Annotated in this window: 107 protein-coding genes, 2 tRNA genes and 1 riboswitch (2 of these 110 running past the window's edge); of the genes, 55 read left to right on the forward strand and 54 right to left on the reverse strand. The window is 37.6% G+C overall.

Going from position 1 to position 115343, the window contains the following annotated elements; genetic code table 11:
• The 7 genes from HU137_RS04350 to HU137_RS04380 form a co-directional block, all read left to right on the forward strand.
• A protein-coding gene (locus HU137_RS04350) for a DUF58 domain-containing protein (RefSeq protein ID WP_182042569.1) crosses the window boundary here: on the forward strand, positions 1–633 show its 3' portion. 243 nt of this gene lie to the left of the window's left edge; 633 of the gene's 876 nt are visible here — the last part of the coding sequence; its start codon lies beyond the left edge, outside the window; the stop codon is at positions 631–633.
• Positions 630–1634, forward strand: coding sequence for a hypothetical protein (locus tag HU137_RS04355; protein ID WP_182042570.1), 1005 nt, complete (start codon positions 630–632; stop codon positions 1632–1634). The genes HU137_RS04350 and HU137_RS04355 overlap by 4 nt, the downstream gene beginning before the upstream one ends.
• Positions 1634–2650: a vWA domain-containing protein gene (locus HU137_RS04360; RefSeq protein ID WP_182042571.1), complete on the forward strand. Its 1017-nt coding sequence runs from the start codon at positions 1634–1636 to the stop codon at positions 2648–2650. Before HU137_RS04355 ends, HU137_RS04360 begins: the two co-directional genes overlap by 1 nt.
• Positions 2650–3660, forward strand: coding sequence for a vWA domain-containing protein (locus tag HU137_RS04365; RefSeq protein WP_182042572.1), 1011 nt, complete (start codon positions 2650–2652; stop codon positions 3658–3660). Before HU137_RS04360 ends, HU137_RS04365 begins: the two co-directional genes overlap by 1 nt.
• 52 nt (positions 3661–3712) lie before the next feature.
• Entirely contained in the window at positions 3713–4504 is a 792-nt protein-coding gene (locus tag HU137_RS04370) for a tetratricopeptide repeat protein (RefSeq protein ID WP_182042573.1), read from the forward strand.
• A complete protein-coding gene (locus HU137_RS04375; RefSeq protein ID WP_182042574.1) occupies positions 4504–6261 on the forward strand; it encodes a BatD family protein in 1758 nt (585 codons plus the stop codon). The genes HU137_RS04370 and HU137_RS04375 overlap by 1 nt, the downstream gene beginning before the upstream one ends.
• A gap of 84 nt (positions 6262–6345) precedes the next feature.
• Positions 6346–6945, forward strand: coding sequence for a MarC family protein (locus HU137_RS04380; protein WP_182042575.1), 600 nt, complete (start codon positions 6346–6348; stop codon positions 6943–6945).
• A gap of 190 nt (positions 6946–7135) precedes the next feature.
• Here the strand turns inward: HU137_RS04380 and rnpA are convergent, their stop codons facing one another.
• Positions 7136–7516 (reverse strand): ribonuclease P protein component, encoded by a 381-nt coding sequence (gene rnpA, locus HU137_RS04385; protein ID WP_182042576.1) that lies wholly within the window; start codon positions 7514–7516, stop codon positions 7136–7138.
• Between the two features lie 97 nt (positions 7517–7613).
• On the opposite strand from rnpA, the gene HU137_RS04390 reads away from it, so the two are divergent.
• From HU137_RS04390 to HU137_RS04410, 5 genes are all read left to right on the forward strand, one after another.
• The gene (locus tag HU137_RS04390) at positions 7614–8024 is read left to right on the forward strand and encodes a BrxA/BrxB family bacilliredoxin (RefSeq protein WP_182042577.1); all 411 of its coding nucleotides are present in this window, start codon (positions 7614–7616) and stop codon (positions 8022–8024) included.
• A gap of 96 nt (positions 8025–8120) precedes the next feature.
• Positions 8121–9278 carry a M20/M25/M40 family metallo-hydrolase gene (locus HU137_RS04395; protein ID WP_182042578.1) on the forward strand — a complete coding sequence of 386 codons (1158 nt, stop codon included), beginning with the start codon at positions 8121–8123 and terminating at the stop codon, positions 9276–9278.
• Between the two features lie 6 nt (positions 9279–9284).
• Positions 9285–9872 carry a riboflavin synthase gene (locus HU137_RS04400; RefSeq protein WP_182042579.1) on the forward strand — a complete coding sequence of 196 codons (588 nt, stop codon included), beginning with the start codon at positions 9285–9287 and terminating at the stop codon, positions 9870–9872.
• Between the two features lie 3 nt (positions 9873–9875).
• The gene (locus tag HU137_RS04405; protein WP_182042580.1) at positions 9876–11324 is read left to right on the forward strand and encodes a sensor histidine kinase; all 1449 of its coding nucleotides are present in this window, start codon (positions 9876–9878) and stop codon (positions 11322–11324) included.
• Positions 11305–12009 carry a tRNA1(Val) (adenine(37)-N6)-methyltransferase gene (locus HU137_RS04410; RefSeq protein ID WP_182042581.1) on the forward strand — a complete coding sequence of 235 codons (705 nt, stop codon included), beginning with the start codon at positions 11305–11307 and terminating at the stop codon, positions 12007–12009. The genes HU137_RS04405 and HU137_RS04410 overlap by 20 nt, the downstream gene beginning before the upstream one ends.
• On the opposite strand, the gene HU137_RS04415 is transcribed toward HU137_RS04410, so the two are convergent.
• A complete protein-coding gene (locus HU137_RS04415) occupies positions 12010–12978 on the reverse strand; it encodes an ABC transporter ATP-binding protein (RefSeq protein WP_182042582.1) in 969 nt (322 codons plus the stop codon).
• 127 nt (positions 12979–13105) lie between these two features.
• Here HU137_RS04415 and HU137_RS04420 point away from each other — a divergent pair, with 127 nt between their 5' ends.
• The 4 genes from HU137_RS04420 to gmk all read left to right on the forward strand — a co-directional run bounded on the left by HU137_RS04420 (position 13106) and on the right by gmk (position 16572).
• Positions 13106–13768 carry a YceI family protein gene (locus HU137_RS04420; protein WP_182042583.1) on the forward strand — a complete coding sequence of 221 codons (663 nt, stop codon included), beginning with the start codon at positions 13106–13108 and terminating at the stop codon, positions 13766–13768.
• A 71-nt stretch (positions 13769–13839) separates the two neighbouring features.
• Complete coding sequence (gene hutI / locus HU137_RS04425) at positions 13840–15063, forward strand: imidazolonepropionase (protein WP_182042584.1); 1224 nt, start codon at positions 13840–13842, stop codon at positions 15061–15063.
• A 38-nt stretch (positions 15064–15101) separates the two neighbouring features.
• Complete coding sequence (locus HU137_RS04430) at positions 15102–15962, forward strand: YicC/YloC family endoribonuclease (RefSeq protein WP_246361479.1); 861 nt, start codon at positions 15102–15104, stop codon at positions 15960–15962.
• A 40-nt stretch (positions 15963–16002) separates the two neighbouring features.
• A complete protein-coding gene (gene gmk, locus HU137_RS04435; RefSeq protein ID WP_182042585.1) occupies positions 16003–16572 on the forward strand; it encodes a guanylate kinase in 570 nt (189 codons plus the stop codon).
• Here gmk and HU137_RS04440 read toward each other — a convergent pair.
• Both HU137_RS04440 and HU137_RS04445 read right to left on the reverse strand, forming a co-directional pair.
• Positions 16562–17680 carry a T9SS type A sorting domain-containing protein gene (locus HU137_RS04440; protein ID WP_182042586.1) on the reverse strand — a complete coding sequence of 373 codons (1119 nt, stop codon included), beginning with the start codon at positions 17678–17680 and terminating at the stop codon, positions 16562–16564. The two genes, gmk and HU137_RS04440, sit on opposite strands and share 11 nt — an antisense overlap.
• Before the next feature lie 83 nt (positions 17681–17763).
• Complete coding sequence (locus HU137_RS04445) at positions 17764–18954, reverse strand: phosphoglycerate kinase (RefSeq protein WP_182042587.1); 1191 nt, start codon at positions 18952–18954, stop codon at positions 17764–17766.
• A gap of 627 nt (positions 18955–19581) precedes the next feature.
• Here HU137_RS04445 and rpiB point away from each other — a divergent pair.
• Genes rpiB through HU137_RS04460 form a run of 3 tightly spaced genes read left to right on the forward strand, consistent with a single transcriptional unit; the run spans position 19582 to position 22916 of the window.
• Entirely contained in the window at positions 19582–20010 is a 429-nt protein-coding gene (gene rpiB, locus HU137_RS04450) for a ribose 5-phosphate isomerase B (RefSeq protein ID WP_182042588.1), read from the forward strand.
• A gap of 37 nt (positions 20011–20047) precedes the next feature.
• On the forward strand, positions 20048–22207 hold the full coding sequence (rnr, locus tag HU137_RS04455) for a ribonuclease R (protein ID WP_182042589.1): 2160 nt from the start codon (positions 20048–20050) through the stop codon (positions 22205–22207).
• A 22-nt stretch (positions 22208–22229) separates the two neighbouring features.
• Positions 22230–22916, forward strand: a complete 687-nt coding sequence (locus HU137_RS04460) for a LysE family translocator (protein WP_182042590.1) — start codon at positions 22230–22232, stop codon at positions 22914–22916.
• Here the strand turns inward: HU137_RS04460 and HU137_RS04465 are convergent.
• From HU137_RS04465 to HU137_RS04475, 3 genes are read right to left on the reverse strand one after another with little or no spacing between them, the layout of a single operon-like run.
• On the reverse strand, positions 22913–23905 hold the full coding sequence (locus HU137_RS04465; protein ID WP_182042591.1) for a glycosyltransferase family 9 protein: 993 nt from the start codon (positions 23903–23905) through the stop codon (positions 22913–22915). The genes HU137_RS04460 and HU137_RS04465 overlap by 4 nt on opposite strands.
• Complete coding sequence (locus tag HU137_RS04470) at positions 23902–25791, reverse strand: monovalent cation:proton antiporter-2 (CPA2) family protein (RefSeq protein WP_182042592.1); 1890 nt, start codon at positions 25789–25791, stop codon at positions 23902–23904. Before HU137_RS04470 ends, HU137_RS04465 begins: the two co-directional genes overlap by 4 nt.
• A gap of 5 nt (positions 25792–25796) precedes the next feature.
• A complete protein-coding gene (locus HU137_RS04475) occupies positions 25797–26222 on the reverse strand; it encodes a SufE family protein (protein WP_182042593.1) in 426 nt (141 codons plus the stop codon).
• A gap of 51 nt (positions 26223–26273) precedes the next feature.
• Here HU137_RS04475 and HU137_RS04480 point away from each other — a divergent pair, with 51 nt between their 5' ends.
• A complete protein-coding gene (locus tag HU137_RS04480; protein ID WP_182042594.1) occupies positions 26274–27218 on the forward strand; it encodes a 2-hydroxyacid dehydrogenase in 945 nt (314 codons plus the stop codon).
• A 16-nt stretch (positions 27219–27234) separates the two neighbouring features.
• Positions 27235–27308 (forward strand) — tRNA-Ala (locus HU137_RS04485).
• Between the two features lie 50 nt (positions 27309–27358).
• Here the strand turns inward: HU137_RS04485 and HU137_RS04490 are convergent.
• The 6 genes from HU137_RS04490 to HU137_RS04515 all read right to left on the reverse strand — a co-directional run bounded on the left by HU137_RS04490 (position 27359) and on the right by HU137_RS04515 (position 34142).
• Positions 27359–28057, reverse strand: coding sequence for an OmpA family protein (locus HU137_RS04490; protein WP_182042595.1), 699 nt, complete (start codon positions 28055–28057; stop codon positions 27359–27361).
• A gap of 18 nt (positions 28058–28075) precedes the next feature.
• Positions 28076–28606 (reverse strand): lipocalin family protein, encoded by a 531-nt coding sequence (locus tag HU137_RS04495; protein WP_182042596.1) that lies wholly within the window; start codon positions 28604–28606, stop codon positions 28076–28078.
• Between the two features lie 118 nt (positions 28607–28724).
• Positions 28725–29585, reverse strand: coding sequence for a class I SAM-dependent methyltransferase (locus HU137_RS04500; protein WP_317169896.1), 861 nt, complete (start codon positions 29583–29585; stop codon positions 28725–28727).
• A gap of 31 nt (positions 29586–29616) precedes the next feature.
• Positions 29617–31485: a tRNA uridine-5-carboxymethylaminomethyl(34) synthesis enzyme MnmG gene (mnmG, locus tag HU137_RS04505; protein WP_182042597.1), complete on the reverse strand. Its 1869-nt coding sequence runs from the start codon at positions 31483–31485 to the stop codon at positions 29617–29619.
• Positions 31486–31523: 38 nt separating this feature from the next.
• Positions 31524–31943 (reverse strand): rRNA maturation RNase YbeY, encoded by a 420-nt coding sequence (gene ybeY, locus HU137_RS04510; RefSeq protein ID WP_182042598.1) that lies wholly within the window; start codon positions 31941–31943, stop codon positions 31524–31526.
• Between the two features lie 9 nt (positions 31944–31952).
• Positions 31953–34142: a patatin-like phospholipase family protein gene (locus HU137_RS04515; protein ID WP_182042599.1), complete on the reverse strand. Its 2190-nt coding sequence runs from the start codon at positions 34140–34142 to the stop codon at positions 31953–31955.
• Positions 34143–34249: 107 nt separating this feature from the next.
• Between HU137_RS04515 and HU137_RS04520 the strand changes: the two genes are divergently transcribed.
• Together HU137_RS04520 and HU137_RS04525 are read left to right on the forward strand one after the other, a co-directional pair.
• Positions 34250–35257, forward strand: coding sequence for an aspartate-semialdehyde dehydrogenase (locus HU137_RS04520; RefSeq protein WP_182042600.1), 1008 nt, complete (start codon positions 34250–34252; stop codon positions 35255–35257).
• Between the two features lie 10 nt (positions 35258–35267).
• Entirely contained in the window at positions 35268–36047 is a 780-nt protein-coding gene (locus HU137_RS04525) for a TrmH family RNA methyltransferase (protein ID WP_182042601.1), read from the forward strand.
• Positions 36048–36094: 47 nt separating this feature from the next.
• Here the strand turns inward: HU137_RS04525 and recO are convergent, their stop codons facing one another.
• The 14 genes from recO to HU137_RS04595 form a co-directional block, all read right to left on the reverse strand.
• Positions 36095–36808 carry a DNA repair protein RecO gene (recO, locus tag HU137_RS04530; RefSeq protein WP_182042602.1) on the reverse strand — a complete coding sequence of 238 codons (714 nt, stop codon included), beginning with the start codon at positions 36806–36808 and terminating at the stop codon, positions 36095–36097.
• Entirely contained in the window at positions 36809–39097 is a 2289-nt protein-coding gene (porZ, locus tag HU137_RS04535; RefSeq protein WP_182042603.1) for a type IX secretion system anionic LPS delivery protein PorZ, read from the reverse strand. It abuts the gene before it with no gap.
• 18 nt (positions 39098–39115) lie between these two features.
• Positions 39116–39829, reverse strand: coding sequence for an LOG family protein (locus tag HU137_RS04540; protein WP_182042604.1), 714 nt, complete (start codon positions 39827–39829; stop codon positions 39116–39118).
• A gap of 18 nt (positions 39830–39847) precedes the next feature.
• Complete coding sequence (locus HU137_RS04545; RefSeq protein WP_182042605.1) at positions 39848–41206, reverse strand: exonuclease domain-containing protein; 1359 nt, start codon at positions 41204–41206, stop codon at positions 39848–39850.
• Complete coding sequence (locus HU137_RS04550; RefSeq protein WP_182042606.1) at positions 41207–42730, reverse strand: helicase HerA-like domain-containing protein; 1524 nt, start codon at positions 42728–42730, stop codon at positions 41207–41209.
• 36 nt (positions 42731–42766) lie between these two features.
• Positions 42767–43792: an endonuclease/exonuclease/phosphatase family protein gene (locus HU137_RS04555; RefSeq protein ID WP_182042607.1), complete on the reverse strand. Its 1026-nt coding sequence runs from the start codon at positions 43790–43792 to the stop codon at positions 42767–42769.
• Positions 43785–44636 carry a rhomboid family intramembrane serine protease gene (locus tag HU137_RS04560; RefSeq protein WP_182042608.1) on the reverse strand — a complete coding sequence of 284 codons (852 nt, stop codon included), beginning with the start codon at positions 44634–44636 and terminating at the stop codon, positions 43785–43787. Before HU137_RS04560 ends, HU137_RS04555 begins: the two co-directional genes overlap by 8 nt.
• A 1-nt stretch (position 44637) precedes the next feature.
• Positions 44638–45381 carry a rhomboid family intramembrane serine protease gene (locus HU137_RS04565; protein WP_182042609.1) on the reverse strand — a complete coding sequence of 248 codons (744 nt, stop codon included), beginning with the start codon at positions 45379–45381 and terminating at the stop codon, positions 44638–44640.
• Positions 45382–45384: 3 nt separating this feature from the next.
• Positions 45385–47169, reverse strand: coding sequence for a DNA mismatch repair endonuclease MutL (gene mutL, locus HU137_RS04570; protein WP_182042610.1), 1785 nt, complete (start codon positions 47167–47169; stop codon positions 45385–45387).
• Positions 47170–47235: 66 nt separating this feature from the next.
• Positions 47236–47724, reverse strand: coding sequence for a 6,7-dimethyl-8-ribityllumazine synthase (gene ribH, locus HU137_RS04575; RefSeq protein ID WP_182042611.1), 489 nt, complete (start codon positions 47722–47724; stop codon positions 47236–47238).
• Positions 47708–48418: a tetratricopeptide repeat protein gene (locus tag HU137_RS04580; protein WP_182042612.1), complete on the reverse strand. Its 711-nt coding sequence runs from the start codon at positions 48416–48418 to the stop codon at positions 47708–47710. The genes ribH and HU137_RS04580 overlap by 17 nt, the downstream gene beginning before the upstream one ends.
• A 129-nt stretch (positions 48419–48547) precedes the next feature.
• Positions 48548–49144 carry a porin family protein gene (locus HU137_RS04585; RefSeq protein ID WP_182042613.1) on the reverse strand — a complete coding sequence of 199 codons (597 nt, stop codon included), beginning with the start codon at positions 49142–49144 and terminating at the stop codon, positions 48548–48550.
• Positions 49145–49155: 11 nt separating this feature from the next.
• Complete coding sequence (locus HU137_RS04590; RefSeq protein WP_182042614.1) at positions 49156–49938, reverse strand: ABC transporter ATP-binding protein; 783 nt, start codon at positions 49936–49938, stop codon at positions 49156–49158.
• Positions 49938–50687, reverse strand: a complete 750-nt coding sequence (locus tag HU137_RS04595) for an MlaE family ABC transporter permease (protein WP_182043318.1) — start codon at positions 50685–50687, stop codon at positions 49938–49940. The genes HU137_RS04590 and HU137_RS04595 overlap by 1 nt, the downstream gene beginning before the upstream one ends.
• Positions 50688–50740: 53 nt before the next feature.
• Here HU137_RS04595 and HU137_RS04600 point away from each other — a divergent pair, with 53 nt between their 5' ends.
• Both HU137_RS04600 and HU137_RS04605 read left to right on the forward strand, forming a co-directional pair.
• The gene (locus tag HU137_RS04600) at positions 50741–51337 is read left to right on the forward strand and encodes a SprT-like domain-containing protein (protein WP_182042615.1); all 597 of its coding nucleotides are present in this window, start codon (positions 50741–50743) and stop codon (positions 51335–51337) included.
• The gene (locus HU137_RS04605) at positions 51334–52413 is read left to right on the forward strand and encodes a mannose-1-phosphate guanylyltransferase (protein ID WP_182042616.1); all 1080 of its coding nucleotides are present in this window, start codon (positions 51334–51336) and stop codon (positions 52411–52413) included. Before HU137_RS04600 ends, HU137_RS04605 begins: the two co-directional genes overlap by 4 nt.
• Here the strand turns inward: HU137_RS04605 and HU137_RS04610 are convergent.
• Genes HU137_RS04610 through HU137_RS04620 form a run of 3 tightly spaced genes read right to left on the reverse strand, consistent with a single transcriptional unit; the run spans position 52410 to position 58402 of the window.
• Entirely contained in the window at positions 52410–53282 is an 873-nt protein-coding gene (locus tag HU137_RS04610; RefSeq protein WP_182042617.1) for a cupin-like domain-containing protein, read from the reverse strand. The two genes, HU137_RS04605 and HU137_RS04610, sit on opposite strands and share 4 nt — an antisense overlap.
• A 10-nt stretch (positions 53283–53292) precedes the next feature.
• The gene (locus tag HU137_RS04615) at positions 53293–54834 is read right to left on the reverse strand and encodes a phytoene desaturase family protein (RefSeq protein ID WP_182042618.1); all 1542 of its coding nucleotides are present in this window, start codon (positions 54832–54834) and stop codon (positions 53293–53295) included.
• A complete protein-coding gene (locus HU137_RS04620) occupies positions 54818–58402 on the reverse strand; it encodes a 1-acyl-sn-glycerol-3-phosphate acyltransferase (RefSeq protein ID WP_182042619.1) in 3585 nt (1194 codons plus the stop codon). Before HU137_RS04620 ends, HU137_RS04615 begins: the two co-directional genes overlap by 17 nt.
• Positions 58403–58558: 156 nt before the next feature.
• On the opposite strand from HU137_RS04620, the gene HU137_RS04625 reads away from it, so the two are divergent.
• A complete protein-coding gene (locus HU137_RS04625; RefSeq protein WP_182042620.1) occupies positions 58559–59518 on the forward strand; it encodes a Gfo/Idh/MocA family protein in 960 nt (319 codons plus the stop codon).
• A gap of 78 nt (positions 59519–59596) precedes the next feature.
• On the opposite strand, the gene HU137_RS04630 is transcribed toward HU137_RS04625, so the two are convergent.
• On the reverse strand, positions 59597–60763 hold the full coding sequence (locus HU137_RS04630; protein WP_262890127.1) for a cystathionine gamma-synthase: 1167 nt from the start codon (positions 60761–60763) through the stop codon (positions 59597–59599).
• A gap of 47 nt (positions 60764–60810) precedes the next feature.
• On the opposite strand from HU137_RS04630, the gene HU137_RS04635 reads away from it, so the two are divergent.
• The 12 genes from HU137_RS04635 (at position 60811) to HU137_RS04690 (ending at position 76254) form a co-directional block, all read left to right on the forward strand.
• The gene (locus HU137_RS04635; protein ID WP_182042622.1) at positions 60811–61905 is read left to right on the forward strand and encodes an acyloxyacyl hydrolase; all 1095 of its coding nucleotides are present in this window, start codon (positions 60811–60813) and stop codon (positions 61903–61905) included.
• Positions 61906–61912: 7 nt separating this feature from the next.
• The gene (locus HU137_RS04640; RefSeq protein ID WP_182042623.1) at positions 61913–62650 is read left to right on the forward strand and encodes a head GIN domain-containing protein; all 738 of its coding nucleotides are present in this window, start codon (positions 61913–61915) and stop codon (positions 62648–62650) included.
• A gap of 11 nt (positions 62651–62661) precedes the next feature.
• Positions 62662–63015, forward strand: a complete 354-nt coding sequence (locus HU137_RS04645; RefSeq protein ID WP_182042624.1) for an arsenate reductase family protein — start codon at positions 62662–62664, stop codon at positions 63013–63015.
• Positions 63016–63041: 26 nt separating this feature from the next.
• Positions 63042–65150, forward strand: a complete 2109-nt coding sequence (locus HU137_RS04650) for a S9 family peptidase (protein WP_182042625.1) — start codon at positions 63042–63044, stop codon at positions 65148–65150.
• 221 nt (positions 65151–65371) lie between these two features.
• On the forward strand, positions 65372–66352 hold the full coding sequence (locus tag HU137_RS04655) for a pyruvate dehydrogenase complex E1 component subunit beta (RefSeq protein WP_182042626.1): 981 nt from the start codon (positions 65372–65374) through the stop codon (positions 66350–66352).
• Positions 66353–66428: 76 nt separating this feature from the next.
• Positions 66429–68972: a DUF5686 family protein gene (locus HU137_RS04660; protein WP_182042627.1), complete on the forward strand. Its 2544-nt coding sequence runs from the start codon at positions 66429–66431 to the stop codon at positions 68970–68972.
• 95 nt (positions 68973–69067) lie between these two features.
• Positions 69068–69760, forward strand: a complete 693-nt coding sequence (locus HU137_RS04665) for an AIM24 family protein (RefSeq protein ID WP_182042628.1) — start codon at positions 69068–69070, stop codon at positions 69758–69760.
• 182 nt (positions 69761–69942) lie between these two features.
• Entirely contained in the window at positions 69943–72678 is a 2736-nt protein-coding gene (locus HU137_RS04670; protein WP_182042629.1) for a sodium-translocating pyrophosphatase, read from the forward strand.
• A 130-nt stretch (positions 72679–72808) separates the two neighbouring features.
• A complete protein-coding gene (locus HU137_RS04675; RefSeq protein ID WP_182043319.1) occupies positions 72809–73975 on the forward strand; it encodes an MFS transporter in 1167 nt (388 codons plus the stop codon).
• Between the two features lie 169 nt (positions 73976–74144).
• Positions 74145–75401 carry a peptidase U32 family protein gene (locus HU137_RS04680; RefSeq protein ID WP_182042630.1) on the forward strand — a complete coding sequence of 419 codons (1257 nt, stop codon included), beginning with the start codon at positions 74145–74147 and terminating at the stop codon, positions 75399–75401.
• A 59-nt stretch (positions 75402–75460) separates the two neighbouring features.
• Positions 75461–75691, forward strand: a complete 231-nt coding sequence (locus HU137_RS04685) for a ferredoxin (protein WP_182042631.1) — start codon at positions 75461–75463, stop codon at positions 75689–75691.
• Positions 75688–76254 carry a 5-formyltetrahydrofolate cyclo-ligase gene (locus HU137_RS04690; protein ID WP_182042632.1) on the forward strand — a complete coding sequence of 189 codons (567 nt, stop codon included), beginning with the start codon at positions 75688–75690 and terminating at the stop codon, positions 76252–76254. The genes HU137_RS04685 and HU137_RS04690 overlap by 4 nt, the downstream gene beginning before the upstream one ends.
• Here the strand turns inward: HU137_RS04690 and HU137_RS04695 are convergent.
• Together HU137_RS04695 and HU137_RS04700 are read right to left on the reverse strand one after the other, a co-directional pair.
• Complete coding sequence (locus HU137_RS04695) at positions 76209–76802, reverse strand: hypothetical protein (RefSeq protein WP_182042633.1); 594 nt, start codon at positions 76800–76802, stop codon at positions 76209–76211. The two genes, HU137_RS04690 and HU137_RS04695, sit on opposite strands and share 46 nt — an antisense overlap.
• Entirely contained in the window at positions 76792–77835 is a 1044-nt protein-coding gene (locus HU137_RS04700; protein ID WP_182042634.1) for a hypothetical protein, read from the reverse strand. The genes HU137_RS04695 and HU137_RS04700 overlap by 11 nt, the downstream gene beginning before the upstream one ends.
• Positions 77836–77978: 143 nt before the next feature.
• On the opposite strand from HU137_RS04700, the gene HU137_RS04705 reads away from it, so the two are divergent.
• The 3 genes from HU137_RS04705 to rnhA all read left to right on the forward strand — a co-directional run bounded on the left by HU137_RS04705 (position 77979) and on the right by rnhA (position 79606).
• Positions 77979–78278 (forward strand): hypothetical protein, encoded by a 300-nt coding sequence (locus HU137_RS04705; RefSeq protein ID WP_182042635.1) that lies wholly within the window; start codon positions 77979–77981, stop codon positions 78276–78278.
• A 90-nt stretch (positions 78279–78368) separates the two neighbouring features.
• On the forward strand, positions 78369–79109 hold the full coding sequence (locus tag HU137_RS04710; RefSeq protein ID WP_182042636.1) for a lysophospholipid acyltransferase family protein: 741 nt from the start codon (positions 78369–78371) through the stop codon (positions 79107–79109).
• Between the two features lie 14 nt (positions 79110–79123).
• Complete coding sequence (gene rnhA / locus HU137_RS04715) at positions 79124–79606, forward strand: ribonuclease HI (RefSeq protein ID WP_182042637.1); 483 nt, start codon at positions 79124–79126, stop codon at positions 79604–79606.
• On the opposite strand, the gene HU137_RS04720 is transcribed toward rnhA, so the two are convergent.
• A complete protein-coding gene (locus tag HU137_RS04720; RefSeq protein WP_182042638.1) occupies positions 79603–80142 on the reverse strand; it encodes a hypothetical protein in 540 nt (179 codons plus the stop codon). The genes rnhA and HU137_RS04720 overlap by 4 nt on opposite strands.
• Before the next feature lie 176 nt (positions 80143–80318).
• Here HU137_RS04720 and HU137_RS04725 point away from each other — a divergent pair, with 176 nt between their 5' ends.
• Positions 80319–81662, forward strand: a complete 1344-nt coding sequence (locus tag HU137_RS04725) for a TlpA family protein disulfide reductase (RefSeq protein WP_182042639.1) — start codon at positions 80319–80321, stop codon at positions 81660–81662.
• On the opposite strand, the gene HU137_RS04730 is transcribed toward HU137_RS04725, so the two are convergent.
• Complete coding sequence (locus HU137_RS04730; RefSeq protein ID WP_182042640.1) at positions 81659–82168, reverse strand: GNAT family N-acetyltransferase; 510 nt, start codon at positions 82166–82168, stop codon at positions 81659–81661. The genes HU137_RS04725 and HU137_RS04730 overlap by 4 nt on opposite strands.
• Before the next feature lie 228 nt (positions 82169–82396).
• On the opposite strand from HU137_RS04730, the gene rpsA reads away from it, so the two are divergent.
• Positions 82397–84208 carry a 30S ribosomal protein S1 gene (gene rpsA, locus HU137_RS04735; RefSeq protein WP_182042641.1) on the forward strand — a complete coding sequence of 604 codons (1812 nt, stop codon included), beginning with the start codon at positions 82397–82399 and terminating at the stop codon, positions 84206–84208.
• A gap of 87 nt (positions 84209–84295) precedes the next feature.
• Complete coding sequence (locus HU137_RS04740; protein WP_182042642.1) at positions 84296–84802, forward strand: hypothetical protein; 507 nt, start codon at positions 84296–84298, stop codon at positions 84800–84802.
• A gap of 224 nt (positions 84803–85026) precedes the next feature.
• Here HU137_RS04740 and HU137_RS04745 read toward each other — a convergent pair whose 3' ends face one another.
• Together HU137_RS04745 and HU137_RS04750 are read right to left on the reverse strand one after the other, a co-directional pair.
• Positions 85027–87132, reverse strand: coding sequence for a prolyl oligopeptidase family serine peptidase (locus HU137_RS04745; protein ID WP_182042643.1), 2106 nt, complete (start codon positions 87130–87132; stop codon positions 85027–85029).
• A 43-nt stretch (positions 87133–87175) separates the two neighbouring features.
• Positions 87176–88486, reverse strand: coding sequence for a hydroxymethylglutaryl-CoA synthase family protein (locus tag HU137_RS04750; RefSeq protein WP_182042644.1), 1311 nt, complete (start codon positions 88484–88486; stop codon positions 87176–87178).
• A 55-nt stretch (positions 88487–88541) separates the two neighbouring features.
• Here HU137_RS04750 and HU137_RS04755 point away from each other — a divergent pair, with 55 nt between their 5' ends.
• Entirely contained in the window at positions 88542–89666 is a 1125-nt protein-coding gene (locus HU137_RS04755; RefSeq protein WP_182042645.1) for a DNA polymerase III subunit, read from the forward strand.
• Positions 89667–89724: 58 nt separating this feature from the next.
• On the opposite strand, the gene HU137_RS04760 is transcribed toward HU137_RS04755, so the two are convergent.
• From HU137_RS04760 to HU137_RS04780, 5 genes are all read right to left on the reverse strand, one after another.
• A complete protein-coding gene (locus HU137_RS04760) occupies positions 89725–90540 on the reverse strand; it encodes a DUF6263 family protein (RefSeq protein ID WP_182042646.1) in 816 nt (271 codons plus the stop codon).
• A gap of 87 nt (positions 90541–90627) precedes the next feature.
• On the reverse strand, positions 90628–91605 hold the full coding sequence (locus tag HU137_RS04765) for a T9SS type A sorting domain-containing protein (RefSeq protein WP_182042647.1): 978 nt from the start codon (positions 91603–91605) through the stop codon (positions 90628–90630).
• Complete coding sequence (locus HU137_RS04770) at positions 91602–92882, reverse strand: DUF5074 domain-containing protein (RefSeq protein ID WP_182042648.1); 1281 nt, start codon at positions 92880–92882, stop codon at positions 91602–91604. Before HU137_RS04770 ends, HU137_RS04765 begins: the two co-directional genes overlap by 4 nt.
• Positions 92883–92908: 26 nt before the next feature.
• Entirely contained in the window at positions 92909–93979 is a 1071-nt protein-coding gene (locus HU137_RS04775; RefSeq protein WP_182042649.1) for a YncE family protein, read from the reverse strand.
• 3 nt (positions 93980–93982) lie between these two features.
• Positions 93983–95830: a TonB-dependent receptor plug domain-containing protein gene (locus HU137_RS04780; RefSeq protein WP_182042650.1), complete on the reverse strand. Its 1848-nt coding sequence runs from the start codon at positions 95828–95830 to the stop codon at positions 93983–93985.
• 32 nt (positions 95831–95862) lie between these two features.
• A riboswitch (cobalamin riboswitch) is annotated at positions 95863–96038 on the reverse strand.
• A 96-nt stretch (positions 96039–96134) separates the two neighbouring features.
• Between HU137_RS04780 and HU137_RS04785 the strand changes: the two genes are divergently transcribed.
• Both HU137_RS04785 and HU137_RS04790 read left to right on the forward strand, forming a co-directional pair.
• Positions 96135–96458, forward strand: a complete 324-nt coding sequence (locus HU137_RS04785) for a DUF4870 domain-containing protein (protein ID WP_182042651.1) — start codon at positions 96135–96137, stop codon at positions 96456–96458.
• An 18-nt stretch (positions 96459–96476) separates the two neighbouring features.
• A complete protein-coding gene (locus tag HU137_RS04790) occupies positions 96477–96755 on the forward strand; it encodes a TM2 domain-containing protein (RefSeq protein ID WP_182042652.1) in 279 nt (92 codons plus the stop codon).
• A 71-nt stretch (positions 96756–96826) separates the two neighbouring features.
• Here the strand turns inward: HU137_RS04790 and HU137_RS04795 are convergent, their stop codons facing one another.
• Positions 96827–98269 carry a M20/M25/M40 family metallo-hydrolase gene (locus HU137_RS04795; protein ID WP_182042653.1) on the reverse strand — a complete coding sequence of 481 codons (1443 nt, stop codon included), beginning with the start codon at positions 98267–98269 and terminating at the stop codon, positions 96827–96829.
• Positions 98270–98274: 5 nt separating this feature from the next.
• Positions 98275–98952 carry a tRNA (guanosine(46)-N7)-methyltransferase TrmB gene (trmB, locus tag HU137_RS04800; RefSeq protein ID WP_182042654.1) on the reverse strand — a complete coding sequence of 226 codons (678 nt, stop codon included), beginning with the start codon at positions 98950–98952 and terminating at the stop codon, positions 98275–98277.
• A gap of 112 nt (positions 98953–99064) precedes the next feature.
• Here trmB and HU137_RS04805 point away from each other — a divergent pair.
• Positions 99065–99139 (forward strand) — tRNA-Val (locus HU137_RS04805).
• A 421-nt stretch (positions 99140–99560) separates the two neighbouring features.
• Here the strand turns inward: HU137_RS04805 and HU137_RS04810 are convergent.
• Positions 99561–99917: a winged helix-turn-helix transcriptional regulator gene (locus HU137_RS04810; protein WP_182042655.1), complete on the reverse strand. Its 357-nt coding sequence runs from the start codon at positions 99915–99917 to the stop codon at positions 99561–99563.
• A gap of 128 nt (positions 99918–100045) precedes the next feature.
• Here HU137_RS04810 and HU137_RS04815 point away from each other — a divergent pair, with 128 nt between their 5' ends.
• Positions 100046–100675: an NAD(P)H-dependent oxidoreductase gene (locus HU137_RS04815; protein WP_182042656.1), complete on the forward strand. Its 630-nt coding sequence runs from the start codon at positions 100046–100048 to the stop codon at positions 100673–100675.
• A 77-nt stretch (positions 100676–100752) separates the two neighbouring features.
• Here HU137_RS04815 and HU137_RS04820 read toward each other — a convergent pair whose 3' ends face one another.
• From HU137_RS04820 to HU137_RS04830, 3 genes are all read right to left on the reverse strand, one after another.
• Positions 100753–102795: an insulinase family protein gene (locus HU137_RS04820; RefSeq protein ID WP_182042657.1), complete on the reverse strand. Its 2043-nt coding sequence runs from the start codon at positions 102793–102795 to the stop codon at positions 100753–100755.
• A 24-nt stretch (positions 102796–102819) separates the two neighbouring features.
• Positions 102820–104133, reverse strand: a complete 1314-nt coding sequence (locus tag HU137_RS04825) for a M16 family metallopeptidase (RefSeq protein ID WP_182042658.1) — start codon at positions 104131–104133, stop codon at positions 102820–102822.
• Between the two features lie 105 nt (positions 104134–104238).
• A complete protein-coding gene (locus tag HU137_RS04830; protein ID WP_182042659.1) occupies positions 104239–104799 on the reverse strand; it encodes a hypothetical protein in 561 nt (186 codons plus the stop codon).
• Between the two features lie 48 nt (positions 104800–104847).
• Here HU137_RS04830 and HU137_RS04835 point away from each other — a divergent pair, with 48 nt between their 5' ends.
• Positions 104848–105600, forward strand: coding sequence for an alpha/beta fold hydrolase (locus tag HU137_RS04835; RefSeq protein WP_182042660.1), 753 nt, complete (start codon positions 104848–104850; stop codon positions 105598–105600).
• Between the two features lie 6 nt (positions 105601–105606).
• Here HU137_RS04835 and HU137_RS04840 read toward each other — a convergent pair whose 3' ends face one another.
• Both HU137_RS04840 and HU137_RS04845 read right to left on the reverse strand, forming a co-directional pair.
• Positions 105607–105984, reverse strand: a complete 378-nt coding sequence (locus HU137_RS04840; protein WP_182042661.1) for a DUF4296 domain-containing protein — start codon at positions 105982–105984, stop codon at positions 105607–105609.
• The gene (locus HU137_RS04845) at positions 105981–106700 is read right to left on the reverse strand and encodes a polyprenol monophosphomannose synthase (RefSeq protein WP_182042662.1); all 720 of its coding nucleotides are present in this window, start codon (positions 106698–106700) and stop codon (positions 105981–105983) included. Before HU137_RS04845 ends, HU137_RS04840 begins: the two co-directional genes overlap by 4 nt.
• Before the next feature lie 65 nt (positions 106701–106765).
• Here HU137_RS04845 and HU137_RS04850 point away from each other — a divergent pair, with 65 nt between their 5' ends.
• The 3 genes from HU137_RS04850 to recJ are packed head-to-tail and all read left to right on the forward strand — an operon-like array spanning position 106766 to position 109922.
• Positions 106766–107422: a DUF4271 domain-containing protein gene (locus tag HU137_RS04850; RefSeq protein WP_182042663.1), complete on the forward strand. Its 657-nt coding sequence runs from the start codon at positions 106766–106768 to the stop codon at positions 107420–107422.
• 13 nt (positions 107423–107435) lie between these two features.
• A complete protein-coding gene (locus tag HU137_RS04855; protein WP_182042664.1) occupies positions 107436–108182 on the forward strand; it encodes a uroporphyrinogen-III synthase in 747 nt (248 codons plus the stop codon).
• A 36-nt stretch (positions 108183–108218) separates the two neighbouring features.
• The gene (recJ, locus tag HU137_RS04860) at positions 108219–109922 is read left to right on the forward strand and encodes a single-stranded-DNA-specific exonuclease RecJ (protein ID WP_182042665.1); all 1704 of its coding nucleotides are present in this window, start codon (positions 108219–108221) and stop codon (positions 109920–109922) included.
• Here recJ and rsmI read toward each other — a convergent pair.
• The 3 genes from rsmI to HU137_RS04875 all read right to left on the reverse strand — a co-directional run bounded on the left by rsmI (position 109912) and on the right by HU137_RS04875 (position 112782).
• Complete coding sequence (rsmI, locus tag HU137_RS04865; protein WP_182042666.1) at positions 109912–110589, reverse strand: 16S rRNA (cytidine(1402)-2'-O)-methyltransferase; 678 nt, start codon at positions 110587–110589, stop codon at positions 109912–109914. The two genes, recJ and rsmI, sit on opposite strands and share 11 nt — an antisense overlap.
• 3 nt (positions 110590–110592) lie before the next feature.
• Positions 110593–111597 carry a quinolinate synthase NadA gene (gene nadA, locus HU137_RS04870; protein WP_182043320.1) on the reverse strand — a complete coding sequence of 335 codons (1005 nt, stop codon included), beginning with the start codon at positions 111595–111597 and terminating at the stop codon, positions 110593–110595.
• A 72-nt stretch (positions 111598–111669) separates the two neighbouring features.
• Positions 111670–112782, reverse strand: a complete 1113-nt coding sequence (locus HU137_RS04875; protein WP_182042667.1) for a C1 family peptidase — start codon at positions 112780–112782, stop codon at positions 111670–111672.
• A gap of 147 nt (positions 112783–112929) precedes the next feature.
• Between HU137_RS04875 and pyrF the strand changes: the two genes are divergently transcribed.
• A complete protein-coding gene (gene pyrF / locus HU137_RS04880) occupies positions 112930–114279 on the forward strand; it encodes an orotidine-5'-phosphate decarboxylase (protein WP_182042668.1) in 1350 nt (449 codons plus the stop codon).
• Positions 114280–114296: 17 nt separating this feature from the next.
• On the opposite strand, the gene HU137_RS04885 is transcribed toward pyrF, so the two are convergent.
• A complete protein-coding gene (locus HU137_RS04885; RefSeq protein WP_182042669.1) occupies positions 114297–114776 on the reverse strand; it encodes a hypothetical protein in 480 nt (159 codons plus the stop codon).
• A gap of 71 nt (positions 114777–114847) precedes the next feature.
• On the opposite strand from HU137_RS04885, the gene ruvC reads away from it, so the two are divergent.
• A protein-coding gene (gene ruvC / locus HU137_RS04890) for a crossover junction endodeoxyribonuclease RuvC (RefSeq protein ID WP_182042670.1) crosses the window boundary here: on the forward strand, positions 114848–115343 show its 5' portion. 50 nt of this gene lie beyond the right edge of the window; the window shows 496 of its 546 coding nt (coding positions 1–496); its start codon is at positions 114848–114850; its stop codon lies off the right edge, out of view.

Here is a 115343-nt window from a genome sequence, read left to right on the forward strand (position 1 = left end):
ATGGTGGATGTAAGTGCATCGGAAAATTTCGGAACCAAGAAACAATTTAAATCCGATACGATTGCGGAAATCTGTGCTACGCTTGCCATTTCGGCGATTACATACAATGATAAAGTCGGTTTAGTTTTATTTTCAGAAGAAATCGAATTGTTCATTCCGCCCAAAAAAGGAAAAAAACACGTCTTGCGAATCATCCGGGAATTGGTCAATTATGAACCTAAAAATTCGAAAAATAATCTTTCCGATGCCCTACGATTTTTGATGGATGCTTTTAAAAGAAAGGCCAATGTTTTTATCCTTTCCGATTTTATGGACGAAAGCAATTATTTAAAAAATCTAAAAATCGCAGCCAAAAAACACGATGTAACAGGAATCAGAATTTATGATGAAAAAGAAACCGAAATTCCTGATTTGGGCATGGTGAGGATGGTAGACGCCGAGACCGGTGAAAGAAAGTTTATCAATACTTCATCCTATCAAATTCGCAAAAAATACAAAGATTATTATGCGCAAATGGCGTATGAATTTACCCAAGAATTCAATGCCGCAGGTGCCGGAAACATGAGCATCCGAGCAGATGAAGATTTCATCAAACCTTTATTGAATTATTTTAAAAAACATGCGGTGAAATGAGGAAATGGATGGATCTTATAGGTTGGAAGATAGAAGATGGAAGATGGAAGTTTTTTTTCTTATCTTTTGTTTTATGTCTTATGTCTAATTTCTCCTTCGGTCAAATCGACACCCGAATCGACACGGCTCATATCAAAATAGGCGAACCGATTCAATACACTTTAACCGTTCCCATTCACGATAAATCTGAAATCAAACTTCCGGAATTAAAAGATACGCTGAGTTTTCACATCGAAATTCTAAACCAAAGAATCGACACGATTTTTGAAGGAGAAAAGAAAAATTTGGTGCAACATCTGACGCTAACGAGTTTTGATCCGGGTAACTTTCTCATTCGATCTTTACCGGTTGTTGTAGACGAAGACACTTTGCTATCGCATTCTTTCCAAATCATGGTAGATGAAGTCAAAATCGACTCTGCCAATCTCGCCGGATTTCCCATCAAAACCATCATGGAAGAAGAATATACCTGGCGCGACTATTGGGACAAATATTGGATGTATTTTGCAGTTGGTGCTTTGGTCTTTCTCGCTTTGTTGATCGTTGCGATTTTGTTTTTACGGGACAAAAAGCGAAAAGAAATTGGTACTAAAACCATCAAAACACCATATGAAGAAGCAAAAGATGCTTTGAAAAATTTAGACAAAAAGAAATACCTGACCAAAGGACAAATCAATCCTTATTATTCGGAACTTTCCTTTGTTTTAAGACGGTATTTGGGAAAGGTTTTTCATTTTTCTTCGTTGGAATTATTGTCTGATGATTTGGTAGATCATTTTCAAAAAACGACGCATTTGGACAAAAATCAAATCGATCAATTGAAAGAATTTTTATTTGAATCCGATTTGGTGAAATTTGCCAAAGCTGTTCCTGACGAAAATCGACATGAATTTTATCGAAAATGGGTGGAAGATTTAATAGAAAAAATCAAACCCATGGAACTGGAAGACGAAACGATCCAAGAGTTGAGGCCAAACGAAAAATATAGAAAATTGAAGTGATGGGAAATTTTGAATTTCAAAATCCATGGTTGCTGTTGCTGCTTCTATTGATTCCGCTGTTGATCTTTTTGCGAATCAAAAGAAAAAAGCCGGATGATGCGTTGATAATTTCGTCCTTAAAACCATTTGAAAATTCGGAAAGTCTACTCGCTAAATTCAAACCATTATTGTTCGTTTTCAGACTGATCGCTATTGCATTGATGATCATAGCGCTTGCCCGTCCCCAAATCGTGGAAATGACCTCAACGGTAAAGTCGGACAAAGGAATTGACATCCTCATGGTGGTAGATACTTCTCTCAGTATGCTCGCAAGAGATTTAAAACCGGACCGATTGGAAGCTTTGAAGGAAGTAGCTGAGAATTTTGCTATCGACAGACCGACGGACCGAATCGGTTTGGTGGCTTATTCGGGAGAAGCCATTGCAAAAGTACCATTGACCACCGATCATAAGGTTTTAATCGAAGAAATCCGGAAATTAAAAACCGGCGAATTGGAAGATGGAACTGCAATTGGCGTAGGATTGGCAACGGCGATCAACCATTTGACCGATAGTAAAGCGGCGAGTAAAATCATCATTTTAATTACGGATGGTGTGGAGTCGATTGATTACCGAAATGATTTGTTGTATATTTCACCACAGGATGCGACGCAAATTGCGGTAAACAAAGACATCAAAGTGTACACAATCGGTGTTGGAACCAATGGTCGGGCACCTTTCCCTACCGGTCGTGATCTCTTTGATGACGAACTCATTTTTACCATGCAACCTGTTGATATAGATGAACCATTGCTCAAATACATCGCAGGACAAACCGGAGGACAATATTTCCGCGCTACGGACAATGAATCTTTGCAAGAGATTTACAGCCAAATCGATCAAATGGAAAAAACCGAAATCAACGAAATCAAATATTACAATTACACCGAATTGTTCATGAAATTTTTGACTTGGGCATTGGTTTTTTTGGCTGCAGAATTCATTTTACGTAAAACCCTTTTTAAAGAATTGACCTAATGAGTTGGGCTTTACCGGAAAATAGCATTTGGTTTTTATTGGTTCCAATTTTTATTGGACTGGCGATTTATGTTCAAAATTGGCGAAAAAAAACCAGAGAAAAATTTGCTGACGCTGATTTGATTCCGAAATTATTTCCATCTGTTGCAAATTCGCGAAGCAAAATCAAATTATTTTTCATTCTCATCGGTTTGATTTTCACAATTTTAGCCTTGATGGATCCGCTTTATGGCGAAGAAGAAATCAAAATCAAAAGAGAAGGAATCGACATCATTTATGCGCTGGATTTGTCCAATAGTATGAATGCGGAAGATGTTGTGCCAAGCCGTTTAGACCGTGCAAAAAAGATCATTTCGGAGTCCGTTGGTAAGTTGGCGGGAGATCGCGTAGGATTGATTGTTTTTGCGGCAGATGCGTATTCGATTTCGCCTTTGACCAATGATTATACGGCGATTCAGTCCTACATCAGCAGCGCCAGTCCTGAATTGATTTCGCAGCAAGGCACCAACTTTTCTTCTGTTGCGCTCAAAGCCGCCGAAATGTTTGAAAACGCACCGACAACCGGAAAACTATTGGTGATTTTATCTGATGGAGAAGACAATGAAAACAGCGTTTCCAAAGCCATTCAAACCGCAAAAGATAGCAACATCCACATCGTCACCATCGGTATAGGAACGCCAAATGGTGGGCCAATCCCTATGAACGTTGGCGGATTTGAAGAATTTAAAATGGATAGATACGGAGAAACCGTTATTTCCAAATTGGTGGAAGGTTCTATGGAATCTCTCGCCAAATCCACTTCCGGATTTTACATCCGGGTCAACCAAACCCAAGACGCCCTGAATAAACTGCACAGTTATTTAGCGACGCTCGACAAAGAAGTGCAGGATATGGCGATGAGCAAAGATAAAAAACATGTTTTTCAATGGTTACTCGCTTTGGCTTTGGTTTTTATTTTTATAGATACTTTAACAACTGAACATAAACTTTTTAACAACAAAAAACGATAGTTTTGTCCACAGGATGCCTATGATAAAACATATACTGACTTTTCTTTTTTTGATGCCAATTCTTCACAACCTTTCTGCTCAGCAATCGGATGCGAAAGACTATATCATCAGCGGTAATCAAAATTATATGGAAGGGAATTTTACCAAAGCAGAAGCTCAATACAAATCTGCGCTTGGTGAAGACAGCAATTCGATCAAAGGAAACTATAATCTCGGTAACTCGCTTTACAAACAGAAAAGAATGGACGAAGCCCGGGTTCACTATGACCGAGTGATCCAAAACTTAAATGCCACAAATTCCGATAAACACAAAGCCTACCATAACATCGGGAAATCCTATTTGGACGAAAAAAATCCTGAAAAAGCCGTTGCCAATTTAAAAGAGGCATTAAAATTGAATCCTTATGATGATGAAACGCGGTACAATTATGCTTTAGCCAGAAAACAATTGGAAGAGCAGCAAGAAGAAAAAGACGAAAAGAATCAGGAGAAAAAGGAGAATCAAGACGGATCCAATGAAGATCAAAAAGATTCTAAAGACAATGCTGAAAAACAAGACGAAGGCGACAAAGGTGAAAACAATGAAAACCAAAAGCCTGAAAATGAAAACGGTCAACAACCCGATGGTGAAAACGGAAACGAGGATGGAGACGGAAAAGCACCTGAAAACCAGCAAATCACAAAAGGGTCTGATGGGAAGGAAAAAAGTTCTTCTCAACCCATGAATACAGAAAGACAAGAAGGACTCCTAGATGCGCTTCGTCAACAAGAACAGGAAACACTCAAAAAAATAATCAGTCAAAAAGCACAAAAAGTTAGAGTAAATACGGAAAAAGATTGGTGATGTTGAAACAGATTTTTCTTTTATGGATTTTATTTTGCTCCGCGAATTTTTTATCGGGACAGGAAATTACATTTAAAAGTCAGGCCAGTAAAACCGAAGTTTCTGTCAACGAGCGCTTTGTCGTCCAATTTGTGTTGACCTACGGACAAGAAAATCTTTCTTTCGATAAACAACCCAAACTTCCCGACTTCCGAGAATTGACGCGTTTGGGTGAGTCACAAATCAACAGTTTCCAGTTCATCAATGGAAATGCCTTTAACCAATCCGGAGTAGAAGTTGTGCTCGTTGCTGACCGAGAAGGCGAATTTACCATAGGCGCCGCCACTTGTACAATCAACGGAAAACGCTACAAAACCAATCCCATAAAGATTTCGGTAAAAAAAGGTTTAAAACCCAAAACGCAAGGTGGAAAACGTTTACAAGGTGCATTTATCACAACAGAAGTTTCAGATGAAAATCCTTTTTTAAATCAAGAAGTGATTTTAACGGTGAAAATGTATGCACGGGATTATTCGATTTTAAATCGAATCCGAAATTATCAAGAACCGGATTTCAACAATTTGATGGCCAAGTTCGTCAGTGAAAAACTCGATGAAGACGAAAAACAAGTATTGATCAACGGCACAACTTTCATTCAAAAAGTTCTGGCTCGTTATGTTTTGTTTCCACAAAAATCAGGTGAAATAGAAATCGATCCATTTGCATTAAATGTTTTAATTTCAGGCTATTATGGCGCTGAAAACGTGCAATTGACTTCAGATCCCATACGGTTGAAAGTAAGAAATTTACCCCCTGGAAAACCAGATAATTTCAGTGGAGCAGTGGGAAATTATAAACTCAATGCTTCCCTTTCCAAAAAAGAAGTGAACGCAAATGAAGCCGTGAATTTGGAGGTGGAAATCGTCGGTTCCGGAAATTTAAATACCTTAAAAACACCTGAAGTTCCGGTTCCGGAACATATCGAAACCTTTGCGCCCAAAAAGAAAGATGCCTTTGAAATCCGTCCATCCGGAATGAAAGGTGCAGTGGAAGAAAAACATGTACTGGTGCCACAGTATGGTGGAGATTATCAAATAGGCCCGATTGCTTTTAATTATTTTGATCCTTCCAAAGAAAAATACATCACGCTGAAAACCAAATCACTTCTGCTTTCAGTCGAAGGTCCGGAACCTCCGAAAACAGATACGATACAGGAAAACGAAGAACTGACCGATCATGTCCGTACCGACTCTTCAACCTTTGATCCAAGCTCCATCGTCCCACAACAAATCACAGAAGTGAAAGACAAAGTGGTGGAGACGGTTGCCAAAGAAAACAATTGGATTTGGGCTTTGCTCGCCGGATTGGTTGTGGTAGCTGGTTTGTTTTTTTGGTGGAATAGAAAACGGTCGGCTGACAAAACCTCAACCAAAACTTTGAGTGAAAAACAATTGAACAGCAAATTCAATTCACAGATTAACAACATGTTATCTGACTTAAAAGCTTTGGCACAACAAAATGACACTTCCGCATTTTTATCGCTTCAAGAAGATATTTTGACAAAAATAGGCATGCATTTTAGTGGAACGGAATTCGCTGAATTCACAGAATCTTCCGTCGCAGAGAAACTTCAAACTTCCTTCGGAAATCTTGCTGACCAATGGAAATCCTTGTTGCTGGAATGCAAAGAATCCAAATATGCTTTTGGTACATCAGAAAAAAGTCTGATGGAAAAATTCCGTGAAACAGAAGCGGTTTGGAAAGGATTTCAGAAATGATTTAACCGCGATTTGACATGAAATTATCTTTTGAGTTGGGGTTTATCAAACTCCCCTTATTACCTTTGCAAGAAATTTTGGACGATGACAGACTTTTTTGCAAAAATTTCTATTAAAGAAATCGGAACTTGTTTTGCGGTGTTGTTTGCCGTTATTGACATTTTGGGAAGTATTCCGATTATCGCAAACATAAGAAGTAAAGTTGGTGTAATCCAATCAGAAAAAGCTTCCATCGTGGCTGGTGTGATCATGATTTCCTTTTTGTTTTTTGGAACGAAGATTTTGACTTTCATCGGAATCGATGTTGAATCCTTTGCGGTTGCAGGAGCCTTTGTCATTTTTGTAATCGCTCTAGAAATGATCTTGGGCATTGAAATTCAAAGAGACCATGCGCCAGAAGCAGCTTCTATCGTTCCGATCGCCTTTCCTTTAATTGCCGGAGCAGGATCACTGACCACAGTATTGAGTTTAAGAGCAGAATTTAGTGACATTAACATCATCATAGGAGTAATTCTCAATATGCTTATTGTATATTTGGTATTGCGAAATGCGGGTCGTTTGGAAAAGTTGATAGGGCCCGGCATCATGTCAGTTCTTAAAAAGGTTTTTGGGATCATTTTGTTGTCGATTGCCGTTAAATTATTTGTGTCCAACATCGGTGCGCTTTTTGTCCAAAACTTCTAATTATCAATGGATTAGAATTGATTTAAAAAATTAAAAATGAAAACATTTGTTTATATCGCATTATTCATCATCCTGGGTTCCTTTGTGTTCAATTTGGTGTCCATGGATTATGAAATGGGGCTAATGAGTGAGGAAAACCGACCGTATATCATCGGTTTAGGTGCTGGGGTTTGTGGGTTGATTCTATGCGCTATTTTTCTGAAATACTATCGTTTGAAATCGAATTTAGAACATCGATCAAATTAAGCATCGCTTTTTCAATTCTGGTAAAATCATGGATTTCATTTGTGGTATAAATGAACATGACTTCGAGTTTGGAAGACAAATTCAAATGGTGTTGATGCAAGCGGAACGCTTCTCTGATTCTTCTTTTCAACAAATTTCGATGAACGGCTTTTTTGAATAACTTTTTGGGAACGCTGACGGCGATTTTGAAACCGGGTTTTTCATTTGGTTCAAAATAATAAACCGATTTGAGCGGAAAGGCTTTTGTGCTTTTTCCGGAAAGGAAAAGTCTTTCGATCTTTTTTTGGCTTTTCAGTCTTTTATCGGCGCCTAGTGTAAACTTCATCAATTCAGATTATCATCCTATAATTAATTCAAAGGTAATTCATTCGAAGAAATAAGAAAGAATGCCTAATTTTGATGCAAATTTAAATTTTTAAGAAATGTATCCAGAAGAAATAGTAATACCGATGAAAGAACAATTGACTTTTAACGGTTTTGAGGATTTGACTACTGCTGAAAAGGTGGACGAAGCCATGAAAAAAGAAGGAACGACTTTGGTGATGGTAAATAGTGTTTGTGGTTGTGCTGCTGGAGCTGCTCGACCAGGCGTACTTTTGTCGCTTACGGGGGAAAAAGCACCTAAAAACTTGACCACTGTTTTTGCCGGATTTGATTTGGATGCGGTAAAACGTGTACGTGAATATTTGATGCCTTTTCCTCCAAGTTCTCCTGCTGTAGCGCTTTTCAAAGACGGAGAATTGGTGCATATGTTGGAGCGTCACCACATCGAGGGACATTCTGCCCAAGCGATTGCTGAAAACCTAAAACAAGCTTACGCAGAGTTTGTTTAAAATTTCAGTATAAAGATTTTTAGCCCTTTAATTCATTCAAATTAAAGGGTTTGTTTTTTAAAAAATTGTACTTTTATCGACATATTTTAACCTAAAATGAAATTAACACACACTCTTTTATTATTCGGAATTCTTTTATCATATACAGCTTTCGGACAAACACACAATGCTTATTATCAAACACTTGTCAATCAAGTTAGCGCCGATCAATTGGAATCCAAACTGACATCATTCGCCAATTTTGGGGAAAAACAATTGGGTTCACCGGAAGCCTCCAATGCTTTTAACTGGTTGGTGGATCTTTACGAATCTTGGGGCTACACTTCTATCGAACAACATGAAGTAAATGCTTGGGGAGAAAGTGGCTACAACCTCATCGTTACCAAAACCGGAACCGTTTATCCGGACACCTATATCATCATCGACGGTCATTACGACACGATCAATGGTCCGGGCGCCAATGACAATGGAAGTGGAACGGCAATTATCCTAGAAATGGCGAGAATCTTAAAAGATATTCCTACCGAATATTCCATCAAATTCATCCATTTTACTGCTGAAGAATGGGGATTAATCGGGAGTTACCAATACGTGGAAGACATCGTTTTGCCACAAAACTTGGATATAAGATTGGTCTTTAACATAGATCAGGTTGGGGGTATCGCCGGTGATATAAATGATACGATAACCTGTGAACAAGACGAAGAATTTCCCAGCAGCAACAATTCTCAATCCTCGCTCTTTACCAATCAACTAATGACTTGTGTGGAGCTTTATTCTGATTTGGAAACCAATCTGGGTGAGGCCTATGGCTCTGATTATGTGCCATTTCAGGAAGAAGGTTTTGTGGTAACGGGGTTATATGAGTACAATGAATCACCTTATCCGCATACTTCAGAAGATACTTTGGAAAATGTAGATTTCGGGTTCATTCTTCAAGTTGCAAAAGCAACGATGGGGGCGATATGTCATTTCGCTGTAGTTCAGGAAGATATGAGCGTCAACGACGCCAATTTTGATCAGGTTCAAATATTTCCCAATCCGGTTGATGATGAATTAATTGTTCAGTCCAATTCAGCAAAAATTTCTAAAATACATTTGACCGATCTTACCGGAAAAATCCTTTGGAGTTCGTCAAAAGTTGAGAGCGAAATGAAAATCAACACTTCTCATCTTCCAAATGGCGTTTATCTTTTGAACTTAATGAAAGGAAAGTTGAGTTCGTCAAAAAAAATCATTGTACAACATAAATAATCCGCTTTGTTTACAGGAATAGTTGAAAATATAGGGACAATCGAACGCATCGAAAAAGAAGAATCAAACGTTCATTTTTGGTTAAGTTGTGCTTTCACAAACGAACTTAAAATCGACCAAAGCGTTTCGCATAACGGTGTTTGTTTGACTGTCGTCGAAATTTCCGATGCCATTTATAAAGTAACCGCGATAGACGAAACCCTTAAAAAAACCAATTTAGGTCAACTTTTAGCTGGAAATAAGGTCAATTTAGAACGATGTATGCGTTTTAACGACCGTTTGGATGGCCATATCGTTCAGGGTCATGTAGACCAAACAGCGGTATTAAAATCAATCGAAAATGAAAAAGGAAGTTATGTGCTTACTTTCCTTTATGATGAAATTTCTTCCGGAAATGTTACCGTACCAAAAGGATCCATTTGTGTAAACGGTATTAGTTTAACCGTTGTAGATTCTAAAGTCGGTGAATTTTCAGTTGCGATCATTCCTTATACATGGGAAAACACCAATTTGCACGAATTAAAATCAGGAGATATTGTAAATTTAGAATTTGATATCATCGGCAAATACATACAACGTCTGATGAACCGATAAACCATGGTAAAACGGCTTAATTTATCCCAAAGGATTTTTGCTGCGATGTTTTTAGTCCTGCTATTTACATCCGTTTCCATAACGTTTATTACATCCTATAATTTCCAAGAACAAAATAGGATTTTTGCAGAAGATCTATTGAAAGCGAAAGAAAACCAAGTGATCGCCGCAATTGATTATGAGCTAGATCGTTACCCGAATTTAGCAACCGATAAAAATATTTATGATGTGCTGGAAAATGTAATTCTTGGTATTTCTGATGTTCATAAAACGGATATTAATGTCTTTGACGTCCGTGGAAACTTGATGTTGACTACAGAGGCAAAAGATGTTCCATCAAGGGTTTTACCGGACCGGGTTTTGGATAGTTTATCTAGAAATTTGGAATACCTGGAAATTCCGGTAGATGTGGGACGCGGAAAAACCTATTTGACTACATATCAATACATTAACAATTACAAAGGCGAACCGGTTGCCATCGTAAATCTCCCTTATAAATCAGATAGATCATTGTTCAAAGAAAACATGAATGCATTATTGAGCCGTTTTGCAGGTGTTTTATTTTTGGTTTTGATCGTGGGAGGTTTTTTGTCCTGGATCATGGCCAAACAAATCACAAAAAAAATTGAACTAATTGCCGGAAAAATCAAACAAACCGATGTCGTTATTCATAACAAACCCATTGATTATCAACAAAAAGACGAATTAAAACCATTGGTTGACTCCTACAATGAAATGTTGGAAAAACTGAATCACCAATCCAATTTACTCGCCATCACAGAGCGAGAAGAAGCTTGGCGCGAAGTGGCCAAACAAGTAGCACATGAAATCAAAAATCCCTTAACGCCTATGCGGATGATGATTCAAAATTATGTGCGCAAATATGATCCTGAAGACCCCAAATCAAAGGAAAAACTAAAAGACCTTTCCGAAACCCTGGTTACCCAAATCGATACGATGTCAGCCATCGCTGAAGCCTTTTCTGATTTTGCGCGTATGCCTTTGCGTAAAGATGAAGAAATCGATGTGGTCAATACCATCGAAACCGCATTGGAGATTTTTCCCGAAAATACAGTCAAATTTGAGTCTTCTGTAAAAGAATTGAAAATTCATTTTGACAAAATTTATTTAATTCGAATCATTACCAATTTGGTTAAAAATGCCATTCAAGCCGTACCAATGGAAAGAAGTCCGGAAATACATGTCAACCTGCAAAAAATGAAAGATCTATTGGTAATAAGGGTTTCTGACAACGGAGTCGGAATCGCACCAAAAATAGGCGATAGGATATTTGAACCCAAATTTACCACAACTACGGGTGGAATGGGATTGGGACTGGCCATGGTAAAAAAAATCGTAGAAGACTATAACGGCAGCATCCACTATCAAAGCGAAGAAAATCGAGGAACCGAATTTATCATAAAATTTCCGCATGGGAAAATCGGTTTTTAAATTCAAAGAATTCGAAATTAATCAAGAAAAATCGGCCATGAAAGTTGGAACCGATGGTGTTTTACTGGGCGCTTGGGTCAAAGCCGAAAGTCCTAAAAGAATTTTGGACATCGGTGCAGGAACCGGACTCATTTCATTGATGTTGGCTCAGCGATATCCTCAGGCAGAAATAATCGGTGTTGAACCTCAAGAAGATGCTTATTTTGAAGCCGGAAAAAATGTTAAGCATTCAAAATTTAGCGCAGAAATTAACATTGTAAATGACCGAATTCAAACGTTTTTTTCAGAAGAAAAATTTGATTTGATCCTAAGCAATCCACCTTTTTTTGAATTCACACATAAGGAAAATTCTTCCCGAAATAGTGCAAGACAGCAAACCGATTTGACTTTTGAAGAATTGATTTCACATTCAGAAAGCTTATTGAACCCAAATGGAAAATTCGCAGTAATTATTCCATTTGATGCTGAAACCGTTTTTAAAAATTTTGCTTCGAATTTCAATTTATATCCGGAAAGGATTACCCATGTAAAAGGAAACCTAAATGCCCATTTTAAAAGAAGTTTGATGCTATTTTCCCGCCATCTTTCAGATCCGAAAATTGATGAACTTATCATCGAAATTTCGAGAAACAATTATACGGAAGAATATATCGCCCTTACCCGAGATTTTTATTTAAAAATGTGACTAGATCAATCGATATTGATTCAAATTAAGTGAAACAAAATTCGATTCCGGAATGGATTTGGAATAAAACTTTAAAATAACATCGTTCCGCATCACCTCAACCAAATAATCTCTTCCTTGGTAAAAAGACTGAAGGATTTGAAAAGCATTTCCTGAGCTTTGAATTTCTAATTCTTCCGGATAAATCAATGCCGATCGACTTTCGGAAATTTCGATGCCAAACAAATCTTTCATTTCCTTTGGTTTTAGTACCACATATTCTCCGAGAAGACTCGCAACATATTCATTCACAGGATTATTTCTCAGATTTTCAGGTGTGTCATATTGTTCTATTGCTCCGTTTTTCATGATCATAATTTGGTTTGAAAAACCCAATACATCTTTGGCGTCATGCGTAGTCAAAAAAACGGTACAACCGGTATTTTTAGCCCAATTCCAAATGTTTTTTCTCAATTCAAATTTCAAAGGTTGGTCCAGGTGACTGTAAGGCTCGTCCAATAAAAGCAATTTGGGTGAAGTTGCAATCGCCCTGGCAATGGCAACTCTTTGGCGCTGACCTCCACTTAATTTATTTGGAAATTGAGCTTTAAAATCGAGTAAATTAACAACTTCCAATGCTTTTTCGATGGTTTGTTTTTTGAGTGGAATATCAAAGTTGCTTAAATATTTTCCGACGTTTTCTTCCACAGTAACGAAATCCAATAAATCAAATTCCTGTGGAACCAATTTCATGTCAGGATGTCCAGGAATCAAATTAAATTTGGGTCCGGTGACCAATTTGTCTTCGAAACAAATTCTACCTGAAACTACTTCTTCCAATCCATAAACCAATTTCAATAAAGTCGATTTCCCGCTTCCACTTTCTCCTAAAACCGAAATAAATTCGCCCCTATTGACTTGAAAGTTAATGTTTTTCAAAATCGGTAAATCCTTTGCATAAAAAAATTCGAGTTGTTCAACTTTTAACATCTTGACCATTTAAGTTGAACAAAATTCAAAAAATTATTCCTTTAATCCCATAAATATTCCAATTCCTTATCCTACATCAATTTTTGGGGCAAGGTTTTTGCGGTATTTTTGCCTAAAATTTAAAAAAATGAAAAAAGTACTATTAGGATTATCATTCGTCGGAATGGCATTTTTAGCTTCTTGTGGACCAAAAGATACGGTAGAGGCAACAGAAGCACAAGATTCTGCTTCAGCATCTGCTGAGTCGGTTGCATATGCCTTGAACACCGACATCAGTTCCGTAACTTGGAAAGGTGGGAAAATCTTTGAAGACACTTCAAAACCGGAAGAAGGTCACTATGGAGTTGTTAAATTAAAATCAGGTGAAGTTACGGTTAAAGGAGGTGTTTTGGAGTCTGGAAAATTTGTAGCAGATCAAACGACTTTTGAAAGTGCAGATTTAAACGAAGACGCTGAATCTAAGGTAAAATTGGATGGACATTTGAAATCAGCTGATTTCCTAGATGTTGAAAAATTCCCGGAAGCAACTTTTGAAGTTACTGCTGCAAAAGCTTTGACAGAAGGAGATTATAACACTGAGATTTCAGGAAATTTGGATTTCCGTGGCGTTCCAAAAAACATCACTTTTAAAGCCAATGTTACAGAAGAAGGTGACAAAGTAACCATCAAATCAGAAGAATTTAAAATCAACCGTCAAGATTTCGGCATCACTTTTAAAGGTGGTGGCGGTTCTATCATCAAAGACGATGTGATTTTACAAGTAGATCTTTCTGCAGACAAAAAAATGTAATTGTTTTAAATATTTTGAAAAGCTCCGCTCTGTCGGGGCTTTTTTTGTTACATAAACCTTATTTTTATCCCATGAAATTAATCGGACCATTTTCCCAAATCATTACACTTGCAGGAATTCCTTTAAAAGGCGCTGTGAAAGATGAACAATTGGAAATCATTTCAAATGCCGGAATTCTTGTTGAAAACGGAATTATCCAGAAATTAGGAGAATTTCAATCGCTTCGAAATGATTTTCCTAAAGCGGAGTTAGAAGAAATTAAAGGTGAAAACGTATTGCTTCCGGGATTTGTCGATAGCCATACGCATATTTGTTTTGGTGGAAATCGATCGCGCGATTTTGCGATGCGTTTGAACGGTAAAACTTATCTGGAAATTGCAGAAAGCGGCGGCGGAATCTGGAGTACAGTTACCAATACGAGAAATGAGTCCAAAGAAAATTTGATCCAATCTACTACTAAAAATGTAAACCATGCGCTTCAAAATGGTACCACAACCATCGAAATCAAAAGTGGATATGGTTTAAGTGTGGAAAGTGAATTAAAAATGTTGGAAGCCATCCAATTTGTAAAATCAACTTCAGAAGCTGATATCATTCCTACTTTTTTGGGCGCTCACATGAAACCGAGAGATTTTGAAGGTTCCAACTCTGAATATTTGGAACTTTTAGTCAACGAAGTTTTTCCGGTTTTAAAAGAAAAAAAATTGGCCAATCGCATCGATATTTTCACTGAAAAATCTGCTTTTTCTGTTGAAGAAAGCAGATTTTATCTACAAAAAGCAAAAGAGTCTGGATTTGAAATTACCATTCATGCTGACCAATTCACGCCGGGAGGAAGTTTACTTGCAGTAGAATTTGCTGCGCTAAGCGCAGATCACCTCGAATTTTCCAGTGAAAAAGAAATCCAAGCTTTGGCAAATTCTGATGTAGTCGCAACCGCTTTGCCGGGCGCATCCATAGGTTTAGGAATGCAATATACGCCTGCTAGAAAATTATTGGATGCGGGTGCTTGTTTGTCGATTGCTTCGGATTGGAATCCGGGTTCAGCTCCGATGGGAGATTTATTGACCCAAGCTTCTATCCTCGCAACTTTTGAAAAATTATCCATGGCTGAAGTGCTTTCTGGCATCACATTTCGCGCAGCAAAAGCCTTAAATTTTTCAGATAGGGGAACATTGGAAATCGGTAAAAAAGCAGATTTGGTTGCTTTTCCTACAAATGATTTTCGAGACATCATCTATCTTCAAGGGCAATTGAAGCCGAATTCCGTTTGGAAAAACGGTAATTTGATTTAAAGAATTATTGTACTTTTGACCCAATTCAAAATTGATTTATGATCCAATCCATGACCGGTTATGGAAAAGCCGTAGCAGAATGTTCCGATAAAAAATTAACCGTAGAAATCCGTTCACTTAACAGTAAATCGCTCGATTTGAACACGCGATTGCCCTTTTTATACAAAGAAAAAGAATTGGAAATTCGCAAGATTTTATCCGAAAAATTGCAACGCGGAAAAGTCGATTTTTCCATCCAAACGGAAATTACTGCGGACAATAAAACCCAGCAAATCAATTCTGATATCATCAAAGCTTATATGCAAGAATTTCGTCAAATCGTTCCGGAAGCAAATGATGCCGAACTGCTTTCCATCGTGATGCGTTTGCCAGACGTGATGACGTTTACTTGTAATTCTTTGGCGGAGGACGAATGGGATTTGTGTCAAAAAATCATCCTAGAAGCCATCGAAAATTTACAATTCTTCCGAACAGATGAGGGCAAAGTTCTGGAACAAGAATTTGTACAAAGGATCCAGATCATTTTAAGTTTATTGATTGATATTGAGCCATTTGAAAAAGAAAGAATCGGAATTTTAAAGGAAAGATTTGTCAAAAATTTGGAAGAATTATCTGTCGAATATGATGAAAATCGATTTGAACAAGAATTGGTTTATTATCTAGAAAAACTGGATGTTACGGAAGAAAAGGTTCGTTTAAAAAACCATTGCGAATATTTCTTAAAAACCTTGGAAAGTCCTGATTCAAACGGTAAAAAATTGGGTTTTATCACACAGGAAATCGGTCGAGAAATCAATACGCTAGGTTCCAAATCCAATCATTCGGAAATGCAAAAAATAGTGGTGCAAATGAAAGATGAATTGGAAAAAATTAAAGAACAAGCTTTGAATATTCTTTAAATTTGAAAATTCGTTAATTTGAGAATTTGAAAATGATTTTGTGAAAAATAAAGGAAAATTAATCATCGTTTCAGCGCCATCAGGCGCAGGAAAAACCACTTTGGTCAAACATCTTTTGGAAGAAATGTCTGACTTGGAATTTTCTGTTTCTTGTGCTACGCGTAGTCCGAGAGAAAACGAAATCCACGGAAAAGATTATTATTTTATTTCGGCAGAAGAATTCAAAGAAAAAATTGACAATCAGGAATTTGCAGAGTTTGAAGAAGTCTATACCGATAATTTTTATGGTACTTTAAAATCGGAAATCGAACGAATTTGGGCGGAAGGAAAAACCGTAATTTTTGATATCGATGTAGTCGGTGGTTTGAATTTGAAAAAGATTTATCCTGAAAATTCTTTGGGAATTTTCATCATGCCACCTTCTGTAGAGGAATTAGAAAAGCGTTTGCGTGGTCGAAATACAGAAACTGAAGAGAAACTTCAAATGCGTGTAAAAAAGGCTGAAAAAGAGCTTTTATTGGCGCCTGAATTTGACGTGGTTCTGATCAATGAAAATTTGGAAGTTAGTAAACAAGAGATTGAGGATTTGGTTAAAAATTTTATTGTTTAATAAGTTTTTTTGTTTCTGTTTTTCCGTTTGCTAATCTAATTTTCAAAATATAAACACCTCTGGATTTGTCTCCTAAATTTATTTCTGAAGAATTAGCATTATATTGATTTAGTTTTTGGCCTACGATATTGTAGAGTTCTATTCTTTCTATTTTTTGATCGGATTTTATCATTAAAATATCTTTAACTGGATTGGGATAAACGGTAACTACTCCTTGATTTTCAACTTCATAATTTCCTAAAAAATCTTGTTTGTTTACAATGCCCGTAACAAACTCTAAATCTGTTTCTGCGTACATTGAAAATTCATTTGTTGCTAAATCGCATAGATAAAAATCTCCGGTCCAGTTATCTACTATCATTATTTTGTTCTGACCACGTAAATAATGCATTGCTCCAAAATTAAATTCCAAGTCAAAATTAATTGGGATTTGCGTGATAGTATTTGAGTTTAATGAATAAGAATACAAAACTCTTTCATTTTCTAAACCATTTCCTATTAAGAATAGTTCATTGGATTCAGGTTTATAGGTAAGACCTTGAAAAGAACCTTGATTTTCAGATGTATCACCAAAATCGGAAAGATCGATTAATTCGCTTGATGTTTCTTCCGGAAGATTAACCTTCATTAATTTCGTAGAAACATAAACCCCAATTGTATATTGATCTGATATATAATAGAATTCTTCCGCATCTCCACTATTTCTTACAATACTTGTACTTTTTGAACCATCAACAGCACCTACCTCAGCCATGTATCCAGTCACTGTTCCAATAATGTAGCACTCGGTTTCTTGTGGTGTATTTTCATAAATTATAAACTCTCCTCCTGATTCCATTTTAAAACCCAATTTTTCTTGTTGAATATATAATTTATCTGAATTGGGTTGGTAGGTGAGTTGTTTTCCTCCTATCATCTCGGAAAATTCACCCGTTTCAAATTCTTCTAATAATTGATATTCATTTTCAATTGTATTTGTTACCACATTAAATTCTTTTAAATAGGTTGGTGAACCTTTAAATTCTTGGTCACTTATTACATAATAAGTGTCTTCAAACTGGGAAAACACAAAAACAGGAAAAACCAAAAGAAGTATAAATTTTTTCATATAAGTTGATTTTGAATAAAGTTAAATTAAAAATCCATTCGGTTTTATTACCGAATGGATTTTTATTATTTTCAATCAAAATTTTAACTCAGAATCGCCGCTACTCCCGGTAATTCTTTTCCTTCCAGACTTTCCAGCATCGCACCACCACCGGTAGAAACATAACTTACTTTATCGTCATAACCGTATTGTTTCACAAATGCAACGGAATCACCACCTCCAACTAATGAAAATGCGCCTATTTCTGTCGCTTTTGCAATGGCTTCACCTAAAGAAATCGTTCCTTTTGCAAAATTATCCATTTCAAAAACGCCCAAAGGTCCGTTCCATAAAATGGTTTTGGAATCTTTGATGACATCAGAAAAAAGTTTGTTGGTTTCCGGCCCTACATCCATTCCCATCCAACCGTCTGGAATTTCATATACACTGGTAATTTTGGTTTGGGCATCATTGCTGAAATTATCTGCCACAACGTTGTCAAATGGCAAATAGATATTCACATCATTATCATCACAAGCTTTTAAAATTTCCAATGCCAGTTCCAATTTATCGTTTTCTACCAATGAATTTCCGATATCGCCTCCTTGTGCTTTGATAAAAGTATAGGTCATTCCACCACCGATGATCAAATTATCAATCGCCGGTAAAATATTGTCAATAATCGTAATTTTTGAAGAAACTTTTGCTCCACCTAGAATGGCTGTAACTGGTCCATCTCCGGTTTTCAACACTTTATCTATCGCTTCCAATTCTTGTTTCATCAAATATCCAAAACATTTGGCATTTGGGAAAAATTCTGCAATAATTGCAGTGGAAGCATGCGCTCTGTGTGCCGTTCCGAAAGCGTCATTGACATAAATATCACCCAAATCGGCCAATTTTTTTGCAAAATCTCTATCGCCTTTTTCTTCTTCCGGATGAAAACGTACATTTTCTAACAATAACACTTCGCCCGATTTTAAATTTTCAGCTTTTTCTCGTGCATCATCACCTACCACATCATCTGCCATGGTTACATTTACACCCAAAATTTCTGAAACTTTTGATACGATATGTTTCAGCGAATATTGATCTTCAAATCCATTTTTAGGCCTTCCCAAATGCGTCATCAAAATAACAGCACCTCCATCATTTAAAATTTTTTCTATGGTTGGTTTAGCGGCTTGAATTCTCGTATCGTCAGTGACATTGAGGTTTTCGTCTTGTGGAACATTAAAATCCACTCGAATTAAGGCTTTTTTGTTTTGGAAATTAAAATCGTCTATTGTTTGCATTTCGAATTAAATTTGTTGAAAGCAAAAGTAGTGGAAATCTATTTCATCTGCAGGTTTTGTTTTTCACAATTCACAATACTATTATTATCATTATATTTTTTTTAAATTAAAAAAAGAAATTGGTGTATATGTATACACTGTTAATATGTGGATAATTAAATGTAGAATAATTTTATGGATACAGGATTAACAATTATTTATGTGTAATTTTGTTTTGAAATGAATGAATTAGGAGGTTATCAACAAAAATTGTTGATTGTTAAAAGGCCATTTTTTAGATAAATTGATTGCTGAAAACTATCAATAACTACGTTGAAAATTTCCGTGCCAGATTCAAAAGTTTTCCTTGATTGGTATGATTAATTTTATAGATAGAAATACAAATCAAAAAAGCAAGTTGATAACCCAAAAATCGATAAAAAGTAATTGAAGATTTATTAACATTTAGTTTACAATACCTAAACCTTGATATTGAATAAGTTAAAGAATTTAAGAAAAATAGGTTGTTAATAGAGCCGAATTCCTTAATATTTTGTGATATTTCAACTTATTAAGAAAATGTAAAATGGAAGGTAAATTATAAAATTCAATTTCTTCATAATAAATAAATTAATAAAAATAAACATCATGAAAATAGCCATCGGAGCAGATCATGCAGGAGTTGAATACAAAGAGAAAATAGTAGCGTATTTAACAGGTAAAGGAATTGAAATTCAAGATTTTGGAACGTTTTCAACAGCCTCTGTTGATTTCCCTGATTTTGCACATCCAACTGCCGAAGCTGTGGAAAACAAAAAGGTAGATTTCGGAATTTTAATTTGTGGAAGTGGACAAGGTGTGAACATGACAGCCAATAAGCATCAGGGTGTACGATCAGCGCTTTGTTGGAATACGGATATCGCGCGATTGACACGTCAACACAATAATGCGAATATCATCGCGCTTCCGGCGAGATTTGTGGCTTACGAATATGCAGTTGAAATGATCGAAACCTTTTTAAATACTGAATTTGAAGGAGGAAGACATGAAAGAAGAGTAGAGAAGATTTCTTGCTAAATAGCCATTCTTTTAAACAAAACCTTATATTTATTAGATGTCAAAAAGAAAATTCAATTCCAAAAATAAAAGAAATACTTCCGGAAAATTCAACCAGAAAATACTGGAAATTCTTTTAAAAAATCCAAATAAACCACAGAATTACAAGCAAATAGCTTCTGCTCTTCAAATCACAAGTATCATCGATCGTGAGATTTTGATCAAAGATCTTCAAGCGCTATTGGCCGATAAGAAAATCAAAGAATCGGATCGAGGAAAATTCAGGGTAAATGCAGACCAGCATTATTTGATGGGAACCATCGATATTACCCAGAGTGGAACGGCTTATGTAACAGTTGATGGAATAGAAGATGACATTTTGATTGCTAAAAACAAAAAGAAAAATGCACTTCAGGGAGATGTGGTTAGGATTTATGTTTATCCCAATAAAAATAAAAAGAAACGACAGGAAGGAGAAGTCATCGATGTGGTCAAAAGATTTAAAACCCTTTTTACAGGAGTTTTTGAAATGCAGCCAAGTGGAAAATATGGATTTGTCGTGATGGACAATCGTTCTCTTCACGTAGATTTCTATATACCAAAAGATAAATTTAACCAAGCGGAAAACGGTCAAAAAGTGGTCGTTGAAATGAAAGATTGGCCGGAAGATGCTGACAATCCATTTGGTGAAATCGTAGAAATACTGGGAAATCCGGAAGAAACCAATGCAGAAATGCATGCGATTTTACTCGAATACAATCTTCCTTATGCCTTTCCGGAAGAAGTGGAACGAGAAGCACAAGAATTGGATGTAGCGATTCATGAAGAGGAAATCCAAGCCAATCGTCGCGATATGCGCGATGTGGTGACATTTACAATCGACCCAAAAGATGCCAAAGATTTTGATGATGCTTTATCGCTTAGAAAGTTAGAAAATGGAAATTGGGAAGTTGGGGTTCATATTGCAGATGTAACGCACTATGTACGTCCCGGGACTTTATTGGAACAAGAAGCTTATAACCGTGCAACTTCTGTTTATTTGGTGGATAGGGTAGTGCCGATGTTGCCGGAAAACCTGAGCAATGTTGCTTGTTCACTTCGTCCAAATGAAGACAAATACACTTTTTCGGCCGTATTTGAAATGGATGAAAACGCCAAAGTTATCAACCAATGGTATGGTCGAACGGCAATACATTCTGACCGCCGATTTACCTATGAAGAAGCACAAGAAATCATAGAAGGTGCAGAAGGAGATTTTAAAGACGAAATTTTGACTTTGGATCGTTTGGCAAAAGTTTTACGTCAGAAAAGGATGAAAGATGGCGCGATTACGTTTGATAAAATCGAAGTCAAATTTGAATTAGATGAAAACAATAATCCAATTGGCACTTATTTTAAAATATCAAAAGATGCCAATCATTTGATTGAAGAATTCATGTTGTTATGCAACCGTAAAGTTTCTGAATACGTATCTACAGATAAAACCGGAAAACCGAATAATAATACGTTTGTCTATAGGGTTCACGATGATCCAGACCCGGACAAATTACAAGATTTGAAATTATTCATCAAACAATTTGGTTATACACTCGATTTACGGGACAGAATGTCTGTTACCAAATCCATGAACCAATTGCTTGCAGATGTCAAAGGAAAACCGGAAGAAAACCTGATTGAAACACTTGCGGTCAGAACGATGAGCAAAGCCAAATATTCGACAGAAAATGATGTCGGGCATTATGGATTGGCATTTAAGTATTATTCGCATTTCACATCGCCCATTCGTCGATATCCAGATATGATGGCGCATCGATTGTTACAACTATACTTGGATGGTGGAAAATCACCAGCAGCGGCTCCACTTGAAGAAAAATGTATCCATAGTTCATCTCGTGAAAAGTTGGCAGCAGAAGCAGAAAGAGAGTCCATCAAATTCATGCAAGTGAAATACATGGAACAGTTTGTAGGCGAAGAGTTTTATGGATTTATCACAGGTGTTCAAGAATATGGAATCTTTGTAGAAATACCCGAAACCCGCTGTGAAGGGATGATCAGACTAAGAAATATGGAAGAAGATTCATTCTATTTTGATGAGAAGAATTATGCTATCGTTGGAAGAAAATCAGGAATTATTTACCAATTGGGTGATAAAGTGATGATCAAAGTCGCCAAAGCAGACTTACGAAATAAACAACTGGATTTTGAGTTGTTGGGATAAATCTTAGTACCTTGCCAACTCAATGGAATTAGTAGGTTCAGCGATATTAATAGGAGTAATTCTAAGTTTGGTTCTGATCGGCCCGGTTTTTTTTATGTTATTGGAAACCAGCGTTTCAAGAGGATGGAGAGCCGCGATTGTACTGGATTTAGGTGTGATTACAGCCGATGTTTTTTGCATCTTGATTGCCTATTATGGAAGTAAAGATTTGGCGTTAGCGATTCAAAATAATCCGTCCATCTATATTTTTGGCGGATTTTTTATTTTAATTTATGGACTGGTCATGTTCATTTCCAAACCCAATTTTAAAATGCGCAACCTGAATCTCGTCAACCAAAACTATTTCAAAACCTTTATGAATGGCTTTTTGTTGAATATTTTGAACATTGGTGTCATCGTTTTTTGGTTTTTTATCGTCAGTACTATTGTAATCCAATACCCAAGACAAGAAGAAACATTACTTTTTATGAGCATCGTTTTGGGAACATTTTTCATCATCGATTTGGGTAAGATATTTTTGGCGCAAAAAGTAAAAGATAGCTTTACCATTCGACGCATTTTTTGGTTTAAAAAAACGATTGGATTTATTCTGATGATCTTTGGTGTGATCGTTATCATGAAAGGATTTGGAGCATTTGAAAACATCGACCAACAGATCGAAAACCGTATCCAGAAAGGTGTGACACATGAAAAAGAAAAAACGATTTAAATCGAATTTTCTATTTTTTCTATGACCAATTCAGGAGAAATATGTTGAAAAAAGTCTATTTTTTCAGCCTTTTTTGATTCTTTTCCAAACACCGAAGTAGGGCGTTGTTTCATTGTTTGGTCCTGAATCACATCATCCATGGACTGACCATAACCGAGAAAACCCATAAAGGGATGGGTATTTCCCCAGATAGAAATCACCCGGGTTCCAACTAGGGAAGCTAGATGCATATTAGCCGAATCCATAGAAACCATCAATTTTAATTTTTTAATTAATTCTAATTCTTCTTCGAAATTTAAAGTTCCCGCAATAGATTGGATGTTCGGATTTGATTTCTCCCAAGTTTTTAATTCCTCCGCTTCATTTTTCCCCCCAAATAAATACACTTTTAAACCAGTTTCAGCCAATTTCTCAACAACTTCATGCATTTTATCGAGCGGATACATTTTGCCTTCATACATCGCATATGGCGCAATTCCGATTGCATTTTCTTTTTCTACTTTGTTTTCAGGAAGTTGATGGGATAATTTCAACTCAAAACCCAATTTTCTGAACACATCCGCATAACGTTCAGGCATGGTTTTTATCGGCTTTAGAACCTTATTTTTTTCTAAAAGTGATTTTCTTTCTTTTCGTCCCTTGTCCAAAACACTGACTTCATTGGTTCTTAAAAATGCACGTATAATTTTGGTTCTCAATACATTATGTAAATCTGCAACACTAGAAATATTGAATTGGTTCAATTCTTTTGCAAGTTGATACAAACCTAGAATTCCTTTGTGTTGACCATCTAAATCAGCCGTATAAAACGTTAAATTGGGAATTTGGCTAAATAAAGGCTTGAACTTTTCACGTGAAACATATAGAATTTTGACTTCCGGGTTTTGGTTTAGGAATGCTTGAATGACCGGAACTGTCATGGCGACATCTCCTAATGCACTGAAACGCATGACCAATAAGGTTTTGGATGAATTTTTAATGGTTGTCATGATTTTATTTCCAGCTCTTCTTCAGCATGTTCTATGGTTTCCAAGTCCATTCCTTGATTCAGTTTTTTACGAATTTCTTCGATTTCTTCTTTGGATTTGGAGATATATTCTTCCAGATTTTGACTATGTTTAGAAAGTTTACGCAATGAAGCTCGGTCAGCTATGGCAAAGATTTCACCCTGCCGCATCGCTTCATCTCTTGTCAAACCTAATTCTTCCAAAGCATCGACACCTACTTGTACGGCAGTAAAAAAGTTTTCTCGGTAGACGTCATTAAAACCCTGATTGAAATATTGGTAGGCATCAAATCGATTTCGAGCACGAATCATGATTTTCAAATTTGGAAAATTTTTCTTCACCAATTCTACCAATACTCTATTGGTTTCAGGTGGATCAATTGCTGCAATTAATAAATCAGCTTCATTGGCTTTTGCCGCCAATAGCGTGTTTAAATTGGTTGCATCACCAAAAAAGACATTGAAACCGAGTTTTCTTAACAATTCAACTCTTTGGCTGTCATTATCCAAAACGGTAGCACTAAAACCACTGTATTTAACGATACGACCGATGGTATTCCCAAAATCTCCATAACCCGCGATGATGACTTTTTTATCTGCATCATCACTGAAATCATAATCCAAATCATCCAAATATCCACCCGCTTTTACTTTTTTCATACCCATCATAGGCACAACCCATTTTTCATTAATGATCAACAAGAGCGGCGTGATGGCCATGGTAATGGCTGTCGTGGCCAATAATAATTCTAACCAATTTTTGGGAATCAATTGTAGTTGATTGCTGAGATTTAGGATGACAAAAGCAAATTCTCCAATTTGGGATAGAAGAATGGCAAATAAAAAGTTCTGATTGAGTTTTAATTTAAAAACCAATCCTGAAATCATCAAAACCAAACCTTTGATGATCATGATACCAAAAGTCAAAGCCAAGATGGTCAAAGGCTCATTGATGATCAATCGAAAATTAATGGTTGATCCAACGGCAATAAAGAAAATACCCAATAAAAGTGCTTTAAACGGCTCTATGTCAGCTTCTAATTGATGTTTGTATTCGCTATTGGCCAATGTTAATCCGGCCATAAAAGCCCCGAGTGCCGGACTCAAACCCACATAACTCATCAGCAGAGAAACACCGATTACCAACATTAAAGCAAAAGAAGTAAATAGTTCGCGAACTTGTAATCGGGCGATGTATTTAAAAAATGGATTGACGATGTAATTGCCTACAAAAAATATAATGCCAATTGCTGAAATTATGGAAAGGGTTTTCATCCATCCAGGCGCTCCATCCAATAGGGTTTCTGCGTCACCATGTGTTATAATGGTTGATTTTACAGCTAATAATGGAAGTAAAGCTAAAATAGGAATGACCATGACATCTTGAAAAATCAATACGGAAAAACTAGCTTTTCCGCATGGAGTTTTAGTCAAACCCTTTTCAGAGAGGGTTTGTAGAATAATTGCCGTTGAGGACATCGCAACCGCAGCGCCTATTGCATAACTTGAGCTTAATGGTAAACCTAAAAAGTGAAATGCGATGAGTGTTATGATTAAAATGGTTCCAAAGAGTTGGATGCCACCGATTCCGATGATCTTTTTCCGCATTTTCCAAAACTCTTTTGGATCTAATTCCAAACCTACCAAAAACAACATCATGACCACACCAAATTCAGCGGCATGCATAATATCTTCTACTTCATCTCGGGAGGAAGTGCCCAGAATCGGACCCAACACAAAGGGACCGATCATTACACCTGCAAATAGATATCCGAGAACAGACCCCAAACCCAATCGTTTGGCGATAGGAACACAAACGACAGCTGCGAATAAATATATAAAAGCTTGAAACAATGAAAATTCACCCATGGGGTTTAGTTTTTGTTTTTGGCTTGAAATGCGATGGCATAAAATTTAAACTGTTTGATCATAGCCAGAAGTCCATTTGCACGAGTCGGTGATAAAAATTCCTGTAAACCGATTTGTTCTATAAAATCTGTATTGGAATTTAAAATATCCTTCGGATTTTGGTGGTTGTAAATTCGAACCAATAATGCCGCCAGACCTTTTGGTAAAATCGCATCGCTGTCTGCCTCAAAAACCAATTTGTCTTCCTGCATTTTTGCATCCAACCAAACTGTAGATTGACAACCTTTTATGACTTTATCTGCCGATTTTTTCTCCTCAGGAAGAGGTTTCAAACTCTTGCCCAATTCTATTAAATGTTCATAGCGTTCTTCCCAATTTTCAAAGAAAGAAAATTCGTCTACAATTTCATTTTGAATCTCTTGTATGCTCATTTTACAAAGATAAAACATAATGATTTAAATTTGTTTCTTGAAAATTAACAAATGAAAGTTTTAGCAATTGATCGCAACCATGATTTATTGGTTCAAGGATTAAAAAACGCCGGATTTGAGGTAGAGGAAGATTACCATTCATCTAAACAGGAAATCGAAAAACGGATCGAAGAATTTGATGGATTAATTTTAAGAAGTCGCTTTCCGATTGATAAAATCTTTTTGGAAAAAGCCAATTCCTTAAAATTCATCGGTCGGGTAGGAGCTGGTCTGGAAAACATAGACGAAAGTTTTGCTGCAGAAAAAAATATAAAATTGTTCAATGCGCCTGAAGGAAATAGAGATGCTGTTGCAGAACACGCTTTAGGCATGTTGTTGATGCTGTTGCATCGGTTGAGGATTGCAGATGCAGAAGTACGAAATGGAATTTGGTTAAGGGAAGAAAACAGGGGAGATGAGTTGATGGGAAAAACGGTAGGTATCATCGGTTATGGAAATATGGGAAAGGCTTTTGCAAAAAGATTAAAAGGTTTTGGTGTAAGGGTCGTTTGTTATGATATTTTACATGATGTAGGAGATGAAAATGCTAAACAAATTGGTTTAAACGAATTCTTTGAAGAAGTTGATGTGGTGAGTTTGCATACTCCACAAACGAAAGACTCAAACGGTATGGTTAATCAATCATTTATCAATTCATTTAATAAACAAATTTACTTGATCAATACGGCAAGAGGAAAAGCTGTGGTCACCAAAGATTTGGTAGAAGGGTTAAAATCCGGAAAATTAAAAGGGGCTTGTTTGGATGTTCATGAATATGAAAAAACTTCATTTGAAAATTTGAATTGGGATGAAATCCCGGAAGATTTTAAGTATTTGATTGGTTCTGATAAGGTTATATTGGCGCCACATATTGCGGGCTGGACACATCAGAGCAAAGAAAAGTTGGCACAAACTATTTTGGATAAAATTTTGGTTTGGAAGCAAAAATTTAGCTAAACTTGTAAATTATTTAGGGGATGTAGCTCAGTTGGCTAGAGCGTTAGACTGGCAGTCTAAAGGTCGTGGGTTCGAGCCCCATCTTCTCCACAAAAAAAGCCGGAGATTCTCCGGCTTTTTCTATTGATATTCAATTGTATTTATTCTCCCGCTTGTTGTTGAGCATCTTCAACCATTTTTTCATTGGCTGTGATGGCAAACTCAACTCGTCTGTTTTGTGCTCGGCCAGCATCTGTATCATTGGTAGCCCGTGGATTGGTTTCACCTTGACCGATTGAAGATAATCTAGAGGAACTAATTCCTTTTCCTTCTAAATAATTTACCACTGATTTGGCTCTTCTTTCAGAAAGTCCTTGGTTATAGGCATCAGATCCTTTGCTGTCCGTAAATCCAACGACCAAAATATCGGTGTCCGGATATTCTGAAAAAACACCAACCAATTTGTCTAAATTGGACTGAGCTTGCGCAGTCAAATCCGATTTATCATACTCAAACCTTACGTCAGACTGTTCGTCCAAAATAACTTGAATTCCCTCAGCTGTTCGAACAACTTCTGCTCCAGGAAGGGTATTTTCAATTTTTTTGGCTTGTTTGTCCATATTGTTTCCAATCAAACCACCGGCAACACCACCGATAACAGCACCGGCAATGGCTCCCAGAACGGCATTGTCTCCACTTCCTACATTGTTACCCAATACACCTCCAATTACCGCACCGGAAGCAGCTCCTGTTGCAGCTCCTCTTTGGGTGTGGTTGGTGTTTTTTACTGCTTCACAACTGGTAAATAGTAAACCGGCAGTTAATGCAATAGCAGTCATTTTTATGTTTATATTTTTCATAACGAATTTGTTTTAGGATTAAGAATTTTTTTGAAATGTATAATTTACACTGATTGGTTTCCCCTCAAACATCAAGTCTTGAACCAAAACGATGGTTGATCCGGTATTGGCTGTAACCCTCATTTTATAACCATCTACTACATTTTTTGGTTTTTCACCTTCATAGACCTTTTTGAAGTTAAAATAGTTTTGTCCTCCTTCTTCTGTTACAAACCATTTGATTTTTGTAGTACCAGAAGGACAATCACCAGCTGCATTTATCGTATAATTTCCCGTTGCATTGTTTTGAACCAAATGCCATGCGCTTCCTACATAACATTGCGAATTGGCTTCATCAAATACCGTGATGTCCACATAAGATTGTTGGATACCATCTACGGTAACATTTGTAATCGTCCAATCACCGCGCATTAACTTTGCGCTGTCTGCAACTGCCTTTGAATTTGTACAGGAAGTAATCATAAATAAAGCCAGTACAAATACTGCAATCATACTTTTTCCCGAATTCAACTTTAATGAATCTTGGGATCGTGTAATCTTTAATTTCATAGTTTTCTAATTTAATTAATAAATGAATAAAATATAACCAATTTTCACCAGATTTTGGCGACTATTTTCAAGAAACGAAGCCTTGCGCTGGCAAAGAAAAACAAGTGCCTTTAAACGCTTATTTTTGGTTTTTTGTAATTCGATAGATTACAGAAGAATAATTTCCGGTAAAAAGCCCTAAGAAATTGGATGTGCTCGCAACCAAAATTGCTCGCAAAATTCCAAAAGGGTTGTTTTTGTATCTCTCTGAAAGCATACTTACATAATAGCTATCAAACCACAACGGATGAGTTTTTTCAATTTTCATACCAAAACTGTTAAAAAGCTTTTGCATACTTTCTGGCGAAAAATGCCAAAGGTGTCTCGGGACATCATAAGCCGCCCAATGTTCTTTGTAAAATTGAGCATCAAATGATCGGTGGTTTGGAACAGCAATCATTAAGACACCGTCGTCTTTAAGTTTGGTTTTTAATTGGTCAATGAAATCGAATAAATCAGGCAAATGCTCCAAAACATGCCAAAGCGTGATGTAATCAAACTGACCATTTATTTCAGATAATTTTTTATTGGAAACCGAATTTTCACCTAATTTTTTTACTGCGATATGTCTTGCATTTTCGTTGGGCTCAATTCCAATAACATTCAAATTCCGGTTTTTGGTATAAGCCAAAAAGTCTCCGGTACCACATCCAAAGTCTAGGAGGGAAGCTTCTTTTTTTTCAACTTTTAATTTGTTGAACTTGTAACTTATATTGTGGTTTTTTACCAATTGGTATACCTTTTCAAACCAACTGTTTTTTGAATCAGTATGAGAAATATAATTCTTGCTATCGTAGTATTGCTCTAATTCAACTGGCTGAGGGTGGGTTTCCAAAAACCCATATTTTTTGTTTTCAAATAATTCAAATTCCTCTTCAGTAAGAAAAAAGTCTTTTAATTTTATCGTCGATTTCGATTTAATATATTTAAAATCAGTCACTTAAGGTTTTGTTTCACGTGGAACAATTGCATTATCTACCCATAAATACCAACAAAATACTTATATCCGATGGAGATACACCGCTTATCCTAGAAGCTTGGGCAATCGTTTGGGGTTTGATGTTGTTTAATTTCTGTCTGGCCTCTGAGGAAATGGACTTTAGTTGCGAATAATCAAAGTTCGCAGGGATTTTTAAATTCTCCAAACGTTTTAATTTATCGGCATTGTCTTTTTCCTTTTGGATATAGCCTTTGTATTTCATTTGGATTTCCGACTGCTCAACTTCCTCTTCACCCATATTATTTGTCTGAATGAATTCTGTGACCCGATCCAATTTTGTTAAATCACCGATAGAAATTTCAGGCCTAGTAATCACCGAAACCATTTTAACGCTTTGGGTAATAGGAGAGCCATTTCCTTTTAAAATCGCCGGATTGATTTCGTCCGGGAGGATAGATTGGGACTCCATGTAGTTCACCAATTGGGATGCGTTTCCATACTTTTCGTCCACTCTTTTTAGTCGCTCATCAGATGCAAGCCCTATTTTATTGGACATTTCAGTCAAACGTTCATCAGCATTGTCTTGACGAAGTAATATGCGGTACTCGGCTCGGGAAGTAAACATTCTATATGGTTCTTCCGTTCCTTTTGTGATTAAATCATCGATGAGTACGCCGATGTAGGCTTCGTTTCTTTTTAAAATAAAAGGATCTTTTTCATTTATTTTTAAATGAGCATTGATTCCCGCCATCAAACCTTGACTTGCGGCTTCTTCATAACCTGTGGTGCCATTAATTTGACCGGCAAAATAGAGGTTTTTTATGATTTTGGTTTCAAGTGTATGTTGGAGTTGGGTAGGTGGGAAGTAGTCATATTCGATGGCATATCCAGGTCTGAATATTTTGGCTTTTTCAAATCCCGGAATGGATCGCAAAGCTTTGGCTTGCACGTCATCAGGCAGCGAGGTTGAAAATCCATTTACATAATATTCTATGGTATCCCAACCTTCTGGTTCAGCAAATATTTGGTGTCTTTCCCGCTCCGCAAATCGATTGATTTTATCTTCAATAGAAGGACAATATCGCGGTCCCGTGCTTTGAATAGAGCCGTTGAACATCGGTGAGCGATCAAATCCTTCACGAAGTAAATCGTGTACTTCTGAATTGGTATACGTTATCCAACAGCTTCTTTGTGTGTTCAGTTGAGTTGTGGAGGTGAAAGAAAATTTCTTTGGTTTTTCGTCACCTTTTTGTTCTTCCATTTTGGAAAAATCCAAAGATCGACCATCTACTCTGGGAGGTGTTCCGGTTTTCATTCTTCCTGATTCAAAACCTAAATTTACCAATTGTTCTGTGATGCCGGTTGCTGCTTTTTCGCCCATTCTACCACCACCAAATTGTTTTTCTCCGATGTGGATCAAACCATTTAAAAAAGTTCCATTGGTCAAAATCACAGCTTTTGAACGTATGCTGATGCCCATTCCTGTGCGTACGCCTACGACCGTGTTGTTTTCGATAATTAAACCACTTACCATATCTTGAAAGAAGTCGATATTGTGATTTTCTTCTAAAGTTAACCGCCACTTTTCGGCAAAACGCATTCGATCTGACTGCGCCCTTGGACTCCACATCGCCGGCCCTTTGGAAAGGTTGAGCATTTTAAATTGAATCATGGTTTCATCGGTTATGATACCGGACATTCCGCCTATTGCATCTATCTCACGGACGATTTGTCCTTTTGCGATTCCACCCATAGCTGGATTGCAGGACATTTGACCTATGGCTTGTAAATTCATGGTTACCAATAAAGTTTTGGAACCCATTTTTGCAGCAGCAGAAGCAGCCTCTGCACCGGCATGGCCACCGCCGACTACTATGATATCGTATTGATCTAAAAACATTTTGTTCTTTTAAATGTTGAATGTTCCACGTGGAACAATTAAATTATTTCTTCCAAAAAAGACAAGTGACGCTCCTCTGCTTCTTTCATCTTTTTTGCTTCTTCCTCCGTTTTATCTTTATAATTCATAAAATGCAAAATGCCATGAATCATAACACGAGCGAGTTCATTTTCAAATGATTTTTGATGATTTTCAGCGTTTTCTCTAACCCGATCTACACTGATGTAAACATCACCTGAGATTTCTTTTCCTTCCGAATATTGAAATCCAATTACATCTGTATAATAATCATGATCCAAATACTGAATGTTGATGTCCAATAAATATTCGTCATCGCAAAAAATATAATTGATTTCTTCTGTTTGAAATCCTTCAGTTTCAACAGCAGCGTTCAACCAATTCTTCCAATTGAGCTCATTTTCAATTGAAAAAGGTGTTTCGTAGAAAAATAAAATCATGGTGCAAAGTTAAAACCAAAATCCGAGAGAAACATTGAACATCCCTTTTTTTGTGTTTGGCGAATAAGTCCAAAGTCCGTTAATGGGCCCCAATGGGCTATCATAGCCATATCCGATTCCATATCCAACGTAATTGTATTGCAAAAGATTTAAATCATTGAAGTCATTTTCTATGTTGCCCAAATTTAGAAAACCGGAAACATAATGGTTTCTTAAGAACTTCCCTTGTAGCTTAGAACCGATGACCATGACATTATCCCCGGATGCGTATAAAAAAGGCAAGCCATAAAACCGGGTATAGTTCATAAAAGATTGTTCGACAAAACCACCCATGACAAATTTTTGAGAATTGGGTGGGAAATTGCTGAAATAGGTGCCAAATTTCCCAAAGGCATTGACAGAAAGCCAACGATTTAATGACTTATTTCCTTCAACATCCAAAGCGATCATGGACGTTTCGTTAAAATCATCAGAATTGGAATTGAATAGGTATTTGAATAATCCATTGAATTTTAATCCGTTTCTGGGATAGTTGGGATTGTCTAGATTATCTGCTTTTAAATAACCAATTGCGTTCAGAAAATAACTATTTTCTATCACTTTGTTCGGGTCAGAAATTGGTAAATTATTGGTATGAATGTCCAAATATTTATGCTCTATACCACCTCCAATCGCATATTTTTCAAATAATGTAGATTGAATATATGCTTGATTGGTAAATTCGTTGAATTGATAATTCAAAGAAACATCTTCCGAGTTTTCATTGAAATTTATTAAACTAACACCGGTATCAAATTGTTTAAAACCTGAATAAAGACCAAAACTTGGATAAATCCCATTGTCTATGTAATAATTTAATTCATAACGTGGAAAATCTCCCAAAACTAAATCAGCAGACAAAACAGAATTGTTCAGTAAAACTTTTTTACTCGTAAAATTGAGCAAAAGACCGGTTTTGAATAAATCGTCGTAATGCAACCCAAACTTCAAAGATTGTTTTGAAGACTCTTCTCGTACAAACAAGGAGAGCGTATTGTACCCTTTTTCGTTTGTTTTTATTCGGTAAAAAACCTTATTGAAATTTCCTGAGGAATATAGAGATTTAATCCCGTTGCGTATATTTTGGTAACTGACCAAATGCGGTGGATTTATACCAAGTTTTCCTTTTACATAAGAACGATTATACGACTCCAATCCATTGATTTCCAAATCAGTAATGAGAATGTATTCGTTTTCTACTATTTTTTTTCTGTCAGTTTGTATATTGCCCTGTAAATGTGCAATTTCCTGAAGTTGATCCCATACATCTTTTGCAGCATCTGTTCCTTTGTTGATTATTTCAGTTTTATATTCAAAACTGGTTACAGAAAACCCTGTTAGATCTGGTTGTATGCTCAGATCCACCAATTCGCTTTGTTCTTTAGACTTTTCAGCGATTTCATAAGAAATGATTTGTTCGATCACTTTTGTGGCAGAATTCAATTCATCTTGGCTCAAAAGACCTTCTTGCAAATCTACACCGATGATAATATCAGCACCCATATCGATCACTTCCTGAACCGGATAATTATTCCTAACACCACCATCAATGTATTTTTCTCCATTTATATATACAGGTTCCAAAAGCGTCGGATAAGCACCACTCGCCATCACAACCTGAGGTAAAAACCCTTCTCTAAAAGTTACCGACTCACCATTGCTCAGTTTGGTAGCAACACAAACAAAAGGAATGTGTAAATCGTTAAAATCTTGAATATCATGAACATGGCGAAATAAATAAGTCAATTCGTCTACCGTTCCTTGTCCACTAGAAATGGCATTAGGAAAACCAAGTTTAAAATTGTCAAAAGGAAGTTGGAGGATGTATTTTTCTCGATAAGATTTGTCAAAAAACGGCAATTCTCTTCGTGATTTTTCATTCATGATCATGCTTGTGAGGTCCAATGAATACATGATCTCCTTTAACTCATCAGCAGTATAACCGGAAGCGTAAAGACCACCGACTATTGCTCCAATACTCGTTCCGCCGATATAATCTATTTGAATTCCCGCATCTTCGATGACTTTTAGCGCTCCGATATGTGCATATCCTTTTGCTCCACCACCGCTTAAAACCACGCCCACTTTGGGTCGTTCTTTGGTTTGGGAGGAAAGAAATCCATAAAATAGACAACATAAAATGATAAAGCTGAAACGCATAACTTATGGGACTTTAACAAATGTACAGAATTGAATAATTCGAACATAACAAAAATTACCCCATAAGTTGTTTGATTTGTGTTAATTTTGTGGAAAAATTTTAAGGTATGAAATTGGCTGTAGTAGGCGCAACTGGGATGGTGGGCCGCGTGATTTTAAAAGTGCTGGAAGAAAGAAATTTTCCGGTAGATGAATTAATTCCGGTGGCATCTGAAAGATCTGTTGGAAAAAAAGTTGAATTCAATGGAAAAGAAATCAGCATCGTTTTGATGGAAACGGCAATTAAAATGCAGCCAAACATCGCACTTTTTTCAGCGGGAGGAGATACTTCTAAACAATGGGCGCCTGAATTTGCAAAAGTTGGAACCACTGTAATAGACAATTCTTCTGCTTGGCGTATGAACCCCGAAATTCCATTGGTAGTTCCTGAAATCAATGCAGATATCTTAACGCCAGATCATAAAATAATTGCCAATCCGAACTGTTCTACCATTCAATTGGTGATGGTTTTAAATCCTTTGAACAAAAGATATGACATCAAACGCGTGGTGGTATCGACTTATCAATCTGTTACAGGAACCGGAAAAGAAGCTGTTGAACAACTGGAAGGTGAAATCAACGGTTCTAATCCAAAAATGAAATATCCTTATCCGATTTTTAAAAACGCATTGCCACATTGTGACGTTTTTGAAGAAGGAGGATACACAAAAGAAGAATTAAAATTGACACGTGAAACACAGAAGATTTTGGACGATCGCACGATTGCTTTGACCGCAACTGCGATTCGCGTTCCGGTTCAGGGTGGGCATTCTGAGTCCGTAAATGTGGAATTTAATCAAGCTTTTGACGAATCAGAATTGAGAAAAATTTTGCATGAAACACCCGGAGTTGTGCTTCAGGACAATCCGGAAACCAATACCTATCCGATGCCAATTTATGCAGAAGGAAAAGATGATGTTTTTGTGGGGAGAATCCGTAGAGATTTTTCTCAAGACAATACCGTCAATATGTGGATCGTTGCAGATAATTTAAGAAAAGGAGCTGCTACCAATGCTGTTCAAATCGCAGAATATCTTGTACAAAACAATTTGGTAAAGAACTTCTCGCTTGTTTAACCTATAAGAAATGCAAATAGAAAGCCTTCAAAATCCGAAAATAAAAAACCTGCTAAAGCTGCAGGAAAAATCGCGTGAAAGAAAGAAACAAGGCTTATTTGTAGTGGAAGGAGTTCAGGAGAATCAATTGGCTATGAATGCCGGATTTGAACCGGTCGAATTTTTTATTTGTCCTTCTATTTTTTCGGAATCTTTAGATTTAGAGGCTCAATTTCAAACAGAAGTATCGAAACCGCTTTTTGAAAAAATTGCTTATAGAGGTACAACGGGCGGAATTATAGGCGTTTATAAAACCGAGCATGTAGATTTACAAGATGTTCAACTTTCAGAAAAAGCCTTAATCGTCGTTTTGGAGCGGGTGGAAAAGCCCGGAAACCTTGGAGCCGTTTTGCGAACTTGTGATGGCGCCGGAGTAGATTTGGTGGTGGTTTGTGATCCTTTGGTAGATTTTTTTAATCCAAATGTAATCCGAAGCAGCGTCGGAACGATATTTACCAATCAATTGGTCAGCACGACCAAGGAAGAATTAGTCAATTGGTTGAAAAAAAATCAAATTCAACTATTTTCTACCTATTTAAATGAAGACACAAAAAGTTTATACCAAATCGAATTTTCCAAAAGTTCGGCCATCGTTTTTGGAACCGAAGCTTTTGGATTGACTGATTTTTGGGTAGAGCATTCCGACGAATTGGTCAAAATTCCCATGAACGGAAAAGTAGATTCCCTCAACGTCAGCAATGCTGCCGCTATCTGTATTTACGAAGCTGTCAGACAAAAAAGCAAAATTTAGTCTTTTTTCTAAAAATCGACCTTCATATTTATGCTTTGAGCAATTTTCTATGAAAAAACCTGGTTCAGTATCTCTAAAGATTTTGGTTGGCGGAAATCGGAGATATGGAGCTCGTAATACTTCAAAAGTGTCGAAAGAATGGATTTTCGTTGGTTTTGGCTAAATTGACTTTGGGATTGGTCATGAAAGTCGAGCGAAATCAATTTTTCAAAATGGAAAAGATCTGAATCTGAAATATAGATTTCGTGAGGAATTTCTTGAGTGGAAATTCCATTGTTTAAATCGAAATAAGAAAAACCTTTTTTGAGGTGAGGATAAAATCCGAGAAATTGGGTTAAGTTCAAAAGGAACCATAAATGGAAATCGGCATAGCCCGAATTTTTTTGATCAAATGCCCGAATCGAATTTTCCAAAAAATCAAATAATGCAAAATTTTGTTCTTCTTCTTTCAGAACAGCATTTAAAATTTCTGTCAAAAACAAAACGATGGTTGTTTTTTCCGGTTGTAAATGAATCGAATTAAAATGAGTGGTTGAATTGATTTCTTTTAAAAAATGAAGATTTTGGTTGGGCTTTTCATCATAAACCAATTCGACTAAATTAAATGGAATCAAAAGCGAATTGGTTTTGTTTTTTTTAGCATAAATAGATTTAGAAATACAGGAAGTCAAACCATGATTTAACGTAAAAAACTTGATGATTTTTCCTGAATCACCGTATTTGATTGCACTTAAAACAATTGCAGGAGTTTTGATAAGCATTTATCGGACGATTGCGATTTTGGTTTGTTTGGTTTCTGTTGCGTCTTGATTGGACATCAAAACCAAATAGATACCAGAAGCGACCAGTTTCCCATTCATGTTTCTGGTGTCCCACTTGGCAACGCCTCCAGAAGCTTTGGTTTTGAACACCAAATTTCCAACAACATCTACGATTCTTACATCGGCTTCATTTGGCAGTCCTTTGATGGTGACATCACCGTTAAAACCGGGGCGAACAGGGTTAGGATAAGAATACACATCTCCAAAAGCATCTCCTACCGTTACAGCATCACTTCTGAAAGACATCACACCCTTATCCGTGGCAAAATAAACAACTCCGGTTGTCATTTCTATTTTGATTTTGTTGATACGATTGGATGGAAGTGGAGAGTTTTCGGCGGTAAAATGATAAACCGTTTCGGTTCCGTCTTCAGAAAAGCAATAAACACCACCGGTATCGGTCGCAACCCATTTTTGATTGGCTCCGTCGATTTGGATATCGGTTACCGCTACGTCTGTTAGCACGGCTTCCGGAATACCGTCTTGTTCGATGATGACCGGTTCTGCTTGAAAAGATCCGGATTGAACTGCTTCAATCGGATTGTAAAGCACTCTTAATCCAAGCGTCGTCCCGATCCATAATATACCGTCTTGATCCATAGCAACGCCTAGGACTTCATTTGCCGGAAGATTTCCGGAATTGGTTTGTCCATTTATGGTATAAACTTCTTGCATATTGGTCACTTTCAAGCCACTTTGCGATCTGGGTAAAGGAAGAAAACCATATCCCTGGTAAACTACCGGCTTACGACTTCCCGCAGTTCCATACGCCGCATTTAAATCAATGGATTCCCAATTTCCTGAAGCTGTTTTTCTAACCATATAAGTGTCTCCACTCGTACCAACATAAGACTGACCAATCCACAAATTTCCATCTTCATCCAAAGTAGAACCTCCTATTCTTTCCCGAAACATCAAACTGCTATTTTCGTGGTTGTAATGTTCTACCATCTGACCACTTTTGAATTTAAACATCCCGATGCTGATGTTTGATTCATTCCATGAAGGATGCTCAAACCAAGATGAAACATAAATTTCTGTGGAGTCCATTGGGTTGACTTCAATATCTACAATATCTTTTGCATTGAGCATTTCTTCAGAAGTATTGTGGATCCATTCTGTGCCATTAAAATGAAAAAAACCATCAGCATTTTGTTGGGGTGAATTATAGTTATTCATACCACCAGGCGCTATCCAGATTTGGTTTCCGAGCGCGGTAATCGAATAAGATTTGTTGTTATAAGGACCGTCCGGTTTGATTTCTTCTAAATTATTGATTAACCCAAAAAGCTGCGAACCACCATAAGTTGTATTGCCAATTTTTAATCCTGTGTTTAGGGTTTGTGTAAATGAAACCGTTTCCAAAACTCCAAAAGTTTCATTGTAATTGGTCACAGAATTGGTCTGCGTAATGCTTAAAACATTACCGTTTACACTTAAATCACGTAAACCTTGAAAAGTCCCGAAATTAGTCCAATTGTTTCCATCAAACCGATATACTGTATTTCCTGTGGCAGCGACTAAATTTCCTTGAAAAACCACGATTTGTTGAAATGCAGATGTCGGCAATCCTGCCGGTTGCGTCCAAGAAGTAAAGTTCGCAATGAATTCATCTAGTGCATGGGAAAAAATCCCGCGATCACTCGCCGCATAAATGACATCATTTAATACTACCGATTCTTTTACACCAAAATAAACACTGTTTTGTGTAAAATAACAGGTTTCCATAAATTCAAATTCCTCCAAACTAAAGGATGCTAAACCAAATTCTCCGGAAATGATGGCAGTATTTTGATAAGGAAATATGTGGTTGACGATTTTACTTCCGGTATAGGATTGATGCAATGGAATTTCAAGTAGATTATGATTTTCATCCGGCCCCAATATATCCATTTCGCCTCGTTCATAACCGACCAAAAGAAAATCGAGCTCTGGACTATAACTAAACGCCGAAATCCCTACATCATTCAGTTCCGTTACTTTGGATATTTTTTCCAATTCACCTGAATTGGGATCATAGTTAAACAATCCATTTTCTGCACTACAGAATATAAAACCGTTAATTTCCCATATATGACGGATGTTATTATAGGAAAAATGATCCTCCCAGCGGTCGTTATTGGTTTGAGAGAAACCAATGAATGAAACGAGTGAAAAAGTAAAAAACCAAACAAACTTCAGTTGGAACATAAGGGAATTATCTTTTTCAAACCAACGGTTTTTATTCATAATTTAGTATAAAAAAGGTTAGAAGTTTTGCTTCACCATGTATTTGTCATAAAAAGCTTTGATATGACCTACAGCTTCCTCCGGCGTGTCGACCAATCGATAAAGTTCGAAATCCTTCTCGCTGATGTTACCCGCTGCCATGACGGTTTCCTTTAACCAATCAATCAATCCTGACCAGAATTTGGTTCCCACTAAAACGATAGGAAATCTTCCTGTTTTTTGGGTTTGAACGAGCGTTAGGGCTTCGAAAAGTTCATCTAGCGTGCCCATTCCACCGGGCAATACGATAAAGCCTTGCGCATATTTTACAAACATAACTTTTCTCGCAAAGAAATAATCAAAGTTGATGCTGTAATCATAATCAACATAAGGATTTAAACCCGCTTCAAAAGGAAGTTTGATGCCTATTCCTACCGACTTTCCTTTTCCTCTTTGCGCACCTTTGTTGGCCGCCTCCATGATACCGGGACCACCTCCTGTAATCACGCCAAACCCTTGTTGTGTCAATTGAAAGGCGATTTCTTCTGCCATTTCATAATAGGCAGAATCAGCTTGAGTTCGGGCAGATCCAAATATGGAAACACAAGGCCCTATTTTAGACATTTTTTCATAGCCTTCGACAAATTCTGACATGATTTTGAACAAGGCCCAGGAGTCATTTGATTTGACTTCATTCCAATTTTTAGGCACAAATTTTTCTCTGATTCGGTCGTTTTCTTCTTTTTCCGTCATCCTTTTCTTTTAAATTAATTAAAGAGGTAATGTAATCAATTCCCTGTATTTTTCAGTAAATAAAAACCCTTTCACTACGGAGTCGATATCTGAATCTTTCTCCACTGTGGTCATCCTTTCCTTTATTCTTTTTCGATCTTTGATCTGATGGTGTAGCTCATAATATCCATAACCGACACAAACACCATCATTTACCCAAACAAATGAGCTTTCGCCCAGTCTTCTTCCTTCTTCGATCAAGAGGAAGTTTTTATTTTCAAGCTTAATTTTTTCTAAGAACTCATCTACTCTTTGGTTGTAGCTATCGGGCGATTCTTTTTGTTTGCAAGCGCCATTGCATTCGCCAACTTCAAAGCTCAAACAATCTAAATCAGCAGGAGAAATACCATTCAATTTAGGGCATAATTGAAATTCCTCTGTGATGAGAGATAGAATTTTTTGTCCCATTTTTAGAGATAATATTTGAAAAACAGGGTTTGGGCGTTTTCTATGATTTCTATCGAGTTTTAAAGTTTTATATCCGTCTTTTATTTCCACAAACAAAGTATAGGGAAAATCAAAACCATTAGTATTTCGCACCAATTTAGGCTTTAATCGTTTTTTTTCATTGGCTTCTTTTATCCAAGAAATCAATTCATTTCCCGTTATTTCATGGCGTACAGTAGCAAATTCTAATCGAATTTTATTGCTCAATCCGGACTTTCCAGTCAGGATTTTCCGAGTCGCCAAAGCGATGTTTATAGCCCTTGTGAGGTAAATAACTTCTTTTTTTTGATTTAGAAAATAAACCAAACCGATTTCATTTGGCATTTCTTCATAAACGGAAGCAAATTTTTGACTGACCCGTTTTTTTTCTTCCTCTAATTTTGAAATGGATTTTAAAGAATCTTTTTCCAACAAAAGTTTAAACAATTCCAGCGTTGCACGTGCATCTCCGGCCGCTCTATGCCTATCTGAAACCGGAATACCCAATTCTTTACTCAGTTTTCCTAGCGAATAAGAATTTGCCTCCGGAAAAGCTTTTTCACTCAGTGGAACCGTATCGATGGTTTCTCTATAATAGGTATATCCCAGTTTTTTGAACTCTTGTTTGAGCATCCTATAGTCAAATTCCACATTATGACCAACCAAAACAGCTCCATTTGTGATCTCGATGATGCGTTTGGCCAATTCATGAAATTTAGGTGCCGTTTTGACCATTTTGGGCGTTATCTGCGTTAGTTTTTGAACATAAGCATCAATTTTTCGCTCCGGACAAACCAAAGAAATCAATTGATCTACAACTTGACGACCATCATAGCGGTAAATGGCCACTTCTATAATGTCTTCTTCGCCCTTTTTTCCTCCTGTGGCTTCGATGTCGAGAACTGCGTACATTTATCTTCTGGATATTTTTCCAAAAAGACCTCGGATGATTTGATTCCCAATCGTACGTATGAAACTTTTGGTGGTGGAATCACTTAAAATCGTTTCGATCGTTGATTTTTCCTTTCTCGGTCTTCCGGCTCTTTTTGGAGGCGCAGTATTTTTTTCGGCAGTGATGCTCTCCATCTTTTTTGTTAGAATTTCAAAAGCAGTTTCCTTGTCTATATCCTGCGCATATTTATTTACTAAAGTGGATTCTTTTACGATGGATTCTATTTCCTGATCGGTCAAAACATCCATACGGGAAAGTGGAGCACGCATATAGGTGTGCGCCAATGGCGTTGGGATTCCTTTTTCATTTAGCGCTGTGATAAAAGCTTCACCTATTCCCAATTGCGTAATGACTTCATCTGCTTTGTAATAGGTAGAAATCGGATAGTTTTCAACTGCTTTTTGGATTTGTTTGCGGTCTTTTGCCGTAAATCCGCGTAAAGCGTGTTGGATTTTTAATCCCAATTGTCCCAAAACTTCATCAGGCACATCACCCGGAACTTGTGTACAGAAATAAATTCCTACCGATTTGGAACGGATCAATTTGATCATCGTTTCGATTTGATCCAAAAGCGCTTTGCTCGCTTCATTAAAAATCAAATGTGCTTCATCGATAAAAATGACCAATTTCGGTTTGTCCAAATCTCCGGCCTCTGGAAGTGTTTCATAAATTTCTACGAGCAAACTCAACATAAAAGTGGAAAACAAATTGGGTTTGTTCTGAACATCGGTCAAACGGATGATATTTACCATTCCTTTTCCATCCTTTGTCTTCATCAAATCATTTACGTCAAAGGACAATTCGCCAAAAAAAGCGGTTGCACCTTGTTGTTCCAAAGCCACTATTTTTCTCAAAATCGTTCCCAAAGAAGCCGGCGAAATGCTTCCATAATTGGACTTTAACTCTTGTTTTCCTTCGTCGGTTTCGCTGACATATTGTAAAACCTTGCGCATATCGTCCAAATCGACAAGCGGCAATCCTTTGTCGTCACAGTATTTAAAAATGATGGAAATGATGCTGGTTTGTGTATCGTTTAAGTCAAGAATTTTACTAAATAAAATCGGCCCGAATTCTGAAACCGTTGCCCTCAGACGAACGCCTTTTTCACCACTTAAACTCAACAATTCTACAGGTGCTCCGGCCGCAGTATAGTCCAAACCCAAAAGCGATTGTCGCTCCTGAATTCCTTTGTTATCCGATTCGCCGGCAGCTGCAATACCGCTCAAATCTCCCTTGATGTCCATCAACAAAGATGGAACACCTTTTAAGGACAGTTGCTCTGCCAAAATCTGAAGTGTTTTTGTTTTTCCGGTTCCGGTGGCTCCGGCGATTAATCCATGTCGGTTCATGGTTTTTAATGCGATGGAAATCTCTGCGTCTGTCAGGACTTCTCCATCTAATTTTGCCTTTCCTAGAACGATTTTATCACCTTTGTATCGGTAATTATTTTGTATTTCTTGTACGAAAGATTCTTTTGATGACATATTCAATTACGAATTGATTCGCTCAAAGATACAATTTTAAGGTAATTTGAAATAACCAATAACCGGATAATGATCAGAGAGCTTGACGTCTTTTCGGACCTCATATCGGGTCGGTAAAAATTCATCAGAAGAAAAAATATAATCCAATCTAAGCGGATATTTAAAATCATGAAAACTGGTTCCGGAGGATTTTCCAACTTCAACATAAGCGTCTTTTAACCAATAAATGATTTGTTGGTATTCATAAGAATTGGGGACTGCATTCAGGTCTCCGGCTAGGATTACAGGGTGTTTAGAGCCGTTGATGTATGGTAGAAGTTTTTTGATTTGACTTTCATGTTGAAGAAATCCTTTGGTCAATTTGTTTTTCAAAACGATCGAATTGGCCTCTGCCGTTTCCATGTCACTCACCGTTTCTTTCACCAATTTTTTATCGATAAACATTGGCTCCAAATAAACATTGATGAGCCGAATCGTATCCTTTCCCAAATCCAAATCTGCATAAGCCGCAAGTCCGACGGTATTGTCTTCTCCGGAAAAAATCTTTTTAAATTCGATGATCGGATATTTGCTAAATACTTGAATAAGAGAATGTTTCTCATGATAATAATCGGCAAATGCCGAATCTTTCAGATTTTCAAATTTTTCGTTTCGCCAATATACCTCTTGCAAAACCACAACATCCGCCTTTTCTTGATTGAAGAAATTTACAAATCCCGGTTCGCGCAGATATTGGCCATTTAAAGAAACAATTTTAAAATCGGGCGCAGTTTCTACTTTTTTTCCAAAGAATTGATAGGTTTTATTCAAAGGAAAATAAAGTCCCACTGAAAGGAATAAAAACAAAATTGCATAAGGCGCTCTTCTCCAAAATAAAAAGATAATCAATGCAAAATTGGCCAAAACAATTAAAGGATATACAATCGGAACAAATCCGAAATAAGGAAATGTAGAAGGCGCTATATGCGGCGCAAGATAAATCGTATAGGAAAGTCCTAAAAAGATCAAATGTGAAATAAAAAACACCGGATCTAGCCCTCTTAAACGCAATCCTCTACCCATTTTTTCCTTGTTTAAAAAGAAAATCTTTCTCCTCTTTGGTTAAACTTTCATATCCGGAACGGGAAATTTTATCCAAAATTTTATCGACATCTTTTTGTTTATTGACTTTTTGGGAATTGAATTCATAATCATCTCTGGCAGCCTTTCTTCGGTTGGTTTTTACCGATTTTTTCTCGCGGAAAAATAACGAACGGATCATTCCACCCAGAAAATCATTTCCCTTTTCAAATTGTTTCATGTACAGAAAACCAAATGCCGCTCCACCTATATGAGAAACATGTCCACCGACATTATTTCCCGACAAAATCATCAAAAGATCTATGACCAAAAGGCCGTATGCCACATAATCCAGTGGAATGTTGATGTTGATGAACATCAGCTGAACTTTGGTTTTTGGGATATAGGCAACCAATGCAAAAAACACCGCATAAACTGCTGCAGAAGCGCCAACCAAACCATTTGCATAATTAAAAACATAGGAAAACCCCATGAAGAAAATCGCTCCGGCAATCGACCCAAAAAGGAAAAAAGTGAGAAAATCTTCTTTTCTGAAATAGCGGAGAAACATTTGACCGACGAAATAAACCATCAGCATATTCAACGCCAAATGCCAAATGCCACCATGAAAAAAAGTATAGGTCAAAACACCCCAAGGTTGTGAGAAAAACTGCTCTAAACTCGGTTTGGCATCGAAATAATCAAAAATCGTATAAACGCTGTTTCGGAAAAACAGAAAATTAATCAGAATAGAAATCACAAAAACAGCAACACAAATGAAAATCAGTTTGATGTTGATGTTTCCGTTTTGATAATGGGATTTTAATTGTTGGATGATATCGCTCATTTTACCATTCTCTGTGTAAATTTTTCTTCCATGACCGTACAAGAATGAAGCCAATTATCGCGCCACCGATGTGTGCAAAATGCGCAATCGGATTCCAAGCATAATTCTGAATTGCCATGAAAAATTCTAAAGCAATCAACACCGGAATAAAGTATTTGGCTTTGACCGGAATCGGCAGGAAAATCAGCGCCAATTTTGCATTCGGATACAAAACCCCAAAAGCAACCAGAATTCCGTAAATCGCACCGGATGCACCGACCATCGGTGTTCTATAGTAAGCCGCCAACTCTCTAGTGGCTTCAATGTTGGTTGTATTGACCCTATAATTTGGGTTAGAAGCGTTTAAGATTAAATCTTGGATGTTTACACCAGAAGCTTCTACGATCGGTTTTAGACTTTCAACTTGTAAATAATTAGTAAAATTGAACAAAACAAAAGATCCTAAACCTGCTGCGAAATATAAAATTAAAAATTTCTTTGCGCCTAAAGCATGTTCTACCGTTGATCCAAACATCCAAAGCGCAAACATATTGAACAAAATATGGGAAATGTTTGGAAATGGCGCATGCATGAACATATGCGTGATGATTTGCCAAGGTCGGAAGTTGACAGATTCCGGATAAAATGCACCCAAAATCGTTCCCAAATCCGTTCCGGTTTGACCAAAAACGAGTGTCGCCAAAAAAAACAAACCATTGATAATCAATAGGTTTTTCGTGACAGCGGGTATCGGTTGATTGAACATACTTTAATTTAATTTTTTTGTGATTTCGGTTTCTGATAATTGTATGAAAACCGGTTTTCCATAAGGTGAAAAATTGGGCTCCGCCAATTGCAACAATTGCTGTGCCAAATGCTGTGCTTGTTCCGCTGCCAAACTTTGACCTTTTTTGATCGCTGCATTTTTAGCGATGATTTTGGATATTTCGATCTTAAAATCAAGTTTTCCATGCCATTCCAAATCATGTAAAAAATCGGAGAAAATGGCCGGAATTTCTTCTGCATCGATTTCAGTTGGCAACGCATTGACCAGAATCGTATCTTTTTGAAAATCAACGTCAAATCCAAAGTTCACCAAGTCCATTTCGATGGTTTTAAGCAAACTAATTTCCGATTTGTTTACTGAAATTTCGATCGGAAAAAGCAATCTTTGGCTGAGTGCGTTTTCGCTGATGGATTTGGTCAATTGATTAAATAAAACCAATTGGTGTGCTCGGTTTTGGTCGATGACCACCAATTCGCCTTTGAATTGGGTCACCAAATATTTGTTCATCCACTGGATTACCGGTGCGTTTACGAATTCAAATTCTTCTTGACTCAAAAGCATTTCAGGATGTTTGCTTTCGATTTCGAATTCAGAAAAAGACTGATAGAAATTTTGGTTGGAAATGACTTCTTTTTGCGTTGGTTTGGTTTCAAATGGATTGTAATTCCGATCTACTTTGATTTCAGGCGCTTTGATCGGTTCGTTTTTCGGTTTACTCGGTATAAATGCCCAATCGGGATTTTGATCAAAATCAAGCGAAGGCATGATGTTAAATTGCCCCAAAGCATGTTTCACTGCAGACCGTAAAACGGCGTAAATGCTGTATTCGTCTTCAAATTTTATTTCCGTTTTGGTCGGATGGATGTTGATATCGATTTTGGAAGGATCGATTTCCAGAAATAAAAAATAGGAAGGAACGTATTGGTTGGGCAAAAGATTTTCAAAAGCATCTGTAATGGCTTTGTGCAAATAATTGCTTTTGATAAATCGGTGATTGACAAAGAAATACTGTTCGCCACGTTGTTTTTTTGCGCTTTCGGGTTTTCCGACAAATCCATTGATTTTCACGACTTCTGTTTCTTCTGCAATCGGCACCAATTGCGCATCCATTTTCCGGTTAAAGATTTGGACGATACGCTGTCTTAGATTTCCTGATTTCAGGATGTAAACTTCAGAATCGTTATGAAAAAACCGAAAGTTAATCGATTCATGGGCCAATGCAATGCGTAGAAATTCTTCCTGTATGTGTCGCAATTCGACTTGGTTGGACTTTAGGAAATTTCGTCTTGCCGGAACGTTGTAAAATAGATTTTTAACCGAAATAGAGGTTCCTGTTTTGGCAATGGCAGGGATTTGATCGCGAAAAGTCCCACCATCGATTGTCAGTCGATTTCCCAATTCTTCGTCGTCCTTTTTGGAGAGGGCGTCGATTTGTGCGACGGCGGCGATAGAAGCAAGGGCTTCGCCTCGAAATCCTTTGGTTTCGATGTGAAAAATATCTTCGGTCGTACGGATTTTGGAAGTAGCATGGCGTTCAAACGCCATGCGCAAATCAGTCACACTCATTCCGGAGCCGTTGTCGATGACTTGAACCAGCGTTCTTCCTGCGTCTTTCACAATCAGGTCGATCTCGGTTGCACCGGCATCTACTGCATTTTCCATCAATTCTTTTACCAATGAAGCCGGACGTTGCACCACTTCGCCGGCGGCGATTTGATTGGCTACATGATCTGGCAATAATTGGATGATATCTCCTGTCGAAACCATAAGTTTACAAAGGTAGAATTTTGCGGTCGAATCTAAAAAGTAGAATATAGAAAGATTTGACGCTGACTAGATGTTTTTCTTGAATTCAGCCATGATAACAGCCGTTACACCGGCCTCGGTTCCTTTGTTTCCGTGTTTCCCGCCCGAACGGTCGAGGGATTGTTGTTCGGTATCATCGGTCAAAACACAGAAAATAACGGGAATATCTTGTTGGACGTTGAGGTCCTTGATGCCTTGGGTTACGCCCTGACAGACATAATCAAAATGCGCTGTTTCACCGCGGATGACGCTCCCGATGACGATCAAAGCATCGAAGTTTCCTTTTTTACACAATTGGCTTGCGCCATAAATCAATTCAAAACTTCCGGGAACTTTAAAGCTGGAAATGTTCTCTTCTTTTGCTCCTAAATCAATCAGCGCATCGATTGCACCTTTCTGCAAATTATGTGTGATATGGTTGTTCCACTGTGAAACAACAATGCCGAAACGATAAGCTTCGGCATTGGGTAAATTGTTTTTATCGTAAGCCGACAGATTTTTATTTTCCGTTGCCACCTGTTGCGTATTTAAGTCTTTCTAAGAATTTTTCTACTTCACCATTTCCGGCATTTGGATAATTGTCTGCCAGGATTTGGAAGTATTTCTGTGCATCAGCATTTTGTCCCAATTGGATCGCCAATTTCCCTGCTTTTGTGTAATATAGGGTTTGGATGGCTTCAACATTGGTTCCTTCAGCTGCTTTTACATAATAAGAAAGAGCTTCTTTTTCTTTTTTGGATTCAACCAAAGCATTTCCGATCATACCATTTTTCTGTGCAGTTAAAATTTCGTCATCAGAGGAAAATTTCTCCAACATCGAAACTGCAGATGCATAATCACCCAATTGATAATAAGCAATTCCGGCTTTGTAACGTGCGATGTTTCCGCCTTTTGTGCTTCCGTATTCATCTACGATTTGTTCATAACCTTGGAAACTTCCCGGACTTCCTTTTAGTGCCAAAAGGACAGAATCTTGTTTGAAAAACTCGTCTGCTTGTACCATTTCGGTAAATGCTTTTTCCGATTTCGGTTCCAAAACGGTTTTCAAATAAACGAAATAGCCGATGGCTACAAGAGCCAAAGCGCCTAGCACGCCTATGATGATTTTGGAATGTCTTTCAAAGAAATTTTCCGCTTTGTAAGCGGTTTCGTTCAAGCTATCCAAAACTTTTTCCGTAGTATATTCTTGTTTTTTTCTTGCTTTCGCCATGGTGATTTGAATTTCAAGTCTGCAAAAATAGGCTTTTTTACAAATCCACCCAAATTAGAAGTAAAAAATAAAAAACCCTCGATTTGGATTCTAACAAATTGAGGGTTAATTTTTTAAGTTGAAATCAAATTAAAAGAAATATCCGACCGATAAATTCAACAATTTTGAACGGTTTTCTGTTTCAAATCCCCAAGTATCTTGAACAAATTTGGAAGAATGTTTTCCAAACCCAAATTCGTATCGCAAATCAAAAACAAAGTTTTTTACGTTTAAACCTGTTCCCAATTGAAACCCGACGTTAAACTCATCTCTTTCAGCGTTTTGAACTCCGCTAAGCGAAATATCATCTTCGAAATAATAAGAAAATACCGGTCCTGCTTGAACATGAATCAATCCGGCAATAAAAGTTGTACCCAAATTGACCGGAACATCCATACGTCTTTTTCCTACTTCGAAAGAATTTCCATCTGGCGTGTCATATTCATTTTTAAATGAAGTATAGAGCAATTCTGGTTGGACAAAAAATCCACCGGCTTTGATCCTTACCATCGCTCCGGCTTGAAAACCAACCGAACCTTTCCCATGATCCTCATAGGTGTCATTTAGGGTTTTTACCACACCGTCATCTGCGTTAAAAACACCACCAACTTTGATTCCAAAAGAACTGTTTTGGGCATAGGTATTCAACGCCACCAGGGAGAACCCCAATAAAAATAACTTCTTCATATTTACTACATTTATTTTTTCAAATTTGCTTTTTCTTCCAATAGCACTTCACGCAATTTGGTAAAGAGCTTTGAAGAATAAACGAAATCTATGACCGCTTCATTGTCCGCCGTCAAAATTTCATTTTTATCACCTGACCATTCGAGGATTCCATTTTTAAGAAAAATGATGGTTTCGCCGATCTCCATCACGGAATTCATGTCGTGGGTATTGATGATGGTTGTGGTGTTATATTCGACCGTTAATTCATGCAAAAGTTGATCTATGACCATAGAAGTTTTTGGGTCTAGACCGGAGTTGGGTTCGTCCGCAAAAAGATATTTGGGTTTGTTGACGATGGCACGGGCGATTGCTACACGTTTTTGCATCCCACCGGAAATTTCGGATGGAAATTTTTTAAAAGACTCAGGTGTTAAATTGACCCGCGTCAAAACTTCTTCCGACCGATCGTTCATTTCTTTCATGTTCAAATTGGAGAACATCTCGAGCGGAAACCGAACATTTTCCAAAACCGTCATGGAGTCAAAAAGTGCACTTCCCTGGAAAACTGTTCCGATTTCGCCGCGTAATGCTTGGCGTTCTTCATAGCTGAATTTGGTTGTATCTCTTCCGTCAAACAGAATTTCGCCTGAAGTAGGCGTGATTAATCCGGTTAAACATTTTAGAAATACGGTTTTTCCTGAACCCGATTGTCCGATGATCAAATTGGTTTTTCCGGTTTCAAAAACGGTGGAAATCCCTTTGAGCACCTCAATGTCTTCAAACTGTTTTTTTAAATTCTTTACCTCTATCATCAGCTCAAAATCGTTTGGGTTAACACTAAGTTTAGGATAATCAAAATAACCGATGTCCAAACTACGGCCGATGTACTGGAACGGCCTACTTCAAGAGAACCTCCTTTTACGTGGTATCCATAAAAAGCCGGAACCGTTGCGATGACAAAAGCGAAACAAACGGTTTTTACAAATGTATAGACAAAAAGTCGCGTTGCCATCGGCATCTGTAGTCCGATGATATAATCGGATTGGGACCACATTTGAGTGACTTCTCCGATTAAATATCCGCCAACCAAACCCATAGCGATACTGATCATGATCAAAATCGGATTAAATAAAACGGCCGCCACGATTTTGGGCATTACCAAAAAGGAAGGAGAATTGATTCCCATGACATCCAGCGCATCGATTTGTTCGGTAACCCGCATGGTCCCGATGCTGGAAGCGATATACGAACCTACTTTACCAGCAAGGATTAGGGAAATAATCGTAGGAGAAAACTCCAAAATCAGTACAACTTTGGTCGCATAGGAAATGTAATAATCCGGAACCGGAATGTCGGCGCCCTGAAAATTTTGCGCCATCTGGATAGCGGTTACCGCACCCATAAAGAGAGAGATAAAAGCGACCAGACCCACGGAACTCATTCCTAAATCATAGACTTCCCGCATGATGAGTTTGCGAAATACTTTGGCTCCCTGTGGCTTTTTAAATACTTTTTTGAGGAACAAAAAATAGGCTCCTATAAATCCCAGCAGTTTTAACATACCGTGCAAAATTAGGATTTTTTTTGTCATCGGAGTTTTTTTAACTTTCGCAGATGAATTGGAAGCCACTTGAAAAATTTTTGCCGGAGGGAGGGCTTGATTTTGTTGAAATTTGGTTGAAGGACATTCCACTTAAGTTGATCGTTAAAAATGCAAGGCGGACGAAATTGGGTGATTATCGATTTGATCCACATTCAAAAAGACATCGAATCACCATTGATGGAACGTTAAAATCAGATGCGTTTTTTTTCGTTTTGACACATGAAATTGCGCATTTGTTGGTTCAAATAGAATTTGGATCAAAAGTAAAACCCCATGGAGAGGAGTGGAAATCAACATTTGGGAAAATGCTTCAAGATTCCTTATCCATTTATGAATCAGATTTGAGAAACAGCATCTTTCGACATGCTTTAAATCCGAAAGCGAGCGTGGGAGCGGATAAACAATTGTTTCAAAAACTGTTTTTAAAAGAAAACCAGTTGGGGAATTTGGTTGAAAATTTAGGGGAAAACCAAAAATTCAGAATTGGAACACGGGTTTTTCAAAGAGGAAATAAGCGAAAAATACGGTATATTTGCAAAGAGCTGAAAACAGGTCGTATGTTTTTGGTCAATGGGCAAGCAATAGTAGATGAAATAATCAACGAATGAACAAAAATTACTTTGGGGTCATTATGGCTGGAGGTGTAGGGTCGAGATTTTGGCCATTAAGCACATCTGAATTTCCGAAACAATTTCATGATATTTTAGGAACGGGTCGTACTTTTTTGCAAAGTACGTTTGACAGGATGAAAAAAATCATTCCTACAGATCAAATTTACATCGTGACACTTGGCGAATATGTAGATTTGACGCTTCAGCAATTGCCGGAAATAAATGAAAATCAGATTATTACAGAGCCTGTTGCGATGAATACTGCGCCTTGTAATCTTTATGCTGCCATATTGATCCATGAAATCAATCCGGAAGCCAACATTGTCGTTGCGCCTTCAGATCATTTGATTTTACAAGAAGATGTATTCATTGAAAAACTAAAATTAGCCTTACAAGAATCAGAAGAAAAGGAAGAGTTGATTACGCTTGGGATTCAACCGACTCGGCCAGATACCGGATATGGATACATTCAGTTTTTAGACAAAAAGAATTCGGAAGTAAAAAAAGTGAAAACTTTTACAGAAAAACCGGGAATAGAATTGGCGGAAGTGTTGTACAAATCGGGTGATTTTCTTTGGAACGCCGGGATTTTTATTTGGAAAGCATCCACGATTTTAAATTCTTTTCAAAAATATTTGCCTGAAATGTTTGAATCTTTTGAAAAAATCCAAAACCCATTGAATTCTGAAAAGGGCAAGAAAGAAATCAAGTCGATTTATTCGCGTGTACAGATGATTTCGATCGACAACGGGATTTTGGAAAGAGCAGAAAATGTGTATGTGATTCCATCATCTTTTGGCTGGTCAGATTTGGGAACCTGGAAATCCCTTTATGAAATTTCCCCAAAAAATGGTGGAAATAATGTCAAACATGGGAAATATATTTTGACGTATAATACTAATGATTCTTTGATTTATTCGACTCAAAGAAAAGCGATTATCGTGGATGGTTTGGAGGATTATATCGTGGTCAATACGCGTAGGGCATTGTTGATCTGTCCGAAGGACAAAGACCAAGCCATCAAAGCATTTGTCAGCGATTTAAAGTTGAATAAAGGCGAGAAGTTTACTTAATCGGTTTTAATTCCTAACTTTTTATGGGCTTTACGATACGCCCATTTTTCTTTAAAGTCAATCCATTTCTGACCACGGAATTTACGGATGTAATAATCCAAATGCCGCATAAAGAAAACATTGTACATCATACCCAGAAAACGCCTTGGATCCTGCGGTAAAGCGCGCAATGACATGGAAAATCCGCCGTTTATATAGGAAATATAATGCCACCATTCACCCGGAATATACAGCGCATCACCGTGGTGCATATTGGCTTCAAAACCCTGCGCATTTTTCAGTGCCGGGAATTTCTCAAAGTCGGGATTGTTCATATCGATGGTTTCGATGTTGCAAATGGACATGGGAACCTTATACAAATTTGTATTTTGCTCAGGCCCAAACAATAACACGCGTTTATGTCCTTCGAAATGGATATGCAGATTGTCTCCCAAATCGATATCATAATGCATAAAAGTATGCGCTTTGCTTCCTCCAAAAAACAAAGCCGGAATGCGTTTGAAATAATTCATCCCTATGTCCGGATATTCGAAATCCTTTTCCAGCTGAGGAAGATTGTCTTTGACCATATAGAAAAAAATGCGGAGATCGGTCGGTTCGTTGCGCAATTTATCGATGTATTCACTCATTTTCATGTGCGCAACCGGCTCATACGAACTTTTATTTCCTTTAGTTGGCTCGTTGTTATAAAGCGGAACAATTTGGTCGCCGGCGATTTCTTTCAGATAATCAAACCGCCATTTTTCATTCCAATCGTCCGTCAAACCTTCGATCAAAACAGGTCTTTTCTTTTTCAGATAATTTTTCACAAAATCCTCTTTTGATATTCCTTTTACGCGATCTACCGGTTGTAAATTGAACTTCCCCATGATGATAAAATTATGGATTTCTCTCCAAATTATAAGCCGAATTGATTTTATCGATCAAATGTTTTCGACCAATTAATTCCGAACAAGTCAAAATCGCACCGATTGTAACGCCTAAAATCCCGTGCATACTGATGCATTGGCCTGTTAGAAATAGATTAGGAATTTTGGTGCGTGGAGGTAAATAGTTTTTCAATGGAAAATCGGCGTCCTTTGTAAATCCATACATGCAACCGGAAGTACTTCCTATATAATCTCTGTAAGTAAGTGGCGTTGCGACATAGGTTGACTGAATACAATCGCGGATGTTTGGAAATTTTTTCTCTAATTCTTTAATTAAGACCTCCGTTTTTTCTTCCTTGAAACGTTCATATTCACTACCCCTTTCATCTTTTTCCGCTACGGTATTGAAAGTGTCCTTCCATTTCTCCACTTCCTCATAGCGCATATAGGTCAAAACACTGATTCCATCTGCCCATCCATCATTTTCCGATTTGGCACTGAAGGAAACCATATAACTTTCAGGCCAATTTTTTTCTTCATAATCGATACTTGACCAAACTTTTTCTTCATTTTTAAAATGATAATAATTGTGTTTCAAATAAGGAAAAGAATTGGTTTTCAGTGTGATATACAAACTAAATGACGAAATAGTGTCTTCTGATTCATTGATTCTCCGTTTATAGGATTTACGCAAAGGAAAGTTTTCTATGAGCTCAAGTGTCTTTTTTGGGTCGATGTTGGAAATAAATCGTTTGCCTTTATAAATAGAACCATCCGCTGTTTTCACAAATTCAACTAAACCATTTTCATTCACAGAAATCGAAGTAATTTTTTTGTGTTTCAAAACTTTTCCGCCTAAATTTCGAATTTCTTTGATCAATAATTTCGAAATCTGACTTCCACCGTTTACACATCGCCAAGCGCTTTCAATATAGGAGTTGATCGAGAGCGAATGGACATAAAAAGGCGTTTTATTCTGGATGCCGGCATAGAGAAAATTGGTGCCGGCGAGAACCGCTTTTAGTTTTTTATTTTCTGTCAATTCGTCGATGACTTCGCTTGCTTTTAGTAACATCAAATCCTCATTTGAGACCGGTTTTTCATCCAATTCGACTTTATACAACGGAAAACTTTCGCAGATCAAGTTCATTTTTTCGACATAGGTTTTGATCGCAGCTTCCTCATTTGGGAAAAATTGAGAAAGTTGTGCTACAAAGTTGTCAGCGCCTTGCGCAAAAGGATATTCGTTTGGATCATCATCAAAAGTTACAAAATCGTATCCGTCGATGTCCATACGCTGCATTTTCAATTTGTCTGAAATGCCGAGATAGTGAAAATATTTGTGCAGGTTTTGTCCTGGCAAAAGACCGCCGATGTAATGGACACCCGTATCAAAAATGATTTTGTCGCGAGAAAAAGTTTGTAGGTTTCCACCGAATTGTTGGTTTTTTTCCAGCACCAAAACACTCAAACCTTCGCGTGCGAGAATATTGGCGCAAACCAAACCGCCCAAACCACTGCCTATGATGATGATATCAAATTCTTCCTGCATGTTTGTTTTTAAAAATCGTCAAATTCTTTTCGGAAAAAAATAATTCCCATTCGTCTAAATTAACAGATTTTTTAAATCGGTTCCTTAATTGCTCATTGTGGACAATCACAAAATCCCCAACCGTAAACAAATCGGGAGATTTGGAGTGAAACTGTACCGGAAAACGGTTTACGCTAAATGTGTTTTGAGCAATTTGAATTTTTTCCGCATCTTCATCCCAAGCTTCTACTACTCTGAAAGCCGAATCATATACGAATAAAAAATCCAAAACACCATAACCACAACCCAAATGTAAAATTCGGGCACGAACCGGAAGGATAGAAAGGATCTTATGATACAATTTTTTATGGGTTTCATAGTCCGATTTGAATTCCTTTTGGATAAACTTTGGTTTGTATATATAGTTGAATTTCAATTTGTTTCGGAAATAATTTTCATCTTCGTCAACTCTTTTTAATTCGATGAATTTTTCTTTGAAATAGTGGCTGATTTTTTTCGTTCTTTCTGAATAATTCTTTCCCCAGCTATCATCGTCGTGGCGGATCACTGGAAGGAATTCCAAAGTCAGTTTTCCTGATTTGAGCAAATTATCATTTTTTGGCAATCGATCCGAATTTCCACGCACCAAAACAGGCTGAATATCCAATTTCAATTTCTCCGAAAGATAAAAAGCACCTTTGTGAAAACGCTGAATGGCAGAAGTCATCGAACGAGTTCCTTCCGGAAAAATAATGATGGAATAACCCTCTCTGATTTTTGCTTCCAATTCTTGGGTTTCTTCCTCCAAATTCTCTGAAGCCGAATAAAACCCAGCCATTTGGATGGCTTTTCCGAAGAATTTGGATTTTAAAACACGGTTGTTGACCATAAAAATCAACCGATTGTGCAACATACCCATCGTAGGCGTATCCAACTGAGAAGTATGGTTGGCGATGATGATTTTGGGCGAACTGAAATCCAAATTTTCCTTTCCGATTTTCCGAATCGGAATAAAAGGTGTTCCATACATCAAAATCCAAAAATAACGCTGCATCACACTATGAAATGCTCCGAATTTTTTCTTTTTACTCACCGGAATGATCGGCAGAAAAATTTGCGCCAATAGATTCAAAATAAATCCGGCGATAAAGAAATACCCAAACGTGAAAAAAGTATAAATCACCCCAAGAATCGTTCGCGGCGTATTGCCTTTGTCTTGCGGCTTTTGGATAAAAAATCGGAACAACCAAGGCTGAATCGTAAATGACATCAAGACCACCACCGTCAATCCGATGATTGGAATCCATGAAATCGAATAAATCGCCGGATGTTTGGCAAAAACCAAAACACCGAAACACAAAATCGTAGCGATTGCCGACATCAAAATGCCCGATTTAAAAGCAGGCATTTCATCGGTTCCGTAGGTATATTTTTCGATCAAACCGCGTGTAACGAAAATCGAATAATCCACACCCAAACCGAAAATCAAGGTGGTAATGATGATGTTGAAAGCATTAAAATTCAACCCAAAAACACCCATCATTCCGAGAGTCACCAGCCATCCGGCAAAAATTGGGATGTTGGTGATGAGCGTTAATTCCAGCGAACCAAAAAACAAAAACAGGATGACGAAAATGACGATCGACGAAATGAAGAATAATTTGTCAAAATCCGCTTCCAAATTGGATAAAAAAGTTTCGGACAACTGTTTTCTATCGATGACCAAAGTGTTTTGACTTGAAGAGAATTCGTTCAAAACCTTTTCCAAATCTTTATTGTCTGTCTTTAAAGAGGATGTAATTGTAACCAAACCTTCATCGGACTTTACGAATTCATTTAAAAACAAATCATTTAAAAGCTCATTTTCCGCTAAATTTTCAGGAACAAAATCTTCATTTAGCCTTGCATAAAACGGTGCAAATGTATTTTCTTTAAAACCGTATTTTCTGCCTTCCGAAATCAATTGATTTTGGAGTTTTTCTTTACGTTCTTCTGTCCAGAATGCATTCCATCGTTTGATTTTTTCTTCTTGTTGTTCGGAGGAAAGAAGAATTCCGCCGATGGATGAAAACGAAAGAATTTCGTTTTGGTTTTCGGCCTTTTCCAGTTTATTGAACAATTCAGAATTGGCTTGTAAAGCTTCTTCGAAATCTTTACCGTAAGCAGCGATGTAAATGGATTTAGAAGAATAATCATTGAGATTATCCAATTCACTTTCAGCGCTTTTTAAATCATCCGGCATATAATTCAGTTTGTTCAAATCGTTTTCAAAACCTACATTTTGATACGTAAACAAACTAATGATAATCAGTAAAATAGAAAAACCGAGAAAGAATTTATTTCGATCAAATTGATACGAAGCCAATTTATCAATAAACGTATTTTGTTTTACTTCCAATGTGTTTTTTGGCGAATAAACCTGCGGAACAAACAATAAGGCAAAAACCGCAGCCCCAAGCACACTGACCGCCGCAAAAACACCTAAATCTTTCAATACATCGGATTTCAAAAACAACAAAACCAAAAAATCGGCAGCCGTAAAAACCGCACAAATCAACAATGGTTTTACCGTGCTTTTGAACAATTTTGAAATGTCGCCCGTACTTCGGTAATGGCTTAAAATATGCAAGGAATAATCCAGCGTCAATCCCAATAGCACAGAACCAATTCCGATGGAAATCGCCGAAATTGTTCCTTTTAAAAAGTATAAAACCGCCATACCGAGCAAACTCCCAAAAATCGCCGGAACGATGATGATCAGCGGAATGTAGGGTTTTCGATAGAAATAAATAAACAAGGCAAACAGCAAAATAACCGAGATGGAAAGCGTCAAAATGATGTCGTTTTTGATGCGTTGGGCATTGGCAACAGAAACAGGCGTTGCACCGAAGTAATTGGCGCTAACTTCTTCTTTTTTGAATTCGGTATTTAATTTTTCAATTGAATTATTTAAATCATCAACGAGTTTTTCGTTTTGCGAAGTTTCATTGGCACCCGCTTTGGGCGTGATGAAAACGAATAGATTTTTTCCATTTTGATGTTGCAAATAACCGTTTTCGACAGAAAAGTTTTCGCCGGATTGAAGCCGTTGAAATTTTTTCAATGCCATAAAGTCCATCCCAAAAGGATCGGAACGCAACATTTGGGTCGTGACCATTCCCGATGGTGAAACGATGGAAGAATAAACCTCATCGACTTTTTCCGAAACCTTTTCCGGTTGGAGCAAAGAGTCGATTTGTGCATAATCGGTTTCGTCCAAATAAAGCGGAAGATGCGTCGACACAAAATCGAGCAATTCGCCCATTTTCTCGTCCTCAAAACGAACTTGAAGGTTTCCGATGGTGGGATTTTCCGAAAGTTGAGACGCTAAACTGTCCGCGTATGCTTGTAAATTGGATTGATTACCATTTGAGTTCGAAGCAATATTGACAATGATTTTATCGGCATAACTGACGTTTTTCAAGACTTGATTCACGGTTTCTGAATCCTCTCCGGAAGGAATCAATTTGGAAACGTCTTCTTCAAACGAAATGCGCGAAGCCCAGTACCCAAAAAGGATCAACAGCAAAAAACTGGACGTAAAAAACATCCATTTCCTTTTTTTAAACCTATGATAAGCCGAAATAAATAAATTGACCAAAACTTCCTGTATCCGATTAAGAAACAAATATATAAATTTGCAGCGGCAGATAAAGGAGTAGATTGAAAGATGAAAGGTTTATTTGTCCCTTGAAAAAAGTATAAAATGTTAAAAATTTCCCTTTTGGGATTTGGCCACATCGGCCGGGTTCATAAAAATGCAATTGACGAAACAGAAGGAGCAGAACTGGTTTCCATCATCGATATCAATTACCAGGACGAAGAATCGCCGATTCCGATTTATAAAACACTTGAAAGTTTTTTGACCGAAGACGAAGAAACGGATTTGGTCGTAATCGCTACGCCAAACGGATTGCATCGCGATCACGCCATCCGATGTTTGAAAGCCGGGAAACACGTTTTGATTGAAAAACCGATTGCTTTGACTACGCAACATGCGACCGAAATTCTTCAAGCGGCTGAAAAATACGACCGTCGTGTTTTTTCTTCCATGCAATTGCGGTTTTCGCCGCCGGTGAGTTATGTGAAAAAATTATTGGAAAATGATTGTTTGGGTCAAATTTATATGGTGAACATCAATTGTTATTGGAACCGAAATAAAAATTACTACATGACGCGCGAATGGCACGGCACGAACCTGATGGACGGCGGTGTTTTATTTACACAATTCTCGCATTTTATCGATATTTTGAATTTTTGGTTTGAAGATACGAAATGTACAAATGCGGCATTTTACAATTTTAACCATCAAGGAATTACAGAATTTGCTGATAGTGGGAAACTCGATTTTACAGCCAATGAAGCCGTTGGAAGCATGATTTTCACAACTTCTACATTTGAGAAAAATTACAAAAGCGGCATCACGATTATTGCGGAAAAAGGAACGATTGAAATCGGCGATCAATATTTAAACGAATTGAAATACAGCAATTTAAAAAATGTGGTTTGTTCGAAATCGATGTCCACAGAAGTCAAAAATTTTCATCCGAATTCCTACGTGGAAATCATCGAAGCTTTGTCTGAAAACCGACCTTCAGTTTTGGATGGTGAGCATGCGGTGCGGTTGGTGAGATTTATTGAGGAGGCGAATGAGATGGAGAATTAATCTTTAAAAGAAAATAAACAAATATAAATCCCGTTAAAATTAACTTTAACGGGATTATTTTTTGGTTTAAACTGAACTTTAACCCAACGCTTGCTCTAAATCTGCTAATAAATCTTCTATATCTTCAATCCCGACACTCAATCGCACCAAATCATCGGTAATACCAAGTTCCGCTCGTTTTTCCGCCGGAATAGAAGCATGAGTCATCGTGGTTGGATGGTTTGCCAGTGACTCCACACCACCCAGACTTTCCGCAAGGGTAAATACTTTTACGGTTTCCAAGAATTTTACCGCATCTTCTTTCTTTTCTGATTTAAACGTAAAAGTGACCATTCCGCCGAAATCCCGCATTTGTTTTTTGGCAACTTCATGGTTGGGATGATTTTCCAATCCCGGATAATAAACATTTTCCACTTTCGGATGATTGGAAAGAAACTCTGCTACTTTTTTTCCGTTTTCACAATGGCGTTGCATGCGCACATGCAAAGTTTTAATTCCTCTTAAAACCAAATAAGAATCTTGCGGTCCGAGAATTCCTCCTCCGGCAAACAATTGGAAATGCAATTTTTCAGCTAATTCTTTATTTTTCACGACCAATGCTCCTGCGACCACATCGGAATGTCCACCCAAATATTTCGTGGCGGAATGCATCACGATGTCCGCTCCCAAATCCAAAGGATTTTGCAAATAAGGCGATGCAAAGGTATTGTCCACCGCAACCAAAATGTCTTTTCCTTTTACCAATTCCACAACGGCTTGAATGTCCACGATTTTCATCAGAGGATTGGTCGGAGTTTCGATCCAAATCATTTTGGTTTTTTCATTGATTTTCTCCAAAACATTTTGCGGATTCGTCATATCGACAAAATGAAAATTCAATCCGTATTTGGCATAAATGCGGGTAAACATTCGGTAAGAACCACCGTACAAATCATCCATGGCGATGATTTCATCACCCGGATTTAAGGTTTTCATCACCGTATCAGTCGCCGCCAAACCGGAGCCAAAAGCAAAACCATGCGTTCCGTTTTCGATATTTGCTAGAGCCGCTTCCAGGGCAGATCTTGTAGGGTTTTCACCACGAGAATATTCGTAGCCCTTGTGAACTCCAGGACTGCTTTGCGCATAAGTGGAAGTTTGGTAAATCGGTGTCATCACCGCTCCAGTTGCAGGTTCTGGATGTTGGTTGCCGTGTATGGTTTTGGTATTGAATTTCATTTTTCTATGTTTGAATTGTTCTTGCAAACTTACTATGTTTTTCAGATTTGTTTAAATTTGGCGGCAGAATTATTATGCGTAAGTTTTTTAATTTATTGATTTTGTTGACTGTAGTGGGTTTTTCACAAGAAAACAAACCACAATATTCGGTTGATGTGAATTATTATTATGGAAGCATTTTACCGCATAGTGAAAAAATCAGCCATTTGATTACGGATCATCCGGAGGGTGTTTTTGTTTCGGCCAACCGAAAAACCTTTGGCGATAAAGAATGGGAATCGAGGTTCAATTATCCGGATTATGGTTTGACACTTCATTATCAGAACAATAAAAATGAGACTTTGGGCGATATGTATGGATTGTTCGCCCATTATAATTTTTATTTTCTCAAACGAAACTTACAGTTGCGCATCGGTCAGGGAATTGCCTACAACACCAATCCTTACGATAAAGAAACGAATTACAGAAATTCCGCTTATGGTTCGCATTTTATGCCGGCGAGTTTTTTTATGGCGAATTATCAAAAGGAAAACATCTGGAATGGGTTTGGAGTCCGAGCAGGCGGATTTTTAATTCATCATTCCAACGGAACCATTAAAACCCCAAACACCAGCGCAAATACCGTTGGAGCAAATGTTGGCGTTACCTATACAATCGATCATCAAAATGAACGAACGTATCATCCGCGAACCAACCGCGATTCGACATTTACGGAACCGATTCGCTATACATTCGCCTTCCGAACCGGTGTGCATGAAAGCCATGTCATAGGAAGTGGGCAATATCCATTTTATGTGTTTTCCGGCTATGCGGACAAGCGGATTTCGCGCTCCAGCGCTTTTCAAATTGGGTTGGATGTATTTCTATCGATGATGATGAAAAATGAAATCGAAATGATGGCGATTTCCTTTCCGGAAAAAGGAATCAGTGCTGATACGGATTACAAACGCGTGGGATTATTTGTGGGATACGAATTGTTTCTGAACCGATTGTCGTTTGAAGGGCAATTAGGAGGTTATTTGTATGACGATTATAAGTCGCATACAGCATTGTACCAGCATTTGCAATTGAAATATTATTTTTATAAGAATTTCTTTGTGGGAACGGGTTTAAAAACGCATTTTTCCAAAGCGGAAGCGATGGATTTTTCGTTGGGAATCCGTTTATAATTTGAAAATGAAAAATATAGTTTTTATCTTTTTGTCTTTTCTAATTCTGAATTGTAATTCAGAAGGAGGACCGGATTGTTTGAAAAGTCAGGGCGATTTGGAAACGCAAGAAATTTCGGTGGAAGAATTCTCCAAAATCAACATTTCCAAAGGAATTGAATTGGTGGTGAAAGAAGATTTGGAACAAACCGTAAAAGTCACGATGGGTGAAAATCTCATCAATGATATCCAATTCGAAGTCATCGATGGCGAACTTAAAATCACCAATGAAAATGGTTGTGAAATGCTCCGAAATTACCATTCGGCAAAAGTTTACATCACAACTCCGGTTTTGGAAAAGATTTATTCGGCTTCGCAATATTCCATCCAATCGGACGGCGTTTTGAGGTTTCCGGAATTGACATTGGAGTCGGGAATCATAGAGGATACGCCATCGAGCGTTTTTGAAATGCAGATTGAAAATGAAAGACTCATCGTGAATGACAATATTTCTTCGGTTTTTAAAATTTCCGGAAGTTCCGACAAATTGGAAATCAATTTCTGGGGCTCAAACGGGCGATTTGAAGGCGAGAACTATATCGTGGAAGATGTTTATATCAACCACAGAAGCACCAACGATATCATCGTTTTTCCGGTTCAGTCAGTCACGGGAGCTATCAGAAGCACCGGAAATTTGGTGTTGAAAAATCTTCCGCCGATAGTTGAAGTTGAACAATTGTACACAGGTCATATTGTGTATCCATAAATTGAATGAAAATGAAAAAAATCTACTACCTCCAAACCTGTGATACTTGTCGACGGATCATGAAAGAATTGGATTTTTCCGGATTTGAAAAACAAGAAATCAAAACAGAACCGATCACGGCCAAACAATTGGATGAAATGAAAAAGTTGAGCGGAAGTTATGAAGCACTTTTTTCTCGTCGCGCCAAAAAGTATAAGGAAATGGGTTTGAAAGATGAAAACCTTTCTGAGAAAGACTTTCAACATTATATCCTAAATGATTATACTTTTTTAAAACGTCCGGTTATCATTGACGGCAATCAAATTTTCATCGGCAACGAAAAGAAAAATTTAGCCGCTCTGGCGTTACATTTAGAGAAAAACTAATACAGATTGACTATAAAAAATTTAATATGAACAAATATATCATCGGATTAACGGCAATGTTTGGAACGGTCATTTTTGCGCAAAACAAAGAATTGACTATGAATGAAGCCGTTTTGGGCATTCGAGCTGAAGGAAAATATTACCAATGGTTACCTGAATCTGATCAGTTTTACGAAAAAGTAAAAACCGGTTATGGAAACGCTTTGGTGGCTTATGATGCGTCCAATTTAAAGGTCGATACGTTGCTTACTTCCAAATCATTTAAGGAGACAAATAATGTTCCAAATCTAAGTTGGTTTAACAAAAATGAAGCGTATTATAACGATGCGAATTCGTATAAATGGTTCAAATTTTCCGATAAAAAATCGACCAATTGGTTTGAATGTCCGGAAAATTTTGAAACCATAGAAATCGATGGAAAATCAAAACAAGCCGCCTACGTGGTGGATAATAATTTGTTTTTGGTAGACGCAAACGGAAAAACGTCCCAAATCACAAAAGACGGAAAATACGGAATCGTAAACGGGAAAACCGTTCACAGAGAGGAATTCGGAATTCACAAAGGAATTTTCTTTTCTCCCAACGGAAATTTCTTAGCATTTTACCGAATGGATGAAACGATGGTCGAGGACTATCCGATTCTCGACTGGTCAGCCGTTCCAGCCGTCAACAAAAACATCAAATATCCATTTGCCGGACGAACGATCCATCAAGTGAAAATCGGGGTTTACAATCCAAAAACCAAACAAACCATTTTTCTTCAAACCGGAGAACCCAAAGACCAATATTTGACTTGTGTTACTTGGTCGCCTGATGAAAAATCGATTTATGTTGCCGTTTTAAATCGGGATCAAAATCACATGAAATTGAACCAATACGATGCAAATTCAGGGAAATTGATCCAAACACTTTTTGAAGAAAAAGATGCCAAATATGTAGAGCCGCAAAATGAATTGCATTTTTTACCCAACGGAAAAGAATTCGTCTGGTGGAGTCAGCGCGATGGATTCATGCATTTGTATCGGTATGATTTGAATGGAAAATTGATCAATCCAATCACAAAAGGTAATTGGTTGGTAAACGAAATCGTCGGTCAAAATGAAAAGAAAAAAGAATTGTTGATCACGTCAACTAAAGACGGTGCGATGGAAAAACATTTGTACACCGTGAACTGGGAAACGGGAAAAATGGAGAGAGTCGATACCACTCCGGGCTATCATTTTTTCACAGCTAATGATGCCGGAACTTATGTGATCGACAATTGGTCCAATGAAACCACACCGAGAAAAATTGATCTACTTTCTACCGATAAAAAAATCAACAAAAACCTGTTTACGGCTGAAAATCCTTTGGCAGACTACCAAATGCCGAAAGTAGAAAACGTAACCTTAAAAGCTGATGACGGAACGGATTTGTATGGAAAATTGATTTATCCGACGAATTTTAATTCAGCAAAAAAATATCCGGTTATTGTCTATTTGTACAACGGACCGCATGCGCAATTGAACCTCAATCGTTTTCCGGCGAGTGGAAATCTTTGGTACGATTATATGGCACAAAACGGTTATGTGGTTTGGGTGATGGATGGGCGTGGAAGTTCCAATAGAGGGTTGAAATTTGAACAGGCGATTCATAGAAATCTCGGCGAAATCGAAATGAGCGATCAGATGAAAGGTGTGAATTATTTAAAATCCTTACCGTTTGTAGATGGAGATCGAATGGGAATTCACGGCTGGAGTTATGGGGGTTTTATGACGACTTCTTTTATGTTGCGCAAACCGGATGTGTTCAAAGTAGGCGTAGCGGGTGGTCCGGTTTTGGACTGGAGCATGTATGAAGCCATGTATGGTGAGCGTTACATGGGAACGCCGGAAAATAATGCCAATGGATATGCGACGAACTTGTTGATGGACAAAACCAAAAACTTGAAAGGCGAATTATTGATCATTCATGGGACGCAAGATCCGGTAGTGGTTTGGCAGCATTCGATTGATTTCTTAAGAAATGCTGTATCAAACGGTGTTCAAGTGGATTATTTTGTTTATCCGGGTTATGAGCATAATGTGAGAGGAATTGATCGGGTGCATTTGATGCAGAAGATTTCGGATTATTTTGATTTGTATTTGAAAAAGTAAATTAAGAGCCGGTTTAATTTTTATAAATAATTATTTTTATAGCAGTTTTTTGATTGAAGTTTTAGCAGGCTAAAACAAAATTAAAAAGGATAAAATATGGTAAAAAGAGCATAAAAAGATATTTAAGGATAAGATATTATTACCAAACGAAATTAATTCCGTTAAAATTTAAACAGGCTCTTAATAATCTTTGTACTTTTGCTAACCTGATTTTGAAAAATATGGCAACAAAAACTTTCAGAGAAGTCATTGCAGAGGCGATGAGTGAAGAAATGAGAAGAGATCCATCCGTTTATTTGATGGGTGAAGAAGTGGCAGAATACAACGGAGCGTACAAGGCTTCAAAAGGAATGCTAGATGAATTTGGTCCAGAACGCGTAATCGATACGCCGATTGCAGAAGGCGGATTTTCCGGAATAGCAGTGGGTTCTGCGATGACGGGTTGTCGCCCTATCGTGGAGTACATGACTTTTAACTTTTCATTGGTTGCCATCGACCAAATCATCAATAATGCTGCAAAAATGTACCAAATGTCAGGAGGACAATGGAACGTTCCGATCGTTTTCCGTGGGCCAACCGGTTCTGCAGGACAGTTGGGAGCGACTCACTCTCAGTCATTTGACAATTGGTATGCCAATACTCCGGGACTAAAAGTCGTAGTTCCTTCTAATCCTTACGACGCAAAAGGATTGTTGAAATCGGCGATTCGAGATAACGATCCAGTTATTTTTATGGAATCTGAACAGATGTATGGCGACAAAATGGAAATTCCTGATGAGGAATATTTGATCCCAATCGGCGTAGCCGACATCAAAAAAGAAGGGAAAGATTTGACCATCGTATCTTATGGAAAAATCATGAAGTCAGCTATGGCGGCTGCAGAGCAATTGGAAAAAGAAGGCATCAGTGCTGAGGTAATCGATTTGCGTACTTTGCGTCCATTGGATTATGATACGATCATCAATTCAGTTAAAAAGACCAATCGTTTGGTGATTTTGGAAGAATCTTGGCCGTATGGATCTATTTCAACTGAAATTACCTATATGGTACAACAAAAAGCATTTGACTATCTAGATGCACCCGTTAAAAGGATTACTGCGCCGGATATTTCTTCGCCATACTCTGCAGAATTATTCAAAGAATGGTTCCCAAGTGTAGAAGATGTAGTAGAAGCTTCCAAATCAGTTGCTTATAAAAAATAAAAACGATTAAAATTCGTTAAAGCTTAAAGCCTTCCAAATTTGGAAGGTTTTTTTATGGATATTTGTTCAACTATTTATGCTAAATAATCGACTCATTCTAATTTCATTGTTGCTGTTGGTTTCCCAAACCATCTCAGCACAAATCAAAGTATCCGGTAAAATTACCGATGCTAAATCCAAAAAGCCCATCTCCTACGCAGATGTAACCTTACCAAATGCAGGTATTTTTACCATCACCAACACCGATGGAAGTTTTTATTTGGAATCAGAAGAAAGCGATACGATACTGGAAGTCATGGCAGATGGATTTGAATTCATGGAAATTCCACTGACCTCAAAAGTCAATTATAATTTATCAATTGAATTAAATTTAGATGGTTCTCTAAAAGAAAATTCCACAGTTGAACTGGAAGAAGCCAACATTTCTACCAGAAAGAAAAAATACAAAAACAAAAAAGAAAACCCGGCTTATGCGATTTTAAGAGAAGTTTGGGCGAGAAAAAAACAAAATGGTCTGCGAAATGTTCCGCAATATGAATATGAAGAATATGAAAAACTTCAGTTTGACCTCAACAACGTGGACAGCGCCATGACGCAAAGCAGATTGTTCAAAGACATGGAATTTGTGTTTGATAAAATCGACACTTCCCAAGTCAGTGGAAAAGCCTATTTACCAGCTTTTTTAAACGAATCTATCTACAAAGTATACGGTAAAAATGATCCAAAACGAGAACGAAAAGATTTGATTGCCAATAAAAGTTCGGGGTTCGATGACAACGAAATCGTCAGCCAAACATTGAAAAATTTGTATAAAGAATTTGACATTTATGAAAACCGACTGAATTTCTTCAACATCAATTTTGCAAGTCCGATCGCTCGAGATGGTTTTTCTATTTACGAATACGAACTTTCCGACACCGTAAACATCGACGGAATAGATTGTTACCGAATTAAATACTTCCCCAAACGCGACGCAGGACACACCTTTAAAGGTGATTTTTATGTCAGCATGAATGAATTCGCCATCAAAGAAATCGCCATGCAAAGCACCAAAAATATCGACGTCAATTTCGTGCGGGATATTTTTGTCAGTCAGCAATTTGAAGTGAAAAACGATTCGGTTTTCTTGCCAAAACGCGATTATATCTTGTTGGACATGACCTTGTTCAACAAAAAAGACCAATCAAAAGGAATTTATGCGCATCGCACGGTTTCTTTTAAAGATTTTAACTTTGAAACACCGCACCCCGACAATTTTTATGATCCGAGAAACCATGATCCTTATGAATCGGGTGCTTTTGAAAAGGACAATTTATATTGGGCAAATGCGCGACATGAAAAACTTTCAGAAACGGAAGGCGGTATTTACGAAATGCTCGATAGTTTGCAGCAAGTGCCTCGTTTTAAGCGAATTGTAAAATCGGTTGAGATTTTAGGATCAGGCTATTGGAATGTTTTGAATGCCATTGACATCGGGGATTTGTATTCGACATTTGGGTACAACGAAATCGAAGGATTTCGTCTGCGCGCCGGAGCCAGAACCTATTTTTCACAAAATGACATGTGGCGATTGGGTGGTTATTTGGCGTATGGATTCAAAGACCATCAATTCAAATACGGAGCAGAAGCCCGATTTATGTTTAACAAATTCAATCGCTTCCAAATTGGCGCCGGAACCAAACGAGATGTAGAACAACTCGGCGTCCAGCTCACCACTTCCGACGGTATCATGACCAGAAGTTTTGCTTCTTCTTCCATCATTTCGCAAGGCGCAAACGATAAACTCAGCCATATCAATAAAACCAATGTATATGCGGCGATAGATCCATGGAAAAATGTGACGATTCGCCTCGATGGTAACTACCAAACTACACGTGCCGCAGATCCATATTTGTTTGACATCGGTTACATCAACGAAAAAGGACAGGAAGAAGAACATTTGATCGATACCAATGTGAGCTTGTCCGTCATTGCCCGCCCGGGTGCTAAATTCTCCCGATTTGGGATAGACCGGTATGAACATTCTACTTTGGCCCCCACCATTATGTTGCGCTATACCAAAGGATTTTCAGGATTATTCAACAGTCAATTCACTTACGATAAACTTCAAGCTTACTTTTACAAACCATTTTTGATTGGATCTTTGGGGCGAAGTGATGTAGTGATGGAAGCCGGAAAAATCTTTCAGCCCGTTCCACTTTCCTTGTTGAGCGTGATTCCGGGAAATGAAAGTTATGGACAGATTCCGGGTACTTTCTCGCAAATTGATTACTACGAATTTGTCACAGATTCTTATTTGACATTCATTTTAGACCAACATTTTAATGGTTGGATTTTCAATAAAGTTCCATTGTTGAAGAAATTAAAATTACGGGAGGTTGGCTTTATTCGAGCTGCTTGGGGAGATATTTCTGATGAAGCAATAGGAATGAATCGGTCTGATATTGAATACATTGCGCCAAGAGATAAAATTTATTTCGAATACGGATTTGGAATTGAAAACATAGGTTTAGGAAACTTCAGACCTTTCAGAGTAGATTTTAATTGGCGAGGAAATTACCTTGAATTACCGGATGCCAGAAAATTTGGTGTGACCGTAGGGATGAATTTTTCTTTTTAAATCAATTGATTTGAACCAAATACATTAGATAATTTTAGTCTAACTTATTTTAAATTCAACTAAATTTAGTCGTTGAAAACAAATCAAATTTTAAGATGAGCGAATATTCATTAGAATCATTTGTGGCCAAAAGAAGGCAAAATGATGCAGAACACGATTACTTCGAACTGGAAACCCCACAACTTCTCGAAATCAACCTGAACAATCAATTTGTCTGGGCCAAAAATGGTTCCATGGTCGGATATGTAGGCAATATTAAATTTGAACGAGAAGGCATGCTCTCCGGTGGAATTGGAAATTTCTTAAAAAAATCATTGACCGGTGAAGGCGCAAAATTGATGAAAGCTAAAGGAACAGGAAGGCTTTATGTCGCAGATGGAGGAAAAAAAGTCCAAATATTACAATTGAATAACGAATCTATTTGTGTCAATGGAAATGACATTCTCGCACATGATCAAACTGTCAATAACCAAATCACGATGTTGAAAAGCGTTGCCGGAATGATGTCGGGCGGGATTTTTCAGGTGAAATTATCCGGAACGGGTCATGTGGCGATTACGACACATGGAGATCCATTGGTGTTGATGGTTACTCCAGATAAACCGGTTTTTACAGATCCAAATGCAACAGTGGCTTGGTCAGGGAATTTATCACCTGAACTCAAATCCAATATGTCTTTCAAGTCCTTTATAGGAAGAGGAAGTGGAGAAGAATACCAAATGAAATTTTCAGGTGAAGGTTGGGTTTTGATTCAGCCGTATGAAGAAGTTTACTTTCAACAGAGTTAATTTTTTTATTTCAGAAAACCAATGCCTTAAAAATTAACGGATATTTATAGGGCTTTTCTAATTTATTGCTCAAATAAGTAAGATATAGCTTAAATTTCTTTTCTAATTATAGGATTATGCTATATTTGGAGATTGTTAAAATTTCAATAAAATATCATAAAAACTAATAAAAAAGTTAACAGATGAAAGAACTCTCTTTATGGATTCCGGTAATTCTCGCTATCGTGGGATTACTGATGATGATTTCCAAGTTCATTTGGGTAAAAAAACAAGATGCCGGAAATGAAAAAATGCAAGGCATCGCAAAAAATATTCAAGATGGCGCTTTGGCGTTTCTTTCTGCCGAATACCGCTTGTTGCTCATCTTTGTCGTAGTGGCATCATTGGCATTATTTGGTATTTCCAGAATCGTAGAAACAACCAGTTGGTTAATCGTTCCGGCATTTGTCATCGGTGCGGTATTTTCTGCATTGGCTGGAAACATCGGGATGCGTGTTGCAACTGCAGCCAACGTTAGAACAACTCAAGCCGCAAGAACCAGTTTACCAAAAGCATTGAACGTCTCCTTCTCAGGAGGAACTGTTATGGGATTGGGCGTTGCCGGATTGGCGGTTTTGGGTCTTTCCTTGTTTTTTATCTTTTTTACCAGTCATTTCGTAACGGGTGGAAAACCTTTTTACGAAGAAATGACCATCGCTTTGGAAGCATTGGCCGGATTCTCATTGGGAGCCGAATCCATCGCATTGTTTGCACGTGTGGGCGGAGGTATTTATACCAAAGCAGCTGACGTAGGAGCGGATTTGGTAGGAAAAGTAGAGGCCGGAATTCCGGAAGACGATCCTCGAAATCCTGCAACAATTGCTGATAACGTGGGAGATAACGTAGGAGACGTTGCCGGAATGGGAGCCGATTTATTTGGTTCGTATGTGGCAACCGTTTTGGCGTCGATGGTTTTGGGTAATTATATCATCAAAGATTATGTTACAGCCAACGGAACTGCATTTGCAGATGATTTCGGAGGAATGGGACCCATCATTTTACCTATTATGTTTGCTGGAATCGGAATCATTGCTTCGATCATCGGAACATTTTTAGTTCGCATCAATTCTAATGATGCAAAAGAAGCCAAAGTACAATCCGCTTTAAATTTAGGAAACTGGTCATCCATCATCATTACAGCGATCGCAGGATTCTTTTTGATCAACTGGATGTTGCCGGAAACTTTATATATGGACTTCTTTGGTGAAGGAATCAAAGAAATTTCGAGAATGAACGTTTTCTATGCTACGCTAATTGGTTTGGCAGTTGGAGGGCTGATTTCTGCATTTACAGAATATTACACCGGATTGGGTAAAAAACCGGTTTTAAACATTGTGAGAAACTCATCAACCGGAGCTGCAACGAACATTATTGCAGGTTTGGCAACGGGGATGATTTCAACCTTTTCATCGGTACTTTTATTTGCTGCGGCAATTTGGGGATCCTATGAATTGGCCGGATTTTATGGCGTTGCGATTGCCGCATCAGCGATGATGGCGACGACTGCGATGCAATTGGCAATTGATGCTTTCGGTCCGATTGCAGACAACGCAGGAGGAGTTGCAGAAATGAGTGAATTACCAAAAGAAGTTCGGGAAAGAACCGACATTTTGGATTCCGTAGGAAATACAACGGCAGCCGTCGGAAAAGGGTTTGCGATTGCATCAGCGGCATTGACAGCTTTGGCGTTATTTGCGGCTTATGTAACTTTTACTGGAATTGACGGAATCAATATTTTCAAAGCCAAAACATTGGCAGCCTTATTCATCGGAGGAATGATTCCGGTGGTATTCTCGGCTTTGGCCATGCAATCGGTAGGAAAAGCAGCGATGGCGATGGTACAAGAAGTACGTCGTCAATTCAAAGAAATTCCGGGCATCATGGAAGGAACCGGAACTCCTGAATATGGAAAATGTGTGGAGATTTCTACCAAAGCAGCGCTTCGTGAAATGATGTTGCCGGGTGCTTTGACCATCGTAACACCGATTCTGATCGGATTTTTGATGGGAGCAGAAGCTTTGGGAGCTTATATGGCCGGAGTTGCAGTATCGGGAGTGCTTTGGGCGATTTTCCAAAACAATGCAGGTGGAGCTTGGGACAATGCAAAAAAATCATTTGAAGCTGGTGTTGAAATCAACGGAGAAATGACTTACAAAGGTTCTGATGCGCACAAAGCAGCCGTAACCGGAGATACAGTTGGTGATCCTTTTAAAGATACTTCAGGACCATCGATGAATATTTTGATTAAGTTGACTTGTTTAGTTGGTTTGGTTATCGCGCCGATTTTGGGAGGACATGGTTCTTCTGATCAGGAAGTCGCAGACAACACTGAAATTATCGAGACGGAAGAATTGGTTTATGTAGAAGCAGTTGATGCTGACGGTAATTTTATTTATGAAACAGGTGAAATCAAAACCATCGATTTACCATCCGGTAAAATATTAGAAGTAGGACACAAATCATCTGAATTTAAAATCTTTGGTTCTTTAAACAATCCTGAGGTATTGGCAGAAAGTTCAAAAGACAAAAAATTGGGTTGGGTAAGTTTGGATCGCGTCCATTTTAAAACAGGATCTTCAGAATTATTGCCTACTTCAGAAGAACAATTAAAAAACATCGCAGTTTTGATGGAAGAATTTCCAAATGCAAAAGTGAAAATCGGTGGTTATACGGACAATACTGGCGCAGAAGAGGTGAATGTGAAAGTTTCTACTGAACGCGCCAATAAAGTGAAGAGTGTATTGACGAAATTGGGCGTGAATGAAAGCCGAATGCAGTCAGAAGGTTATGGAGCCCAGCATTTCATTTGTGAAGCCAACGACACCGACATCTGTAAGGCGAAAAATCGAAGAGTGGACATCAAAGTTGTTTCGAATTAATAAGAATAAAAAATAATCATTCGAAAAGCAGTCCTTAAAAAGGCTGCTTTTTTTCTTCAAATCATTGAAAAACTTGAGAATCCTCCAAATTTATATCAACTCATTTAAAAATCTTTCAGCCGAAAGTTGGATGCTGGCGGTAGTGATGCTCATCAACCGTACAGGGTCCATGGTTTTGCCTTTTCTCGGCGTTTATATGACCGATCATTTGGGATTTGGACTGAAGGAAACCGGAATCGTTTTGAGCTTTTTTGGGATTGGTTCCGTAGTTGGATCTTGGTTTGGAGGGATGATTACCGATAAAATAGGCGAATTTAAAGTCCAATCTTTCAGTTTATTGATCAGCGTACCTTTATTTTGCCTGATTCCATTGTTCAAAACAGAGGTGGGTCTAGCCTTCATCATCTTTTTGCAAAGTACGGTGAGTGAGGCATTTAGGCCGGCCAATTCGGTTGCGGTTACCAAATACGCCAAAAAAGGTAACATTACACGATCTTTTTCATTGAATAGGATGGCGGTAAATCTCGGATTTTCCATAGGTCCGGCTTTGGGCGGAATTCTATCTGCCATTTCCTATGATTTTTTATTTTATTCCAATGCTTTGGGAGCCTTATTGGCGGGATTGACTTATATCTGGTTTTTCCGAAACCGCATTCATCGAAATGAAAATTCAACCCAAACACATACAGATGAAAAGTCTATTTCTCCCTATCGCGACACCAAATTTTTATTGTTTTCAGGACTTTGTTTGGTCTTTACTGTTTGTTTCTTTCAATTGCTCAATACCTTGACCATTTTTTACAAGGAAGAAGCCAAATTGTCCCAGCAACTCATCGGATACATTTTAGGCTATAGCGGTCTGATCATCGTGATTCTGGAAATGTTATTGGTTCAGATAGCAGAAAAAAAGTTTAAACTGAGGTTTACCTTATTCATCGGAACTTTTCTTTGCGGAATTTCCTATGCGATGCTGGGATTTGATCACGGAATTCTCTATTTATTTGTGGCCATGACCATCCTTTGTGTGGGCGAAATTTGGACATTACCTTTTATGTCGACCGTTACGGCATTGCGTTCAGGTGTTAACAATAAAGGTGCGTACATGGGACTTTTGGGAATAGGATTTTCTGTGGCATTTATCATCACACCTACACTGGGAACCTATATTGCAGAGCAGTTTGGGTTTTCGGTTTTATGGATTGGAACGGGCATTTTGATGACCTTAACAGCAGTAGGATTTTATTTTATCATCCCTTGGATGTTGGGAGAAAAACAAAAAGAATCTGATTTTGAATAAGTTTTGACCCTATATTTTGATGTTGCGCAAAAATCAGGTCAATTAAGTTTGTAAATTCTAATTAAAAGAAATTCAATTCATTAGAAAACCGTTAAGAATATTCTAATCTGCATAGAAATTTAAAACATGTGTGGTTTTTTTGTAATTTTGCAAATTCAATTAAAAGAACATGACAAAAGACGGGAAATTAGAATTGATGGCGCCGGCCGGAAATTTTGAATCGCTTCAAGCGGCGTTGGACAACGGTGCAGATTCGGTTTATTTCGGAGTGGAACAATTGAACATGCGTGCGCGTGCTTCCATTAATTTTACCATGGATGACCTTCCGGAAATTTCTAAAAGATGTAAGGAATTGGGCGTTAGAACGTATTTGACGTTAAATACTATCATTTATGACCACGATCTTTCAGTCATCAAAACCTTAATTGACAAAGCAAAAGTGGCTGATATTACTGCAGTGATTGCGATGGACCAAGCGGTGATCGCTTACGCTAGACAAGTCGGGATGGAAGTTCATATTTCGACTCAAATCAACGTGACGAACATCGAAACAGTTCGTTTTTACGCGATGTTTGCCGATACGATTGTGCTTAGTCGTGAATTGAGTTTGAGTCAGGTGAAAAAAATCACCGAGCAAATCAAAAAAGAAAACATTTGTGGGCCTTCTGGAAATTTAGTTGAAATCGAAATTTTCGGTCATGGAGCGCTTTGCATGGCGGTTTCAGGAAAATGTTATTTGAGTTTGCATTCTCATAATTCCTCAGCTAACCGTGGTGCTTGTAAACAAAATTGTCGTAAAAAATATACGGTTATCGATCAGGAATCCGGATTTGAAATCGAATTAGACAACGAGTACATGATGTCGCCAAAAGATCTTTGTACCATCGATTTTCTGGATGAAATCGTCGATGCCGGAATCAAGGTTTTGAAAATCGAAGGACGAGGTCGTGCACCGGAATACGTGGCGACAGTAATTCGTAGTTATAGAGAAGCCATTGACGCAATCGCTGATGGAAGTTTCTCCAAAGAAAAAACCGATTATTGGATGACTTTGTTGCAAACCGTTTACAATAGAGGTTTCTGGAACGGATATTATTTGGGTCAAAAATTAGGCGAATGGTCTCCGGCAAACGGGTCCATGGCCACTCAGAAAAAAGTATACATCGGGAAAGGAAAACATTTTTATCCCAAAACGAATATTGGGCAATTTACCATTGAAGCCTATGACTTGAAAGTTGGCGATAAAATCCTGATTACAGGACCAACTACAGGCGCAAAAGAAGCAACAGTTTCCTCGATGATGGTGGAAGATTTGCTTTCCGATTTGGCTAAAAAAGGAGATGACATCACGATTCCGATTGATTTCAGAATTCGTCCTTCCGATAAATTATACAAATTAGTCAAAACCGAATTTGCAGAAGCATAATTCTAAATCTTTGTGTTCATTGTGCAAATCCTTGTGACCGTTGTGGTTAAATTCAAATTATGGTAATAATTACCTTACAAAGAGACAAATGCATCGGATGTAATTATTGTGCAGAATTGGCACCGGAAAAATTCCGAATGTCCAAAAAGGATGGAAAATCTGTACTTTTAAAATCGACCGATAAAAAAGGTTTTCATACTTTGAAAGATCCTGATCATAGCATTTTTGATGATTGCGAAAGAGCCGCAAAAGCCTGTCCGGTGAATATTATTTCAGTGAAGGAATCATGACCAAATCCGATCTCAGAAATATTTACAAAAAGAAAAGAAAAGAACTTTCATCTACTGAAATTCAGCTGCTTAGTTTGAAAATTTTGGAGAATCTGAAGAAAATGGACATTTGGGATTTCTCTGTTTTTCATATTTTTCTACCGATTGAATCTCAAAATGAAATCGATACTTTTCCGATTATCGACTACTTATTTGAACAAAACAAAAAAGTTGTTGTGCCTAAAGTTCAGGGCTTGAATTTAATCAATTGCGAAATTCAAAAAGGAGTGAATTTTGAAATAGGAAAATTCAACATCTCAGAGCCAAAGGGATTTCAAGAAATTGAAAATCAAGAAATTGAGGTGGTTTTTATGCCGATGTTAATTTCTGATAAAATCGGAAATCGGGTAGGTTATGGCGGTGGATTTTATGACCGTTGGTTGAACCAATTTAAAAAACAACCAATAAAAATAGGATTGAATTTCTTCGAACCAATTGATGAAATTTCAGATGCAAATGAAATGGATGTCCGTTTGGACTATTCTGCCACACCAGAAGAAATCGTGTCATTTGCAACTTCTTGAATGTCATTTAGTTCAGAGAAGTAGAAGATGAATTCATGCTTGAACTGTTTGGGTTCTTTTTTCAGAATATAAGTTGCTGTTTTCGGTTTTGAGTCGATGAGCTTTTTGTCTTTTGAGAAAAATTTCACATCAAATTGGACGATTTTGAGCGAATCAGGTCTAATCGAGTCCTTTTCCGATAATTTCAAATCGCCAACCTCAACATAATAAACCGCAAGCGAATCCAATTCATTTAAGATTTGAAATGGCGTAATGCTATCATTTTCAAGAAAGTAAGATTTAATTTGTGGAAATAAAATTTCTTGTAAGATACTATCTTCAGAATTGGAAGAATAAAGCGACGAAAGCTCATAAAGTTCTGTCAATTTCTGTTTGGTAATGAAATTTATAGAAGCAATGGAGTCCATTTTTGAAACAGGCGTCGAATGATTTCGATAGGTTTTGATCACATCAGGATCGTGTTTTCCCTGAAAAGTCGTCTCGTTTTTGCAAGACCAAATGACAAAAACAAATCCTAACACCAACTGTATGAATGATTTAATTTTCATCTGAATGGATTTTAAATTTAATTTTAACTATTTTCCCATTTTTTCTATCCGCCTCGATCAGCGTAAAGTTTTTCAGGGAACTCGTGGGTAAGGAGACTAAATTGATGTATTGTTTTTTATTCAATACTTCTACTCCAAAATACTCATTATCATATACTTGATAAATCAATGCGTCATTTGCAATCATTTCGTCGAGCATTTTTATCCGTTCTTTTACACTCTGTGAGGACTTGGAATAATGGCGAAGCATGACTTTATAATCATCCGGTTCAAGCCTGATGGTTTCCATCCCTTGGTATTGATGCAAATTTATCTTAAATGTGTCTTGTTTATAATAAGTTGAATTGATCGCCATCAACAAAGTATCTTCAGAAGAAGTAAACTCCACACAACCTTTTTCTGTAAAAAGTTCCAATGGGGTAAAACCTTTTCTGGCAATGGTGATTTCAATTGGTTCCGTTATGGTAGAATTGCGATCTGCATCTACAAAACAAAATTCATAGGTTTTTTGATAAATAAACCCAAAATATACCAAAGTAGCGGCAATGGCCAAACCCAAAATCAATAAAATCAAATAAATAAGGGTTCTAGGTCGTTTTTTTACTTCTGGTTGATATGCTAATTGTTTTGTTTTTATTGGCTCTAATTCATTTGGTTTTGAATCTGACTTTGATAAAGAAATCACTTCATCAACTTCTGGTATTTCTGAATTTGTTTCCGGAATAGGGTTTTCAACATGCTTCTGTTGATTGCGTAAAAACTCTGACCAACCTGAATATCCGGCATATTGAGCTAAAAGATTTAACATATCAATTCTCGGCAGTTTTTTAAACTCCGATTTGAAATAAGTATAAAACCATTTTTCACTGACAGTAGATTTTGTTTTTTCAAAAACATCTTCTTGAAAGTTCACAATATCCTGTCCTTTCCAGTCAGAAATGTCTTGGGAAGAAGCTGAATTGGACTCAAAAAAACGCTTTGAGACCTCTTTTTTTAGCAATTCAAATAATTCTATTTCAGAAATTTTCTCCAAAAAAATCAATTTAAGTATTTGATTATTAGCTTTTTGTAAATTGTAAATTAATTTACAAAATGATTACAACGCTTTTTCAGAACCACATGCACAAAGCTAATGTACTTTTGGAACAAATAAAAACCATTAAAAAATTATTAGTTATGAAAAAAGTATTTGTAAAAGGATTCGCTTTGTTAGCTGTTGTAGCTTTGTCTTTCACTAACATCGCTTGTGAGCAAAAAGCTGAAGAAAATGTAGAAGCTGCTGCTGAAGATGCTACTGAAGCTGCTGACGCTGCTGTTGAAGAAGCTGCAGAAGCTGTTGACGCTGCTGCTACTGCAACTCAAGAAGCTGCTGCTGAAGGAGTTGAGGCTGCTGCTGAAGGAGTTGAAGCTGCTGCTGACGCTACACAAGAGGCTGCTGCTGACGTAAAAGACGCTGCTGCTGAAGCTGCTCAATAATCCTTTATAGGTAAAGCAAAATAAAGAGCCCCGAATTTCGGGGCTCTTTTGTTTTATATCAAATTTCGCTTTAGTATTTTTGGCATCATAATGCGAGCGGTCAAAAGTACATTTGTCATTCTCTGGAAGTGTTGGTTTATTTTTTTAGCCACATTTTTTGTTTTAACCATCGGAATATTTTGGACTTTTCCATTGGCTTTTTCTTCTAAAACCTTTCCTTTGGCCTATAAAGGCATTCGACTTTGGGCTATTTTAATATTTTACGGATCCGGTTTCCGGTTGGATTTGCATCGGAATAAAGAATTAAACAAAAATCAACCCTATATTTTTATTTCCAACCATACCTCTCTCGTGGACATTATGTTGATGGCCATCATTCATAAACAGCATCCGATTGTATTTGTTGGCAAAGCCGAATTGGCCAAACTTCCGATTTTTGGCCCGATTTATAGAAGAATTTGTATAGTAGTGAACCGTTCCGATACGCGAAGCCGTACGCGGGTTTTTAAATTGGCCAAAGAAAAAATCAATCAAGGAAATAGCATCGTGATTTTTCCGGAAGGAGGAATTCCGGATGACGAAAGCATCGTTTTAGACCAATTTAAAGACGGACCGTTTTTAATTGCCATAGCAACCCAGGTTCCGATTGTTGTTTATTCGATAAAAGGTCTTAAAGAAATGTTTCCTTGGTCATGGTCGAGAGGTTTTCCTGGTGCGGTAAAAGTGAAATTGATCGATTTGATTCCAACTGAAAATCTATCTTTGCGGGACAAAGACAAAATCAAAGCAACTTGCTTCCATAAAATCCATGAGGATTTGATTGAGGCGTAAAAACGAATTCAAATTTGGCAATCATCGCATATACAGACGGCTCGTCACTCGGAAATCCAGGTCCGGGAGGTTATGGAACGATTTTAATGGATACTGAAAAGTTGGTAAAAAAAGAATGGTCACAAGGCTATCGATTGACCACCAATAACCGCATGGAATTGATGGCTGTTATCGTGGCTTTGGAGAAATTGAAAAAACCCAAAACCGAAATTAGGATTTATACCGACTCCAAATATGTTTGTGATGCTGTGGAAAAAAAATGGGTTTTTGGATGGGAGAAAAAAGGATTTAAAGGGAAAAAAAACCCTGATTTATGGCAGAAATTTCTCATACAGTACCGCAAACATAAGGTTTCTTTCCAATGGGTGAAAGGTCATGCCGGAAATGAGTTCAACGAACGCGCCGACCAAATTGCCGTTGCAGCAGCCAACTCCAATAACCTGATTATCGATCATGGATTTGAAAATAATTTAGCTGAGGATTCCGGTTTGTTCTAATTCTTTTCCTCTTCTTTTTTGAAAAATGCAATGGTTTTGGGATCAATGAAATCTTCGGCACAATTTTCCATGCTTGTCAATGGCGTGGTATCTTCAAATGAAATTTGATTCGGTTGAATATAAACCATCGTTGAATCAACATCCATTTTCATTTCACCAAAACCTCTGAAAAGCTGATTTCCTTTTTTCAAAAAATATACTTCTTGTTCAGAAAGCATTCCTTCAGATAAAAACGCATATTCCAACTTCAGCGTGTCTCCGGAAAATTCACCATCGATTTCACCAAAAGATCCGTCCTTTTCAAAGAAATTATAAACCATCCAACCTTTCACCTCATTTTCATGCAGGTCAAATTTTAATTGGATGCTGTCCTTTCCATTTTCAAATAAATAACACTGCGAAATATTTTCTTTTACCGAAACTGAATCTTGTTCCGGAAATTCTTTTTCAAGCGTGTTTTCTTGTTCTTTTTGGTTTTGACAACCCAAAAAAACACCGAAAAACAACAGTATGGATATGAACTTAAATTTTTTCATGTTTTACCTTTTTTCAAATATAATCCATAATTTTTCAATAAGTTTGATCTTTCCAAAATCAAATTAGTCTAAAAATGAAACCGAAATGATTAAAATAATCTTTAAAAACATGTCGAAATGACGATTTTAATCACCTAAGGTTACATCTGACAATAGAAAAATTATAAAATAAACACATGAAAAAAATAATCGTCCTTTTTACCGCAGCCATTTTATTTTCTTGTAGCAAAAAAGAAAAAGAATATGTAAGAATTGCCGGTAAAATTGAGAATGCTGATGCGGATAGCGTTTTTATCACAAAAGAAGGAATCCGTAAAGCGATCCCGATCGTAAACGGTGAATTTAACGACACTTTGAAACTGATTGAAAACAGCTATTTTGAATTTTATTCGGGAAGAGAACGCAGCCAGATTTTCTTGAATCCGGGAGATAGTTTGTTTATTTCGACTGATATGTTGGAGTTTGATGAGAAATTGAAATTCGGTGGGACTTCTGAAAAGGAAAACAATTATTTGGCTAAAAAACAATTAAAAGCAGAAGAAATATATTTGGACCCAAAAGGTTTTTTTGGAGTGGAAGCTGAGGCGTTCCAGTCCAAAATTGATCAATTGAAATCTGATCAAAAAACGGCGTTGAATGAAGGGGAATTAGGAAATGAATTCAAAACCATTGAAAACAAAAACATCGATTTTAACGCTTATATGTTGTTGGCTCAATATCCGCTTGCGTACAAACATTTCATGCAAAAGGAAGCGGTTTTACCTGCGGGATTTGAAGCGCAATTCAAAGATTTGGATTTGGAAAATGAAGCCGACTTTTTATCTGTTCCGGCTTATAGACAATTCGTTTTCTTCCAAATTTCCCAAAAAATAGAGGAAGCAAAATCGGCTGAAGAAACGGAAAAAATCATTTCTTCTATCCAATCTCCAAAGATCAAAGATGCCGTAATGAAAGACTTTTTGATTTATTTTGTAGGCGCTGGAGGAGCTGATGCTGAGCGATTTAATGATTTTATTCAAAAAAATGCAACAAATGAAAAGGTAAAAAAAGAATCGGCTGAGGCATTTGCCAAAGTTCAAAATCTTTTGCCTGGAAAACCATCACCGAAATTCAATTACCCGGACATCAATGGAAAGAATGTTTCTCTGGATGATTTAAAAGGAAATTTGGTTTATGTAGATGTTTGGGCGACTTGGTGTGGGCCTTGCATCAGAGAAATCCCATCTTTAAAACAGTTGGAAGCTGATTACCATGGAAAAAACATTGCGTTTGTCAGTATGTCGATTGATCCGCAAAAAGACAAAGGGAAATGGGAAGCGATGGTCAAAGAAAAAGATTTGAAAGGCATTCAGATATTTTCCGATAAGGATTGGAAATCCCAATTCGTTCAGGATTATGGCATCAAAGGCATTCCGAGATTTATCTTGATTGATGAAAATGGAAACATCATCACGGCCGATGCGCCGAGACCTTCAGATCCGCAGATCAGAACGTTATTTGAAGAGAATTTGAAATCCTAATTCAAGATTTTTTCAAAGGCTTTTCTGGCAGAACCTCTGAAATAGACTTCGCCACAATAGGTATAGCCGAGTTTTTCGAGGATTTTCAACATGGGAACATTGTCAAAATTGGTGTCGACCTTGATGCTAAAAATGTCATTTTCTTTGGCGAAATCTTCTAAAATCATGAATAATTTTTTGGCGAATCCTTTTCCGGCGACTTCATCTGAGACACCGACCCGATGAACGACCAGGAAATCACCATCGGACAACCATTTACCTTCGATTTCATCATAAGCCGGCTCGTAATTGAAAATCAATGCAGCAGTTGCGATGATTTTGTCGTCCTGAATTAAAACATAATTTTGAGCTTTTTCGATATCGTTTTTTACGGTTTCCAAATTGGGATATCCGTCTTGCCATTGTGTGCTTCCGTCTTTTTTTCTACGATTGATGGATTGTTGAAGAATTTCCCAAATCGGTGTGATATCGTTTATTTCTGCTTTTCGAAAGACTAAATTTTCCATTTTAAATGAATTGCAACCAAATATAAAAATTCTCTTTTTATGTTGATTTAGAATTTAACAATAAGAAATTCAAATGATTAAGATTAATTCAAAATTAATTTTGTAAATTTGCACCCACTTTGGCGGAATTTGAAACAAAGTACTGAAAAACAAAAGTTTAACGACTCTCAAAGCCTTATTTCCGCATCATTTTCGATAAGCGCATTTGAGATACAAATTTTTAGCATTATGTCTAAAGAAACAAAAACAGAAGAGTTGGAAGATCAAGTACTAGACTTAGGTACAACTTCGACTCAAAACAACGCAAACGTATCACCTGAAGATTTTGACTGGGAATCATTTGAATCCGGATTGGATGAAGCAGATCGTAAAGAAAAAGCTCAATTGGAGAAAATGTACGATGAAACTTTGGACGATTTGGATGAAAATGCCGTTTTCAAAGGAAAGGTAGTTCGTTTGACTGACAAAGAAGCGATCGTTGACATCAACTTCAAATCAGAAGGTGTTATTTCATTGAACGAATTCCGTTACAATCCAAACCTAGCTGTAGGTGACCAAGTGGAAGTAATGGTAGATACGCGTGAAGACAAAAACGGTCAATTGGTTCTTTCGCACAGAAAAGCGAGAACGTTGAACGCTTGGGATGCGGTAAACAACGCACACGATAGCCAAGAGATCGTAAACGGTTACATCAAAGCCCGTACAAAAGGTGGTATGATCGTAGACGTATTTGGAATCGAAGCTTTCTTGCCAGGTTCTCAAATCGATGTGAAACCAATCCGCGATTACGAACAATATGTAGGAAAAACAATGGAATTCAAGGTGGTGAAAATCAACCCAGAATTCAAAAACGTTGTCGTTTCTCACAAAGCATTGATCGAAGCAGACATCGAAGAACAGAAAAAAGAAATCGTTGCACAACTTGAAAAAGGACAAGTACTTGAAGGTGAAGTTAAAAACATCACTTCTTATGGTGTGTTCGTAGATTTAGGTGGTGTTGACGGATTGATCCATATCACAGACCTTTCTTGGTCAAGAATCAACCATCCATCTGAAATCCTTGAAGATGGTCAGAAAATCAATGTGGTAATCTTAGATTTCGACGAGGACAAAACAAGAATTCAATTGGGTATCAAACAATTGGAAAAACATCCATGGGAAGCTTTGGATTCCAACTTACAAGTAGGAGACAAAGTAAAAGGAAAAGTTGTGGTATTGGCTGACTACGGTGCATTTGTAGAAGTTGCTCCGGGAGTAGAAGGTTTGATCCACGTTTCTGAAATGTCTTGGTCTACGCATTTGCGTTCGGCTCAAGATTTCGTAAAAGTGGGTGATGAAGTAGAAGCGGTTATCTTGACTTTGGATCGTGACGAACGTAAAATGTCATTGGGTATCAAACAATTGACGCCAGATCCATGGACAGATATCACAACGAAATATCCTGTAGGTTCTGAACACAAAGGAAAAGTGAGAAACTTCACGAATTTCGGTGTGTTTGTAGAATTGGAAGAAGGAGTAGACGGATTGATCTATATTTCTGACCTTTCTTGGACCAAAAAGATCAAACATCCATCTGAATTTACAAATGTAGATGATGTATTGGACGTAGTGGTATTGGAATTGGATGTAGAAGCAAGACGATTGAGCTTGGGTCACAAACAATTGACAGAAAACCCTTGGGACAAATACGACAGCAAATACGGAGTAGGCACAAGACACACCGGAACAGCTGTTGACGTATTTGACAAAGGAGCGACTATCCAATTTGAAGATGCTGACGTAGAAGCTTTTGCTCCATCCAGAACTTTGGAAAAAGAAGACGGATCTCGAGTGAAAAAAGGCGATGAGTTAGAATTTGTTGTAATTGAATTCAACAAAGAATTCCGTCGTGTAGTGGTTTCTCACTCAGCGACTTTCCGTGAGGAAGAAGAAAAACAAGCGAAAAAAGCGATGGAAAACCAAACGACTGAAACTGCGACTTTGGGTGACATCGACGGACTAGCTGCGTTGAAAAAGAAAATGGAAGAAGGAGGAAACTAATTCTGAAGTTTAGCTTATAATAGAACCGTCTCGGCTTAGCTGAGACGGTTTTTTATTTTTCATAATTTTAAAGCAATAAACTAAATGATGAAAGATTTATTTTTTACAATTGGTAGAATTTTAGGAGTTGTTACAATTTTCCTTTGTATCAATTTTTACTACATAGTATTTTTCTCTATTACTTATTTCTTAAGTTTAATTTTCATTTGGATTTCAAATAGCACAATTAAGAATAAAATAGTTTGGACTATTCTTCCAATTGTTTTGGGTTTCCTTTACATGTTAATTATAGACAGAACACATCAGTTAATTTTAAAGTCGAAAAGCTTAAGTGTTGATTATATTTTGCCGTTAAATTTTACAGGAGAGATAATTGTTTTTGATAATGTAAATTGTGGACAAAATAAAGTTATAGAGAATGAAAGAATAGTAATTCAGGTTCCAGAAAATGGAATAGTATATTATTCAGGAAGTTTAAATAATGAAGGTTATATTGATAATGTTTTTAGATATGAAAAAGGAAATATGACTGTAAAAACCTTATATGAATCGATGTTTTGGGAAGGCACAAAAGAATATCATGAACAAAACTAATCTGAAAATACAATAGGAATTTTTCATGTAAATCATTATCAATTTTATAACAATAAAAATAAATTTAAAGAACTATTTATATTGACAAATAAAAACGGACTCGATTCAATAAATTGGTATGACAAAATTTCAAGAAAGTTAGAAAAAGTGGATCAAATCAATTGTAATTAAAAAACCCCCAAGCTTTCGACCACTTGGAGGTTTTTATTTTATTTAAAACGAATTTACTTCGTCACACCCATATTGTAAAGTGCAAAGGCAAATTTGTCTGTGGTTTCATTGATGATGGCTTCAGTTGATTTCCCCGCGCCATGACCTGCTTTGGTATCGATTCGGATCAAAGTCGGATTTTTACAACCTTGTTTGTCTTGTAATTCCGCTGCAAACTTATAACTATGCGCCGGAACCACTCGGTCATCGTGATCGCCTGTTGTGACCATCGTTGCCGGATAACAAACGCCTTTTTTCACATTGTGAACCGGCGAATATCCTTTCAGATAATCAAACATCTCTTTGTTGTCTTCGGCCGTTCCATAATCATAAGCCCAACCTGCTCCAGCCGTAAACGTATGGTAGCGCAACATATCCAGAACGCCAACTGCCGGCAAAGCAACTTTGGCAACATCAGGTTGGATGGTCATCGTCGCACCTACGAGAAGTCCGCCGTTTGAACCACCAGAAAGCGCTAAATATTCCGTTGAAGTATACTTTTCTTTTTTCAAATATTCGGCAGCAGCGATGAAATCATTGAACACATTTAATTTATTCAATTGACGACCGCCATCGTGCCATTTTTTTCCGTATTCGCCACCACCACGCAAGTTGGGAACGGCATAGATTCCGCCATTATCCATCCAAACCGCATTTGTAACACTAAAAGAAGGCGTTAGGCTGATGTTAAATCCGCCGTAACCATAAAGGATAGTTGGGTTTTTCCCGTCCAATTTGATGCCTTTTTTATAGGAAATCATCATCGGAACTTTGGTTCCGTCTTTTGAAGTGAAAAACACTTGTTTGGATTCGTAGTTTTCCGGATTGAATTTTATGGCCGGTTTTTTATACAAATTGGATTTTCCGGTTTTTACATCGTAGTCAAAAATGGTTGACGGCGTTACATAATTGCTAAAGCTATAATAAATTTTCGTTTCTTCTTTTTTTCCAGAGAATCCGCCAGCAGAACCACTTCCAGGAAGTTGGATGTCGCGTATTTTTTTACCGGAATGATCATATTGCTGTACCACATCCAATGCATCTTTCATATAATGTGCAAAAAGATAACCTCCGGCAGTAGAAATGCCCAATACATTTTCAGTCTCAGGAATCACATTTTTCCAATTTTCCGGTTTTGGATTTTTTACGTTTACGGTTACCAGTCGATTGTTCGGTGCATTTAAATTGGTCATCAGATACAATTGATCACCTACATTGTCTACAAAATCAGTTGAAGTATCAAAATTGTCTAGAATTTGGATGATCGGCGCATTGGCTTTTGTCAAATCCTGAATGTACAATTCATTTCCGGTTGTCGAAACAGAAGCCGAAATCACCAAAAACTTCTGGTCTTCCGTCACACCTGCGCCTACATATCTTCTCGGCGTTTTTTCGCCACCAAAAATCAAAACATCTTCTTTTTGAGGTGTATTGAGTTTATGGTAAAATAATTTGTGCTTGTCGGTCATTTGGGACAATTCACTACCTTTTGGTTTGTCATAACTCGAATAATAAAATCCGTCGTTTCCTTTCCAAGAAGTTCCGCTGAATTTCACATCGCGAAGCGTATCACCAACCTGTTTTTTATCGGCCGTTTTCATCACGATCACTTTTCTCCAGTCAGAACCACCTTCAGAAATCTGGTAGGCACAAAGCGAACCATCCTTTGAGAAACTAACTCCCGCAAGCGAAATAGAGCCATCTTTTGAAAAGGAATTCGGATCTAAAAAGACCTCTTCTCTTCCATTTTTTCCGTTTCTATACAATACAGAATGTTGCTGTAGACCGTCATTTTTATAGAAATACGTATAATCACCTTCTTTAAACGGAGCAGAAATTTTTTCATAATTCCATAAATCAGTCAACTGTTTGTTCAATTTGTCACGAAAAGGAATTTGATCCAAATACGCATACGTCGTTTTGTTTTGGGTTTCTACCCATTTTTTGGTGTCTGCTGCCAAATCGTCTTCCAGCCAGCGATAAGGATCGTTTACTTTTTCACCAAAATATTCGTCTACTTGTTTTCCCTTTGTCGTTTCGGGATATTTCCCTTTAAAATCTTGTGCCATCATCATGGTTCCCAGTCCCAGGCTTGTTAAAGTGATTAATGCTAATTTCATGTTCTGCGTGTATATTTATTTATAAAATCATTCGAATGAAAAATTAAAGATAATTATAATAACGAGCACCCAAAAGATTTGGGTTTTCATTTTCAATTTTTTCCAATTTGAATCCTGAAATTTCACCGACCGAATTTTTCAATTTTTTGCGGTGCAAATTTTCATAGGTTTCATAATCTATGGCTTTTCTTTTTTCCAATTCGCCTTTTAAATTTACTTTCTCCATCACGGATTTCCAACCCATTTCAATTCTTCCTTCAAAAACTTTGGATTTAGAACCACTTCCATAAGAAAGAAATCCAACTTTTTTTCCTTCCAAATCTTCTTCTGAAAGCGTCAATGCCGATAAAAAAGCTGTGAAAATGGAAGCTGTGTACATATTGCCGATTTCGGATGAAGCCCATTGCGTGGGTTTGATTTTTTGGTTCACCAATTCCAAATAGGCTTCTGATTTGGCCAAAACTTTTTGGTTTTCAGTTGAAGTATCTTCGCCATTTTCAATCGCAAAAATATCAGTGAACATTCTTTTTCCCTGAAAAGCATATGGAAGATGAAAAGCCATAAAATGCCAATTTCGGTACAAATTCTCAACATTTAATTCTGCTTTTAATTGAAAATAAGCATCGCGAAGTCGGTCTTTGTAGCATTCGTTCGAATATTGGCCATCAAAAACCGGTTCATCAGAAAAGATTTCAACTACATCATTTCCGGAATTTACTGCTTCTAGAACGGGAAAATCCTCTCGGTATCGGCGAGGTTTAAAAAAGTCAAATACGCTTTTGGTGGAAACGCCCCAATGGTTTTCAAAAGAAATCAAATTAGGCTCAGCCGAAATCAAAAGTGCAACTGCACCGGCGCCTTGGGTATATTCGCCAGGCGAATGAAGCGCATATTTTGCATAATCTGCTGCGATACAAATGGCTTTTTTTTCAGGATTTACCCGCACAAAATCCAAACAATTTTGTAAGGCATCTACGCCTCCGACACAAGCAAACGTCATGTCCAGCGCATCTATATGGTCAAATGCTTCTTCTCCAAATTTATTTTTTAAAGTTTCAGCAACCAATTGAATCGCATAAGTTGCAGTAGGTTTGGCGGCGTCCAAAGCACTTTCAGTTCCCAAATAAATACGGGAAATATCTTTTGGATGGAGGTCATAATCGAGGAATAATTTAAGCAGTGAATTTGCGGCAAGCGTCGCGGTGTCCTCATGGACATCTAAAACGGCCATTTTCTTCAAGCCTAGACCCAATTCTAATTTTTCCGGTTCGATGTTTCGTCGGATGGCTAATTCTTGAATGGGTAAATAAAGGTTGGGCAGGTAAATCGAGGCGGCATCTATTCCGAATTTCATTTTTTCAGATTTCAAATAATATCAAATTTATAAATTAAAAACTTACTTTTGGGAAATGAACGGGGAGAAAATTGCGGGGCACATAAAAATCAAAGAAAAATTAAGGAATTCGATTTCGGAAGGAAGAATTAGCCATGCGCAATTGATTTCCGGTAAAAACGGTTGGGGTTCTTTATCGTTTGCAGTTGATTATGCCGCCGAAATCCTTGCTTCTGAAAAGGGAGAAGCCGTAAAATCAAAAGTAAATGGTTTGCAACATCCTGATATCCATTTTACTTTTCCGGTTACTTCAACCGAAAAATTTAAAGCGCCAACGAGCAATCATTTCATCAAGGAATTTCGTGAATTCATCTTAGAAAACCCTTTTGGGAGTTTGTATGATTGGTTGGAATTTGTTGAAGTTGAAAAAAAACAAGGCGGAATCAACGTCCATGAAGCGCATGAAATCGTCAAGTTTCTTTCGCTCAACAGCTATGAAGGAAGTTATAAATTTGTGATCATTTGGTTACCGGAATTGATGAATGAAGCAGCGGCCAATAAACTTTTGAAAATCATAGAAGAGCCTCCTAAGAAAACCGTTTTTTTATTGGTAACAGAAAAGGAAGAAGAATTGTTGCCGACGATCGTTTCTCGTTGTCAATTGGTGAAATTGAACCGATTAAGCGATGATGAGGTTGCAGATTATTTAGAAAAAAACAAAGGATTATCTGCTCATGAAGCCAAAAGAATAGCGGTTTCGTCCAATGGAAACCTGAGAGATGCATTACAAAATCTGGATGCAGCAAATGAGGAGTTTGAAGCGTATTTTGTGAATTGGGTCAGAAATGCTTTTATGGCTGCCAAAAATCCTTCGGTTTTAAAAAATTTGGTCAAATGGGCCAATGAAATCAGTGCTTGGCCTAGAGAAAAGCAAAAGCAGTTTTTACAATACTGTTCAGAAATATTTCGCCAAGCCTTATTGAAAAATTACCAAACCGGTGAGTTGGTCTATATGCAATTGGGAGCGGAAGGCTTCAATTGGGAGAAATTCGCGCCGTTTATCCATGGAGCGAACATTGCCGATATTTTAGATGAATTGAATGAAACTTCTTATCACATCGAACGCAACGCCAATGCAAAAATCGTATTGCTCGATCTTTCTATCAAATTGACCCGGTTTCTTCATAAAAAACCGGCATAAAAAAACCTGTCGCGTTTCAAATGAGCCGGACAGGTTGTTTGGGAGTGATAAAAAGAGTTTAAATTGCTTTAAAATTCACTTTTATTTTAACGGGTTGGCCTTCCGCCGTAAGATCCATATTCATCGTTCCGTCTTTGGTCAATCCGCTGTTACGGTCTAGTTTATAACTTCCATCAAAAGTTCCGATTTTTGTACCGTTTTCATCGGTCATATCACCGGACGTTCCGATCATTAAATCATCTACTGTAATTTTCTCCACGGTCATGTTCATTTTCAAATTTCCGGTTCCGTCCATTTTCCGGTCAGCAGACCATTTGTCCCCAACTCCTACAGGTCCTTCCGGCATGGGAATAGACATAGATCCCATGTCACCCATTTGTTGGGCGGACATATTTCCCGGTAGTTTGAATTCGGTTACGTTTCCGCGTTCGTCCATTTTCATGGTCATCGGATTTTCAAAAAAGGATTTCATTTGCTCATGGATCATCGCGCCCATTCCGGTATGTTCTTTGGCTTCAGAATCATAGGACATATCCATCCCACCCGCATTCATATTCATTTTGATGGAATTGTATTTCATTTCATAGTCATAAACGTTTCCTTGTTTTCCTATGACTTTGAAATTCATTTTGGCATCCATATTCATTTTCATGGCTTGTGTTCCTGTGGATTCCATTTCCATGGTCATCAAAGTCTTTTGAACATCGCCAACTTTGGGTTTTAGGCGGATGAGGACTTTGTCTCCTACACCATCTTCAGATGATGAAACCGTTTCGATGGATTTTTCTTCTCCAGGTGTTCCTTCAGGAGCATTTTTACAGCTTTCAACTGAAATTAAGGCTGCACCGATCAGAACTAAAAATAATTTTCTCATGTGAATTGTATTGAATTAACATCGAACAATATACAACAAAGCATAAAAAGCCCCGAAATTAATTTCGGGGCTATAAGTTTTCAAGGATTATTTTTTGATCAATTTGTGTAAGGATTTTGATTTACCAACTTGAATTTGAATAAAATAGAGTCCTTTTTCCAAATTTGAAACATCGATAGCTTGATTGTTCTCAATGGAATTCGCAGAAACGATTTTTCCTGATGTATCCAAAATTTGGACTTCAGCTTTGTCATCAATTCCTATAAAAAACTGGTTTTTAGTCGGATTGGGATATATTTTCAGATGAGCCAATGATTCTTCTACAGTTCCCATCGTAAATTGGTTGATCACGCCCACCGCATCCAAATCAAATCCGCTACTCCAAAATGGTGTGGGATATGGTTCGTTTACGATGTTTCCAAAATCATCATAAGTTGCAAATTCCGGAGCTATCGTGCCAATTGCATCAATCAATTTCACATGTGTAATTTGGTTTTTATCCAACAAAGGATCGTCTTCAATTTCATCCAAATCAAACGGCGTCCCAAACTGAGCGCGGTATTTGCCTGCTAAATTATTGATATAAGTCGGATCCACAGAACCAAAACCGCCTACTTGCGTATCGGTTTGGGTTTCGCTATGCGCCGGGAAACGGAAATAGTTTTCACCATCTGAACTGACTTCCACAAACGCCAATTCCAGAAATGTGTCGTTAAAAGCATTTTCAAAAACGGCAAAATCAAAACCAGGACCATTGCCAATTGGCGTATCAAAAGTCAGAATAGCAATTCCTGCATCTCCCAGACTCACAACGTTATTGTCTGCTGAACCCAGAGCTACTTCAGGTTCGCCATAAGTAGCATAATTACTTCCTTGGTCTACTGCTTCAGGGTCGGCGATGTTGATCAATCCTCTTTCTATTTCGACTCCGGACGCCCAGTTTACAAACAAATCGCTGTCGTGTGCAATGGCTGTGGAGCCTGCTTGGCCAGCTGCTGGCGGATAAGATTGTGATATTGCGTTTATGGAAAGAATTCCAATTAAAATGAAATTTAGTTTTTTCATTTGATGATGATTTTTTTGGTGATGGTATTATTTCCGGATTGGATTTTCACGATATAAATTCCTTTTACTAAATCCTGAATATTGATGCCTGAAGTGACATTTTGCGTAGATTTCACCAATTTTCCGGTTAGATCAAAGATTTCAACATTCGAGATATTTTTTCCGTCGATGTAGAATTCGTGAGAAGTTGGGTTTGGGTAGATGGAAATTTGAGATAATGTTTGGTCAATTGTTCCCATTTCTCCTTCAGATTTGTAGAATCCGTTTGGAATTAATCCTACAGTATGCGTGTTTTCTAAAACTCCGTCTATCGAATACACAAAAGCACTTCCATTTGCAATATAGTCAACCGCATCTGCAACATAAATTTTATCATCAATTATGTTAAATCCGTAAGGAATTGCAGTGGTGGTTTGCACAACCAGAGTAGGCTCTGGTGTGGTTTCAGAAAAATCAATTTTATAAACACCTGAATTTAAAACATAATAAAGCAAAGCATCATCAACTGCCAAAAATCCCGGATGTTCACCCATTTCAAAATTAAATTGAGAAGAAACAGTATTGGTCAAAAAATCAATTTCGTAAATTCCTGCTTCAGTTTCATTTCCTGACCAAGCCGGAACTCCACTACAGATTACATAAAGTTTATCACCTATGATTTGCATCGTGTCCGGAACATCACCTACTTCTATTATTTCGACTTGCTCCGTTGCAGCATCAATAACCGAAATGCTGTTTCCAAAACCGTATCCACCTTTGTGCGCTACATAAAGTTTTCCGTCTTTGTTAATAATTCTTTCAGGACCTTCGGCTACAGCAATTGTAGATTCAACTTCGTTGGTTTCCAAATCTATTACCGCAACATAAGAAGTTTCAGGGTCGCCAGGATCACCCCAACAAGTTACATAACCTTTCCCATCATGGAACGCAATATGGCGAGGACTTGTAATGTCAGTAGAAATCGTTTCGGTGTATTGGAGCGTTAAGCGGTTGGCAACAATGACTTTGTTGGAACCGTTCATGACAAAATAAATATTATCGCCATTTATCCCGATGCCTTGTGCCAAATCACCTAAAGAAAGCCCTGGGTTTTCGTTGCTGTACACATCATTTTCCAAAACCCCATCTGCTGAAAGAAAAGAAAGCGATGCGTTGCTCGTTCCAAATTGACCTTCATTTAAAATGAAAATTCCGTTTGAATAATCCTGAGCAATCGAAAATCCTGAGAATAAAATCCCAAGAATTAAAAATTTAAAAAATCTGTAAATGTTTTTCATCTGTATAAATTTATTGTAATTACTTGTTAATCATTAAAATAAACCCCGTTTGGAATGATTCCTCCAATCGGATATTCGCCGTCTAAATTTCCACTCAACGAATAAACAAACAAAGCACCGTTGCTCTGATAGTCTTTCGCATCACACACATAAACCCAGTTATCGTCCACATTGAATCCGTATAGAATTTCCAAACCATCATCTGACGTAGAAATAAAAGGTGAGTTGGACGGTTCGATATTGGAAGTTTCGGTTCTGTAAATGTCATTTCCGATGGTATAATAAACTTTGTCGTTTTCGATTTGTAAAAAGGTCGGATGAACACCTTGCGCAAATTCAAATTCATCTACAATTTGGTTATTTTGCAGATTGATTTTGTACATCGCACCTGTGGTTTCTTCTCCCGTCCAACTTGCCTTTCCGGCACAAAGCACAAATAAAAATCCGTCTTCTTCCACCAATCCGGTTGGAACATCTGAAACCGAAATGCTTCCTGTGATAGAATTCGAGTTCAAATCCAAAATCGAAATGCTGTTTCCATAACCCCAACCACCTTGATGCGCGATGTAAAGTTTTCCATTTTCTTCTACCAACTTTTCCGGACCTTCCGGAACTGAAATCGTAGAAATCTGGGTATTGGAATTCAAATCTATCACCGCAATAAAATCATCTTCCGTATCGGTTCCGTCGCCCCAATTGCTCACATAACCCTTTCCGTTATGGAATTCGATGAAACGCGGATTATGCAATTGTCCTGCGATGGTTGCAACGCTTTCAAACGTATAACGGTTGACAACTTCAATCGCGTTGGAATTGTTTACCACGATGTACGCCAAATCGTTATCAAAACCGATGTTTTGCGCCACATCTCCCAAATTACGTCCATTCACGTCGCTGAAAATATGGTTTTGAATTTCACCCGAATTGGAAATGAAACTAACCGAAGCATTGGCATACGTATATCCGCCTTCATTTAAGACGATTACACCGTTTTGGAAATCGCCTTCTATGATTGGATTTTCACCGTTGTCATCGCTGCTACAGGAAATAACAAATGCTAAAAAGGAGATTGTAATTATTTTTTTCAAATTTTTCATAGTCTAAATTTTTATATTCAAATAAACCTGAAAACTCCGTCCGGGCATCGGTCGGGCTTCCACATTTTCATATTCATAATCCATCAGATTTAAAACCTCAAATCCGATTTTGTAGGTATTTTCTTTTCCGAAATCATAATCCAGTCCTAAATTGGTGACATAATAATGATCCAATCGGTGTTCCGGTTCGTTTTGGGTCGTGGTAAAAACTTTTCCGTTGAACAAAAACTGCGAATAAACCGAAACACCTTTCCATCCATAACTCAACGATGCCGTGGCTTTATGATAGGGAACATAAATCAATTGTTTGTTCAATTTCTGGTCTTCCGAAACCGTATAAGCATAAGTTGCAGCAAGCGAAATCTGATGTTGAGCAAATTTTTTGTTGGCCGATAAAATCGATTCGATTCCATAAATCTTGACATCTTCTACATTTTCCGGTCGCCAAAGAATTCCGCCGAGCGGATTGGCATTTGGAATCCAGCGAATTAAATTATCGACAGCATTGTAAAATGCGGTGATGGAAAATTTGAAGATTCGGTTCTGAAATTCATTTCCGATTTCGGCTTGGTAAGAAGTTTCCGGGTTCAAATCAGGGTTTCCGACTTCCGGCCAATATAAATCATTGTACGTTGGGATGCGGAAATTTTTTGAAGCGTTGAATTTCAGAGTATAAAAATCCGTTACCGACCAATTTCCTCCTAGCGAATACAGCAAAGGATTTCCGTAAATCTCGCTCAATTCTTGACGCAAACTGATTTCGTAGTAAAATTTCGGGAGAACTTGATGTTTGGTAGACAAACTGATGGCACCCAAATTCCGTATTTCGTTTTCCATTTCTTCTCCGCTGAAACCTTCATTTCGGGTGAATTCTAAATGGGATTGCAATTGAAAATTCGAAGTAAAACGATACCTTAAATCATATTTGGCAACCAAAGTGTTGACTTCACCTAAATCAAAAATTGCTTTTGAAACATTAGGAAAATACCGGTATTCTTCAGTCAAATAAGCTAATTTTAAATCGGAATCAAATTTCCCGAACCGACTTTCCCAATTCAGCAAACTTCTGACGTTGTAATTTTCATATTTGGATTTGGTGGCATATGGTGTGACAACAGCGAGATTTCGTCTTCCTTGAAAAAGATTTCCGTAGAACTTCAAAGTGTTTTTGGCATTGATTTTATAGGCTGCGCCGAGATTGATGTTGTTGTTGTAAAATTGTCCATTGGTATTTTTTCTGGATTCGTCTTCCGGAAATTCAAAATCGTTCTCAGAAGAAAATCGGGCATAATTGGTATAGAAACTCAGGTTTTCGGTAGAAAATTCGCTTTTGAAACTACCGTTAATCGTATTGAAACTTCCGTAACGCAAAAAGAGTTCGTTTGAAAAATCATTTTTAAATTTCAATTCGTTGATCAATTCCACGCTTCCCCCAACCGAACTGTTGACTTCGGCAACGTTTCCGGCTCCGCCTTTGATGTTGATTTGATCGTAACCGTTTATGGAAACGGTGTTAAAATCCGTTTGTCCGTTGGTTTGGGAATTGATGTTGATGCCGTTCCAGAGGACAAGGGTTTGCGAGGCAGTCGTTCCTCGGAATGAAGGAGAAGCGACCATTCCGGCGCCTGATTCTTTGAAATAAATGGGCGAATTAAATAGGAGAATTTGTGTGAGGGAAGGTTGACTTTTTTTCAGGATAGAGTCGTTGAGCGAAATTTCAGATTGGGTTTGGATTTGGGACAAATCATGTTGCGCTGAAATGGAAGTTCCACTCAACTGGATGGTATCTTGCTGTGCTTGAAGTTGAAGGAAACCTGTCAGTAAGCACAAAATAGGGAGTAATTTTCTCATCACAACTTTTGTTTTTCCTCCGAAAACAAATCATCATTTCATTACAACCGGCAGGTCTCCTGGCTTGCTCTTTTCCCTTCCCATACGCCTACGGCGCACAGTGGTTTGTAGATTGATTATGAGCTTACAGTTGCGGGGACAGCTCCGGGATTTCACCGGATTCCCTTTTCATCCGCCTGCGGCGGACACCGATTTGGCTGCAAATATAAAGTTTATAATTGGTTATTAACGAAATGTTTAAAACTAAAAACTTGCACAACTCCGAAATAATGTTAATTTTGTTAACATTAAAATCTTTATAATTATGGACGAAAAAACGACTGGAATTGTAAGTTATCTTACATGGGTTGGTCTTTTAATCGCATTTCTTACGCGAAAAGAAAAGACCGAATATACGAGTTTTCACTTAAGACAATCACTTGGGATTACGGTGTTTTCTTTTGCAATAGGGATTATTGTTTATATTCTTTCTGCTGTTTTAGGAAATTTTGGTGGAATGATGGGTTGGGCGCTTTATGTCCTTGTTATCATCATGTGGGTCATAGGTTTTATAGGTGCCGTCCAAGGTGAAAAGAAATTGGTACCAGTTCTAGGAGACAAATTCCAGGAGTGGTTCAAAGGCGTGTAAACAATTAATTCAATAAAAATGGAAGTACATTCAGAAAATCCTCAACCACAACCACAAAGCAGTGGAAATTCCGATAAAAAAATGATTGCCGGTATTTTAGGCATTTTATTGGGTGGTTTAGGCGTTCACAAATTTTATTTGGGTTACACCCAAACCGGAATCATTCAGTTGATCATCGGTGTTTTGACTTGTGGAATTGGAGGAATCATCGGTTTGATCGAAGGGATCATTTATCTGACCAAATCAGATGAGGAATTTGAAGAAACCTATGTGGTCAACCAAAAACAATGGTTTTAATTCAAATGAAACACATAAAAAAGCAACTCCGAAAAGAGTTGCTTTTTTTTTAATCTTAAATGTTGATTGGATTATTTCAGCAAGAATTTTTTCACGAAATTTTTTCCGTTGGCCGATTTAAATGAAACGACATAAACACCGGCAGGTAAAGAACTAATGTTGATTTTGCCGGATGTTTCCAAATTGGATTTGGAAATCAATTTACGTGCAGAACTATCGATAATCTGCATGGATTGAATCTTACCATTTAGGTTTCCTATTTCATAGATTAATTCGTCGTTGTTCACAACCAATTGAACGGTTGGTGCGTTTACTTCAGAAGTAGCAAGATTTTCTTTTTTGGCAACTTCTATGATAAATTCCAAACCTAATTTGGTGAATTTGGCAGCATGATTGGAGTTTCCACTTACGGAATATACGTCACCGGTGGTGTGGATTTGAGGGTTATGTTCGCCAAAATTAGACTCAAAAGGAAAAGAAGCCAAATATCCTCTCGCTTCCCAACTCGCGTGGTCAGAACAACCATAATTACAAGAAGAATTAGAATAGGTGAGAGGGTGCGCGCCGGAAGAATTGTAGTGTTCCAACAATTCTACTAAAAAAATATTCAAATCTCCACTGGTATAATTGTCTTCGATGATTGAAATATCAGCGTTTGAACCTTGGTAATTGGTCATGTCAAATTGGACATAAGCCACAACATTTTTCCCATCGTTGTAATAATCTTCTGCGATTTCGTCAGAACCAACCAATCCAATTTCTTCAGCTGCATACGCCATGAATTGAACGGTTTTTTGTGGTTTGTATCCGGTTTCAAGCAATACTCTGATGACTTCTGTGATGGTCCCGATTCCGGAAGCGTTGTCATCTGCGCCGGGCGCATTGCTTTCTGACCAAGTGATAGAGTCTGCATGTCCACCGATGATGACGTATTCGTCAGGGTCTGTTGCGCCTTCTATGGTCATGATCAGTGAAGGCATCGGGGTTCCAAAATGTTCAACGACTTCAAAAGACACATCTGTTCTACCTGCTGCGGTTGCCATGGCTTGCCATTTGTCGCGGATGGCGTAAATCGCTTGTTCGGCTTCCGGTCTTTCATGGTAACGCGTCCCGAAATCCTGAAGCATCAAGATGGTTTCTTCGATGTTTGATGCATTTACCAAATCCAAACATTGGTTTACAAAGGCATCTTCCGTAATGGTAAAATCCATCACATCATAATTTCGTTCAAATGAAGTTTGGATAAAAGAAACGGCATCTGCTTCTGATTTTTTGTAAATGAAACCTGGGCCATGCACGACGATGTTTCCATGCAATTGATGTGCGACTTCTTCTTGGATATAAACAGCGGATTGATCGCCTTGGGTGGTCAATATTTCAATTCCATTAGGGTTGGAATTTTTAAGTGCTTGGGCATGTTCTGCAAACATGGTGGCATAAAACCAATCCTGATGTTGTGCAAAAATGGAACTTGAAATCAATAAGATTATCAAGGAATAAAATTGTTTTTTCATGTGTGTCAATAATTTAATCGAAATCGAATGTACGTAATATTTTTATTTTCCTCCAGGAACTTTTTCTCGTAAAAGGTTTGTACCGAGGTCACTTCTTTTGGGATTTCATGGTTGTCCGGATTGTAAACATGATGGTTAGTGATCAGGACTTCATGGTTTTCTATCTGGATGACACCATGGGTATAACCATAGAGAAATTCACTATCGGTTTTCAGATGGACGATACCGTTTGGGTTCAATACGTGATGGTATTTCTTTAAGAATTCAGGGTGGGTCAAACGATGTTTGGTTCTTTTGAATTTGATCTGAGGATCTGGAAAAGTAATCCAAATTTCGCTCACTTCATTTTCTGCAAAGGCATAATCGATCAATTCGATTTGGGTGCGTAAAAATGCTGCATTTCTCATGCCGGATTCAATTGCGGTTTTTGCGCCTCTCCAAAATCGAGCTCCTTTGATATCGATGCCGATGAAATTTTTATCGGGGAATTTTTCAGCGAGCGCAACGGTATATTCGCCCTTACCACAACCCAGTTCCAATACGATTGGATTTTCATTTTGAAAGACTTCTTTGTTCCAATTTCCTTTCAGCTCAAATCCCGAAACCATTTCTGCCCGTGTGGGTTGGAATACGTTTTCAAATGTTTTGTTTTCAGAAAATCTTTTTAATTTATTTTTTCCCATAATCCTTTGTAAATCAGTCGGCGAATTTAGGTCTTAAAAATATTTTACCCAAATTTGAAAAAAATATTTGCAGAAATGAAAAACCTACTTATATTTGCAGTCCTCAAAAGAAGGGAGCATAGCTCAGTTGGTTCAGAGCATCTGCCTTACAAGCAGAGGGTCGGGGGTTCGAATCCCTCTGCTCCCACAAAACAAAATGCTTTACATGTTTCATGTGAAGCATTTTTTATTTTCGAATTAGTCAATGGTTTACTTTTGTAAAAATTTGGAAATAAAAAAGGATTCAAAAACAAGGTTTTAAAGCATTTTGTTTTAATTCAACTCTTAACGGGATCAAAGGAGTTAATCCCTCTGCTCCCACAACCCAAAACGCCTCGCACATCCGTGCGGGGCGTTTTTATTTTTAGAAAACGCAAAAACTTGTTTTTGTGTTTGAATGAAATAAAAAGGACAATGACGCAGTCTTGAGGCGTTTTGGGTTGCATAATCCTTTTTATTTTGGGATCAACGGCGTTAATCCCTCTGCTCCCACAAAGAAAACCTCAGATGAAAATCGGAGGCTTTTTTGTTTTAAATGGTTCTATAACCTCTAAGATAATGATGTGGAATCAGACCTCCGCTTTTTCCAATTCTTTCCCAATTATCCTTTTTCTGTGCTGAATGCCCCAATCTGCCAGCTGTTCGATTACTTTTTTTAAGGTTCTTCCGTATTCGGTCAACTCATATTCCACGCTGATGGGCTGGGTGCTTACGACGGTTCTGTTAACCAATTGGTTGATTTCTAAATCTTTTAACTCGCTGCTCAGCATTTTGGCAGAGATTCCTTCGATTTCTTTCTGTAAATCTGAAAACCGCATTTTATCATAACATAGTGCTGCGATGATGAAGATTTTCCATCGGCCTTTCAAGATGTCCATCGTATCTTGAACGGCCAATAAATTGGATTTTGAACATTTAATTTTCATCTTTTATAAATCTAATAAATTGATAATCAATTGGGTTACTTTTTTGTAACAATTACTTTTAGTTAGTAGGTTACAAAAATAAACTATTTATGTTTAACTTTGTGGCTTTAAATTGAAAAAGATATACAATGAGTTTATTAGAAGACTTAAATTGGCGATATGCAACCAAAAAAATGAATGGTGAAATCGTTCCTCAAGATAAAGTAGATTATATTTTGGAAGCGGCAAGATTGGCACCTTCTTCATCAGGATTACAGCCTTATCAACTATTGGTCATCACCGATAAAGCACTATTGGAAAAAATCCAATCGATTGCCAACAACCAATTCCAGATTACGGATGGTTCTCATCTTTTTGTTTGGGCGGCATGGGATGGTTATTCCCATCAAAATATATCTGAAGTTTTTGATAAGACCACTACAGAAAGAGGCATCCCAAAAGAAACCATGGACGATTATAAAACCAGGCTTTGGGGGATGTATGAACCACTTGGTGCGGAATGGCATGCTACACATGCCGCAAAACAAGCTTATATTTCTTTCGGATTGGCCATAGCAGCGGCGGCAGAGCAAAAAGTGGATGCAACACCCATGGAAGGATTTGACAGCGAGGCTTTGGATAAATTATTGGGATTGCCTGAAAAAGGTTTGAAAAGTGTTGTGATACTGCCTTTGGGTTATAGAGATGAGACAAATGATTGGTTGATCAATTTGAAAAAATACAGGACGCCTAAAGAAGTATTTATAACAGAAATTTAATGCTTGTCATATTTCAACTAAATAAAAAATCCGGAATCTGAAAAGGTTCCGGATTTTATTATTGTAAAGATTTCGAATTATTTAAAATCAGCATCAGAAACACCTTCGTTGAATTTGATGTCGATAACTTTAAAGGTCATGTCCATACCAACGTTCATGGTAAATTCTTCCGGGAATTTAATTCCGTCAAATTCTTTGTAGTTACCATAAGTTACGGTTTGAACCATTTTTTGACCTTGGGCTTCCAATTCGTTTGAAGTACCCAACATCAACCCAGATTTTGTATCAAAAAAGGATTTTTTCTTTCCGTCGATTACCACGTAAGCTTCTTTTCCGTTGAAATTCTCAATTCCTCCTAATTTGATTCCGGCTTTATTTGCCAAAGTCAATTCCGGGAAAGGTAATGCAGTATATTGATTGTCAGCGATTTCTTCTGCGGTCATGTCCTTTTTTTGACCTTGTTGTGCATGGTATCCTGTTTTTCCGTCAAATACGGTTTTGGAAAGTTCCATGCCCATTCCGGTTACCACGTTCATGGTTTTACCTTCAGTTGTAGAAGCCGTTTTTAGATTCAATTTCATTCCCTGAACCTCTCCTTCATAGTTGGCCAAAACCGTTTTTACAGCTTTCACTTTATCCGCTCCACCGATTGCGGAAATGTAATTGTCCAAAACAGATTTTACGGTAACATTGGCATCTACTTGTTTTTGTTCCGGTTTGGAAGTCGGTGCACCAAAACGGTCAAAATAATTGATTTTGTATGGTAATTTTTCCAATGCAGGCAATACTTCAGAAGCCTTTCCTACGACCAAAATTCTAGCATTGTCTTTGGAGAAATATTTCTGTGCTGCTTTTTGAACATCTTCTATCGTAACGGCATTTACGCTTTGAATGTAATTCTGATAGAAATTGGCAGGCAAATTTTGGGTTTTGGTCAACAAAGCCTGACGTGCGATTACTTCCGGTTTTTCTGCATCCATCACAAAATTTCCGATGAATGTTGCTTTAACAGTAGACAAAGCTTCAGCCGTAACTTTTTCCGTTCGGATTCGGTTCAATTCTTTGATAGTTTCTACTACGGCACTGTCCGTAACTTCATTTCTAACTTGAGCTCCCGCTTTAAATTTTCCCACATATTTGCTTCCTCTGATGCTTGATCTTGCACCATAAGTCCAGCCATGTGCTTCACGAAGATTCATGTTCAAATAACTGTTAAAATCACCTCCGAAAATTTGGTTGGCAAGTAAAACTGCGAAATAATCAGGATCTGTCATTTTTAAGTTTACAGAACTTAGTAGCGCAACTTCAGATTGAACAGCATTGGGCATATCGACAAAATTGATTTCCGTTTTGGCTACATTTTTTGGATCGGGAAAGCTCGTGGTTGGAATCGTTCCCGGTTTCCAATCCGCAAAATATTTTTTAACCAATTTTTTAACGTCTTTGAATTTCACATCACCCATCACGATAAGATAAGCGTTGTTTGGAGCGAAATAATTTTTATAATGTGACTTTACATCTGCCAAAGTCAAACCTTTTAATTTTTCTTCCGTTGTAAATTCTCCAGCCGGATGATTGGCACCGAATACCAAAACATTTTCCACTCTGGCAGCATTGGAAGCAACGCTCTTTTCTTCTGATTTCAATCCATCTACGAATCGGGCAACTTCTTTATCGAAATCATCTTGTGAGAAATTTGGGTCGATTGCACCTTCTGCCATCAACTCTAAAACCCTTGGAAAATAGCGCGAAAGCGTATTGGCGCTAGCTCCTGATGAATGAAAATTCAATCTCGCTCCCATGAAATCTACTTCTTCCTGAAAGGCGTCTTTTGAAATTTTACTCGTTCCATTCCCGATCAAAGATCCGGTTAAATCATCGATTCCTTTTTTGTTTCCCTCTACAAACGGAGGATTGTCTATGCTCAACGTCATGGAGACGCGAGGTAGTTTGTGGTTTTCTACCACCATTACTTTCAAACCGTTTTTAAGTTCGAAAGACTGGGGTTTCCCTACATTTACCTTTGGTGACGGTCCCGGTTTTGGCTGAGACCTGTCGACCTGTGCCTGTGTTCCGGCTGATAAGATTACCATAACGAATATGTATACTAATTTTTTCATTTTTCTAATGCTTGATTTTGCCGATTAATTTTTTTCTGGACCGTATTCTAAAACCAACCTTTGGTTCGGATTCAAATACTTTTTTGCTACATCTCTGATTTCTTCTCGCGTGATGGAACGGTAAAGATCCAATTCATTGTTGACCAAATTCACATCTTTGTACAACAAATAATAAGTAGCCAAACTATGGGCAACTCCTTCAACATTTGAATTAGAATTCACAAATTGGTTTTCAAATTTATTCAATAACTTTTCATATTCTCTCTCCGAAATCAATTCCGTTTGTAACTTTTTAATTTCGTCAGCAAAAGCATCAGATAAGTCTGTCAGTGGCGTTTCTCCTACTGGCAATGCATAGATGAAATAAGTTCCATAATCTTCTTGGCTGAAATTAAAAGCACCTACATCCAATGCTTTTTTCTCTGTATCAACCAATCTTTTGTACAATCTCGAACTTTTTCCATCACTCAACAATGTAGAAATCATGTCCAAAGCTCTTGCCTCCTTTGTTTTCATGGAAGGCGTTCTGTAAGCCGTAACCATCATCGGCAATTGGACGTTTGGATCTTCCCAATTGGCATGGATTTCTTGTGTAATTGGCGCTTCCTCAAATTGTTTTTTAGCAGGCGCTTCTTGTTTTGGAATCGCTCCGAAATAATCTGCAATCCATTTTTTGGCTTGTTCCGTTTGGAAATCTCCCGCAACTACCAGAACAGCGTTTGTCGTTACATAGAATTTTTTGAAAAAGGCTTGAAACTCATCCAATTTTGCTGCATCTAAATGTTCCATTTCACCGATGGTTGTCCAACGGTAAGGATGGTTTTTAAACATATGTTTTTTTACTGCTTTCAACAAATTTCCATAAGGTTGGTTGTCTACTCGCAATCTTTTTTCTTCTTTTACCACTTCATTTTGCGTATCCACACCGATTTGGTTGATCACAGGATGCATCAATCTTTCAGATTCCATCCAGAGACCCAATTCCAAATTATTGGAAGGAAATACTTCATAATAATAAGTGCGGTCATCACTGGTGTTGGCGTTGTTTTTACCACCGTTTGATGAAACGATTTTGAACCATTCGCCTCTATCTATATTTTCAGTTCCTTCAAATAATAGGTGTTCAAAAAAGTGTGCGAAACCAGTTCTGTCAGGTTGTTCATCTTTTGCTCCGACATGGTACATCACAGAGGTAACCACGACAGGAGCGGAATGATCTTGGTGCAATATCACATGCAAACCATTGGGAAGATCATATTCTTCAAATTCGATTTTTTGAGCCATAGTCGTTGATCCTAATATACCCAAAAATGCGAACGCAAGTCCAATTTTTTTCATAGAATTTATTTTTGTCCATTATTTGTGCGGTAATTTATCAATTCGTTACGAAATGGACATGAAATAATTCAAAAAGCTGTAAAAAGTCAGGAAATCAATTAGGTTTTACCAACCTAATTGGACTTCAAATTGAAAAGTTCCTCCCCATGGATTTTTCTGAGTAGGGTTTTCTGAAAGTATAACCTTTTGCATTCCTTTTTTTATGATTGGAATTTCTATTTTTTTTTCAAAAGGTCCAGTTGAGTTCCCTTCAGAATCAATGATTTGTGCAATTCTTAAGTTGGCAGAGCTGTCGGAAGGTGTGATTTTCAGCTTGAGTTTATTGGCCGTATCAGAATTAAAAACAAAAACCATTTTTTGTAACGGAAGTTTTGCGGTGTCCATTTTGGCTTTTCCATAAACGATTTTCATATGAACTGTGTCTGTTTTTTCTTTAAAAACCAATTTTTTAGGCGAAGCCTTTTGTGCAGAATCTGGTTGAGGAATTGATTTTTCTTTTTGGGTTTGAGGAGAATTCTTCTTTAAATCTTCTCGTTGTTTTTTCAAATCTATTGCATAAGCCTTTTTATCAAATTCTTTTGGAGAAACAATTGGCGTATCGGGCTCTAAATTTTTACAAGAAATAACGAGGAGAAAAGAAACCAGCCCAATATAAGTAAAACGCATACCCAAAACTTTCTGTAAATTTACAAGGATTCTCTTAATTTAAAAGAAATGTTACACCACGAAATCAAAGGAAAAGGAAGTCCGGTTGTTTTGCTGCACGGATATTTGGAAAATCTGAAAATGTGGAATATCATCGCTGAAGAATTGTCCGATTCGCATCAAGTCATTTTATTGGATTTGCCCGGTCATGGAAAGTCAAAAAATTTGACAGAAGTTCATAGCATGGAATTGATGGCGGAAGCGGTTCATGAAACCTTAAAAAAATTGGAGATTAAAAATCCGGTTTTTATAGGTCATTCCATGGGCGGTTATGTGATTTTGGCTTATGCTGATTTGTTTCCGGAAGAAATTTCCTCTTTTTTATTGTTGAATTCTTCTACACTGGCAGATTCGCCTGAGAAAAAAGAACAAAGGTTAAAAGCGGTTGAAACGGCAGGAAGGAATCTGGATACTTTGATCAAAATGAGCATTCCGACTTTATTTGCAGAAAAAAATTTGGAACAATTAAAAAAAGAAATGGAGTTCACAAAATCACTAGCGAGAGAAACTTCAATTGGTGGAGTTACAGCGGCATTAAAAGGAATGAGGTTGCGTCCTGATCGTAGTTTTTTATTGAATGAATTCAAAGGGAAAATAGGAATCCTTATCGGGAAATATGATAAATCGGTTGATCCTGAAGCTTTAAAAAATAAAATTCCGGAAAAGGAAAACATCTCGGTTTTAGAATTAGAAACGGCGCATATGGCACATTTAGAAGCGCCAAAAGAAACGCTCGAATTTATCAGAGAATTTTTAAATTAAATTAATTCAATTTTTATTTTCTTCTTTTTTCCTATCTTCCATCCTTTTATCTCGTTCTTTTTCCGGTAGTTTTTCTTCTAATCGATCCCTGACTCCAAGTAGGATTTCATTGTATTTTTCAGGATGAAGATAATAATAGCGATAACTCTCTCGGAAATCTTCTGCCGGGGTGTGGTGGTTGTATAAAATCTGAGCACTGACTTGGGAGAAATTGGATTTTTTCTGGTTGATTTCGGTAAGATAAGTGCCTTGTTGATGGAAGTATAAATCGACCAAAATTGCTGTCATTTTATCTTCATCCAATAAATTCTTTGGTTTTTCCACATTGCTCGTGCAACTGAATAAAGCGCTTAAAATCAAAATTATGGCGAAAAAATTTTTCATAAACGACCAAATATACTTCTAATTCTCAACATTAATATCCCAAAAACGGCTTCTCCCAAAATGTTTGAGTTGATTTTGGATTCGCCGGCGATTCGGTTGACAAAGACAATCGGCACTTCTATCAAATTAAATTTCTTGCGCCAAGCTTTGTATTTCATTTCGATTTGGAATCCATAACCTTTGAATTTGATTTGATTCAAATCCAAAGTTTCTAAAACAATTCTTTTGTATCCTACGAAACCTGCTGTTGCATCATGAACCGGTAATCCTGTCACAAATCTTGCATATTTGGAAGCGATAAAAGAAAGCAGGACGCGGCTCATGGGCCAGTTGACAACATTTACGCCATGCGAATAACGAGATCCGATGGCCAAATCAGCGCCGTTTTGAAGTGCTTCCAGAAGTTTGGGTAAATCTTTTGGGTTATGAGATAAATCGGCATCCATTTCAAAAATGAATTGGTAATCATGTTCCAAAGCCCATTTAAATCCATGTGTATAAGCTTTTCCCAAACCATCTTTTGCTTGTCTGATCTCTAAAAATACGGTTGGAATTTCGGCTTGAATTTTTTTTACAACTTCAGCAGTGCCGTCTGGCGAACTATCATCTACCACCAAAATATCAAAAGAAATCGGCAAAGCGGATACCTGTCGCAAAACAGCTTCTATGTTTTCTATTTCATTATAAGTAGGGATGATGACCAAATTTTCCGACATGGATGCGAAATATGGCGCTAATATAGTTTATATCTATGGACTGCTTTTGTATTTTTGCAAAGATTATGAAAATCTTGGCATCTGCATTTTTTCTGGAACGACCGATAGAAAACCTGGACTGGGTCATCGGTATTTTGGTATTGACACTTGTTTTTATCGCAATAGGTCGGGTATTATTTTCTAATAATTATGAAGCACTGACCAACATAGATCGGTTTCAGGAAATAAATGACAATCAAGCATTATTTGGGCTTGTTTTCCAAATTTCCTTTGCGGTTTTAAGTGGTGCGATATTGATTGATTATGTTGGGGCGGATTATGACTTTGTTTTAAATACCCCAACTATAAAATTGGTTACTATAGCATTTTTCATCTTGCTTTTTTTTGGGATTCGATTTGTTTTAGGTTCGACTGCAGCCTATGCATTTGGGATTACGCAGGATAGGAATTTTAACATGAAAGCGACCAATTATTTTCGGGTTTTTTCTGTAGGACTTCTTTGGTTGGCCGTTTTGCTTTTATATTTTTCAGAAATTTTGAAGCCAATTATTTTAGTTGCAACCATTGTGGGATTGGCGATCATCAGGTTCTTAACTTATCGCTATCTGTTCAATAATCAGCCCGATAAACAAACTAAAATTTGGTATTATAATATTTTGTATCTTTGCGCACTGGAAATATTACCCTTATTGGTCTTGTTAAAGTATCTAAATGTGTGGTAACCAAAACAACAAAATGAAAGTAAGATCTATCCTCGTATCTCAACCTCAACCTGTAAATGATTCTTCCCCTTACTTCGATTTAAGCAAGCGAAATAAAATCAAAATAGACTTTCGTTCTTTTATTCAAGTTGAAGGAGTTGACGCAAAAGATGTACGTCAACAAAAGATTGATTTTTCAAATTATACTGCAGTAATTTTTACCAGCCGAAATGTGATCGATCATTATTTTCGTTTGGCAGAAGAAATGCGTTTTCAAGTGCCGGATGACATGAAGTATTTTTGTCAGTCTGAGGCGATTGCATTTTATCTGCAGAAATACATCGTTTACCGTAAAAGAAAAACCTATATAGGAGAGAAAGAAATTCAAGATTTGGCACCTTTTATCAAAAAGAACAAAGATGAAAAGTTCTTATTGCCATCTTCAGATATCTTGAAACCGGACGTTCCTGAGTTTTTGAATCAAACAGGAATCAATTGGGAAAGAGGGATTCTTTGTCGAACTGTTTCCAGTGATTTGTCTGATTTAGAAGATGTGAAATATGACATTTTGGTTTTCTTTACACCTTCCGGAATCAAATCTTTATTTGAGAACTTTCCTCAATTCAAACAAGACAATACCCGGATTGCTGTTTTTGGGAAAACGACTGTGCAGGCTGCAAAAGAAATGGGTTTACGCATAGATATCGAAGTTCCAACGCCGGAATCACCGTCCATGACCATGGCATTGGAGAAATATTTGAAAGAAGCCAATAAAAAATAATTGGTAACTTAGTAGGGCAATAATAGCCTACCGGAAATGAAAAATCAATGGGTCATAAAGCCCAATCCCGCTGACCAAATTACGCAAGTTTTGATGGAAGAAGTAAAACTTCCACATCCAATTGCTAAAATTTTGGCGCAAAGAGGAATCGATTCTTTTGATTCTGCCAAAAACTTTTTCCGCCCAGATCTCACAGAATTACATGATCCTTTTTTGATGAAGGACATGGATAATGCCGTAAAGAGGATAGCGCAAGCTTTTGAAAATCAGGAAAATATATTAGTTTATGGTGATTATGATGTCGACGGAACGACTGCGGTTGCTTTGATGTATGATTTTTTAATTCACCGATATCCAAATGTTTCTTATTATATCCCGGATCGCTATTCAGAAGGATATGGCATTTCTTTTCAAGGGATCGATTTTGCTGAAGACAACGATTTTTCTTTGATCATTGCACTAGATTGTGGTATTAAAGCCATTGATAAGATCCAATACGCCAATGAAAAACAAATCGACTTTATCATTTGCGACCATCATTTACCGGGAGATAAATTGCCCGAAGCGATTGCTGTTTTGGATCCAAAAAGATCTGATTGTGAATATCCATTTAAAGAATTAAGTGGTTGTGGTGTAGGGTTTAAGCTCATCCAAGCTTTGCTTCATGAATTGGATGAAGATCCGGAAAAAGCCTTTGATTATTTGGATTTAGCGGTCGTGAGTATTGCGGCGGATATCGTACCCATTTCAGGAGAAAATAGAATTTTGGCCTATTATGGATTAAAAAAATTACAAAGTTCACCCAGACCCGGACTCGAAAGTTTGATAGGTGAAGCCCAAAAAGATAAATTGACCATTTCCAATATCGTTTTTTCTATCGCGCCCAAAATTAACGCAACAGGAAGACTAGAACACGCGTCTCAATCTGTTGAATTGTTGATTTCGGAGGACAAAGAAAAAATCGCAACATTTGCTTCACAAATAAATGATCTAAATACACAGCGCAAGGAAACCGATGGAAATGTTACGGTGGAAGCCATCCAAATGATCCGAAAAAAAGGAGAGGAAGATCGTTTTTCTACGGTGGTCTATGATCCAAATTGGCACAAAGGCGTTTTGGGCATTGTGGCGTCCCGATTGATCGATACTTTTTACAGACCAACTTTGGTTTTGACCCAAGGAAACGAAAATGAAATCACAGGTTCTGCTCGGTCCGTAAAGGATTTTGACATTTACGAAATCATCGATAATTGCTCCGAATTATTGACCAAATACGGTGGCCATCGATTTGCCGCCGGATTGACCATGCCGATTGAAAATTTGGAAGCGTTTAAAGAGAAATTTGAAGAATTGGTCAAAGAAAAAATTCGTCCTATACAACGAAAGCCTTCTATAGAAATCGATGCTGAAATCCAATTCTCTGAAGTGACGCCTTATTTTATAAAAGTCCTGAACCAAATGGAACCTTTCGGGCCCGAAAATATGACACCTATTTTCTTAACGAAAAATTTAATAGGAGGAGAGGTCAAAGAAATGGGAAAAAATAAAGAGCATTTGAGGTTGTCGCTTTGGGATGAAAATTCTGCTGTGAAATTGCCGGCAGTTGCATTTGGGATGGGCGAATTCTCCAAAGATTTTCAATACAGACGGTTTGATGCGGTGTATTCGATCGATGAAAACCACTGGAAAGGAAATACGTATTTGCAGCTGAATTTACGCGATGTGCGGTTTAAGGATTAAATCCTTCCACCACCAAAACCATTTCGCCTTTTAGATTTCTTGTTTCTGAGATTTTATGTAACTCTACCAATGTGCCGCGGATCGTTTCTTCGAATTTTTTGGTGATTTCTCTTGATAAACTTGCTTTTCTTTCTGCGCCAAATGTTTCAGCCAAATCTTTCAAAGTACGTGTGATTTTATGCGGCGATTCATAGAAAATCATCGTTCTTTTTTCCGATTTTAATTCGTTGAGTTTGGTTTGTCTTCCTTTTTTTACCGGCAGAAATCCCACAAAAATAAATTCATTTGAAATCAAACCCGAAACCGTTAAAGCCGGAACAAAAGCCGTTGCGCCGGGCAAAGCAAGGATTTCAATTCCATTTTCTACCGCCTCTCTGACTAACAAATAGCCTGGATCTGAAATGCCCGGAGAACCGGCATCTGTAATCAATGAAATGGTTTTTCCCGATTTGATTTGTTGGATGATTTCTTCCGTGACTTGATGTTCATTGTGCGCATGGTAACTTCTCATCGGTGTGGAAATTTCGAAGTGTTTTAGTAAAATTCCGCTGTTGCGCGTGTCTTCAGCCAAAATCAAATCTGAAGCTTTCAACGTTTCGATTGCTCTAAAAGTCATATCGCCTAAATTCCCAATGGGAGTTGGAACCAAATAGAGTTTGCCTTGCATCAATTATTTAATTTTCTCCGACAATTCCAACATTTTATTAATTGATTTCAATGCTTTTACGCGCAATGCTTCTTCGATTTGGATTTCCGGTAATTCGTACTTCATGCAGAGATAGAGTTTCTCCATTGTATTGCGTTTCATATAAAAACATTCGCTGCAATTGCAACTTTCATCTTGTGTCAATGCCGGAATCAGCTTTTTGTTCGGAGCCAATTTTTTCATTTCGTGGATGATACCCTCTTCCGTTGCTATGATAAACTCTTGGGCTTCATCATTTTGAACATAATCCAATAATCGTGAAGTCGAACCGATGAAATCCGCAACCTGCAAAACAGGTTCTTCCGATTCCGGATGCGCAATTAATTTCGCATTTGGATTTTCGGCCATTTGTTGGGCAATTCTTTCCAGTGAAAAGGCTTCGTGCACCATACAAGCTCCGTCCCAAAGAATCATATTTCGTCCGGTCACTTGATTCAAATAACGCCCCAAATTTTTATCGGGAGCAAAAATGATTTTTTGTTCCGGAGGCAAAGAATTGATGATGTGTTCTGCATTGGAAGAAGTTACGATGATATCGCTTTCAGCTTTCACGCCCGCATCACAATTGATATAACTCACGACGATAGAGCCCGGATGTTGATTTCTTAATGCTCGCAATCCTTCACCTGTACAAGAATCAGCAAGCGAACAACCCGCCAATAAATCCGGTAAAACCACTTTTTTGGTAGGATTGAGGATTTTTGCGGCTTCCGCCATAAAATGCACACCACAGAAAACAATCATATCGGCATCAGTATCAGCTGCGGCGCGAGCCAATTGCAAACTGTCACCGAGAAAATCCGAAATGTCCTGAATGTCGCCGGTTTGGTAATAATGCGCCAAAATGATGGCGTTTTTTTCTTTGCGCATTTTATTGATTTCTTCCACCAAATTGATTCCTTTTGGGATTTCCATGTCCAAATATCCTTTGATAGGAAGCGTTTGCGTTGCTTTTTCTAAGATTTCCATGTTATAGATTTGTTTGCGGTTTAGTTCAATTTTCATTCCGAAATTACTGGATTCTGTCTAAATGATTTGACATCAATTGATCCCTAATTTTTTCTTCAATTCCTTTGGCAATGCATCTTTGTGAACGGTATATGCGATGGATTTCATTTTAAAATACGGAATTGACATATAAATATGACCGCCATTTCCCAAATCTTTTGTTCCCCAAGAATTCTTCACGTCATAATATTGATTCCCGATTTGGTCTGTGACCATGCCGGTAATGTGCATCAAATGATCATCTGTGGTCGAATAATCCTCAAAAGCGGTTTGACGGATTTCAGCGTTCACAGAGGCTTCCGGAAGCAAAACTTTAAAATAATCTTTTTCATTTCTTTCACTTGGCCAAATTGCCATTCCGGCCTGACCTGAAAAGGTTTTTTCGCTTACATCTGCATCCAAAGCGACTGTAAATCCGTTGTGCAATGCATCATTTAAAACCTGCGTATATTCGTCCAAAGGCAAATTATAATAGCTTCCGTTGGAGAAGTTGTCCGGAATTTCCAAAATGAATTTGGAGTAAGCAGGATGGTGCGTAAAAGAAGTAAGGGTGACATAGTCTTTTGCGTTGATTTTCAATTCATCTGCAAACGATTTTGGAGTGTATTCTTTTCCTTCGAAATTAAATTTCTCCGGCGCTTTTCCCATGTATTGATCCAAAGTACTTTGCACATCATTCATCCAACCTGCTTTCAAATTATTTTTCGGGTCTTTGACAATTTTTTCCAATTGCGCAGTCAAATTTTTCTCCAATTCTGAATGATCAAACGATTCTTTCCCCGGCGTCATGCCCAGATAAACTTCTAGCGGCTCGATTCCATGTTTGGCGATCGCATTCATCACATCATGACTGAGTCCACCTTCACTGAATTGCGCCTTTCCTTGTCGGTAAACATAATTATAGGCTTTTTCAGGATAAGTCATGCGCACCGCATACATTTCAGAGAGATCGATGTCTTTTCCGGTGATTCTTTTTACTTCCGATTCCAGAAAAGAAACGGTAGAAAAACTCCAGCAAGTTCCTGTTTTTCCTTGGTTGATGACCGGGGTTGGAGTCAGGTCAATGAGTTTTGTGAATTGATATTCTGAATCTTGTGCAAAGGAAATCGCACTGATTAAAATGGTTATAAGAAATATTTTTTTCATCTTAGAATGAATTTTAAACCACGAAAATAAGCATTTCTGATGGGATGACGTCAAAATCTAAACTTGTGGAAAAATCATGTGAAGATTCATTTCAATTTTTCGGTCTCAACTGCCTAAATCGTTTAACTTTGCGCAAACCTTTTAGAAATGCAGCAACGCGAAGATTTTTTACTCAAAGCCTATGAATTAGGCATCATCAAATTTGGGAATTTCACATTGAAAAGCGGCATAGAATCGCCATTTTATGTCGATTTACGTCCACTTTCTTCCAGCCCTCAATTGTTAAAAACATTGGCCAATAATCTTTTGGAATTGGTGGAGAAATCTCCTTTTGAACTAATTTGTGGTGTGCCTTATGCTGCACTTCCAATGGGAACGACCATGAGTTTGGCAAGTGGAATTCCACTCATCATCAAACGAAAAGAAAACAAAGGATACGGAACCAAACGCATGGTAGAAGGCGTTTATGCCGACGGCCAAAATTGTTTGTTGGTAGAAGATGTGATTACAAGTGGGCAGAGTTTGCTCGAGACCATAGATGAAATCGAAAGAGAAGGATTAAAAGTAACGGACATCGTAGTTGTACTCGATCGGGAACAAGGCGGAATCCAAAAGTTAAAAGCAAAAGGATATACCGTTCATACGCTATTTACGATCAATGAAGCCGTGGATATTTTGCACAAATACCATCGTTTGAACGATGCAGAATTGGTTCGTATTAAAAACTTTTTAAACAATCCACCCGCTCCACCGGAAATCAAAAGACTTGCGTTGGAACAAAAGAAAATCAAACATCCGGTTGGAAAAAGATTGATCGAAATTGCCTTAAAAAAACAATCCAATTTGATAGCTTCGGCTGACGTGATTACGTCTGCTGAATTGTTGAAATTGGCGGAGGAAGTTGGGCCTCATATCGTCGCATTGAAATTGCACATGGACATCATTCAGGACTTTAGTTTTGAATTGATAGATGCCTTGAAAAAAATCGCCAGAGAAAAGGAATTTTTATTGTTTGAAGACCGTAAGTTTGGAGACATCGGCAATACCCAAGAATTACAATTCAAAGAAGGAATTTATAAAATTGCCAGCTGGGCTGACATGATCACTTCGCATGTGATTGCGGGTGAAGAAAGTTTGAAAGTATTTGAAAATGTGGGCGTTGTGGCGATTGTAGAAATGTCTTCCAAAGGAACTTTGACAGACGATTTTTACATCACAAAAGCCTTAAATGTTGCAGAAAATGCTTCAAACGTCATGGGCGCAGTTGCTCAACGAAAAATTTCGGACGATCTGTTGTTGTTTACGCCGGGTGTCAATATTAGTTCTGCCGGTGACGCAAAGGGACAACAATACAATACGCCGGAACGGGTTTGTAAAAATTATCATACCGATTTTATCATCGTAGGACGCGGGATTTATCAGTCAGCAGATGCAGCTGAATCTGCAAAAGAATACCAAACCAAAGGTTGGAATGCTTATTTGGAGAGTTTAGGATAATTTAGAATGCTAAATTTCTATTTCCCCGATTTCCAATTGTTGTATTCTTCTACGACTTGGATGATGTCGTCGTGTTTCAGATCTTTATCCTCTATTTTTTTGCTCAATTCAGGATAATCTTTGAAGTATTCGGTGGCATTTTTACGGAAAATATTGTTTTTGTTGACTTGGGTTTTAAACGTCCAAGAAACTATGGTAGCAATTTCTTCACCCGGACGCAAACAATACCAGAAGGTATCGCTGACATTTACATCACCGTATGTGACAAATCCACTTGGACTTCTCGAAAGTTCAGTTGTAATGTGACTTTCTGAATAATAAACATATAAAGAAATATGTGGTAATTCAAGAACTTTGTACGCTTTAACAGGTTTTTTTGCTTCCGTTTTGTTTGCAGCATTTTTATACGCTCTGATAGAAGATGTTTCTTGCGCATCAAGTGCATTAGGAATTGAAAGAAAGGCAACCAGTAATAAATAGTAAAAAATGTTTTTCATATAAAAGTTTTAGATTTTTTAAAAATAGAAAATACCTTCGAATAATAAAATTCAAATCCTAAATTTGTCAAATGGAGCAAATTATCTTAGGAATTGACCCGGGAACGACCGTGATGGGATTTGGATTGATCAAAGTCGAGAAAAAGAAAATGCAGTTTCTTTTGTTAGACGAACTTTTGCTTCATAAATATGATTCGCACGAATTGAAATTGAAAAAGATTTTTGAAAAAACACTTTCCATAATCGATACGTATCATCCGGACGAATTAGCCATCGAAGCGCCATTTTTTGGCAAAAATGTCCAATCCATGTTGAAACTAGGTCGTGCACAAGGTGTTGCGATGGCGGCAGGACTTTACAGAGAAATTCCGATTACGGAATATTCGCCCAAAAAAATCAAACAATCCATCACCGGAAACGGAAATGCATCAAAAGAACAAGTGGCAGGAATGCTGAAAAATCTTTTGGGATTAAAAGAATTGCCCAAACGGCTTGACTCGACAGATGGTTTGGCAGCGGCGGTTTGTCATTTTTTTAACAGCGGAAATGAAGTCCAAACTAAATCTT

Origin of the sequence: Moheibacter lacus (genome assembly GCF_014042165.1) — a bacterium.
Lineage (GTDB): Bacteria > Bacteroidota > Bacteroidia > Flavobacteriales > Weeksellaceae > Moheibacter > Moheibacter lacus.

What these genes read in the sequence shown, in the direction of transcription:
- HU137_RS04355 (WP_182042570.1), top strand. Translation starts at nt 630, where the DNA reads ATGAGGAAATGGATGGATCTTATAGGTTGGAAGATAGAAGATGGAAGA.
- HU137_RS04360 (WP_182042571.1), top strand. Translation starts at nt 1,634, where the DNA reads ATGGGAAATTTTGAATTTCAAAATCCATGGTTGCTGTTGCTGCTTCTA.
- HU137_RS04365 (WP_182042572.1), top strand. Translation starts at nt 2,650, where the DNA reads ATGAGTTGGGCTTTACCGGAAAATAGCATTTGGTTTTTATTGGTTCCA.
- HU137_RS04370 (WP_182042573.1), top strand. Translation starts at nt 3,713, where the DNA reads ATGCCAATTCTTCACAACCTTTCTGCTCAGCAATCGGATGCGAAAGAC.
- HU137_RS04375 (WP_182042574.1), top strand. Translation starts at nt 4,504, where the DNA reads ATGTTGAAACAGATTTTTCTTTTATGGATTTTATTTTGCTCCGCGAAT.
- HU137_RS04380 (WP_182042575.1), top strand. Translation starts at nt 6,346, where the DNA reads ATGACAGACTTTTTTGCAAAAATTTCTATTAAAGAAATCGGAACTTGT.
- rnpA (WP_182042576.1), bottom strand. Translation starts at nt 7,516, where the DNA reads ATGAAGTTTACACTAGGCGCCGATAAAAGACTGAAAAGCCAAAAAAAG.
- HU137_RS04390 (WP_182042577.1), top strand. Translation starts at nt 7,614, where the DNA reads ATGTATCCAGAAGAAATAGTAATACCGATGAAAGAACAATTGACTTTT.
- HU137_RS04395 (WP_182042578.1), top strand. Translation starts at nt 8,121, where the DNA reads ATGAAATTAACACACACTCTTTTATTATTCGGAATTCTTTTATCATAT.
- HU137_RS04405 (WP_182042580.1), top strand. Translation starts at nt 9,876, where the DNA reads ATGGTAAAACGGCTTAATTTATCCCAAAGGATTTTTGCTGCGATGTTT.
- HU137_RS04410 (WP_182042581.1), top strand. Translation starts at nt 11,305, where the DNA reads ATGGGAAAATCGGTTTTTAAATTCAAAGAATTCGAAATTAATCAAGAA.
- HU137_RS04415 (WP_182042582.1), bottom strand. Translation starts at nt 12,978, where the DNA reads ATGTTAAAAGTTGAACAACTCGAATTTTTTTATGCAAAGGATTTACCG.
- HU137_RS04420 (WP_182042583.1), top strand. Translation starts at nt 13,106, where the DNA reads ATGAAAAAAGTACTATTAGGATTATCATTCGTCGGAATGGCATTTTTA.
- hutI (WP_182042584.1), top strand. Translation starts at nt 13,840, where the DNA reads ATGAAATTAATCGGACCATTTTCCCAAATCATTACACTTGCAGGAATT.
- HU137_RS04430 (WP_246361479.1), top strand. Translation starts at nt 15,102, where the DNA reads ATGATCCAATCCATGACCGGTTATGGAAAAGCCGTAGCAGAATGTTCC.
- HU137_RS04440 (WP_182042586.1), bottom strand. Translation starts at nt 17,680, where the DNA reads ATGAAAAAATTTATACTTCTTTTGGTTTTTCCTGTTTTTGTGTTTTCC.
- HU137_RS04445 (WP_182042587.1), bottom strand. Translation starts at nt 18,954, where the DNA reads ATGCAAACAATAGACGATTTTAATTTCCAAAACAAAAAAGCCTTAATT.
- rpiB (WP_182042588.1), top strand. Translation starts at nt 19,582, where the DNA reads ATGAAAATAGCCATCGGAGCAGATCATGCAGGAGTTGAATACAAAGAG.
- rnr (WP_182042589.1), top strand. Translation starts at nt 20,048, where the DNA reads ATGTCAAAAAGAAAATTCAATTCCAAAAATAAAAGAAATACTTCCGGA.
- HU137_RS04460 (WP_182042590.1), top strand. Translation starts at nt 22,230, where the DNA reads ATGGAATTAGTAGGTTCAGCGATATTAATAGGAGTAATTCTAAGTTTG.
- HU137_RS04465 (WP_182042591.1), bottom strand. Translation starts at nt 23,905, where the DNA reads ATGACAACCATTAAAAATTCATCCAAAACCTTATTGGTCATGCGTTTC.
- HU137_RS04470 (WP_182042592.1), bottom strand. Translation starts at nt 25,791, where the DNA reads ATGGGTGAATTTTCATTGTTTCAAGCTTTTATATATTTATTCGCAGCT.
- HU137_RS04475 (WP_182042593.1), bottom strand. Translation starts at nt 26,222, where the DNA reads ATGAGCATACAAGAGATTCAAAATGAAATTGTAGACGAATTTTCTTTC.
- HU137_RS04480 (WP_182042594.1), top strand. Translation starts at nt 26,274, where the DNA reads ATGAAAGTTTTAGCAATTGATCGCAACCATGATTTATTGGTTCAAGGA.
- HU137_RS04490 (WP_182042595.1), bottom strand. Translation starts at nt 28,057, where the DNA reads ATGAAAAATATAAACATAAAAATGACTGCTATTGCATTAACTGCCGGT.
- HU137_RS04495 (WP_182042596.1), bottom strand. Translation starts at nt 28,606, where the DNA reads ATGAAATTAAAGATTACACGATCCCAAGATTCATTAAAGTTGAATTCG.
- mnmG (WP_182042597.1), bottom strand. Translation starts at nt 31,485, where the DNA reads ATGTTTTTAGATCAATACGATATCATAGTAGTCGGCGGTGGCCATGCC.
- ybeY (WP_182042598.1), bottom strand. Translation starts at nt 31,943, where the DNA reads ATGATTTTATTTTTCTACGAAACACCTTTTTCAATTGAAAATGAGCTC.
- HU137_RS04515 (WP_182042599.1), bottom strand. Translation starts at nt 34,142, where the DNA reads ATGCGTTTCAGCTTTATCATTTTATGTTGTCTATTTTATGGATTTCTT.
- HU137_RS04520 (WP_182042600.1), top strand. Translation starts at nt 34,250, where the DNA reads ATGAAATTGGCTGTAGTAGGCGCAACTGGGATGGTGGGCCGCGTGATT.
- HU137_RS04525 (WP_182042601.1), top strand. Translation starts at nt 35,268, where the DNA reads ATGCAAATAGAAAGCCTTCAAAATCCGAAAATAAAAAACCTGCTAAAG.
- recO (WP_182042602.1), bottom strand. Translation starts at nt 36,808, where the DNA reads ATGCTTATCAAAACTCCTGCAATTGTTTTAAGTGCAATCAAATACGGT.
- porZ (WP_182042603.1), bottom strand. Translation starts at nt 39,097, where the DNA reads ATGAATAAAAACCGTTGGTTTGAAAAAGATAATTCCCTTATGTTCCAA.
- HU137_RS04540 (WP_182042604.1), bottom strand. Translation starts at nt 39,829, where the DNA reads ATGACGGAAAAAGAAGAAAACGACCGAATCAGAGAAAAATTTGTGCCT.
- HU137_RS04545 (WP_182042605.1), bottom strand. Translation starts at nt 41,206, where the DNA reads ATGTACGCAGTTCTCGACATCGAAGCCACAGGAGGAAAAAAGGGCGAA.
- HU137_RS04550 (WP_182042606.1), bottom strand. Translation starts at nt 42,730, where the DNA reads ATGTCATCAAAAGAATCTTTCGTACAAGAAATACAAAATAATTACCGA.
- HU137_RS04555 (WP_182042607.1), bottom strand. Translation starts at nt 43,792, where the DNA reads ATGGGTAGAGGATTGCGTTTAAGAGGGCTAGATCCGGTGTTTTTTATT.
- HU137_RS04560 (WP_182042608.1), bottom strand. Translation starts at nt 44,636, where the DNA reads ATGAGCGATATCATCCAACAATTAAAATCCCATTATCAAAACGGAAAC.
- HU137_RS04565 (WP_182042609.1), bottom strand. Translation starts at nt 45,381, where the DNA reads ATGTTCAATCAACCGATACCCGCTGTCACGAAAAACCTATTGATTATC.
- mutL (WP_182042610.1), bottom strand. Translation starts at nt 47,169, where the DNA reads ATGGTTTCGACAGGAGATATCATCCAATTATTGCCAGATCATGTAGCC.
- HU137_RS04580 (WP_182042612.1), bottom strand. Translation starts at nt 48,418, where the DNA reads ATGGCGAAAGCAAGAAAAAAACAAGAATATACTACGGAAAAAGTTTTG.
- HU137_RS04585 (WP_182042613.1), bottom strand. Translation starts at nt 49,144, where the DNA reads ATGAAGAAGTTATTTTTATTGGGGTTCTCCCTGGTGGCGTTGAATACC.
- HU137_RS04590 (WP_182042614.1), bottom strand. Translation starts at nt 49,938, where the DNA reads ATGATAGAGGTAAAGAATTTAAAAAAACAGTTTGAAGACATTGAGGTG.
- HU137_RS04595 (WP_182043318.1), bottom strand. Translation starts at nt 50,687, where the DNA reads ATGTTAAAACTGCTGGGATTTATAGGAGCCTATTTTTTGTTCCTCAAA.
- HU137_RS04600 (WP_182042615.1), top strand. Translation starts at nt 50,741, where the DNA reads ATGAATTGGAAGCCACTTGAAAAATTTTTGCCGGAGGGAGGGCTTGAT.
- HU137_RS04605 (WP_182042616.1), top strand. Translation starts at nt 51,334, where the DNA reads ATGAACAAAAATTACTTTGGGGTCATTATGGCTGGAGGTGTAGGGTCG.
- HU137_RS04610 (WP_182042617.1), bottom strand. Translation starts at nt 53,282, where the DNA reads ATGGGGAAGTTCAATTTACAACCGGTAGATCGCGTAAAAGGAATATCA.
- HU137_RS04615 (WP_182042618.1), bottom strand. Translation starts at nt 54,834, where the DNA reads ATGCAGGAAGAATTTGATATCATCATCATAGGCAGTGGTTTGGGCGGT.
- HU137_RS04620 (WP_182042619.1), bottom strand. Translation starts at nt 58,402, where the DNA reads ATGTTTTTTACGTCCAGTTTTTTGCTGTTGATCCTTTTTGGGTACTGG.
- HU137_RS04625 (WP_182042620.1), top strand. Translation starts at nt 58,559, where the DNA reads ATGTTAAAAATTTCCCTTTTGGGATTTGGCCACATCGGCCGGGTTCAT.
- HU137_RS04635 (WP_182042622.1), top strand. Translation starts at nt 60,811, where the DNA reads ATGCGTAAGTTTTTTAATTTATTGATTTTGTTGACTGTAGTGGGTTTT.
- HU137_RS04640 (WP_182042623.1), top strand. Translation starts at nt 61,913, where the DNA reads ATGAAAAATATAGTTTTTATCTTTTTGTCTTTTCTAATTCTGAATTGT.
- HU137_RS04645 (WP_182042624.1), top strand. Translation starts at nt 62,662, where the DNA reads ATGAAAAAAATCTACTACCTCCAAACCTGTGATACTTGTCGACGGATC.
- HU137_RS04650 (WP_182042625.1), top strand. Translation starts at nt 63,042, where the DNA reads ATGAACAAATATATCATCGGATTAACGGCAATGTTTGGAACGGTCATT.
- HU137_RS04655 (WP_182042626.1), top strand. Translation starts at nt 65,372, where the DNA reads ATGGCAACAAAAACTTTCAGAGAAGTCATTGCAGAGGCGATGAGTGAA.
- HU137_RS04660 (WP_182042627.1), top strand. Translation starts at nt 66,429, where the DNA reads ATGCTAAATAATCGACTCATTCTAATTTCATTGTTGCTGTTGGTTTCC.
- HU137_RS04665 (WP_182042628.1), top strand. Translation starts at nt 69,068, where the DNA reads ATGAGCGAATATTCATTAGAATCATTTGTGGCCAAAAGAAGGCAAAAT.
- HU137_RS04670 (WP_182042629.1), top strand. Translation starts at nt 69,943, where the DNA reads ATGAAAGAACTCTCTTTATGGATTCCGGTAATTCTCGCTATCGTGGGA.
- HU137_RS04675 (WP_182043319.1), top strand. Translation starts at nt 72,809, where the DNA reads ATGCTGGCGGTAGTGATGCTCATCAACCGTACAGGGTCCATGGTTTTG.
- HU137_RS04680 (WP_182042630.1), top strand. Translation starts at nt 74,145, where the DNA reads ATGACAAAAGACGGGAAATTAGAATTGATGGCGCCGGCCGGAAATTTT.
- HU137_RS04685 (WP_182042631.1), top strand. Translation starts at nt 75,461, where the DNA reads ATGGTAATAATTACCTTACAAAGAGACAAATGCATCGGATGTAATTAT.
- HU137_RS04690 (WP_182042632.1), top strand. Translation starts at nt 75,688, where the DNA reads ATGACCAAATCCGATCTCAGAAATATTTACAAAAAGAAAAGAAAAGAA.
- HU137_RS04695 (WP_182042633.1), bottom strand. Translation starts at nt 76,802, where the DNA reads ATGAAAATTAAATCATTCATACAGTTGGTGTTAGGATTTGTTTTTGTC.
- HU137_RS04705 (WP_182042635.1), top strand. Translation starts at nt 77,979, where the DNA reads ATGAAAAAAGTATTTGTAAAAGGATTCGCTTTGTTAGCTGTTGTAGCT.
- HU137_RS04710 (WP_182042636.1), top strand. Translation starts at nt 78,369, where the DNA reads ATGCGAGCGGTCAAAAGTACATTTGTCATTCTCTGGAAGTGTTGGTTT.
- HU137_RS04720 (WP_182042638.1), bottom strand. Translation starts at nt 80,142, where the DNA reads ATGAAAAAATTTAAGTTCATATCCATACTGTTGTTTTTCGGTGTTTTT.
- HU137_RS04725 (WP_182042639.1), top strand. Translation starts at nt 80,319, where the DNA reads ATGAAAAAAATAATCGTCCTTTTTACCGCAGCCATTTTATTTTCTTGT.
- HU137_RS04730 (WP_182042640.1), bottom strand. Translation starts at nt 82,168, where the DNA reads ATGGAAAATTTAGTCTTTCGAAAAGCAGAAATAAACGATATCACACCG.
- rpsA (WP_182042641.1), top strand. Translation starts at nt 82,397, where the DNA reads ATGTCTAAAGAAACAAAAACAGAAGAGTTGGAAGATCAAGTACTAGAC.
- HU137_RS04740 (WP_182042642.1), top strand. Translation starts at nt 84,296, where the DNA reads ATGAAAGATTTATTTTTTACAATTGGTAGAATTTTAGGAGTTGTTACA.
- HU137_RS04745 (WP_182042643.1), bottom strand. Translation starts at nt 87,132, where the DNA reads ATGAAATTAGCATTAATCACTTTAACAAGCCTGGGACTGGGAACCATG.
- HU137_RS04750 (WP_182042644.1), bottom strand. Translation starts at nt 88,486, where the DNA reads ATGAAATTCGGAATAGATGCCGCCTCGATTTACCTGCCCAACCTTTAT.
- HU137_RS04755 (WP_182042645.1), top strand. Translation starts at nt 88,542, where the DNA reads ATGAACGGGGAGAAAATTGCGGGGCACATAAAAATCAAAGAAAAATTA.
- HU137_RS04760 (WP_182042646.1), bottom strand. Translation starts at nt 90,540, where the DNA reads ATGAGAAAATTATTTTTAGTTCTGATCGGTGCAGCCTTAATTTCAGTT.
- HU137_RS04765 (WP_182042647.1), bottom strand. Translation starts at nt 91,605, where the DNA reads ATGAAAAAACTAAATTTCATTTTAATTGGAATTCTTTCCATAAACGCA.
- HU137_RS04770 (WP_182042648.1), bottom strand. Translation starts at nt 92,882, where the DNA reads ATGAAAAACATTTACAGATTTTTTAAATTTTTAATTCTTGGGATTTTA.
- HU137_RS04775 (WP_182042649.1), bottom strand. Translation starts at nt 93,979, where the DNA reads ATGAAAAATTTGAAAAAAATAATTACAATCTCCTTTTTAGCATTTGTT.
- HU137_RS04780 (WP_182042650.1), bottom strand. Translation starts at nt 95,830, where the DNA reads ATGAGAAAATTACTCCCTATTTTGTGCTTACTGACAGGTTTCCTTCAA.
- HU137_RS04785 (WP_182042651.1), top strand. Translation starts at nt 96,135, where the DNA reads ATGGACGAAAAAACGACTGGAATTGTAAGTTATCTTACATGGGTTGGT.
- HU137_RS04790 (WP_182042652.1), top strand. Translation starts at nt 96,477, where the DNA reads ATGGAAGTACATTCAGAAAATCCTCAACCACAACCACAAAGCAGTGGA.
- HU137_RS04795 (WP_182042653.1), bottom strand. Translation starts at nt 98,269, where the DNA reads ATGAAAAAACAATTTTATTCCTTGATAATCTTATTGATTTCAAGTTCC.
- trmB (WP_182042654.1), bottom strand. Translation starts at nt 98,952, where the DNA reads ATGGGAAAAAATAAATTAAAAAGATTTTCTGAAAACAAAACATTTGAA.
- HU137_RS04810 (WP_182042655.1), bottom strand. Translation starts at nt 99,917, where the DNA reads ATGAAAATTAAATGTTCAAAATCCAATTTATTGGCCGTTCAAGATACG.
- HU137_RS04815 (WP_182042656.1), top strand. Translation starts at nt 100,046, where the DNA reads ATGAGTTTATTAGAAGACTTAAATTGGCGATATGCAACCAAAAAAATG.
- HU137_RS04820 (WP_182042657.1), bottom strand. Translation starts at nt 102,795, where the DNA reads ATGAAAAAATTAGTATACATATTCGTTATGGTAATCTTATCAGCCGGA.
- HU137_RS04825 (WP_182042658.1), bottom strand. Translation starts at nt 104,133, where the DNA reads ATGAAAAAAATTGGACTTGCGTTCGCATTTTTGGGTATATTAGGATCA.
- HU137_RS04830 (WP_182042659.1), bottom strand. Translation starts at nt 104,799, where the DNA reads ATGCGTTTTACTTATATTGGGCTGGTTTCTTTTCTCCTCGTTATTTCT.
- HU137_RS04835 (WP_182042660.1), top strand. Translation starts at nt 104,848, where the DNA reads ATGTTACACCACGAAATCAAAGGAAAAGGAAGTCCGGTTGTTTTGCTG.
- HU137_RS04840 (WP_182042661.1), bottom strand. Translation starts at nt 105,984, where the DNA reads ATGAAAAATTTTTTCGCCATAATTTTGATTTTAAGCGCTTTATTCAGT.
- HU137_RS04845 (WP_182042662.1), bottom strand. Translation starts at nt 106,700, where the DNA reads ATGTCGGAAAATTTGGTCATCATCCCTACTTATAATGAAATAGAAAAC.
- HU137_RS04850 (WP_182042663.1), top strand. Translation starts at nt 106,766, where the DNA reads ATGAAAATCTTGGCATCTGCATTTTTTCTGGAACGACCGATAGAAAAC.
- HU137_RS04855 (WP_182042664.1), top strand. Translation starts at nt 107,436, where the DNA reads ATGAAAGTAAGATCTATCCTCGTATCTCAACCTCAACCTGTAAATGAT.
- recJ (WP_182042665.1), top strand. Translation starts at nt 108,219, where the DNA reads ATGAAAAATCAATGGGTCATAAAGCCCAATCCCGCTGACCAAATTACG.
- rsmI (WP_182042666.1), bottom strand. Translation starts at nt 110,589, where the DNA reads ATGCAAGGCAAACTCTATTTGGTTCCAACTCCCATTGGGAATTTAGGC.
- nadA (WP_182043320.1), bottom strand. Translation starts at nt 111,597, where the DNA reads ATGGAAATCTTAGAAAAAGCAACGCAAACGCTTCCTATCAAAGGATAT.
- HU137_RS04875 (WP_182042667.1), bottom strand. Translation starts at nt 112,782, where the DNA reads ATGAAAAAAATATTTCTTATAACCATTTTAATCAGTGCGATTTCCTTT.
- pyrF (WP_182042668.1), top strand. Translation starts at nt 112,930, where the DNA reads ATGCAGCAACGCGAAGATTTTTTACTCAAAGCCTATGAATTAGGCATC.
- HU137_RS04885 (WP_182042669.1), bottom strand. Translation starts at nt 114,776, where the DNA reads ATGAAAAACATTTTTTACTATTTATTACTGGTTGCCTTTCTTTCAATT.